Source organism: Kitasatospora sp. NPDC059160, from assembly GCF_042755465.1.
Lineage (GTDB): Bacteria > Actinomycetota > Actinomycetes > Streptomycetales > Streptomycetaceae > Kitasatospora.
Map to the genome: position 1 here is coordinate 1 of NZ_JBHZCN010000022.1, position 102,237 is coordinate 102,237.

Sequence of the window (102,237 nt, forward strand, 5' to 3'; positions counted from 1 at the left end):
GGCGCAGCCGGGCGCGGGCGGCGGCGCCTCCCGCGGTGCCTGCCCGGCGCGCTCCCCCGCCGCCGTTCCCGGTTGTCGACACCGACGGGGCCTCCGGCTCTGGTCGGGATCGGCGTCGCCGGCTGGGGCGGCTCACCGATGGTGACGAATGGTGTCGAAAGGCGACATACCCAGCAGAACCCAGGCTATCCCGGCCGCCGGGTCGTCTTGTCCGATTGACCTATCCGGCGGCTTGCGCGTCGCCCGCCACCGCGAGCAGCTCGGCGACCTGCGGCAGGACCTCGCGGTCGTGCCCGATCCAGTCCACCGAATCCAGCTCGGCCGGGCCCAGCCAGCGCAGCTCGTCGTGGTCCTCCAGCGCGCTCGGCTCACCGGACAGCAGCTCGGCGGCCCAGAAGCGCAGCTCCAGCCCCGGCCGCACGGCCCACCCGCCGGACAGCCGCCGCAGCGCCCTGGCCCGTACGCCCAGCTCCTCCAGCAGCTCGCGCTCCAGCGCCTGCGCCTCGGTCTCGCCGGGCTCGGCCTTGCCACCGGGGAACTCCCAGCGGCCGGCGACCGACGCGGGCGCGTTGCGGCGGGCGGCGAGCACCCGGCCGCCGCGGATCAGCACCCCGCCGACGACGATCCTCGGCGGGGTTCCGACAGTGGTCTCACCGGCCTGTTCCATGCCCCCGACCCTACGGGGCCGGGTCCTGGTCCTGGGCCTCGACCCAGTACAGCTGCTTGTGGCCGCGCGCCTCGAACTCGGCCGCCAGGCGGTGCGCCTCGGCCTCGGCCAGGTTCCCGGCGACCAGGAAGCGGTTGCCGTTGTCGTCCTGCCGCATCACCCGAAAGGTGCCCATGGCGGGAGGGTAGCGGGTGGGGCCCGGCTTCGGGCCCGGCCCGGCGCGGTGTCCCCGGCCGGCGTGGGGGTCGGGCCGGGGACACCGGGGTGACCCTACGGCTCCCGCGCTACCGGCAGGTACGGGCGGGGTTAACGCCGGGTAACCCGGCGCCCGGCCCCGCCCTCTCGGGGCGGGCGGGCTCAGACCCGGAGGTCGGGCACCTGCTCGCCGGTGGACAGGCCGAGCGAGCGCCGGATGTCCACGCTGACCGGCACCGTCCTGGCGACCAGCGCCCGGGCCCGGCGCAGGTCGCCCGCCACGTCGCCGCCGGAGGCCGCGGCGTCCCAGGCGACGGCCGCCTGGGACTGGGTCTCGGCCAGCTTGTCCATCTTCGCCTGGACGTCGGTCGGCCACTCCGCCGTCGGCTTGCGCAGCGCGGCGGCCTCGGCCCGGGAAGCGGCGGCCATCCGGCGGGCCCAGGACCGGTACTCGGCCTCGGCGACCGCCACGTCCTGCTTCGGGGTGTCCAGGTAGGCCGCGTTGAAGCCCCGGACGGCCTCCAGGTAGGCCAGCTGGACGGAGGTCAGACTGCGGCGGTCGGTGCGGACCGTCCCCAGGTGCTGGTCGTCCGGGTCCTCGAAGCCGCAGGTGACGTACCGTTCGCCGGCCGCCCAGTTGCCCGCGCTCGGGTAGAGGTAGACGTCGTCCATGCCGTCCGGGACGGCCCACTGGTCCAGCGCGTAGTCGTCGAGCACCCTGCGGCACAGGGCGGCGGCCCGCTCGCGGACGACCGTCGCGCCCGGGTAGGCGCCGCTGCTCTCCGGGACCTTCACGGTGCCGGCCACCTCGCCGTTGTGCCGCTCCGCGCAGGCCACCCGGCGCACCCAGTACACCGTCTCGTCGCCGTTCTCGTCCGGCTGCCCGCTCGTCCCGGAGGAGAGGTAGCAGTCCCCCGCCTTCAGCGCCGACCAGCGGACCGACCCGGCGGGCGGCTTGGCCGCGTACCGGTCGCCCCGTCCGTTCCGCGCGGGGCCGAAGTCCCCCGCGCCCAGCAGGAGCGACAGCAGCAGGGTGCCCGCCACCCCGAGCACCAGGCCGGTCACCGCCATGCCGCGGCCGCGCTGGCCGGTCCGCTTGATCTGGACCAGCGCGAGGATCCCGAACACCAGGGCCACCGGCGAGAGCAGGCTCAGCGCGGTCGCCAGCGAGCCGACGGCGAAGCCGTTGGTGCGCGGCTCCGGCCGGGGGGCGTACGGGTCGAGGACGTACGGCGGGTAGGGGTGCGGGTACGGCTGCGCGGGCGGGCCCTGCCGGGGATGGGCGTAGGGGTGGGGGTGGCCGGGCCGCAGGCCGGACTCGGCGGAGGGCGGCACCGAGGCCCAGCCGCCGGCGGGCAGCGGCGGGGGCGGCGGCTGGGGCGGGGCCAGTGGGGACGGGGCCGACGGGGACGGGGGGCCGGCCTCGACCGGCGGGGCCCAGGGGTCGGCCGGTCCGGCCTCCGCCGGGCCCGGCGGCCGCGCGGCCGCGGCCCGTTCCTCGGCGGGCCCCGGGTCCTTGCGGAAGTCCACCCGCGGGTCCGGCCCCGGAGCGGCGGGCGGCGCGGACTCAGGCTCGGACACGTGGACTCCCCCGGCCCGCCGGGGCGGGCCTCGACTCGGCGTTTCGGCTCTCGACACCGCCCCGCGGGCCGGACGGGCCCGAGCTGAACGGTCGCGCGACTTTACCTGATCTTTCCGAACGCCCGCCCCGCCGTTACCGCCCCGCCGTTACCGACCCGGCCGCTCCGGCCGCTCCGGCCGCTCCGTCATGACGGCTCCGGCCGTTCCGCCCCGACCCGGGCCAGGACCTCGCCGTGGATCATCGAGAACCAGCCGTCGCCGGCGGCGCTCCACTCCCGCCAGCCGGCCGCGATCCGTTCCAGTTCGGCGGGCTCCGCGAAGCCCCGTTCCACCGCCGTCCGGCCGAAGGCCGTCCCGGTCACCCGGTCCGCCCACATCCCGGCCCACCACGCGCGCCGCTCGGGCGTCGCGAACGTCCAGGTGCCGGTGCTCGCGGTGACGTCGGTCAGACCGGCCGCCCGGGCCCAGGACAGCAGTCGCCGTCCGGCGTCCGGTTCGCCGCCGTTGGCCCGGGCGGTCCGCCGGTAGAGCTCCAGCCAGCGGTCCAGCGCCGGCGCCTGCGGGAACCAGGTCATCGTGGCGTAGTCGACGTCCCGGGCGGCGACCAGCCCGCCGGGCGCCGTCACCCGGCCCATCTCGCGCAGCGCGGCCACCGGATCGGCCACGTGCTGCAGCACCTGGTGGGCGTGCACCACGTCGAACTCGCCGTCCCGGTACGGCAGTCGGTGCACGTCGGCCAGTTCGAACACGACATTGGCCAGACCGCGCCCGGCGACGTACCCGGCGGCCTGCTCCAGCACCTCGGCGGAGGCGTCCACGGCCACCACCCGCCCGGTGGGGCCGACCAGCTCGGCCAGGTCGGCGGTGATCGTGCCCGGGCCGCAGCCGACGTCCAACAGTGCCTGGCCGGGCCGCAGTTCGGCCAGCAGGTAGCCGGCCGAGTCGGCGGCGGTACGGGAGCGGTGCGAGCGCAGCACGGCCTCCTGGTGGCCGTGGGTGTAGGCGGCGGCAGGCTGCGGTCCGGGCATGGGGTCCCCCCTGAGACGTGGTCGGCGTTTCCGTTTCCGCGATGCCCCGACGCTACGCTCCATCCCGCATGGCGAGAAGAACCGTCTCACATAGCGATCGGAGGGCGGCCCCGCCGGCACCGGCGGCCGTACCGTGGAGGCGCCCGACCGAACCGCCCCGAGCGGTCCCGAGCGGTCCCGAACGGTCCCGACAGAACGGTCCGCCCATGCCCGGCCCCGGCCAGCGCCCCTTCGTCCTGCTGAGCGCCGCCGTCTCCCTCGACGGCCACCTCGACGACGCCTCCCCCGACCGCCTGCTGCTCTCCGGCGCCGCCGACTTCGACCGGGTCGACCAGGAGCGGGCGGCCGCCGACGCGATCCTGGTCGGCGGCAACACCCTGCGCGCCGACAACCCGCGCCTGCTGGTCGACGACCCCGCGCGACGGGCCGCCCGGGTGGCCGCCGGGCGGCCCGAGCACCCGCTGAAGGTGACGCTCAGCGCGAGCGGCGCCCTCGGCGCCGACCTGCGGTTCTGGCACACCGGCGGCGCGAAGCTCGCCTACACCACCGCGGCCGGGGCGGCGGTGCTGCGGTCCCGGCTCGACGGGCTGGCCGAGGTGGTCGCGCTCGGCGACTCGGTCGACCTCGGCGCGGTGCTGGACGACCTGGGCGCGCGCGGGGTGCGCCGGCTGATGGTCGAGGGCGGCAGCGGGGTGCACACCCAGTTCCTCGCCCAGGGCCTGGCGGACGAGCTCCAGCTGGCCGTCGCCCCGCTGCTGGTCGGCCAGCCCGGAGCGCCGCGGTTCGTCGGCCCGGCCGCGTTCCCCGGCGGCCCGACCCGGCGGATGCGGCTGCTGGAGGCACGTACGGTGGGCGACGTCGTCCTGCTCAGGTACGCCCCGAAGGAGCCCGCGCCGTGACCCACCCCGCCGCCACCGACCTCGACCACCTGCGCCGGGCCGTCGAACTCTCCCGCCGCTGCCCGCCCTCGGGGACGGCCTTCTCGGTCGGGGCGGTGGTCGTCGGCGCCGACGGCGAGGTGCTGGCGGAGGGCTACAGCCGGGAGGCGGACGCGCACGACCACGCCGAGGAGGCGGCCCTGGCCAAGCTCCCGGCGGGCGACCCCCGACTGCGCGGGGCGACCGTCTACAGCAGCCTGGAGCCCTGCGGGCAGCGCGCCTCCCGCCCGGTGCCGTGCGCCCGGCTGCTCATCGCGGCGGGCGTGCCCCGGGTCGTGGTCGCCTGGCGCGAGCCGGACCTCTTCGTCACCGACTGCCAGGGCACCGCACTGCTGGAGGCGGCCGGGGTCGAGGTGGTGGAACTGCCGGAGCTGGCCGAGGAGGCCCGGGCGGTCAACGCCCATCTGCTCCCGTGATCTTTTGTATCATCGAGGAACAAAGAGCTCACCTCTCCGCCCCGCCTCCAGGAGCCGCCCCATGACCGCCACCCCCGTCCGGTTCACCACCCGCGCCCTCCTCCTCGACATGGACGGCACCCTGGTCAACTCCGACGCCGTGGTCGAGCGCTGCTGGACCCGCTGGGCCGAGCGGCACGGCCTCGACCCCGTCGCGGCGCTCACCGTCGTCCACGGCCGCCAGGGCCACGCGACCATGGCCGAACTGCTGCCGCACCGCCCGGTCGAGGAGAACCTCGCCGAGAACGAGCTGATGCTCGCCGAGGAGCGGGCCGACACCGAGGGCGTCGTCCAGGTCGCGGGCGCCGACGCCTTCCTCGCCTCGCTGGCCGGCCTGCCGCACGCCCTGGTCACCTCGGCCGACCTCCCCCTCGCCCGGGTCCGGATGGACGCCGCCGGCCTGCCGATGCCGCCCGTCCTGGTCACCGCCGAGTCCGTCGGCGCCAGCAAGCCCGACCCCGAGGGCTTCCTCAAGGGCGCCGCCGCCCTCGGCTTCGCCCCCGCCGACTGCGTGGCCTTCGAGGACTCCGGCGCCGGCATCGCCGCCGCCCGCGCCGCCGGCATGCGCGTCATCGGCATCGGCCCCCGCGCCGCCGCCCACCACCCCGACGCCCTCGCCCCCACCCTCACCGCCGTCACCGTCACCCCGTCCCCCGACGGCACCCTCACCCTCACCGTCCACCCCTGACCGACAACGCGGAGGGACCGGACTTCCCGTGGAAGTCCGGCCCCTCCGGCGAACCGTGATCAGTAGTGGTACCTGGCGGCGAGGACGATGATCTCGTCCTGCGTGACCAGGTAGACCAAGCGGTGCTCGTCGTCGATCCGCCGCGACCAGGCGCCCGGCAGGTGGAACTTCAACGGCTCCGGCTTGCCGATGCCCGAGAACGGGTCCCGCAGGGTCTCCTCGATGAGCCTGTTCAACCGGGCGAGGATCTTCCGGTCGTTCTTGAGCCAAGAGGTGTAGTCCTCCCAGCCCTGCTCCTCGAAGACGAGCCTCACCTGGCACCCGGCCCCGAGTCGGCCACGTCGGGGTCGATCAGCTCACGCTCGGCGAGGTTTGTCCGCCCCAGGGCGTTCTCGTACGCCTTGAGCAGCCGCCGGGCGTTGGCAGGCGAGCGCAGCAGGTACGAGCCCTCGCGCAGGGCCGCGTAGTCCTCGGCGGAGACGAGCACGGCATTCCCGTGCTTGGAGACGATCTCGATGGCCTCGCGATCCTCGTTGACCTTCTTGAGCAACGGAAAGAGATCTCGGCGCGCCTCGCTTGCGGTGATGGACATGATGGGCAACCCCTTCCGCAAAGTGGTACGGAAAAGCGTACCACTCCTGGACGTCGCGGAGCCGGGCCGGACAACGCCGGAGGGGCCGGACTTTCGACGGAAGTCCGGCCCCTCGTACGGGAGTTGCGCTACCCGGTCAGACGTTGAAGCGGAACTCCACGACGTCGCCGTCCTGCATGATGTATTCCTTGCCCTCGATGCGGGCCTTGCCCTTGGAGCGGGCCTCGGCGATGGAGCCGGTCTCGACCAGGTCGTCGAAGGAGATCACCTCGGCCTTGATGAAGCCCTTCTGGAAGTCGGTGTGGATGACTCCGGCGGCCTCGGGGGCGGTGGCGCCCTTCTTGATGGTCCAGGCGCGGGTCTCCTTCGGGCCGGCCGTGAGGTAGGTCTGCAGGCCGAGGGTGTCGAAGCCGACGCGGGCGAGGGTGGCGAGGCCGGGCTCCTCCTGGCCCATGGACTGGAGGAGTTCGAGGGCCTCGGCGTCGTCGAGCTCGATCAGCTCGGACTCGATCTTGGCGCTGAGGAAGATCGCCTCGGCCGGGGCGACCAGGGCGCGCTGGGCGTTCTTGAAGTCCTCGTCGGCCAGCTCGTCCTCGTCCACGTTGAAGACGTAGAGGAAGGGCTTGGCGGTCAGCAGGTGCAGCTCGCGGATCGGGGCGGTGTCGAAGCCGGCCTCGAAGAGGGTCTTGCCGGTCTCCAGGACCGCCTGGGCGGCCTCGGCGGCGGCCAGCACGGGGGCGGTGTCCTTCTTGAGGCGCGCCTCCTTCTGGAGCCGCGGCAGGACCTTCTCGATGGTCTGGAGGTCGGCCAGGATCAGCTCGGTGTGGATGGTCTCGATGTCGTCCTTGGGCGACACCTTGCCGTCCACGTGCACCACGTCCGGGTCGGTGAACGCGCGCACGACCTGGCAGATCGCGTCCGACTCACGGATGTTGGCGAGGAACTTGTTGCCCAGGCCCTCGCCCTCGCTGGCGCCGCGCACGATGCCGGCGATGTCGACGAAGTCGACGGTGGCCGGGAGGATGCGCTGCGAGCCGAAGATCTCGGCGAGCTTGGCCAGCCGCGCGTCCGGGACGCCGACGACGCCGACGTTCGGCTCGATGGTGGCGAACGGGTAGTTGGCCGCCAGCACGTCGTTCTTGGTCAGGGCGTTGAACAGGGTCGACTTGCCGACGTTCGGCAGGCCGACGATTCCGATCGTGAGCGACATGAAGCGCAGTCCCGTGGGCTTGGAGGAGTTGGGTCGGCACCGTACGGGCCGACCCCCAAGTCTACGGGCAGCACCTGCCGGGGCTCACGCCTCGGTCGGCGCGGGCAGCGGCTCCAGGAACTCCAGCCGGTTGCCCAGCCCGTCGGCGGAGTAGAAGCGGCGGTGGCCGGGGTGGTGGTCGTCCCAGGTGACCTCGTGGCCGTGCGCGGCGAGCCGCTCGGCCAGGGCGTCCAGCGAGGTCACCAGGATGCCGGGGTGCCCCTTGCGGGCCGGGCGGAAGTCCGGGGTGACGCCGAGGTGCACCTCGACCCCGCCGCCGCGGAACCAGCAGCCGCCGCGCGCCGCCAGCACCGGGGGCTTCGGGAGCTCGGTCATCCCGAGCACGCCGGACCAGAAGGCGCGGCACTCGTCCTCGGCGCCGGCCGGGATGTCGAGCTGGACGTGGTCGAGGCGTTCGAAGGTGAAGTCGGCGGTCATGCGGCGGTCCCCCGTACGGTCATCGGATGATCACGATGTGTCGACTCGGCCGAGCAGGTCAGCCCCTTGAGTGACGATCACAGGAGTACGCCATCCGGGGACACGGAACAAGACCTGAACGGTCCATTACACAGTGTGGCGATGATCGGACCGTACGTTGGGCGGGTGGAGCAGAGCATCCGTACCCAGCCGCCAGGGCCCAGACGCCGTCCGCCGAACGGCGCGGCCCCGGCCGCCGTCCCCGGTCCCGGCCGGGCACCCGAGAGCGCCCGAGCCCCCGCGGCTCCCCCGTCCCGGCTGCGCCCGGTGGCCGACCGGCCCGCCGCGCGCCCCGCCCCGAAGCGCCGGCTGCGCGTGTACGGACGGCGCCGGACCGGCCGGCCGACCCGGCTGACCGCGATCGGCACCGGCGTGCTCGCGGTGCTGGCCACGCTGGCGGTGGCCGGCCTGGACCGGCTGCTCTTCGAGGACCTCGGCTGGCTGTTCGGCCTCGGCTACCTGGTGGTCTGCTTCCAGCTGGCCGTCCGGGTCCGCTACGCCGACCTGCTGGCCGCCCCGATCAGCGGGCCGATCGCCTTCGCCGTGGCACTGCTGGCGCTCGCCCCGGTCAGCTCCTCCGGCGTCACCGCCCAGGTGGTGGCGCTGGCGACCGGGCTGGCGCTGCGGGCCGGCTGGCTGTTCTCCGGCACCGGGCTGGCCGCGCTGATCGTGCTCGCCCGCTTCGTCGCCCAGCGCCGCTTCCACCGCTCCCGCTGACGGCCCAGCGCGCGGGCACCGAGGGCCGTGCCCTAGCCCGCCGCCCGGGCCGCCGCCATGGCGGCCCCGACGATGCCCGCGTCGTTGCGCAGCTCCGCCGCCACCACCCGCGCCCCGCGGTCCCTCAGCAGCGGCAGGAACTTCTCGTGCTTGCGGCTCACCCCGCCGCCGATCACGATCAGTTGCGGGGAGAACAGCATCTCCACCAGGTCCAGGTACTCGTCGACCCGCCCGGCCCACTGCTCCCAGGTCAGGTCGTGCCGCTCCCTGGCGGCCGAGGAGGCGCGGCGCTCGGCGTCCTTGCCGCGCAGCTCCAGGTGGCCCAGTTCGGTGTTGGGCACCAGGGTGCCGTCCACGAAGAGCGCGCTGCCGATGCCGGTGCCGAAGGTGAGCACCAGGACCACGCCCGACTCGCCCCGCCCGGCGCCGTGCTCGGTCTCGGCGAGGCCGGCTGCGTCCGCGTCGTTGAGCACGGTCGCGGGCATGCCCAGCGCGTCGCGGAAGAGGCCCTCCGCGTCCAGGCCGATCCAGCCCTTGTCCACGTTGGCCGCGGTCCGGGTGCGGCCGCCGACCACCACCCCGGGGAAGGTCAGCCCGACCGGCCCCTGGTGGTCGAAGTGCTGGACCACCTCGCGGACGGCGGCGACCACGGCCCCGGGCTCGGACGGCTGCGGGGTGAGCACCTTGTGCCGCTCCTGGGTGAGTGCTCCCCGGGCGAGGTCGACCGGGGCGCCCTTGATGCCCGAGCCGCCGATGTCCACGCCGAATACCGCCGTCATCGTTCCGCCTTCCGCCGTCCGGCCGTCGACCGGCTTGTCCACAGCCTGTGCACAAAGCTACGAGAGCCCGGACGGGGGCGCACCGCAATCGACGGGCCCGCACCATGCGACGGACCCGCACAGCGCGACGGACCCGGTGCCCGCAGCGGGGCACCGGGTCCGTCGTGGCGGGTCCAGGGTTCGAGGACGGGCCCTACAGCTTGCCGGCCGCCTCGGCGCGCAGGTCGCGGCGCAGCTCCTTGGGCAGCGAGAAGGTCAGGTGCTCCTCGGCGGTCTTGACCGTCTCCACCGTGTCGTAGCCGCGCGCGGCCAGGAACTCCAGCACGCCGTCGACCAGGATCTCCGGCACCGAGGCGCCGCTGGTCAGGCCGACCGTGGTGACGCCCTCCAGCCAGGACTCCTGGATCTCCTCGGCGAAGTCGACCAGGTGGGCGGCCTTGGCGCCGTACTCCAGGCCGACCTCGACCAGGCGGACCGAGTTGGAGGAGTTCTTGGAGCCGACCACGATCAGCAGGTCGGTCTCCGGGGCCAGCTGCTTGACCGCGACCTGGCGGTTCTGGGTCGCGTAGCAGATGTCGTCGCTGGGCGGGCTGACCAGCGCCGGGAAGCGCTTCTTCAACTCGCCGACGGTGGCCATGGTCTCGTCCACCGAGAGCGTGGTCTGGGAGAGCCAGACGATCTTGGACTCGTCCCGCACCTGGACGTTGGCGACGTCCTCGGCACCGTCCACCAGGTGGATCCGGTCCGGGGCCTCGCCCATGGTGCCGACGACCTCCTCGTGGCCCTCGTGGCCCACCAGCAGGATGTCGTAGCCCTCGTCGGCGAAGCGCACGGCCTCCTTGTGCACCTTGGTGACCAGCGGGCAGGTGGCGTCGACGGTGGCGAGCTTGCCGGCCCGCGCCTCGTCGTGGACGGACGGGGCGACGCCGTGCGCGGAGAACACGACGATCGAGCCCTCGGGCACCTCCTCCGTCTCGTCGACGAAGATCGCGCCCTTCTTCTCCAGGGTCTGCACCACGTACTTGTTGTGGACGATCTGCTTGCGGACGTAGATGGGCGCCCCGTACTGCTCCAGGGCCTTCTCCACGGCGATCACGGCGCGGTCGACACCCGCGCAGTAGCCCCGGGGGGCGGCGAGCAGGACACGGCGCTGCGCGGTGTTGGACATGCCCCCATCGTACGGGCGACCGGGAGCCCCACCGCCCGGGGCGGGCCGCACCGCCGCCCCGGACGCCGGCCCGGACGCCTTCCGGTCGCAAAGGGTCGGAAGTTGCTCAAGCCTGGTCTCCATGAGCGCTGTGAACGAGCAGCCGACGCCGAGCGGCCTGCGCCGCACCCTGGGCGTCCGCGATCTGATGGTCTACGGGCTGCTGTTCATCGCCCCGATGGCCCCGGTCGGCGTCTTCGGCGTGCTGGACGCCCGGAGCCACGGCGCCGTGGCGGCCGTCTACCTGGCGGCGACGGTCGCGATGGGCTTCACCGCCTTCTCGTACGCCCAGATGGTCCGCGCGGTGCCGCAGACCGGCTCGGTGTTCGCCTACGCGCGGGCCGGGCTGGGCGAGGGGCCGGGGTTCATCGCCGGGTGGATGGCGATGCTGGACTACCTGCTGATCCCCGCGGTGGCCTACCTGTTCTCCGGGATCGCGCTGAACTCGCTGGTGCCCGGGGTCTCGCGCTGGGTGTGGACGGCGGCCGCGGTGCTGGTGACCACCGCGCTCAACCTGGTCGGGGTGCGGACGGCGGCCGCGGTCGGCTTCGCGGTGCTCGCCCTGGAGATCGCGGTGCTGGCGGTGTTCGTGGTCGCAGCCGTGGTGGTGCTGGTGCGGGACGGCGCGCGGCGCGGCTGGGACACGCCGTTCACCGCCGTCGGGGGCTTCTCGCTCACCGCGGTGGTCTCCGCGGTGTCCGTCGCGGTGCTCTCCTACCTGGGCTTCGACGCGATCGCGACCTTCGTCGAGGAGGCGGTCGGCGCCTCCGCCGCGGTGGCCCGGGCGGTGCTGTGGTGCCTGGCGCTGGCCGGGCTGCTGTTCGTCGCCCAGACCTACCTGGCGGCCGTGCTGGAGCCCACCACCCCGCAGCAGCTGGCCGCCGACCCGGCCTCCCAGGGCTCCGCCTTCTACGACACCGTGGAGGGCGGCATCGGCCACTGGCTGCACCTGCTGGTGGCCGCCAGCAAGGCGATCGGCGCGGCCTTCGCCGCGCTCGCCGGGCAGGCGGCGGCCGGCCGGCTGGTCTTCGCGATGGGCCGGGAGGGACGGCTGCCGCGGGTGCTCGGCTCGGTCGACCCGGGCACCGCGGTGCCCCGCCGGGCGCTGCTGGCGGCCGCGGTGGTCACCATGGCGGCGGCGGTCTGGGCGGCCGAGCGGGACGACGGGCTGGACCAGCTGACCTCGGTGGTGAACGTGGGCGCGCTGACCGCCTTCGCGCTGCTGCACGCCTCGGTGATCGGCTGGTACACCGTCCGGCGCGGCTCGCCCGACCGGCTCCGGCACCTGGTCGTCCCGCTGCTGGGGATCGCGGTGATCGGCGCGGTGGTCTACGAGGCCTCGACCACGGCACAGCTGGTCGGGCTGGTCTGGCTGGCGGCCGGCCTGGTGGTGCTCGGTGTGCAGGGCAGCACGGCGCACGGCACCGGCGGGCACCGCTAGCGACGGCGCCGGCGGGCGCCGTGCGGAACGGTGCCGGCCGGCACTGCCGGGGACGACGCCGGCGGGCGTTGCCGGGGACGGTGTCGGCGGACGCCGCTAGCCTCGTACGCATGGCCAACCCCAGCTCCCCCGAAGCCCCGCTCCCGGTCGGCAAGGTCTCCGCGCTGATCGGCGGCTGGATCGACCGGCTCGGCGCGGTGTGGGTCGAGGGGCAGATCACCCAGCTCAGCCGCCGCCCCGGCGCGGGCGTGGTGTTCCTGACCCTGCGCGACCCGCAGGCCGACGTCTCCCTCACGGTGACCTGCTTCCGCTCGGTGTTCGAGCAGGTCGCGGACGTGGTGCAGGAGGGCTCGCGGGTCGTCGTGCACGCCAGGCCGGAGTGGTACGCGGCGCGCGGGCAGCTGTCGCTGCGGGCCTCGGAGATCCGCCCGGTGGGCCTGGGCGAACTGCTGGCCCGGCTGGAGCAGCTCAAGCGGCGGCTGGCCGGGGAGGGCCTGTTCGCGGCGGAGCGCAAGCGGCGGCTGCCGTTCCTGCCGCAGTGCGTCGGGCTGGTCACCGGGCGCGGCTCGGCGGCCGAGCGGGACGTACTGGAGAACGCCCGGCGGCGCTGGCCGGCGGTGCGCTTCGAGGTGCGCAACGTCCCGGTGCAGGGGGTCAGCGCGGTGGAGCGGGTGAGCGCGGCGGTGCGGGAGCTGGACGAGCACCCCGAGGTGGACGTGATCATCGTGGCCCGGGGCGGCGGCAGCGTGGAGGACCTGCTGCCCTTCTCGGACGAGGGGCTGGTGCGGCTGGTCGCGGCCGCCCGTACGCCGGTGGTGAGCGCGATCGGGCACGAGCCGGACCAGCCCCTGCTGGACTTCGTCGCCGACCTGCGCGCCTCCACCCCGACCGATGCCGCCAAACGGGTGGTTCCGGACGTCGGCGAGGAGCTGGCCAAGGTCCGCCAGCTGCGCGACCGGGCCCGCCGGCACGTGCAGGCCCGGGTCGAACGCGAGCAGCACGGGCTGGACGGGCTGCGCAGCCGCCCGGCGCTGGCCGCCCCGCACCGGATGCTGGACGGGCGCGGCCAGGAGGTGGACGGCCTGGTGGAGCGGGCCCGGCGCACCCTGCGGCACCGGCTGGACCACGCCCAGAGCGACCTCGGGCACACCCTGGCCCGGGTGGTCGCGCTCTCCCCGGCGGCCACCCTGGAACGCGGCTACGCGGTGCTCCAGCGGGCCGACGGCACGGTGGTGACGGACCCGGCGCGGCTCGCGGCCGGGGAGGGGCTGCACGCCCGGGTCGCGGGCGGCGGCTTCGACGTCACCGTGGCGCCCGGGGCGGCGGAGCCCCCGGCGGGCCCTCGGGCGGAGCCTCAGTAGGAGCGCTGCCGGGACAGCGCCGTCGAGTACTCGGCGAAGCCCAGGCTGCGGTAGAGCGACTCGCCGCCGCTACTGGCGTGCAGGTCGATCCGGCCGACCCGGCGGCCGTCGAACCAGTCCAGCAACGCCTCGGTGCAGGCCCGGGCGTAGCCGCGCAGCCGCCGGTCGGGGTCGGTGCAGATGTTGAAGACGGAGCCGAACAGGCCGTCCGGGTTGCCGGGCGAGGGCAGGCGGTGCTCCAGGGTGCCGACGGCGCAGGCGGCGAGCCGGCCGGGGCGCTCCGGGTCGTCGACCACGAAGGCGGACATGGTCGACCGCTCGGCCGGGGCGGCCAGCCGCTCGCGCAGCATCCGCTCGGCGGCGGCCTGCCAGGGGGCGGGGCCGGCCGAGGCGGCCATGCCGGGCATCGCCTGCAGCATCAGGTTGCGCAGCCGGACCAGCTCGGGCGCGTCGGCGGGGGCGGCGGGGCGGACTTCGATCATGCGGCGGAGGCTAGCGCCGCCGGTCGCGCGGCCGCACCCGGGTTTCGACCGGTGGAACCCGCCCCTGTCGGCGCCAGCCCCTACGCTGGCACGCATGGCAGAGCAGCAGGAGCAGCAGGACGCGGCGGCGCCGACCCCGGACGACGCGCTGGGCTACGAGCACGCCCGGGACGCGCTGCTGGACGTGGTCCGGCAGCTGGAGAACGGCGGCACCTCCCTTGAGGAGTCGCTGGCCCTGTGGGAGCGTGGCGAGCAGCTGGCGAAGGTCTGCCAGCGCTGGCTGGACGGCGCCCGGGCCCGACTGGACGCCGCGCTGGCCGCCGAGGAGGGCGCGGGCCCGGGCGGGGAGTGACCGAGCCCCGCCCACGAGCCCAGGCGCACGGCCCGGGCGCACGAGCCCAGGCGCAGAGCCCGGGCGCAGAGCCCAGGCGCAGAGCCCGGGCGCAGTGCGGCCCGCCCTGTGAGGCAGCTCACAAGGGCTTGGGGAATCGTTGAATCTTCACCTATGTTGGAGGAACTGATCGGCTCCGCCGGTCACACCGACGAACCCCCCTCCCGCATGAGGTGCAGAAGCATGACCACCGACGCCCTGGTACTCGACGCCGCCGCTCAGGACCTGCTGTTCCGCGAGGCCCGCACCGCGAACACCTTCACCGACGAGCCGGTCACCGAGGAACAGGTCCAGGCCATCTACGACCTGGTCAAGTTCGGCCCGACCGCCTTCAACCAGCAGCCGCTGCGCGTCGTCCTGGTCCGCTCCGCCGAGGGCCGCGAGCGCCTCGTCCAGCACCTGGCGGACGGCAACAAGGCCAAGACCTCCACCGCCCCGCTGGTCGCCATCCTGGCCGCGGACAACGAGTTCCACGAGGAGCTGCCGACCCAGTTCCCGCACTTCCCGCAGGCCAAGGACGTGTTCTTCTCCGAGCGCGCCACCCGTGAGCGCTCCGCCGCGCTGAACGGCGCCCTGCAGGCCGCGTACTTCATCATCGGCGTGCGCGCCGCCGGCCTGGCCGCCGGCCCGATGACCGGCTTCGACGCCGAGGGCCTCAACAAGGAGTTCTTCGGCGACGGCGAGCACTCGGTGCTGGCCGTGGTCAACATCGGCAAGCCGGGCGACGAGGCCTGGTTCCCGCGCTCCCCGCGCCTGGAGTACGACCAGGTCGTCACCACGGTCTGATCGCACCCCGCGACGGCGAAGGGCCCGCACCGGTTCGTACCGGTGCGGGCCCTTCCGCGTGTCCGAGGGGCGCCGGGGGCCTGCGCGCCCGGGCAGGGCCCCGCGCTACTTGAGCGCCTGGGCCAGCTCGGCCATCTCCTCGTAGGAGGCGGTGCCGGTGATCATGGTGGTGGCCGAACCGGTCTGGACGGCCAGCGCGCGGGCCTTGTCGCCCTGCACCCGGTCCCAGGTGCGCCCGGCGGCGTCCGCGGTGCCGTCCGGCTGGGCGCCCGCGACCTTGTCGGCGAGCAGCTTCTCGCGCGGGACGTCGGCCTGCTCGACCGCCGCGTACTGGCCGGAGGGCGTCACGAAGCCCAGGTGCCAGGCGTTGCCCTTGCCGTTGTTGATGGCGGCCGGCGTGTAGCTGACCGAGGTGGCCCGCCACTTGTCGGACAGCCCCTCCGGGGACAGCAGCGGGTACGGCGCGGCGCGCTTCGCCGAGGCCGCCTCGACCTTGTAGGCGACCACGTGCACCGGATCGCCGTTCGCGTCGTGCGGGAGGAACAGGTAACCGATCCAGACGACGAAACCGACCGCCAGCATCGACAGGACCATGTCCCGTACGGTCTGCCGACCCCTCATGCCCTTGCTCTCTGCAGCCACCCACCCATGGTGACTCATCCACACAACGGCCCGGCCACCCGGGGTGTGCACGTACGGGTGAACCGGGACGAACCGGGGCCTTCCGCCCGGGGTGGCGACCCGCGCCACAGACAGTCATCTCGTGGGCAGATACGATCGCACTACCCTCACCACGGCGTTCGACCTGGCAGTAGTCGGGCGCTCACTGGCCGTCGCGTACAGAGAGGTAACGACGATGACCACGCAGTACCCGCACCACCTTCCCAGTGCCCTGGAGGTCGCGCCCGAGGCTCCGGACCGGAACCTCGCGCTCGAACTCGTCCGGGTCACCGAGGCGGCCGCGATGGCCGCCGGCCGGTGGGTCGGCCGTGGCGACAAGAACGGGGCCGACGGCGCCGCCGTGAAGGCCATGCGCACCCTCGTCTCGACCGTCTCGATGAACGGCGTCGTCGTCATCGGCGAGGGCGAGAAGGACGAAGCCCCGATGCTCTACAACGGCGAGCGGGTCGGCGACGGCACCGGCGCCGAGTGCGACGTCGCGGTCGACCCGGTGGACGGCACCACGCTGACCGCCAAGGGCATGGCCAACGCCGTCGCCGTGCTGGCCGTCGCCGACCGCGGCACCATGTTCGACCCCAGCGCCGTGTTCTACATGGACAAGCTGGTCTGCGGCCCCGAGGCCGCCGACTACGTCGACATCACCGCCCCGGCGGCCGTCAACATCCGCCGGGTCGCCAAGGCCAAGGGCAGCGCCGTCGAGGACGTCACCGTGATGGTGCTCGACCGTCCGCGCCACGACGGCCTGGTCCGGGAGATCCGCGAGGCGGGCGCCCGGATCAAGTTCATCACCGACGGCGACGTGGCCGGCGCCATCATGACCGCCCGCGAGGGCACCGGCGTGGACCTGCTGCTGGGCGTCGGCGGCACCCCCGAGGGCATCATCGCGGCCTGCGCGATGAAGTGCATGGGCGGCGTCATCCAGGGCCGGCTCTGGCCCAAGGACGCGGCCGAGCGGCAGAAGGCCCTCGACGCCGGGCACGACCTGGACCGGGTGCTCACCACCAACGACCTGGTCAGCGGCGAGAACGTGTTCTTCGTCGCCACCGGCATCACCGACGGCGAGCTGCTGCGCGGCGTGCACTACCGCTCGGAGACCGCCACCACCAGCTCGCTGGTGATGCGCTCCAAGAGCGGCACCATCCGCGAGATCAACTCGGTCCACAAGCTGTCGAAGCTGCGGGCCTACAGCGCGATCGACTTCGACCGGGCCAACTGACCCGGCCCGGAAGCGGTTGTCCGAACGCGCGGCCCCGGCGGGATCCCCCCTCCGCCGGGGCCGCGCGGCGTACCGGTCCCGCTCGTCGCCGCGGCGGTCGCGCGGCGACCGCGGCCGCGGGTCTTCGGCCCGCCGTCAACCCGCTATCCGGCGCCCGGCCGTGGCCACCCGGGCCGCCTCGCGCAGCTCCGCGTCCCGGCGGCGGCGCCGGGCCAGCACCACCCGCCGCTCGGCGGCCGTCAGCCCGCCCCAGACCCCGTACGGCTCCGGCTGGGCGAGGGCGTGCTCGCGACACTCCAGCAGCACCGGGCAGCGGGCGCACACCTGCTTGGCCTGCTCCTCCCGCGACAGCCGGGCCGCCGTCGGCTCCTTCGAGGGCGCGAAGAACAGCCCCACCTCGTCCCGCCGACAGGCCGCACCGGTGTGCCACGGATTGTCCTCACCCGCGGCCTGACCCGCCGTACCGCTCGGGGGCTGCGGCTGCGGGGGGACGGCCGGACGGCGCTCCAGCAACTGGGCGGCGGCGACTGGCGAGGTGGTGCGGGACTCGATCGGATGCAGCACGGCCGTACTCCTGACGAGGCTCTCGGACACGGGGAACCTCGCTCCCCTGCCCGGCTGCGAGCCCCCGCTGTCCAACGCCCGGGGCGGCCGCTGGGCCGCCTCCGGTGCACAGCCGTACAAGAAGCGATGTGCGGAAGGAACTACCCCGTCCGGCCGCGATTCATGCACACTGCACGCAATCGACTACGGAGTGCACCGGGCACAACGCCGAGTGCCCGACCGGGAGTTGATCCCCGACCGGGCACTCGGCAGGTCGATTCGGGCTATTCCGTCCCGAGTTGCTTGCGCACCCACTCCTTGATCTTCTTGCCCCGGCGCGGCTTGGCCTCGCAACCGCCGAACAGGGCAAGGCCCTTGACCCGCACGACCGGAGCGTACGGGTCCGCCGCGGTCTGCTCCCGGACGTCGAAACCGCCGAAGATGCCCACCCCGGAACCGAGCAGGGTCACGTTCTCCGGCACCCGGATGTCGACCCCGCCGAAGACCGCCGTCACCGTGATCTCCACCTCGGGGGACTCGAAGACGGCGTCGGTGAGGTCGATCTCCACCCCGCCGAACGCGGTGAAGGCCGTCAGGTGCGAGCCCACCCGCCAGCGGCCCTTGCGGGAGGCACCGCCGAAGATCGCCACCACCGACGGCGCCTCGTGCCGCGCCGGCGGCAGCGGCCTGGCGGGCGCGGGGGCCGGTGCCTCGGCGCCCAGCGGCGGCTTGTCGAAGGACACCGAACGGTGCGCGGGCAGGTCCCTGGTCAGCGGGACCAGGTCGCCGAAGGTCTTGGCGGCGTACGCGGCCCCGATCCGCTCGGCGTGCTCCTCCGCGTCCAGCCGCCCCTCGGCGTAGGCGTCCCGCAGCAGTTCCGCGATCCGCTCGCGGTCGGCGTCCGAGACCCGCATGTCCGCGTCCGCCACCGGGGCGTGCGACGTCCGCGGGGCGGCCGCCGGGGCGGGCACCGCTGCGGCCACCGGGGCGGGCACCGCGGCGGGCCGCGACTCGGGTTCGGGCTTGGTCAGGGGAACGGGCGCCGACACCGGCGGCTGCCCCGGAACGTCCTGCGACGGCGAGTTCTCCGGCGTGTTGTCCGGCGTGTTGTTCACGGGCCAAGCCTAGTCGCTCGCACTCCTGGCCGAGTGAGCCCCGTCACGCAAGGCTGACCTGTCCGCATGCGTCCCGCAGCCGGGTCCTACCCTGGATGGTGCTTCGCCGACGCAGCCGGACCACTGGACCCCTAAGGACCGCCCCGATGGCTCCCACGCCAGACTTCGAGTACAGCGACCTGCTCCCCCTGGGCGCTGACCCGACCCCGTACCGCAAGCTCACCTCCGAGGGTGTCTCCACCTTCGAGGCCGGCGGCCGCACCTTCCTCCAGGTCGAGCCCGAGGCGCTGCGCCTGCTCACCGCCGAGGCGATGCACGACATCTCGCACTACCTGCGCCCCGCCCACCTCGCCCAGCTGCGCCGCATCCTGGACGACCCGGAGGCCAGCCCGAACGACCGCTTCGTCGCGCTCGACCTGCTCAAGAACGTCAACATCTCGGCCGGCGGCATCCTGCCGATGTGCCAGGACACCGGCACCGCCATCGTCATGGGCAAGCGCGGCCAGAACGTGCTCACCCCCGGCGCCGACGAGTCCGCCATCGCGCGCGGCGTGTACGACGCGTACACCAAGCTCAACCTGCGCTACTCCCAGATGGCCCCGGTGACCATGTGGGACGAGAAGAACACCGGCAACAACCTGCCGGCCCAGATCGAGCTGTACGCCACCGACGGCGACGCGTACAAGTTCCTCTTCATGGCCAAGGGCGGCGGCTCGGCCAACAAGTCGTACCTGTACCAGGAGACCAAGGCCATCCTGAACGAGGCCAGCATGCTCTCGTTCCTGGAGCAGAAGATCCGCTCCCTCGGCACCGCCGCCTGCCCGCCGTACCACCTGGCCATCGTGATCGGCGGCACCAGCGCCGAGTTCGCGCTCAAGACCGCCAAGTACGCCTCGGCGCACTACCTGGACAACCTGCCGACCGAGGGCAACGCCAGGACCGGGCACGGCTTCCGCGACCTGGAGCTGGAGGCCAAGGTCACCGAGCTGACCCAGAAGATCGGCATCGGCGCCCAGTTCGGCGGCAAGTACTTCTGCCACGACGTCCGCGTGGTCCGCCTCCCCCGCCACGGCGCCTCGCTGCCCGTCGCGATGGCCGTCTCCTGCTCCGCCGACCGCCAGGCTCTCGGCAAGATCACCGCCGAGGGCGTCTTCCTGGAGCAGCTGGAGACCGACCCGGCGAAGTACCTGCCGGACACCACCGACGAGCACCTCGACGACGACGTGGTGCGCATCGACCTCGACCAGCCGATGCCCGCGATCCGCGCCGAGCTGTCGAAGTACCCGGTCAAGACCCGGCTCTCGCTCACCGGCACGCTCGTCGTCGCCCGCGACATCGCCCACGCCAAGATCAAGGAGCGCCTGGACGCCGGCGAGGGCATGCCCAAGTACCTCCAGGACCACCCGGTCTACTACGCCGGCCCGGCCAAGACCCCCGAGGGCTACGCCTCCGGCTCCTTCGGCCCCACCACGGCCGGCCGGATGGACTCCTACGTCGACCAGTTCCAGGCCGCCGGCGGCTCCATGGTCATGCTCGCCAAGGGCAACCGCAGCAAGCAGGTCACCGACGCCTGCGCCGCCCACGGCGGCTTCTACCTCGGCTCCATCGGCGGCCCGGCCGCCCGCCTCGCCCAGGACTGCATCAAGAAGGTCGAGGTGCTGGAGTACGCCGAGCTCGGCATGGAGGCCGTCTGGCGCATCGAGGTCGAGGACTTCCCGGCCTTCATCGTCGTCGACGACAAGGGCAACGACTTCTTCCGCGAGACCACCGAGGGCCCGCTGATCACCAACCTGCGGATCCGCTCCAAGGAGTAACCCCCGGCGGAACACCCCCGCACACCCCCGAACCGCCCCGGCCGCCCTCGCGCCCGGGGCGGTTCCGCATGGTCACAATGCTTTGGCCGGTGGTACGGAAACCTCGTACCATGGCAGTACCACGTTCCGGTACGAGCTCGGAGGCTTGACCATGGCGATCAGTGCGAGCGAGGCGCGCACCCAACTGTTCCCGCTGATCAAGAAGGTCAACGACGACCACGCCCCGATAAGAATCACCTCCAAGAGCGGGGACGCGGTCCTCATGTCCGCCGAGGACTACGACGCCTGGCAGGAGACGATCTACCTTCTGCGTTCCCCCGCCAACGCCCAGCGGCTCATGGCGGCAGTCGCCCGCGACAGGAGCGGCGCCTCCGACCTCACCAGGACGCCGGAGGAACTGGAAGCTCTGGCAGGTGAGGTGTGAGGAGTGTCCACTTCGACCCGGACGCCTGGGAGGACTTCCTCTTCTGGCTCGGTTCGAACCGGAAGATGGCTCAGCGGATCGCCCGTCTGGTCGGTGAGATCCAGCGCGACCCCTTCGCCGGAATCGGCAAACCCGAACCGTTGAAGGGCGATCTGGCGGGCTACTGGTCACGCCGGATCGACGACGAACACCGCCTGGTGTACCGCGCCGACGAGAAGGAAGTGAAGATCCTCAAGGCCCGCTACCACTACCAGTAGCAGAAGCCGTCCCGGCTCGCCTCCGGCGGGGCTCAGGCGTCGAAGTCGTACTCCAGGACGTAGGAGGCGGCGTCGAGGATCATCTCGTTGAGTTCGACGACCTGGCCCTCGTCGGCGAAGGCGGTGCGGCAGATCAGGATCACCGGGGTGCCGGCGGAGAGTTCGAGGCGGGTGGCCTCCTCGGCGGCGGGCATCCGGGAGCGGACCTCCTCGCGGAAGTGCACGGGCTTGGCGCCGATCTCGGCCAGCCGGGCGTAGGTGCCGCCGGGGCCGGTGTCCTCGCGGGTGATCGCGGTGCCGGCGACCAGGACGGCCGGCAGGTAGGAGGTGGAGAGCAGCACCGGCTTGCCGTCCAGGACGAAGCGGCGGTGCCGCACGCACATCGGGACGCCCGGCTCCACCCCGAGCACCCGGGCCACGTGCTCGGGCGCGCCCTGCTCGGTGACCGAGACCTGGTCGACCACCAGGCTGCGGTTGTCGATGTCCGCGGACCATATCGACCGGCCGGAGCCCCACTGCCCCTGCGCCAGCCGCTGGATGCCGCGCCGGCGCAGCGGCCGGAAGTCCCGGACGAACACCCCGGACCCCTTGCGGGCCTCCGCGATGCCCTCGCTCTGCAGCACGCCGAGCGCCTGACGGGCCGTCATCCGGGCCACGCCGTACTCGTCCATCAGGTCGTTCTCGCCGGGCAGCCGGTCCCCCGCGCCGTAGCGGCCGCCGTCGATGGCAGCCTTGAGGGAGTCGGCGATCCGCTGGTACTTGGGCTGTTTGTCGCCACTGCTGCCGGTCATCGCGCTCCCTCTCCCTCGGACAATCCTAGGCGCGCCCGCGGCCGCCGGTAAGGAGATACGACCGTTGACATCTCTAGAGATATTAGCTTCTCTAGAGATGCTGGCCAGTCGCGACAGAGCGAAGGAGCGGTGAGGTGAGCACCCGACAGCGCAACGCCAAGGCCTACCGGCCACAGGTGGGTGACCTCGTCCTCGACCGGAGGACCGGACGCACCGGTATCTACATGGGAACCATCGGCGGCGAGCACTACCTGCGCCCCGAGCACGGCGGCCGCGAATGGACGGCCGAACCGAACCACGTCTCACCCGCCCCCGAGCCCCGCGATTCGGCTGAATGCGATCAGCCCCGGTAATTGCGGCAAAATCCACGCAAACCACGGCATTCGGACCCGGGTAATCCCCCCGGTGAATCCGGAATTCCGGAACGCCCGGGGCCCGCCGCCGGGCACGTTACGGATAACGGCGGTCACCATGCGTGCATCGAGGGCGGGAATCGGCCACCCGATGGGCCCGCACACGAATTGGCACGCACAGAACCAGAAGTGCCCCCGCGCCCGGACGGGGACGCGGGGGCACCGCCGGGCGGGGGCTGCTTACGGGTGCCCGCCGATGATGCTCTCCGGCTTGCGCGGGGTGTCCGGCCCGCCGGTGGTCGACGGCGCGGGCTCGCCCACGTACTGCCCCTCGTCGCCGAACGAGCCGTTCTCGAACGCGGCCTTGTCCGCGTCGGTCGGTGCGGTGTACCCGGTGGGGTTCGAGGACGCGGCGACCGCACCCTCGACAGCCTTGCCGGCCTCCACAGCGGCGGCCGGGGCGCCGGTCTGCGCCGCGTTCTCGGGCGTCACCGGCACCGTGGTCTCGCTCTGGTCGTTGGCCATTGGGCGGCCGCCTTTCGGTCATCAAATGTGTTCAGCCCGACCTCCGTGGCGCGGGCGCGCGGACAGTATCGTAGGGTTGATTAAATGTCCGATAAACACTGTGCGGCTTGCCGTGCCGCCCGGCAGAGTCGGGCGTCCGCCTAAGCTGAGCCACCACGGCGGACCGCCGAGCGCCCTTTCACAGAATCGACACGACAGGCCATCGGGGGACTTCATGGAGTTTCGGGAGACGCCGCAGGCACCTGCGCTGCGCTTCCAAGTCCTCGGTCCGGTCCAGGCCTGGCTCGACGGGAAACCCCTCTCTCTCGGATCCCCTCAACAACAAGCCGTTCTGACCACCCTCCTGCTGCACTCCGGACGCCCGGTCACCACCCAGGACCTGGTCGACGCGCTCTGGGGTGACCGCCCCCCGACCCAGGCCGTGGCAGCGCTGCGCACCTACGTCTCCCGGCTTCGCTCCGTCATCGAGCCCCGCCGGGAGGTGCGCCGCCCCGCCGAGTTGCTCGTCTCCGTCGCCGACGGCTACGCCCTGCGGATCCCGGGCGAGTCCCTCGACCTGTCGGTCTTCGAGAGGCTCTCCGCCGAGGCCGCGACCGCCCGTTCCTCGGGCGACAAGGCCGAGGCGCACCGGCTGCTGGCCCAGGCCCTGGACCTGTTCAGCGGCCGCCCGCTCACCGGTGTCCCGGGCCCGTACGCGGACGCCCAGCGACTGCGGCTGTCCGAACGTCAGGTCGCCGCCTCCGAGGACCTGTGCGCCGCCGCCCTCGACATCGGCCTGCACGCCGAGGTCGTCGGCGAGCTCAACAACCTGACCGCCGAGCATCCGCTCCGCGAGCGCCTGCGCGAGCTGCTGATGCTGGCGCTCTACCGCTGCGGACGGCAGGCGGAGGCGCTCGGTGTCTACACCGACACCCGCAAACTGCTGATCGAGGAGCTCGGGGTCGAACCGGGTGTCGGCCTCTCCTCGATGCACAACCGCATCCTCGCGGCCGACCCCACGCTCGCCGTCCCCGCCGCCCCGGTCGCCGTGGTTCGCAAGGAAGGCCCGACAACTCCCCCGGCCCCGGCCCAACTCCCGGCGGACGTCTCGGATTTCAGCGGACGCTCAGAGCTGGTGGGGGACCTCTCGGCAGTCCTGATGAACGCCACCGGGCAGGCCGTGGTGGTGACTTCACTGGCCGGCATCGGTGGGGTCGGGAAGACCACTCTCGCGGTGCACGTCGCCCACCGCGTGCGCGCCGAGTTCCCGGACGGACAGCTGTACGTCGACCTCCGCGGCGCAGGCGCCTCACCGGCCGATCCGGCCGTCGTCCTGGGCGACTTCCTCCACGCCCTCGGTGTCACCGAGAACCCCGACGCGCTCGAACAGCGGGCTGCCCTCTACCGGTCGCTGCTCGCCAACCGCCGCATGCTGATCCTGCTGGACAACGCCCGGGACGCCGAACAGATCCGGCCTCTCATCCCGGGGGTGTCCGGCTGCGCCGTACTCGCCACCAGCCGGTCCCGGCTGGCCGGCATCCACGGTGCCCAGCTGTTCGACGTCGAGGAGCTGACTCCTTCCGAGGCACTGACCCTCTTCTCGGCCATCGTCGGCGAGCAGCGGGTCGCCGCCGAGCCCGAGGCCGCCATGAAGGTGGTCACCGCCTGCGGGTTCCTCCCGCTGGCCGTCCGCATCGCCGCCGCCCGGCTGGCCAGTCGCCCCCGGTGGAGCGTCTCCGACCTGGCCACTCGGTTAGCCGACCAGCGGCGGCGGCTCGACGAACTCCAGCTCGGCAACCTCGCCGTGGAGACCACCATCGGGCTCGGCTACGGACAGCTGTCCGTGGACGAGGCCCGCGCCTTTCGACTCCTCGCCCTGATCGACTCGCCCGACATCCCGCTCGCCGCCGCCGCGGCGCTGCTCGGCGTGGACGAGTACACCGCCGAGGACCTCGCCGAGGCCCTCGTCGAGGCGAACATGCTGGAGTGCTTCGCCCCCGGCCGCTACCGCTACCACGACCTGCTCCGGCTCTACGCCCAGCGCAAGAACGAGCGGATCGGGGACACCGCGGAGCAGGAGCGGGCGGTGCACCGGCTCCTGGAGCTGCTGATCCCGACCCTGCGCAACGCCGCCCAGACCATCGAACCGGACGACCCGCTGTCCGACCTGCTGACCGACCCCGCCTCACCCGGGCTCGCCCTGCCCACCAGCGCTTCCGCCCAGGACTGGGTCCGGACCGAGGGCGCGCTGCTCCTCAACGCCATGGCCGCGGCGGCGAACGGGCCGGTCGCCTCGCAGCACGCGGCGCTCGACCTGCTGATCCTGCTGTACGGCCTCGGCCCGGACCCGACCCACGGCCCCCAGGTACGACCGATCCTGGAGAACGTCGGCCGCGCGGCGGAGCAGCGCGGCGACCGCGCCGCGCTCGCCCGGGTCCACTTCGCTCTCGGCACCCTGCAGTCCGCGACCAGCGACTTCCAGGACGCCGAGCACTCGCTGCGCCGCAGCCTCGACCACCAGGCACCGGACGACCCGACCGTCCTGCAGCTGGCCGCGGCCAACATGCTGGGCGTGATCCTGAGCGTGGGCAACCGCCCGGCCGAGGCCCTGCCGTTCCTGGAGCAGGCCCGCGCCGCCAACCGGACGGTCGGCACCTCCATCGGCGCGGCGCGCATCGTCAGCAACATCGCCCGGGTCCAGCACCGGCTGGGCATGACCGAGACCGCGGTCCAGTCCGCCGGTGAGGGCGTCGCCGCCGCACGGACCTCGGACAACGGCCCGCTGCTCGCCCAGACGCTGTACCAGCTCGGTGTGGTGCTCCCGGGCAGCGAGGCCGTCCCGCACCTACGGGAGGCCCACCAGCTCTACCAGTCCCAGCGCAACCCGCTCTGGGAGGGCTACACGCTGGCCCGACTGGCCTCCGCCCTGCTCGTCGCCGAGGAGCACGCCGAGGCCGCCGACGCGGCGGGTCAGTCGCTCGCCATCGGGCAGGACATGGGTTCCGCCTACTGCCAGGGCCTGGCCAACGCCGCGCTCGGCGAGGCCTTGCTCGCCCTCGCCCAGCCGGCCCGCGGGCTCGCCTGTCTGCAGGAGGCGCACGCGATCTTCACGCGGCTCGGTGTGCCGGAGGCCTCCCCCGTGGCGGACCTCATCTCCCGACAGCACACCGAGCCCTTCTCTTCTCCCCCCGCGCCGTGAGGCCTCCGCTCCCCCGCGGAGCACCTCCCCCGATCCGCGCGTCGGCGCTCCCGCAGCCCCCCGGCTGCGGGAGCGCCCTCAACGCTTCCCCGGCGCTGGTCCCTACTGTGCACCTCGCCGATTGACGTTCGATAAACGTCCGATTGTCAGCCTGCGGATCGGTGAAACCGCAGGTCAGCGGCGTCCGCCCCGGCGCGCTGTGCGGCGTGCGGGGCCGGTCGCACCACCCGGCCCGCACCCCCGTGCTTCCGCGGACCCGTCCCACATCGGCCCAAGCATGACGAGTTGGCCGGAAAGGGACCCCATGGCGCAGTGATCACGCATATTCTCAGATGCCAGTACGCACACGAGTGTCTGCCGGCAACGTGTCGGGGTGCAGGCCGTCTGTGTGATGCGGGGAGCGTGACGTACCGCCACCGGCAGCGGCCCAGGAGGCTGCGGAGGAGCCGACCGGAGGCCACGGGTGGAAGGGTGCCTCTCAACGTGACGACCGGACAGATATCCGACGCGTTCCCGGTCGGCGAGGACGCCGGCGACGACGGGCCGGACGGCCCCGACGTGCGGCGACGCCGGGCGGCCCGGGCCCTGCAGGCGGTCGCCTTCGACACCATCGGTGCCGGGTACGGCGAGGCCTTCCCCGCCAAGGACGGCCAGCTGGAGTGCGGGCGGCGGCTGCTCGCGGAGCTGGAACCCGGCGCCCGGGTGCTGGACGTGGGCTGCGGCACCGGCGAGCCGACCGTGGGCCAGCTGACCGCCGGCGGGCTGCGGGTGACCGGGATAGACCTCTCGGACGTGATGCTGACGCTGGCCCGCCGGGCTCGGATCGAGGGAGCGCACCCGGCCGAGTTCCACCGCATCGACCTGTACGATCTGGCCACCGAGCGCGCCGACCGGGTGTGGGGCGTGCCCGCGCTGGGGGCGGCGGGCCGCGGCACCTTCGCCGCCGTCACCGCGTTCTTCTCACTGATCCTGCTGCCGCAGGACGAGATCCCGACCGTGCTCGGCCGGCTGCGCGAACTCCTGCGGCCGGGCGGACTGCTGGTGCTCGGTATGGTCGAGGCGGACCTGGATCACGTTCCGCTTCCGTTCCTTGGCAGAGAGCTGCGGATCAGTGGGTATCTGAGGGAGGATCTGGAGCGGGTTCTGGTCGCGGCCGGTTTCGCCGTCGAGGAGTGCTCGGGGCATCCGTACGCGCCGGCCAGTACCACGCTGCCGCCGGAGGAACAGCTGTTCCTGTGCTGTCGACGCGTCGGCTGACCGACCAGAGGACCAGAACAGCTCACCGTCCAGACCTCCCGACCACACCGAATCCAGGACAGGCAGCCGTGCGCGACCAGCTCAAGACCGAGGCGGAGCAGCCGCCCGCCGTCCCGGGTCAGCGCGTCCGGATCCCGGCCCGGCCGGACGAACCGGTCAGGGCCGTGGCCCCGGCGAAGCCTCCGACGGCGCGGCCGGACCGCACCGGGGCGGCAGACGGGCTGGCGGACCGCCTCGCCTACCTCGACGCGGCGACCCGGCGGATCAACAGCGCCCTCGACCTGGCCGCGACCCTGCGCAACATCGGCCGGGTGCTGGTCCCGACCCTCGCCGACGCCGCCGTCGTCCACCTGCGCGACCCGCTGCCCAACGTGGAGCGCGAGCCCGGCTTCCCCGAGGAGCTGCGGATCCACCACAGCACCGGCACCCGGATCGGCCGCCGCGGCCGCAAGAGCGGCGCGGACGACCGGCACCGCTCGCGCTTCGGCTCCCGCTCGACCGCGGACACCGGCCCGGCCACCCCGGTCACCCGGGGCGGCGCGCTGGCGCACATCCTGCTGAGCCGCCGCCCCGCCGAGTCGGCCGTCCTGGGCACGCCCGCCGCCGAGCGCACCGAGGCGCTGCTGCGCGAGGTGTACGGCCCCCGCGGGCTGGCCCGGCTGGCGGCCGGCACCTCGGTGGTGGCCCTTCCGCTGCGCGGCCGCAAGGCCGTCCTCGGTCTGCTGGTGCTGATCCGCCGGCCCCCTGAACGCACCGGCCGGCCGGCCTTCGACGCGGCGGACACCGCGACCGCCGCGCACCTGGCGACCCAGGCGGGGCTGGCGGTGGACACCGCGCTGCGGTACGCCCGCGAGTGGGAGATAGCCAACGAACTCCAGCGCAGCATGCTGCCGTTGCGGCTGCCGCAGTCTCACGGCGTCCGGCTCGCCCAGCGCTACCTGCCCGGCGAGCGCGGCGCCCAGGTCGGCGGCGACTGGTACGACGCGGTGCCGCTGCCCGGCAACCGGGTCGCCCTGATCGTCGGCGACGTGATGGGCCACTCGCTCACCTCGGCCGCCATCATGGGCCAACTCCGCACCAGCGCCCAGACCTTGGCCGCCCTCGACCTGCCGCCGCACGAGGTGCTCTACCACCTGGACGAACAGGCCCAGCGGCTCGGCCGCGAACAGCACCTGGCCACCTGCGTGTACGCGGTGTACGACCCGATCGCCAACCGGGTCGTGCTGGCCAACGCCGGGCACGTCCCGCCGGTACTGGTCCGCCCGGACGGCACGGCCGAGTTGGTGGAGCTGGACTCCGGGGCGCCGATCGGGGTCGGCGGGGTGGACTTCAACTCGGTCGAGCTGCCCGCGCCGCCCGGATCGGCGCTGCTGCTGTTCACCGACGGCCTGGTGGAGACCCGCACCCGCCCGCTCAGCGACGGCCTGGAGGTGCTCCGCGCGCGGATCGCGGCCGCCCGCTGGCAGTCCCCCGAGCAGCTGTGCCAGGAGGCGCTGCGGATCCTGCCGCCCGGGGACCGCGGCGACGACATCGCCCTGCTGGGCGCCTGCTTCGACGGCATCCCGGCCGGGGACGTCGCCCACTGGTACCTGCAGCCGCGCAACGAGACGCCGGGCCGGGCCCGCCGGCTGGCCGCGCACACGCTGCGCCGCTGGGGGCTGGACGAACTGAGCGAGGCGACCGAGCTGATGGTCAGCGAGCTGGTGACCAACGCCGTCCAGCACGCGACCCGCCCGGTCACCCTGAGCCTGGTGCGCACCACCCGGCTGCGCTGCGAGGTCGGCGACGACAGCCCGCTGCTGCCGCGGCCGCGCCGTACCGGTCCGGAGGACGAACGCGGGCGCGGGCTCCAGATAGTGGCCCGGTGCGCGGACCGCTGGGGCGCCACCCGGCTGGGCACCGGCAAGGTGGTCTGGTTCGAGCAGCGGCTGCCCGCCGCGACGTGACGATGACCGGCGGGACGTGACGGTGCCCGGCGGGACGTCGGATCCCGCCGGGCACCGCCGGGCCGTCAGACCCCCGCGGGCTCCTTCGCCGACCGGCGCTCCCGCTCCAGCCGGGCGATCAGCTGCTCGCCCTCCATGTCGACCTTCGGCACGACCTTCTCCAGTCGCTTCGGGAACCACCAGGCCGCCTTGCCGAACAGCGCCATCGCCGCCGGCACCAGGGCCATCCGCACCACGAAGGCGTCCACCAGCACGCCCACCGCGAGGGCGAAGCCGATCGGCTGGACGATCGGGTCGTGCCCGAACACGAAGGCCCCGAACACCGAGACCATGATCAGCGCGGCCGCCGTCACCACCCGGGCGCCGCCCTTCACGCCGCCGACGACCGCCTCGCGCGGCGCCTTGCCGTGGACGTACTGCTCCTTCATCCCGGAGACCAGGAACAGCTCGTAGTCCATCGCCAGCCCGAACAGCACGCCGATCAGCAGGATCGGCACGAAGCTGACCACCGGGCCGACCTTGGGCACGTCGACCAGGCCGTCCAGCCAGCCCCACTGGTAGACCGCTACCACCGCGCCGAGCGAGGCCAGGATGCTGAGCAGGAAGCCCAGCACCGCCTTGAGCGGCACCAGCACCGAGCGGAAGGCCAGCGCCAGCAGCACCAGGGCGATGCCGACGATCACCGCGACGAACGGCGGCAGGGCCTGGCCGAGCTTGGTGGAGACGTCGATGTTGGCGGCGGTGGTGCCGGTGACGGCGATGCTCGCGCCGGTCGCGGCCCGGATGCCGTCGCGCTGGTCGCGGATCTCGTTCACCAGTGCCCGGGTGTCCTGGTGGTCCGGGCCGGTCCTCGGGATCACCGGCACCAGGGCGGTGCCGCTGCCCGTATCGACCTTCGGGGGCAGCAGGGTCTGCACGCCCTTCAAGCCCTGGAGCCGGCCCGCCACCTCCTGGACGGCCTGCTCGGGGCGCGGTGCGCCGTGGGCGTCGACGACCACCACCAGCGGCGCGTTGAAGCCCGGGCCGAAGCCGTCGCCGACCAGGTCGTACGCCTTGCGGGCGTCCGTTCCGACGGCCTGTGAGCCGCCGCCCGGCAGGCCGAGGTCCAGGCTCGCGGCGGGCACCGCCATGGCGCCCAGTCCGGCCAGGCCGACCAGCAGCACGGGCAGCGGGCGGCGGACCACGAAGCGGGCCCAGCGCTCGCCGAGGGTGACCGTGCCGTGGGTGGTGAGCGCCCGCTTCCAGACCGGCAGCCGGTCGATCGCGCGGCCGGTGAAGCCGAGCACCGCGGGCAGCAGGGTGATCGCGACCAGGACGGCCACCACGACGGCGCCGGAGGCGGCCAGGCCCATCACCGTCAGGAACGGGACGCCGGCCACGGCCAGTCCGGCGAGCGCCACGACCACGGTCAGCCCGGCGAAGACGACGGCGCTGCCGGCGGTCGCGGTGGCCCGGGCCGCGGACTCCTCGGGCTCCAGGCCCTCGGCCAGGTGGCGGCGGTGGCGGAACAGGATGAAGAGGGCGTAGTCGATGCCGACCGCGAGGCCGACCATCAGGGCCAGCACCGGCGCGGTGGTGATGATCTCGAACGAGCCGGTCAGCGCCAGCAGCCCGGCCATCGCGACGGCGACGCCGACCAGCGCGGTCAGCAGCGGCAGCCCGGCCGCGACCAGGGTGCCGAGGGTGATCACCAGCACCAGCCCGGCCACCACCAGGCCGACCGCCTCGGAGCCGCCCTCGATCTGGGCGAACCTGTTGTACGCGTCGCCGCCGAAGGCCACCTCCAGCCCGGCCGCGCGGGCGGGCTCGGCGGCGGCCCGGACGGCGTCCCGCTGCTGGTCGGTGACCTCGGCGAGCTTGTGGTCGAAGGAGACCAGCGCGATCGCGACCCTGCCGTCCGGGGAGACCGCGCCGGTGGCGTACGGGTCGGGCACCGCGGCCACGCCGGGGACGTGGGCGATCCGGGTGACGGCCTCGCCGACCGCCCTGCCCGCCTCGGGCGAGGCCATGCCGCCGGGCGCCGGGGCGGCGAAGACCACCTGGGCGGAGCCGTGGCCCTGCTCGGGGAAGGTGTCCTTGATCCGATCCAGGGTGGCCTGGGCCTCGGTGCCGGGGACCTTGAACTCGTCGCTGGTGCTGCCCGCGAGGGCGCCCGCGGCCCCGCCCACGACGATCAGCAGCGCGACCCAGACGGCCAGCACGGCGCGCCTTCTCCGGAAGCAGTAACGGCCCAGTCGGTACAGGTACGTGGCCAAGGTCTGACCCCTCGCGGTGCGGTCGGCGGACGGACGGGCGCCCGGCGGGTGCCCGGGCGACCCCTCCCACGGTAGACCCAAGTTTGTCGGGTGACAAAGTTGACCGACCCAATCGACCGACACGGTTGCCCGACACAGTTGCCCGCCCATGGCGCTACCCTGGCTGGATGGCTCATGTCCCCGCCTCCGAACGCCGACCGCAGCTGGTCCGGGCCGCGATCGACCTGATGACCCGGGAAGGGGTCTCCGCCGGCAGCACCCGCGCGATCGCGGCGGAGCTGGGCGTGGCACAGGCGACGGTGCACTACACCTTCGGCACCAAGAAGGACCTCTACCGGGCCGTCGTCGAGGAGGTCGCCGCCCAGTTCATCGACCAGGTGCGCGCCGCCTCACCCGGTGACGGACCGTTCGGCGACCAGGTCCGCACCCTGGTCCACGCCCTCTGGGAGGCCGCCACCGGCGAGGACGGGCGCTGCGTCCTGCTCAGCGAGTTCGAGACGCTGGCGATGCGCGACCCGGACGTCCGGGAGATCATGCTCGGCCTCCAGCACGCCATGGAGTGCACCGCCACCGAGATGCTCGCCGCCCTCGCCGCCGCCCACGGGCTGACCCTGGCGCTGCCCGCCGACCGGATCGCCGCCCACTTCCTCACCGGCTTCGACGGCCTGACGGCCCGCCACCTGATCCGGAGCCTGCCCGGCGAGCCGCCCGCCCCGGAGACCCTGGAGGCGCTGGACCTGCTGGTGACGACCACGGTCGGCCTCTGCCTCGGCGCACCGGCGGTGCGCTGACGCCTCAGGGCGCACCGGCGGCGCACTGACGCCTCAGGGCGCGTCGACGATCCGGACCGGCAGCTCGGCCAGCACCTCGCGCAGCGCCGCGCCGAAGCGCTCGTACTCGGCGCTGCGGGCCGACCCCGGCCGGGTGGCCAGCCCGATCCGGCGGCCGGGCGCCGGGGCGGCGAACCGTACGGCGGCCAGCCGGTCGGTGCGACCGGCCTCGACGTCCAGCGCGGTGGCCGGCAGCAGCGTCACCCCGAGCCCCCCGGCGACGAGTTGGACCAGGGTGGACAGGCCCGCCGCGCGAGTGGTGGAGCCGGCCGGGTCGGCACCGACCTCGCGGCAGATGTCGAGGGCCTGGTCGCGCAGGCAGTGGCCCTCCTCCAGCAGCAGCACGTCCAGGTCGAGCAGCACGTCGCGCGGCACGTCGACCCGCCCGGCGAGCGGATGCCCGGGCGGGGTGACCAGGACGAAGTCCTCGTCGAACAGCGGGATCTCCCGGGTCGGCGAGGAGCCGCCGGCCGGGAGCGCGAGCAGCAGGACGTCCAGCCGCCCGGCGGCCAGGCCCTCCAGCAGCGAGGGGGTGCGCTCCTCGTGGACGTGCAGTTCCAGCTCCGGGAAGCGGTCGCGGACCAGCCGCAGCACGGTGGGCAGCAGGTACGGGGCGACGGTCGGGATCACCCCGAGGTGCAGCGGTCCGGTGAACGGACGGCGGGCGGCGTCGACCTCCTCGGTGAGGGCCTGCAAGGAGGCGAGCACCCGGCGCGCATGCCCGTGCACACGCTCCCCCAGGGGAGTGACGATCACCTTGCGCGTCGTACGCTCGACCAGCTGCGCGCCCAGCGACTCCTCCAGCGCCGCGACCGCCCCGGACAGGGCCGGCTGACTCGTCCCGGTGGCGGCGGCGGCCTCCCGGAAGTGCCGGTGCTCCGCCACCGCGACGAAGGCCTTGAGCTGGGCGACCGTCGGCGTGCGCGGGCTGCGGACTGTGGCGCTCCCCACAGCCGCCTCGGGTTTGGCGGCGGCGACCCTGCGGCGGGCGGGCCGGGAGGGGGGTGGTTCAGTACTGATAACAATCTCCGATCAGACACATCAAGTGTAGCTATTTCTCTGATCAGTCCACGATGTGGAATCGTGGGTCCTGTCCGGAATCCGGACAAAACTCCCCGCAGTCTCATCCCAGGAGAAGCGAACGTGCTCACGATCGGCGACAAGTTCCCCGAGTTCGACCTCAAGGCCTGTGTCGACCTGGATGCCGCGAGCGCCTTCGCCGACATCGACCACAAGACCTACGAGGGCAAGTGGAAGATCGTCTTCTTCTGGCCGATGGACTTCACCTTCGTCTGCCCGACCGAGATCGCCGCGTTCGGCAAGCTGAACGACGAGTTCGCCGACCGTGACGCCCAGATCCTCGGCGTCTCCGGCGACTCCGAGTTCGTGCACCACGCCTGGCGCAAGGACCACAAGGACCTGCGCGACCTGCCCTTCCCGATGCTGGCCGACATCAAGCACGAGCTGATGCGCGCCTGCGGCGTCGAGGGCGAGGACGGCACCGCCCAGCGCGCCGTGTTCATCGTCGACCCGAACAACGAGATCCAGTTCGTCATGGTCACCGCCGGCTCCGTCGGCCGTAACCCCAAGGAGGTCCTGCGGGTGCTGGACGCCCTGCAGACCGACGAGCTGTGCCCGTGCAACTGGACCAAGGGCGAGGACACCCTCGACGCCCAGGCCCTCCTGGCGGGCTGACCCATGGCCCTCGACGACCTGAAGGCCGCCCTTCCGGACTACGCCAAGGACCTCAAGCTCAACCTGGGCTCGGTCATCGGCAACTCCGACCTCCCCGCCCAGCAGCTCTGGGGCACCGTGCTGTCCTGCGCGATGGCCACCCGCAGCCCCGCCGTGCTGCGCGAGCTGGAGCCCGAGGCCAAGGCCAACCTCTCCCCGGAGGCGTACACCGCCGCCAAGGGCGCGGCCGCGATCATGGGGATGAACAACGTCTACTACCGGACGCTGCACCTGCTCTCCGACAAGGAGTACAGCACGATGCGGGCCGGTCTGCGGATGAACATCATCGGCACCCCGGGCGTCGAGAAGATCGACTTCGAACTCTGGTGCTTCGCCGTCTCGGCCATCAACGGCTGCGGCCAGTGCCTCGACTCGCACGAGGCCGTGCTGCGCAAGGCCGGCGTCGACCGTGAGGTCATCCAGGCCTCGATGAAGATCGCCGCCGTCCTCCAGGCCGTGGCGGGCGTCCTCGACTCCGAGGCCGCCCTCGCCGCCGTCAACGCCTGAACCACCCGCACCACCCGAGGGGCCCCTCCGCACGGAGGGGCCCCTCGGCGTTTCCGGCGCCCGGCGGGCCCAACTCGGCTACAGTGCAAGGCGATCCGTGTACGACATTCGGTCGAGGGGGAGCCGCGATGTCCGACCATCCGGAGAACGGCGGGGGCTTCCGCGCCAACCCGGACGAACTCCAGCAGACCGGTGGCACCGCCGTCGAAACGGCCGAGCAGATCCCCGGCGAGCTCAAGGCCCTGCTCGAGGCCTCGAACCAGTCCGCCTCCGGACTGGCCGGCCTCCGGTGCGGCACCGCACTCGGCACCTGCGCCAACGCCTGGAACACCCTGCTGACCGACCTGCACGCCACGATGGGCCGGCAGGGCCGAGGTCTGATCGACGCGGGCCTCGGCTACGGCAGCACCGACCAGCAGATCAGCACGGCCTTCGGCCCGGACACCCGTACCGTCCCGGTGGGCCCGACCGCACGGCAGAAGCACAACTTCGTCCTGCACTTCGGTTAGGGGCGACCGCATGGACCTCGCCACACTGCGCGACACCGACCTGAGTCACCTGTACGCGGCGGCCGATGCCTACGACAAGCTGTACGGCGCCTTCGGGCAGCACGTGGACAAGTGGCGCGACGGCGTCGACGGCCGCATCGCGGCCGCCGACTGGGCCGGTCCCTGCGCCGACGCGGCCCGACCGGCGCTGCGCCGCAGCACCGGCGAGCTGAAAGCCGCCCACAGCGAGATCGGGCAGATCGGCAGGAGCATCCGCGCCGGCGCCGACGCACTGGCCCTCGCCCAGTCCGCGCTCCGCACGGCACTGACCGACGCACAGACGGCCGGACTGTCCGTCGACGCCCGTGGCACGGTCTCCTGGCCGCCCGGCAGCTACGCCGACCAGCACGACCCCGACTACCGGAGGAGCTGCGAGCGCGTCGCCACAGCACTCGCCGCCCGCATCTCGACTGCCCTGACCGAGGCCGAAGCCGTCGATCAGGCCATCGCCACCCGGCTCCAGCACTACGTCGAGCGCGCCCAGGACGGCACGGGCCTCGACTCGGGCGCCGCCCTCAGCGACCGGCTCGACCCCACCCTCGCCCCGGACGGCCTGCTGCTCGGCAGCGTCCCCAAGGACGACGCACCGCCCACCGAGGTCAATGCCTGGTGGAATGCGCTGCCCCCCGACAAGCAGCAGTGGCTCGTCCACGAACACCCGGACCTGGTCGGCAACCGCGACGGCGTCCCCGCGGTCGCCAGGAACCAGGCCAACCGGATCCTGCTGCCGAGACTGATCGCCGAGTACGAGCGGGGTGGCCGGTCGTCCGATCCGAACGACGACCTGAGGCTGGCCGGGTACCGCAGGATCGCCGAGCGGCTGCGCCGGACCGACGGAACGGAACCGCCGGTCTTCCTGCTCGGCATCAGCGGGGAGGGGCAGGGGCGCGGCATCATCTCCTTCGGGAACCCTGACACCGCCCAGGACGTCACCTCCCTGGTCGGCGGTCTGGACACCACGCTGCAACGCATCGGCGGCGGCGACGCGGACCGGGCGAAGGCCGTGTACGACGCGGCCCAGCGCGCCGACCCGACCCGCAGCACCGCGTCCATCGCCTGGCTGGGGTACGACGCGCCGCTCAGCTTCCCGGAGGCCGGCGACCTGAGCCGCGCGCAGGGCGGCGTCGACGCCTACCGCAGGTTCCTCGAGGGGCAGCGCGTCACCCACCAGGGCGCTCCGGCCCACGTCACGGCCGAGGGCCACAGCTTCGGTTCGCTGCTGGTCGGCCTCGCCGCGCGGAAACCGGCCGGGATCGCGGCCGACGACGTCATCCTGGTCGGCAGCCCCGGCACCGACGCCTTCCACGCCTCCGAGTTCTCCGTCGGGGCCGACCACACCTACGTCGGCGCCGCCTCCTGGGACCACATCTCGCACCTGGGCTGGTTCACCAGGGATCCGGCGAGCGTCGACTTCGGCGCCCACCGCTTCGCCGTGGACGGCGGGTCCCCCGACTTCACCGCGCACTCGTCCTACTGGGACGACGGCCCCGGCGACGACCGCACCTCGGTCGACAACATCGGTCGGATCGTCAGCGGCCACGGCAGCCGGATCACCCCGGCGGCCGGACGTCATGACTGACCCCCGCCCCGGCGCCCCGCAGGAGCCGCGGTCCGGCGGGGGCTGCTGGACGGTCCTGGTCACCGTCCTCTGGGCAGTGGTCTGCCTCGTCGCGGTGGTCTGGACGGCGTTCGCCGCCGAGGACCCGCCCTGGCACGGGTACTACGGACTGCTGTGGGTGGTGGGGCTGCCCTGGAGCGGTCCGGTGCTCGGGGCCGTGCTGACCCGCAGGGCGCTGCGGCACGGTGCGCCGGGCCGGTGGCACTGGGCCGCGCGGGAGGCCGGGATCGCGACCGGCGCGGTGCTGGGGCTGGCGGTCGTGGCGGTCGGCACCGCCGTCCTGTCCGCCCTCGGTCAGTCGGCGGCCGGCTGAGTCGCCGCCGGCCGGGTGGCGGCCGTGCGTTCGGCGGCCTCGCGGGCGGCTTCGAGGGCGGTGAAGACGGCCTGGCCGGCCTCGTTGCGGCGGCGCAGGTGGCCGACCACGGTGTTGGTGACGGCGATCAGCGGGACGGCCACGACCGCGCCGCCGATGCCGCCGATGATGCCGCCGGCCGCGACGCCGAGGACCACGCCGAGCGGGTGGACCCGGACGGCGCGGCCGAGGATGAGCGGCTGGAGGATGTGGCTCTCCACCTGCATCACCGCGATCAGGACGACCAGCACCATCAGCGCCGTCCACGGCCCCTGGGTGACCAGGGCGATCAGGACGGCGACGGTGCCGGTGACGAGGGCGCCGACCAGCGGGACGAAGGCGCCCAGGAAGATGATCACGGCCAGCGGCATGGCCAGCGGCACGCCCAGCAGGTCGACGCCGATGCCGATGCAGAGCGCGTCGATGAAGGCCACGCAGACGGTGCCGCGCACGTACGCGGTGAGCGTGGTCCAGGCCTTGGGCCCGGCTCCGGCCATCGCGAAGCGGGACTGCCGGGGCAGGCCGCGCAGCGCCCAGTTCCAGATCCTGGAGCCGTCGTAGAGGAAGAAGAAGGTGGTGAAGAAGGTCATCAGCAGCGCGGTCAGGATCTCGACGGCGATCTGCGCGCCGGTGATCGAGGCCGAGGTGAGCTGGTCGGTGTTGGTGGTGATGGCCTTGGTGATCTGGTTGGCGAAGTCGGTGATCTGCTGCTGGGTCAGGTGCAGCGGGCCGGTGATCATCCAGTCCCGGAGCTGGTTGACGCCGGTCTTCACCTGGTTGGTGACGTCGGGCAGGTTGGTGGACACCTGCCAGACCACGAACCAGCCGACCAGCCCGATCCCGGCCAGACCGCTGAGGAAGACCCCGCCGGCCGCGAGCGAGCGCGGCACCCCGCGCCGGCGCAGCCAGGACACCGAGGGCTCCAGCAGCGCGGTGATCAGCAGCGAGGCCAGCACCGAGAAGGCGACCAGCCGCAGCATGTCGACGACGTAGAAGAGGACGTAGAGCGCGGCGCCGAGCAGCAGCAGCCGCCAGGTCGACTCGGCGGCGACCCGCAGTCCCCACGGCACCGCCTCGGCGGGGGTGGCGGGCCGGCCGGGGTGGTACTCGCGGCCGAGTCCGGTGTGCGCGGGGGGTGCGGTCGGCGCGGCGGGCGCGGCCGCCGCGGGCGTGGTCGCGGGAGCGGGGGCCTCGGCGGCAGCCTCCGCGACGGCCCCGGCCTCGGCCTCGGGCGCCACCCGGGCGGCGAGCGGCGCGGCCGTCGGCGCGGGGTCGGTGCGCGGCACCGGGACGGGGCCGGGCGCCTCGGCGAGGGCCGGTACGGGGAGTTCGTGCGGATCGGCCGCCATCGCGGCGCGCCGGCGCCGTTCGATCACGGCGGCCGCGCTCGCCACCACGGCCATGCCCTTGGCCACGGCCTTGAAGGCCTTTCCGCCCCGCGCCATCCTCGCTACCACCGCTTCCCTGCCGGACCCGCCGATCCCGGCGGTAACGCCGTGGGTCGCACCACGGCCGTCAGGGATGACGCTACCCGGCGGGGGCGGGGCGAGTCCGCCCGCCGTGGGGTTCGGCTTCGACCACTTCACTTCACAAACCAAGACAAAACGCCAGGTTTCAGGTGGTTTCGCCCAGGCGCGACGGGGGAGGACTTCGAACGGGACGCCGAGTCGTCCCATCAGGCCGACCGGTGCCGTGGAGCCGGTCGTCCGGATCGCTTCCATCGAGCCAACCGCCGGCGGACCGGCCGGTGCGGGGAGCTACCAGGACCCCTCCCCGCGCCCCGCGTCCGCACCAGGACCGCACCGCCCGTGGGCGCCTTGGTCAGCGCAGCCCGGGCGGCGCGGCCCGCCCTTCCCCGGCCGCCGCGCACGGCGTGCCCGGGAACGCCGCGGCCCCCGGCTGCTCGTCGAACAGGACGAGCGGCCGGGGGCCGCGGGGAGTGGCGCCGCCCGGGGCGGCGGTCCTCCTAGTACCAGCTGTGGGCCTGCCAGAACGACCAGGCACCGCAGGGGCTGCCGTAGCGGCTGTTCATGTAGCTGAGGCCCCACTTGATCTGGGTGGCCGGGTTGGTGCGCCAGTCGGCACCGGCCGAGGCCATCTTGGAGCCGGGCAGGGCCTGGACCAGACCGTAGGCGCCGGAGCTACTGTTGGTCGCGGTGTAGTCCCAGCCGCTCTCGCGCTTCACGATCTGGCTGAAGCACTGGAACTGGGCGTCGTTGCCGACGATCTGCCGGGCCGTGTCCTGGACGGAACCGGGGCTGACCGAGACGGGGGGCGCGCTGTTGTCCACCGCGGACATCGCCGACCGCGCCTTGGAGCGGTTGGCGGCGGCGTCGGCGGCGGCACGCTGGTCGGCGGCGGCCTTGGCGGCCTTGTCCGCGTCGGCCTTGGCCTGGGCGTCGGCCTTCGCCTGGGCGTCCGCGGCGGCCTTCTGGCGCGCGGCCTCCTCGGCGGCCTTCTGCTCGGCGGCAGCCTTGGCGGCGGCGTCGGCGGAGGCCTGCTGGGCGGTCGCCTGCTGGCCGATGTTGTCACTTGCGGCCTGTGCCTGGGAGCCAGAGGGGACTTCGGCGAGCAGGGTCGCGCCGGCGACGTCGACCGTCTGCGCAGCCTTGACCTCGCTGCCCGAGGCCATACCCACGACGGCACCGACAGCGGTGACCGCGGTGGCAGAGGCCACAGCAACTCCCCGGACCGAGATCCGAGTCACATGGATTCCTTCCAGCATCGCCCACGCGTGACCGTGCGGACGCAACATGCCCCTTGGCACGGACCTCCGCAGGTGCTCTGGTCACGGGAGGTACTGGCCCGGCGTCCGGTCGGAATGAGGCGACCGGGCGTTGGAATCGGGCGGCGTACGGCTCAACGGTCTTCAATTGTGTGTCCACCGACCGGAGTTGGCGGACCTTCCCGGGCCGAGCCTCCAACGAGCGGAAGCCCTGCCGCGCCGTACGCGGGGCCTGACAGAACCCACACCATGCCGCACCGGGCACTGTCGACGCAATTCCCGCCTGCGTGGCGCATGTCACATTCACCGTAGGGAAGTTCTTCGGACAGAAAGCACTCGATGTGATGAAAGGGACGGGGCCCGCTCCGTCAGGAGCGGGCCCCGCGCCACAAGTTGAACCTATTGTCCGACTATGTCCCGCTCAGGGGTGGTTCACGGGTTGATGTCCTCCAGCATCTCCGTGACCAGCGCCGCGATCGGCGACCGCTCCGAGCGGGTGAGCGTGATGTGCGCGAAGAGCGGATGCCCCTTCAACTTCTCCACCACCGCGACCACGCCGTCGTACCGGCCGACCCGGAGGTTGTCCCGCTGCGCCACGTCGTGGGTGAGCACCACCCGCGAACCCTGGCCGATCCGGGACAGCACCGTCAGCAGGACGTTCCGCTCCAGCGACTGGGCCTCGTCCACGATCACGAAGGCGTCGTGCAGCGAACGCCCCCGGATGTGGGTCAGCGGCAGCACCTCCAGCATCCCGCGGCCGATGACCTCCTCGATCACGTCGGGGGTGGTGACCGCCGAGAGGGTGTCGAAGACCGCCTGGGCCCAGGGGCCCATCTTCTCCGCCTCGCTGCCGGGCAGGTAGCCGAGCTCCTGGCCGCCGACCGCGTACAACGGCCGGAAGACCATCACCTTGCGGTGCTGCCTCCGCTCCAGCACCGCCTCCAGCCCGGCGCACAGCGCCAGCGCCGACTTGCCCGTCCCGGCCCGGCCGCCCATCGACACGATGCCGATGTCCGGATCGAGCAGCAGGTCCAGCGCCACCCGCTGTTCGGCGCTGCGCCCGCGCAGCCCGAACGCCTCGCGCTCGCCGCGCACCAGCCGGACCCGCCCGTCCCCGGTGACCCGGCCGAGTGCCCGGCCGCGCTCCGAGGTGAGCACCAGCCCGGTGTGCACCGGGAGCTCCTCGACCCCGTCGATGTCCACCGCGGCGTCGTGGCCGGCCGCGAACAGCGCGTCGACCTGCTCGGCCCCGACGTGCAGCTCGGACATGCCCGTCCAGCCGGAGGTGATCGCGAGCTCGGCCCGGTACTCCTCGGCGAGCAGGCCCACCGAGCTGGCCTTGATCCGCAGCGGGAGGTCCTTGGAGACGACGGTGACGTCGTAGCCCTCGGCCTGGAGGTTGCGGGCGACCGCCAGGATCCGGGTGTCCGCCTCGCCCCCGCCGGCCCGGTAGCCGGCCGGCAGTATCGAGACGTCCGAGTGGTTGAGCTCGACCCGGATCGTCCCGCCCAGTTCGCCCACCGGGATCGGCTCGTCGAGCCGGCCGTGGCGGATGCGGTAGTCGTCGAGCAGGCGCAGCGCCTGGCGGGCGAAGTAGCCCAGCTCGGGGTGGTGGCGCTTGGCCTCCAGCTCGGTGACGACCACCACCGGGAGGACGACCTCGTGCTCCTCGAAGCGGGTCATGGCGAGCGGGTCCGCCAGGAGCACGCTGGTGTCGAGAACGTACGTGCGCCGGTCTGGTGTCCGGCGGCTCTTCGAACTGACCACTAGGCCTCCAGAGCGGATGACCCTGCGTCATCCGCGGCAAGCCGGCCCCCGCTGCCCCGGTGGCCTCGGGACCGGACTGACTGGAGTATTCCCAGGCGGGGGGCGGTGCATTCGCGCCCCCGGCGAACTGACGGATCATTGCCGGTGAACGTTTGGCCTCGCGCGCGGCCCGGGTAGGCCAGGCCTACGGCGGTCATTTCGCCCGGAGGCGCGGCCGAGGGGCCCTGATCAGAGGCCGAGCCGCCGGTTCCGCTGCTCGAAGGCGCGCAGCGCGCGCAGGAAGTCGACCTTGCGGAAGGCCGGCCAGTACGCCTCGCAGAAGTAGAACTCGCTGTGGGCGCTCTGCCAGAGCAGGAATCCGGACAGCCGCTGCTCGCCCGAGGTGCGGATGATCAGGTCCGGGTCGGGCTGGTTGGCGGTGTAGAGGTGCTCGGAGATGTGCTCGACGGTCAGGATCTCGGCGAGTTCCTCGATCGGGGTGCCGCGCCCGGCGTGCTCCTGGAGCAGCGAGCGGACGGCGTCGGCGATCTCGTGCCGGCCGCCGTAGCCGACCGCGACGTTGACGGTGATGCCGTCGATCCCGGCGGTCTCCTCGGCGGCGCGCTTGAGCACGTCGGCGGTGTGCTGGGGGAGCAGGTCCAGCGCGCCGACCGGGTTGACCCGCCAGCGGCGGGCGGCGGCCAGGCCGGTGACGGCGTCCTCGATGATGCCGAGCAGCGGGACCAGCTCGTCGGCGGGACGGTCCAGGTTGTCGGTGGAGAGCATCCACAGGGTGACGACCTTGACGTGGGTCTCGTCGCACCAGCCGAGGAACTCGCTGATCTTGTCGGCGCCGCGCTGGTGGCCGTACGCGGTGGAGCCGCCGGCGGCCTTGGCCCAGCGGCGGTTGCCGTCCAGGATCACGCCGATGTGGTGCGGGGTGCGCGCGAGGTGGACCTCGACCCGTCGGCCGTAGAGCCCGTACATCCCGCCCAGCAGGGTGCGCAGCCCCGGCGTCCGTTCGGCGACATCGCGCAGACCCATGGTTTCCCGGCCCCTCCGTACTCGTTCAGGCAGGTGCGTCACCGCCCCGGCGCAGCCTACTCCCGCGCGCAGGCACGCGGTAAAGCCGCAGGTAGCGGTCTGGTCACGGTCCTGTACGAAGTCTGTCGCGACGGGTGTGTCAGGGCCTGCGGGGCGGTGCGCCCGGGGTGGACACGGAACGGTCTCCGATTCCTTAAGGGAGCCGTAAGCCGGTTGTCACGTCCTTGACGACCGGCAATGGTCTAGTCCAGCTTTTGACCCGAGGCGGAACGAAACAATCCCGCCCCCGGAGTCACCCGCGGACCTCCCCTCCCCCACACGCGGCCGCCGCGCCCCCCACCGCGGCGGCCGCTCCTCCCCCAGGAGCGTCACCCCATGGCCCGTACCCCGCAGCAGCCCGCGCACCGGCGCCGGCGCAGCCCCCTGCCGGCCCTCGCGGCCGGCGCCACCGCCCTCGCCCTGGCCGGCGGCGGCCTCGCCCTCTTCGCCGGCGGCGCCAGCGCGGCGGACGGCAACCTGGTCACCAACGGCGGCTTCGAGAGCGGACTGGCCGGCTGGTCCTGCACCGGCGGCGCGGCCGCGGTGTCCGCGCCGGTCCACTCCGGTACCGGTGCGCTGCAGGCCGCCCCGGGCGCGGGCGACACCGCGGAGTGCACCCAGACCATCAGCGTGCTGCCCAACACCAGCTACACCCTGAGCGCCTGGGTGCAGGGCCCGTACGTCTACCTCGGTGCGCGCGGCACCGGCGGGACGGACCCGTCCACGTGGTCGAACCAGACCAGCTGGAACCAGCTGACCAGCACCTTCACCACCGGGGCGAACGCCACCAGCGTCACCGTCTACCTGCACGGCTGGTACGGGCAGAGCGCCTACCTCGCCGACGACGTCGCGCTGGTCGGCCCGGGCGGCACCTCCACGCCGTCCCCGACGGCCACCCCGACGCCGACCCCGACGCCGACGGCCACCGCCACCCCGACCGCCACGGCGACCCCGACCGCGACGCCGACCCAGACCCCCACCACGACGCCCACCCCCACGGCCACGCCGACCCCGACCCCGACCCCGACCGGCACCACCCCGCCGGCCACCGGCCTGCCGGCCCACGCGGTCACCGGCTACTGGCAGAACTTCGACAACGGCTCGACCCCGCAGCGCCTGGGCGACGTGCAGAGCGCGTACGACATCATCGCGGTCTCCTTCGCCGACGCCGTGCCGACCCGGACCGGCGCGATCAGCTTCACCCTGGACCCGGCCCTGTCCAAGGCGCTCGGCGGCTACACCGACGCCCAGTTCCGCGCCGACATCAAGGCCAAGCAGGCGGCCGGCAAGAAGGTCGTCCTCTCCATCGGCGGCCAGAACGGCGCGATCACCGTCGGCGACGCCACCGCCGGGGCGAACTTCGCCGACAGCGCCTACGCGATCATCAAGGACTACGGCTTCGACGGCGTCGACGTCGACCTGGAGAACGGCGTCCAGGCCGGCCCGCTCGGCGCCGCGCTGCACTCCCTGCAGGCCAAGGTCGGCCCCGGCTTCGTGCTGACCATGGCCCCCGAGACCATCGGGATGTACAGCACCGCCGGCGCCTACTTCCAGCTGGCGCTGGCCACCAAGGACATCCTGACCGTCGTCAACACCCAGTTCTACAACTCGGGCGGCATGAACGGCTGCGACGGCAAGGTCTACAACCAGGGCACGATCGACTTCATCACCTCGCAGGTCTGCACCCACATCCAGGGCGGCCTGCGGCCCGACCAGGTCGGCATCGGCGTCCCGGCCTCCGGCAAGGCGGCCGGCGGCGGCTACGTCGACCCGTCGGTGGTGAACAACGCGCTCAACTGCCTGGCCACCGGCAACAACTGCGGCAGCTTCGTGCCGCCGGCCAAGTGGCCCACCATCCGGGGCGCGATGACCTGGTCCACCAACTGGGACGCCAACAACGGCAACGCCTTCTCCAACACGGTCGGCCCGTTCGTCCACAAGATGCCCTGAGGCACTCGGCCCGACTCCCCACGGCGCGCCACTCCTTGAGGGTGGGGCCGGCGCGCCGACGGAGGGGCCCGTCGTACCGGTCCGGTACGGCGGGCCCTTCCGCTACCGCGCGAGCACCGCGGTGAGCGCGCCCAGCAGCAGGAAGGGGCCGACCGGGACCTCCAGCCCGCGCCACGGGCGACGGCGGACCAGCAGGGCGGCGACCCGCAGGGTGCCCCACAGGCCGGCGAGCACCACCGCGGCGGCCAGCCCGCCGATCGCGACCCACCAGCCGTACCAGCCCAGCAGCCCGCCCAGGGCGAGCCCGAGCGGCGAGTCACCGGGGCCCAACGCGCCGATCTGGACGGCCACTTCGAGCAGCGCGCCGACCGCCAGCGCGACCAGCAGGCAGCGCAGCAGCACCCCCGGGCGCCCCTCGGCCAGGGCCGCCACCGCCAGCAGCACGGCCACCCCGGCCAGCAGCGGCCCGGTCAGCCGGTACGGCAGCCGGCGCACCCGGGCGTCGGTGAAGCCGAGCGCCACCCCGAGCGCGCCCGCCCAGGCGAGCGCCGCCGCCTGCGGGCCGTCCGCCGCGCAGGCGACCGCGACCGCGACCGCCGCGGCGACCGCCTCCACCGCCCCCGGGCCGGCCCCCAGCCGCTCCCGGCAGCCCGGGCAGCGACCGGTCGGCGGCAGCAGCCGCCCCACCGGGCGCCCGCACAACGGGCAGGCCTCGCACCAGGGTTCGCCCTCGGGCACGGCGAACCGGGCGACCAGCGCGCGCAGCGCGGGAGCCACCAGGAGAGCGGCCAGCACCGCTCCGGCCACGACCGTCACCACCGGCACTCCCCGCTTCCCCGTCGACTTCTCCCGGTCGGCCCCTCCCCGACGGCTTCTCCCCGCCGACCGGCCGACCGACCGGCCCCATCTTCCCGCCCGGGACAGACGGCCGGTGTGCCGTCCGTCTCGTTCCGGCGAAGAATCCACCGCAGAGATCGACGGCGTTCCTCGCATACACGAGCATTACGGACATTCGGGCAGCGGTTTGGAAGGCCGTTCGACACCCCCGCCTGGCGATCCAAGGAAGCCCTTCCGAGCCCGGCGAGCCGTCTCCCCGGACACCCGGCGCCGGGCCCCGGCGTGCCCCTAAAGTAGGCAGGCATGCAGGTCATCCAGTCCAGCAAGCTCGCCAACGTCTGCTACGACATCCGCGGCCCGGTGCTCGACGAGGCGATGCGGCTGGAGGAACAGGGCCACCGCATCCTCAAGCTCAACACCGGCAACCCGGCCACCTTCGGTTTCGAGGCGCCCCCGGAGATCCTCCAGGACATCCTGCGCAACCTCGCGAACGCGCACGGGTACGGCGACTCCAAGGGCCTGCTCTCGGCCCGCCGCGCCGTGGTGATGCACTACGAGGACCGCGGCCTGCACGGCCTCTCGGTCGACGACGTCTTCCTCGGCAACGGCGTCTCCGAGCTGATCCAGCTCGCCATGACCGCGCTGCTGGACGACGGCGACGAGGTGCTCGTCCCCGCGCCGGACTACCCGCTGTGGACGGCCTCGGTCTCGCTGGCCGGCGGCACCGCGGTGCACTACCGCTGCGACGAGCAGTCCGAGTGGTACCCGGACCTCGCCGACATCGAGGCCAAGGTCACCGACCGGACCAGGGCCATCGTGGTGATCAACCCGAACAACCCGACCGGCGCGGTCTACCCGCGCGAGGTGCTGGAGGGCATCGCCGAGATCGCCCGCCGGCACCAGCTGGTGGTCTACGCGGACGAGATCTACGACAAGATCCTCTACGACGACGCCGAGCACGTCCCGCTGGCCACCCTGGCCCCGGACCTCTTCTGCGTCACCTTCAACGGACTGTCCAAGGCCTACCGGGTCGCGGGCTTCCGCTCCGGCTGGATGGTGCTCTCCGGCGACCGGCAGCGCGCCCGCAGCTACATCGAGGGCCTGACCGTGCTCGCCTCGATGCGGCTGTGCGCCAACATGCCGGCCCAGCACGCGGTGGCCGCCGCGCTCGGCGGACGGCAGTCGATCAAGGACCTGCTGCTGCCCGGCGGCCGGCTGCTCGCCTCCCGCGACGCCGCGTACGAGCTGCTCAACCAGATCCCGGGCGTGAGCTGCGTCAAGCCGAAGGGCGCGCTGTACGCCTTCCCCCGGCTGGACCCGAAGGTCTACAAGATCAAGGACGACGCCCAGATGGTGCTCGACCTGCTGCGCTCCCAGCGGATCCTGCTGGTCCAGGGCACCGGCTTCAACTGGCCCGAGCCGGACCACTTCCGGCTGGTCACGCTGCCGCGGCCGGAGGAGATCACCGACGCGGTGACCAGGATCGGCGACTTCCTCAGCGGCTACACCCAGCCCTGACCCGCCGTGACCCGCCGTGACCCGCCCTACCGGCGGGGAAACGCGCGTGGGGAGCACGCGCGGGAAAACACTACGGCCGGAGTCCCGGGCCCGGGTGGTCTCCTTGGTCGGGGAAAGACCACCCGGCGGAACTCCGGCCGTCCTGCCACTCGGTCGGCGCGCGGTTCGTGCCGCGCGCCGACCTCTCGCTCGGCTGAGGCTCAGGCTCAGCCGAGGCGCGCGACCAGGCTCCGGTACTCGTCCCACAGCTCCTTCGGGGTGTGGTCGCCGAACAGCTCCAGGTGGGCCGGCACCAGCGCGGCCTCCTGGCGCCAGATGTCGGCGTCCACGGTGAAGAGCAGGTCGAGGTCCTCCTCGGACAGCTTGAGGTCGCCCAGGTCGAAGCCCTCGACCTTCGGCAGCACGCCGATCGGGGTCTCGACGCCGTCGGCGGTGCCCTCCAGGCGCTCGACGATCCACTTGAGCACGCGGCTGTTCTCGCCGTAGCCGGGCCAGACGAACTTGCCCTCGGTGTTCTTGCGGAACCAGTTGACGTAGTAGATCTTCGGCAGCTTGGCGGCGTCCGCCTGGGCGCCGACCTCCAGCCAGTGGGCGAAGTAGTCGCCCATGTTGTAGCCGCAGAACGGCAGCATCGCGAACGGGTCGCGGCGCAGCTCGCCGACGGTGCCCTCGGCGGCGGCGGTCTTCTCGGAGGCGATGTTGGCGCCCAGGAAGACGCCGTGCTGCCAGTCGAAGGACTCGGTGACCAGCGGGACGGCGGTGGCCCGGCGGCCGCCGAACAGGATCGCCGAGATCGGCACGCCCGCCTGGTCCTCCCACTCGGGGGCGATGGTCGGGCACTGCGCGGCCGGGACGGCGAAGCGGGCGTTCGGGTGGGCGGCGGGGGTGCCGGACTCGGGGGTCCAGTCGTTGCCGCGCCAGTCGGTGAGGTGTGCCGGGGGCTCCTCGGTGAGGCCCTCCCACCACACGTCGCCGTCGTCGGTGAGGGCGACGTTGGTGAAGACGGTGTTGCCCCAGAGGGTGTCGATGGCGTTGGCGTTGGTGTCCACGCCGGTGCCGGGGGCGACGCCGAAGAAGCCGGCCTCGGGGTTGATGGCGTACAGGCGGCCGTCGGCGCCGAAGCGCATCCAGGCGATGTCGTCGCCGATGGTCTCGACCTTCCAGCCCGGGATGGTCGGCTGGAGCATGGCCAGGTTGGTCTTGCCGCAGGCCGACGGGAAGGCGGCCGCGACGTACTTGACCTCACCGGACGGCGGGGTGAGCTTGAGGATGAGCATGTGCTCGGCCAGCCAGCCCTCGTCACGGGCCATGGTCGAGGCGATGCGCAGCGCGTAGCACTTCTTGCCGAGCAGGGCGTTGCCGCCGTAGCCGGAACCGAAGGACCAGATCTCCCTGGTCTCCGGGAAGTGTGAGATGTACTTGGTGCTGTTGCACGGCCACGGCACGTCCGCCTCGCCCTCGGCGAGCGGGGCGCCGACGGTGTGCACGGCCTTGACGAAGTCACCGTCCTCGCCGAGCTGCTCCAGCACGGCCTTGCCCATGCGGGTCATCACGCGCATCGACACCGCGACGTAGGCGGAGTCGGTGATCTCGACGCCGTACGCGGCCAGCGGGGAGCCGACCGGGCCCATCGAGAAGGGCACGACGTACATCGTGCGGCCCTTCATCGCGCCGCGGAACAGGCCCTGCTCGCCCTGGAAGACCTCGCGCATCTCGGCGGGGGCCTTCCAGTGGTTGGTCGGTCCGGCGTCCTTCTCCTGCTCGGAACAGATGAAGGTGCGGTCCTCCACGCGCGCGACGTCGGACGGGTCCGAGGCGGCGTAGTAGGAGTTGGGGCGCTTCTCCTCGTTCAGCTTCTTGAAGGTGCCCTGAGCCACCAGCAGGTCCGCGAGGCGCTGGTACTCCTCGTCGGAACCGTCGCACCACTCGATGCGGTCCGGCTGGGTGAGCTCGGCGATCTCGCTCACCCAAGCGAGCAGCTGCTTGTGGCGGGTGGGCGCGGATGCGCTGAGAGCAGAGATCTCGTACGACACGATCGCTCCGTTTCACGCCGTCCCGGCGGGGAGACGGCGTAGCGGGGGTCTGAGGGTGCTTGCAGCGTAGACCCGGCTATTGGCCTCCAACGCGGCACTGCGGCGAAATTGACGCATCTTTTACTACAGTAAGTACGATTACCGGCCAGTAGCCCGTCCCTCACGTCCGAGCCGGAGTGTGCGGCGCCACACTCCGATTGCTCCAAAACGTCCAAGAGTGATGAGCACCACTTCCTTACGCGTCAGTAACCTACGGTGCCGTAGGTAGCAGGTAGCATGCTGCCCATGACTGCTGCTGCGCTCGCGGAGAGCACTGGGGAGGACCCGGCCGAGCGCCGGGAGGACAAGCCGAAGTGGCGCGGCTGGCTGCACGCCGGGATGTTCCCCGCCACCGTCGCCGCCGGGATCGTGCTGATCTGCCTGGCCGACTCCACACCGGCCAAGATCGCCTGCGCGGTCTACTCGGTCAGCGCCTGGTTGCTGTTCGGCGTCAGCGCGGTCTACCACCGCTTCGACTGGGGCCCGCGCGGGGACGCCGTGCTCCGGCGGCTGGACCACGCGAACATCTTCCTGATCATCGCGGGCACCTACACGCCGTTCACGATCCTGCTGCTCAACGGCGCCGACCAGCAGATACTGCTCTGGGTCGCCTGGGGCGGGGCGCTCGCCGGGATCGCCTTCCGGGTGTTCTGGGTCGGCGCGCCGCGCTGGCTGTACACCCCGGTGTACATCGCGCTGGGCTGGGCCGCCGCCTTCTTCCTGCCGGACTTCCTGCGCACCGGCGGGGTCGCCGTCCTGGTGCTGATGATCGTCGGCGGGGTGCTCTACAGCATCGGCGGCGTGGTGTACGGGCTCAAGCGGCCCAACCCCTCACCGCGCTGGTTCGGCTTCCACGAGGTGTTCCACGCCTTCACCCTCGGAGCCTTCATCGTCCAGTACGTCGGCGTCTCACTGGTGGCGTACAGCGCGGCCGGCTGAACCCGGCGCACCTCGACGGGCGGTCGTCCGGTCCGTGGACCGGGTGGCCGCCCGTTCGGCCGTCCAGGGCCGCTCGTACCCGGTGCGGGCCTGCGGGCGGCGCGGGTACGGCGGGTGGTCGGCGGCGCCCGGCTCCGGATCCGGCTCCGGGCCGACCGCGTGCTGCGACCGTGCCCGCTGCGCCTCTTGGACCTGCGGCGTCTCCCGCGCCTGCTGCGCCTGCCGCGTCTGCTGCGCCTGCGACCGTGACCGCCCGGGGCGCACCGCCGCCGCGGACTCCGGCAGCACCGACCCGGCCGCCGCTCCGACCCGGCCGCGCGCCTGCCGCTCGTCCAGCGCCTCCCGGGCCCGGCGGCAGCGCTCGCAGTGCGCGGCGTCCGGGATGCCGCGCCGCGGCCGGTGCCCGGCCCGGGACGGCCGCCGGTGCGTCGCCTGCCAGCGCCGGCCGACGTACACCATGACCAGCAGCGTCTCGATCCCGGCGACCACGAGCACCAGGGGCGCCCCGTTGATCAGGTAGGCCGCGACCACGGCCAGCGCGGAACCCACCACCACGGCCCCGCCCCACACCTGGGCACGCGCCTGCCTGTCGTCACTGTCGGCCACTTCGGCTCCCCTTTCCCGGCGCCGGGCTCGTGGTCGGCTCCTGCCGCCCCACCCCTTCTCCGCTCTCGGCACGCGTCCGGCCAGCACTGACCGATTGCCACATGGTATCTACCGACAGTCACCCGGAGCCGCCCCGGGGCGGCGAACGACAGATCAACGTTGCGTCAATTCCTTGTGCGGAAGCAGCACTTCCAGGACACACCACGGAGAGTGATCAGATCATCGCACCACTTTTGAATTGACGGTCGGCCTCTTTTGAGAGTTACTGTCATTTGACAGAAGCTTTCTCGAACCGCAGTCCCTGGAGGTCGCCGTGCCCGCCGACCCGCGCCGCTGGCTCGCCCTGGTCGCCGTCGCCCTGAGCGTCCTGGTGATCAGCTTCGACATGACGATCCTCAACGTCGCCCTGCCCACCCTGGCCTCGCAGTTGCAGGCCACCACCGGGCAGCAGCAGTGGATCGTCGACGCCTACACCGTGGTCTTCGCCGCCGCGATGCTCCCGGCCGGCCTGCTCGGCGACCGCATCGGCCGCCGCCGCACGCTCACCGTCGGCCTCGCCCTGTTCGGACTCGCCTCCGCCGTCGGCATGCTCACCGACTCGCCCGGCACCCTGGTCGCCGCCCGCGCCGCGATGGGCCTGGCCGCCGCCCTGGTCATGCCGATGTCGCTGGCGGTCATCCCCGGGATCTTCCCGGCCGGCGAGCGCCGCCGGGCCACCGCGATCCTCTCCGCCGCGATCGCCGGCGGCGCCCCGCTCGGGCCGCTGATCGGCGGCCTGCTGCTCCAGCACTTCTGGTGGGGCTCGGTCTTCGCCGTCAACGTCCCGCTCACCGTGCTCGGCATGGTCGCCTGCCTCCTGCTGCTGCCCGAGACCCGCAACCCCGCCGCACCCCGGATCGACCTGCCCGCGACCGCCCTCGCCGCCACCGGCCTCGGCGCGCTCACCTACGGCATCATCGAGGGCTCCGACCGCGGCTGGGCCGACCTCCTGGTGCTCACCACCCTGGCCGGCTCGGTGGTGCTGCTCACCGCCCTGGTGCTGCGCAGCCGCCGCCGGAGCGATCCGATGCTCGACCTCGCCCTGCTCGCCGACCCGACCTTCCGCTGGTCCTCGGTCGCCGCCACCCTGATCTCGCTCGTCCTGTTCGGCGCCTTCTTCGTCCTGCCGCTCTACTTCCAGAGCGTGCTCGGCACCGACGCCCTCGGCTCCGGACTGCGGCTGATGCCCATGATGCTCGGCCTGCTCGTCGCCGCCCGGCTCAGCGAACGGCTGGTGGCGCGGCTCGGCGCCCGCGCCGTGATCACCCTCGGCCTGGCCCTGCTCGCCGCCGCCCTGCTGTTCGGCAGCCGCACCGGCAGCGCCGACGGGTACGGGCGGGCCGCGCTCTGGCTCACCGTCCTCGGCCTCGGCATGGGCCTGGCCCTGATCACCGCCCAGGGCTCCGCCCTGATCACCCTGCCGCCCGCCCGGGCCGGCGTCGGCTCCGGACTGCTCCAGACCCTGCGGCAGGTCGGCGGCGCGATCGGGATCGCCGTCTTCGGCAGCCTGCTGGCCGGGTCCTACCGGGGCGCGCTGGACACCGGCGGGCTCCCCGCCGAGGCGGCGCACCGGGCCGGGGCGTCGGTGGTCGCCGCCGACGCCGTCGCCCGGGAGAGCGGGCGGCCGGCGCTCGCCGCCGCGGCACACGTGGCGTACGTGCACGGGATGGGGCTGGTACTGCTGGTCGCCGGGCTGGTCGCGGCGTTCTCGGCGGTCCTGGTCGCGGCCCGGATGCCGGCCGGGGAACCCACCCGGGACACCCCCGCCGACCGGCCCGAACCCGCCACCGCCGGAGATCACCGATAATCGGGGCCATGAAGACCGAGCAGCCGACCGCGGCCCTCCCGGACGCCCCGACCAACCCGGTCCAGGCACTGCTGGAGGCGCCGCTGTCGCTGCGCGAGCGGAAGAAGTTGAAGACCCGGCAGACCGTGCGCCGCGAGGCCTACCGCCTGTTCGCCGAGCAGGGCTACGAGAACACCACGGTCGAGCAGATCGCCGCCGCCGCCGAGGTCTCCCCCTCCACCCTCTTCCGGTACTTCGCCACCAAGGAGGACCTCGTCCTGACCGACGAGTACGACCCGGCGATGATCGCCGCCCTGCTCGCCCGGCCGGCCGACGAACCCTTCCTGCGGTCCTGCCGGGAGGCCCTCATCGGCCTGATCCGCGCCCTGCTCCAGCACGAACGCCAGGAACTGCTGACCCGGATGCGGCTGGTCACCGAGGTCCCCGCGCTGCGCGCCGGACTGTTCCGGACCGGCAACAGCCCGCACGAGCTGTACCTCTCCGTCCTCACCCGGCGGGCGGGCGTCGAGCACCCCACGTACGAGATGCGGGTCACGGCCGCCGCCATCGGCGCCGCCACCGCCGAGGCCGTGCTCCAGTGGGCCGCGCAGGACGGCCGGGAGGACATCGCCGACCTGGTCGACCGCACCTTCGCGCTGCTGGAGAGCGGCTTCGCCGGGGTGTGAGCGCACGGTGACGTGACGGGGCCCGGCTCGGTGGAGAGCCGGGCCCCGTCGCGGTCTCAGCGGTTGCCCCGCCTGCGCCGCAGTACCGCGCCGGCGCCCACCAGCGCGGTGGCGCCGAGCGCGGCGGCCGCCGTCACGGCCGGCAGCGCCGAGCCGCCGTCCGCCCCGGCCGGGGCAGCCTCGGCCGCCCCCGCGGCGTTCACCTCGTAGCCGCCGCCCTTGCCCTCCCGGTCGTACGCCGAGCCGGGCAGCTTGTCCCCGTACCGCTGGTGCACCAGCTGCTGGTACCCGGCCAGCGACACCCCGCCCGCGCCCACCGAGCGCCGGGCCTCGTCGTCCAGCGGCAGCACCCGGCCGTCGCGCAGCACGTACCAGGCGTTGACCTGCGGCTCCCGGAAGGCCGTACCGCCGCCGCTGCCGGCCGCCTTCGCCGCGTAGTCGCTCTCGTCACCGCCGGAGGCGATGTTGACGACCCGCCAGGAGTCGCCCTGGCGGACCGTCCAGACCGAGGCGCTCTGCCCGTCCGCCGCGACCACCTTGCTCGCCGTGAACTCGGCCTTCGCCACCGGTGCGCCCGGGGTGCCGGACACGAAACCGGCGTCCAGGGTGTAGACCGGCACGGTGTCCCCGGCCAGGCGGGGCGCCGCGTCGCTCGCCGCCTTCGCCTCCTCGGCGGCACCGATGGTCAGTTGTCGGGTCGGCGGGACGCCCTTGCGGGCGAAGAAGTGGCCCACCTTGTCGAGCACCGCCGGGTCCTGGACGGCGCTGCGGGCCCCGGCCAGGTCGGCGGCGGGCACCGGCACGGGTGCGCCGGGTGCCGGTGCGCCCGCTGCGGGTGCCTCGGGTGCGTCGGCCTGCGCGGCCGGGGCGAGCGCCAGCGCGAGGCCGGCGGCGAGCAGGACGGTGACGGCGGCCCGGCGGGCCGTACTGAGCTCGGTCATGGTCGTCCTCACGCGCCGATCCGGTACAGGGAGTGGGTCCAGGAGAACGTGTTGTTGTTCACGTAGTACGAGTAGTCCGCCCAGTTGTAGCGGTAGTTGGACGGCCACGGGTCGCCCCAGTAGACCCAGTTGTTGCCGGTGTCGTACCCGTACAGGACGTGCATGTGCCCGCCGCCCGAGCTCCACTGGATGCGCGTCTCGATCGGACGGTTGGCGTCCACCTCGGACTGCACGGTGGTGTAGCGCAGGTACCCGGTGACGTACGAACCCGGGTTGATGCCGACCCAGTCCAGCCCGTTCTGCACGTCGGCCAGCGAGGCCTGGCTGTTCGGGCAGCTGGAGTCGACCGAGCGGCCGAACGCGGCGTTGCAGAACTGGTTCTGGCTGTAGTTGTAGCCGAACCAGGTGGCGATGGTGTTCCCGCTCGCCGCCCAGCACCAGTTGGTCTGCTGTTGCTGCTGCATGGTGATGTTGAGCTTCTTGAACGTGCCGGCCAGATCGGCCGTGCTGCCGGGCGCCGCCGCCGGGCGGACCTGGTGCGCGGCCCGGTGGAGGGCGGGGGCGGGGGCGGCCGTGGGCGTGGCCGACGCCGGGGTGCTCACCGCGGCGGTCAGCGCCGGGCCCAGCACGCCCAGGGCCAGCAGCGAGACCGCGCGGCGCAGCCGTATCCGTGGAACTGGCATGGGGGAATGCCTCCTTGCACGAGTGGAGCGAGGTGCTGTGGGGGGCGCGGTCCGGATCGCGCCCCGAGCATCGCGCCGCACTCCGGGCCCGGTCAACGGCCCCGGACCGGCCCCGACCGCGCTGTGAACGGGCCCGCGCGGATGTGAACCGCAGCCGGGAAACCCCGGCGCGAGCTGCCCGGACCGGTGACAAACCGCCGCCCGGATGTGAATATTCACGGTCAAAACCCGGAACCCGGTCCGCGCCCGCCAGGAGGCCGCCATCCACCGAAGCGACCCAGCCGACCTCGCCGCCGCCCTGCGCACCGGCCCGTTCCACCTCGCCCTGCGCACCGCCATCGCCACCCGCGGCCTCGCCCTGCACCGCATCCGCCGCCACCTCGCCCTGCGCGGCGTCAACGTCGGCCTCACCAGCCTCAGTTACTGGCAACAGGGGCGCCGCCGGCCCGAACGCCCCGAATCACTACGCGCCGTCGCCGCCCTCGAAGACGTCCTCGACCTCCCCGAGCACTCCCTCACCCGGCTCCTCGGCCCCCGCCGCACCGCGGCGGCCGCCGGACCCCCCGTCCGCCCCTACCGCGACCTGATCTCCCCGCCCACCGCCGTCGACGGCCTGCTCGCCGTCCTCGCCGGCCCCCGCGACACCGGCCTGCACACCATCACCCACATCGAACGCATCCGCGTCGGCCCCGACCGCCAACTCACCCGCCGCGACTCCCAACACGCCCTGCGCGCCCACCGCGACGGCATCGACCGCTACCTCGCCCTCCACCAGGGCGACCCCGGCAGCGACACCGCCCTCGTCGGCGTCCGCGCCGAGGAGAACTGCCGCCCCGGCCGCATCCGCCGCGACCAGACCCACCACCTCCTCGCCGCCGAACTCCTCCTCGACCGCCGCCTGCGCGCCGGCGACACCCACCTCCTCGGCTACGGCTTCGACGACGCCCCCTCCCCCACCCCCAGCTGCGAGTACGTCCGCGGCTTCAACTCCGGCGCCGGCCAGTACGTCCTCCAGATCACCTTCCACCCCGCCGCCCTCCCCGTCCGCTGCCACCGCATCGCCCTCCACTCCCCCGGCGCAGCCCCGTACGAGACGGAGGAGTTGACCCTCGACGGCCACCACTGCGTCCACCTGGTCGCCACGGCGATCCGCCCGTGCATCCTGGGCATCCGGTGGGACTGGGAGTGAGGCGGCGAGGTCAGTGCGACCAGTACGGGTCGTCGACGTCGGGGGCGGGGGACCGGCCGGCCTCTCGCTCGCCGATCGGAGGGGCGCCGTAGTCCTGCTCGGACCGGTAGTACACCCCGAAGGCATCCGCGCTCAGGTCCACCGTCACGGCCGAGTCGGCGGTGACGGTCGTCACCGAGACCGTGACCAGGGTGCTCCCCCGCCCGGGGCAGTGAAGCTGGGTGTACTGCGTCGTCTGACTGCCCGTGGTGGTGTCGGAGCGCCGGCAATCCCCGCCCCAGAACTGCGTCATCCGGTCCAACAACACCGGAACCTTCGCGGGCACCACCTTCGTCCGGACCAACGCCACTTCACGGACGTCGGAGCGCAGGTTCGGCTCGCCGTCGGCGTGCTCCTGACGTCGGTCCACGATGTAGGAACCGCCGGAGTAGGCCAGCGGCGGGCTGATCGCTGCCATGGCCGCCCGCAGGGTCTCGTCGAGTTGCGCCTTCGCCTCACTCGGGCTCAGCAGGCCGGCGCCCCGGTCCATCAGGGCCATCGGGCCGTACCCGTTGTAGAACAGCCCCACCCCGGTGGCCAGGACGACCACCGCCGCCACGGAACAGCCCAGCGTGCGTCGCGGCCGCTTCACCCGCGTTGACCCTGCAGTGTGACGCCCCCGCTGCCCGTGACGACGGCCGCGATGTTGTCCAGCGAGGGCCCACCCCGCCCGTTCAGGTACTTGGTGTGCGCATCGACGGGGTTGCCACGGCTCCAGTCGTCGACGGTGAAGCGGTTCGCACCGAAATGCTTGCTGGACGGATCCCTGCCGTACCAGCGCTCGTCCGGGTCGAGGCTGAACTTCGACGGGGCGTGCGTCACGACGTCGTTGGCGGCGGCACCGACCCAGACGTGACCAGCGGGCATCCTGAGGTCGGCGGCCTTGTCCACGCCGACGCCCGGGCTGCCGATGAAGACCACGTCGTCCGGCGGCACGTAGTGCGACCCCGGCTGGGTGGCGAGCCTGGTCGCCTGACCGACCAGGTACGACCCGTAACTGTGCCCGACCGCGGTGACGTGCGGGGGCTGGGTGCCCTCGTGGCTCGCCCGCACTCCGCTCAGGAAGTTCGCGTACGCCGGGGCACCGTCCTTGCCCGCCTTCGTCGACGCGGCTCCGAAGTCCATTCCCGGCGAGTCGTAACCGAGCCAGACCACGGAGGCGACGGAATGGCCGGCCGGGGCCTTGCCGCTCGCGGCGCGGTAGAGGTTGAGGCCGTTCTCCGCCTCGTTGGTCCCGTCGTTCTCCCCGGGCCCGAGGCTCGCCATGGTGGTGGTGATCCCCGGGACGTAGGCGGAGATGTCGGTGGCGGTGTCGGGGTTCCCGTAGGAGAGGATCGCCCGCCCCTGGCCCTCACTTCCGAGGCCGAGCAAGTAGATCGGCGGCTCCTTCCCCGTGTTCTCCGAAAGGCGCTTGTCGATGGGCCCGTAGAGCGCGAGGAAGTGCTTCTCGCCGGAGTTCAGCTCCCCCGGCTTCTTGTCCCTGATGTCCTTCATCAGATGGTCCAGTTGGTCGCGGTTCACCCTGTCCCGCACCTCCGCCGGAATGCCGTCCAGATTCCCGAGCACCTCCGGGTGGTGGCTGAGGAACCACTGCTGGCCCTGCGGGCCGAGCCCCTTCCACCAGGAGTTGACCTCGGTGGCAGGCGCGCCCTTGAGCGGCATGTTCCGCCGCCACTCCGGGTTGGACGCATCGCCGAACTGTTCCATGTACGCATCGGCGCCGGCCGTCTTCTCGTCCAGGCCCGACTTGTCCTTGGCGTGCCCGGCGAACCTGTTGAGCCCGGCGGTCAGGGCGTCGTCGGCCTCCGCCGCGTCGGCCAGCGCCTTGGCGATCTGCTTGCTGATCCCGTCGGCGGCTGTCTTCTGCTTGGCCTCCCAGTCCGGCGCCTGGTACGGATTGGTCGACGCGGGCCAGCTCACGGCACCGGTGTCACTGACCGTGAAGCCCTTCGCCTGCGCATCCGACAGTGCGGTGGTGAGCCTGCCCTGGGCCAGCGTCATGGCATCGGCGCAGTCACGGATCTCCTTGCCGATCAGGCCGAGCTCCGTCACCGCCGCACGCATCTTGCCGGTGAAACCGTCGAGCACCGGCATCGCGGCGTCGGCCGCCGGCCCCGACCACTGGGAGCCGTGGGCCCGGTCGGCGGTCCCGCTCTTCCAGTCCGTGGCGTGTTGCGCCATGGCCTTGCACAAGGTGTCGTACGCCCCTGCGGCCGTGTACAGGTCCGCCGGTCTGGCGTTCCTCAGGCTTGCGATGTCCATCCCCGCACCCCCTGTGTGCCCTGTGTCCCCCACGACACTCACAGCTACCATAGCGTCCGCGACCGACGCGGCTGTCAGGGGGAAACCGCATGGGACAGGACCCGGGATTCACCGTCAAACCAGGCGAGTTGGCCGCTGCCGGGAGCAATGCGCTGACGGTCGCCGGGAAGGTCCCCGAGGAGACGGCGAAGCTCGCGGAGCCGAGCGCCACGGCCGCCGGGAGCCTGGCCGGGTGGCAGAGCGGGGCGGCGCTGACGGGGTGCGGCAGTGCGTGGAAGACCTTGCTGGACGGGCTCGCCACCGACATGAAGACCGCCGGGGGCCATCTGATCACCTGCGCGCACGACTACCGGAACACCGACCACCGGAACGCCGACCACCTGCCGCCACCGGCGGCGGCGTCCCACGACCCCTTCGAGACGAAGGTGGCCGGGGTGGCCGGCGTCCACCTCACCAGGGACGCGTGACGCCTTGCCGCGTTCCGCGCAACTCCGTTACGGCGTCCGGAAGTCCACCACCAGGCAGTCCTCCACCGGCCGGTAGCCGATCTGCTGGTAGATGGAGTTGCTGGTCGGGTTGGCGAGGTCGGTGTAGAGCAGCACCTCCTGCGCCCCCAGGCCGAGCGCGTGGGCGGAGGCCGCCGCGGTGACGGCGCTGGCGTAGCCGCGGCCGCGGCGGTCGGCGGGGGTGTAGACCGGGCCGATGCGGGACATTCCGGCGAGCACGGGGCTGGCGCCGGCCAGGGCGACCGGGGTGCCCGCGTCCTCCCAGAGGTGGAGGCTGCCGGAGGCCAGCTTGTCGTCCACCGCCCGGGCCACGTCGGAGGGGGCGATCTCGACTTCGCGCAGGAACTCCTCGTACCAGCGGATCGCCAGTTCCCGGTCGGGCGGTCCGGCGAGCCGGGGCCGGCCGGCGGGCGGGCGCGGCGGGTCGGTGAGCCGGCCGAGCCGGTAGAGCCGCTCCTCGACCCGGACGGAGTGGTCGATGCCGGTGGCGGCCGTCCAGGCCTCGGCGAAGGCGCGGACCGGCTCGGCCCCGCCGCCGACTCCGGCGACCTCGGTGAACCCGGGGCCGGCCTCGGCCAGGCGGACCGCCAGCTCGGCGGCCAGAGCCGGGGGCATGGCGGAGAGCCGGGGGGCGAACGGCGGGGTCTGCAGGAAGGCGCCCTCGACCGGTCCGCCCGGTCCGGCCCGCCACCAGCCGAAGACCGGCGGCCGCTCCCCGAAGGCGTCGAGGCCGGCTCCGGCGAGCCGGTGGGCGACGGTGAGCAGGACGGTGTTCTCGGCCGGGCGGGTGGCCAGGAAGTCGCCCGCGTGGTGGCGGAAGTCGTCGAGCGAGGTGCTGAGCGTCCAGGTCATGGACCATCTTCACCCCGCTCGACGCCCGTGCGCCAACGGTTATTCGCCCACGACTATTCGCCCACGGCCACGACGACGCCGAGCCGCTCGCCGAGCACCGCCGGATCGGTGGTGGGCGCCTCGCAGGCGAAGTGCCGGCAGACGTACGCCGCGGGCGCGCCGCCGACCAGCGGGCGGTCCGCCAGCAGCGGCACCTCGGCGGCGGCCTCGCCCGGCTCGCCGACCGCGACGACGGCGCCGGGCGCCGTCCCGAGCAGCGCGGCCCGACGCAGCGCCGCGGTGGCCGGGTGGTCGGCCGGGCCGACGACGGCGACCTCGCGCGGCCCGTCGAGCAGGGCCTCGGCGACGGCGAGGCCCCAGCCGATGAACCGGGGGGCCCGGGCGGCCAGGGCGCCGACGATGCCGAGGGCGCGTTCGGCGGCGGTGCGGTGCCGCTCGGAGCCGGTGTACGCGGCGTAGCCGAGGAGGGCGCCGGCGGCGGCGGTCCAGCCGGAGGGGGTGGCGTTGTCGGTCGGGTCCTGGGGGCGGCGGATGAGTTCCTCGGCGTCGTCGGCGGTGTCGTAGAGGGCGCCGGAGTCCTCGTCGGTGAAGTGCTTGAGCACGGTGTCGAGCAGGCCGCCCGCCAGTTGGAGCCATTCCGCCTCGCCGGTGACGGCGTAGAGGGCGAGGAAGCCCTCGGCGGTGTCGGCGTAGTCCTCCAGGACACCGGCGTTGGTGCCGGGGCGGCCGTCCCGGGAGGTGCGCAGCAACCGGCCGTCGGGGGTGAGGTGGACGGCGAGCAGCAGGTCGGCGGCGCGTTCGGCGGCCTCGACGAGGTCGGGGCGCTCCAGCAGGGCGCCGGTCTCGGCGAGGGCGGCGATGGCGAGGCCGTTCCAGGCGGCGACCACCTTGTCGTCGCGGGCGGGTGCGGGCCGGGCCGCCCGGGCCTGGAGCAGCCGCTGCCGGATCTCCTCGTACTCGGCGAAGTCCACCGGGTCGGTGAGGAGTTGGAGCACGGATGTGCCGTGTTCGAAGGTGCCGTCGGCGGTGACGGTGAACAGCCGGGCGGCGGTGGCCGCGTCGGCCGGGCCGAGCAGGTCGACCAACTGGCCGGGCTCCCACACGTAGTAGGCGCCCTCGGCGGAGACGCCGGTCTCCTCGTCGAGGCTGTCGGCGTCCAGCGCGGACGCGAACGCGCCTTCGGGTGTGCGGAGTTCGCGCAGCAGGAAGTCGGCCGTGGACAGCGCGACCCGGCGGGCGAGCGCGGAGCCGGTGGCCCGCCACAGGTGCAGGTAGGCGCGCAGCAGCAGGGCGTTGTCGTACAGCATCTTCTCGAAGTGCGGCACCACCCAGTCGGCGTCCACTGCGTAGCGGGCGAAGCCGCCGCCGAGCTGGTCGTGGATGCCGCCGCGGGCCATCGCCTCGGCGGTGCGGACGGCCATCTCCAGGGCGGCCTCGGAGCCGGTCCGGGCGTGGTGGCGGAGCAGGAACTCGATCACCATGGCCGGGGGGAACTTGGGGGCCCCGCCGAAGCCGCCACGGGCCTGGTCGAACTCCCGGCTGAGGGTGACCAGGGCCTGGTGCAGGTCGGCGTCGGCGGGCGGGTGGTGGGCGCCGGCCGAGTAGACGGCGGCGCGCTCCGCGAGGTCGGCCCGGATCCGCGCGGCGACCTCGCCGACCTCCTGCCGCCGGTCCCGCCAGGCCGCGTCCACGCCCTCCAGCACCTGCCGGAAGGACGGCATCCCGTGCCGCGGGGCGGGCGGGAAGTAGGTGCCGAAGTAGAACGGCTCCTTACCCGGCGTGAGGAAGACCGTCATCGGCCACCCACCCTGCCCGGTCGCCGCCTGCACGGCCTCCATGTACACCGCGTCGACGTCCGGCCGCTCCTCCCGGTCCACCTTGACCGCGACGAACCGCTCGTTCAGGTACCCGGCGAGCTCCGCGTCCTCGAAGCTCTCGTGCGCCATCACATGACACCAATGAATTCCTAGAAGCATAAGTGGCAGGACGCATAGCCCACACTCAAGAGGATGGGCACGTCCCGCCGCTTGGCTTCATTGATCGCCTCCTCTCCCCATGGCCACCAATCCACCGGATTGGAGGCGTGCTGGAGCAGGTACGGCGACGTCGCGTTCGCGAGTCGGTTCATACCGGCATCGTCGCACGATCCGGACCGTCCAGCCCAGCAATCTCGGGGCGACTCGGGGTACGCGCTGAAGGAACGCCAAGGCCAGTAGCGTCTGCCGGTGCGGCCCTACAGGAGCCGCGGATCTCCCGGACGCGAGGGTCGTCGCCGCAGGGTCCGGACTCACGCGCAGCACCTGGGCCGCCCCGGGTACGGCATAGCAGGTCCACGACCAGCCCGGTCGGGCACAGCAGGTGCAGCTCCGCCCCTGCTTCGCGGGCCTGCAGGCGGGCGCGGATGAGGGCGTTGAGGCCGCCGGAGTCGCAGAACGCGACCCGGGACATGTCCACCACCAGTTCCCCCAGGACGGCAAGCGTGCTCAGCCCGCTCTCCACAGCAGCGGCCAGCGACCGAGCGGTGTCCTGGGGCGAGGTCGCCCACTGCGTCCAGCAGGAGGTCGCCTGATCCCGGCCGCAGCTGGATGGTAGGGGCGGGCAGGTCGAATTCGGCGGGGACGGCCACTTGGTACTCCATGCGGCCGCGGTCTCGGCGGCCCGGGGTGCGCCCGCGAAGCGGACGTCTGACCTGACGGCCCGCGTGCGGGGGCACAGTCCCGCCGTAGCGGGCCGAGCGCTCTGGTAGAGCACCCGCACGCACAGGCGCACCGCCGGCGGGCGGGCGCGACCAGGTCAAGAGCGAGGTGGGACGGCGCAGTTGCGCGCTTGGCGCGCGGCTTGTGCGGTCCGGCCCACAAGGAGGACGGACCTTGACAGGGTTGCTTCGGCGTCCACGGATACGGCGCTCATGACGCGGGCGGTCGCGGAGCGAGGGCGGGCACGCCCGCTGTGGGGGGCGTAAGCATGGTCCGACCAAGGAGAAGCATGCCTGGCCCGTGGCGCCGCCGCGGGGCACGCGTCATGACCGGGCAGAACGGTTGCAGACACCCCGGGCGTGAACTCCGGGGATGGCTGCGGGCGGCCTTTCCGGGCGTCCCCGCACTGGTCCCCGCCAGTGCGGCAGACCAGCGATCGGGGCGGCGTGCGATGAGCGCCTGGCACTCACCGCAGGGCGGCAGGTGGGTCAGGTGTCGGCGGCGGGTTTCTGGCCGCGCTGGGAGCGGCGGAGTTGTTCGTTGATGCGCAGGGCTTCTTCGAGTTGGTCTTCGAGGATGACGATGCGACAGGCGGCCTCGATGGCGGTGCCCTGGTCGACGAGGTCGCGGGCTCGCATCGCGATGCGCAGCTGATAGCGGGAGAAGCGGCGGTGGCCGCCGCCGGAGCGCAGCGGCGTGATGAGGCCCTGCTCGCCCAGGGCGCGCAGGAAGCCGGGGGTGGTGCCGGTCATCTCGGCGGCGCGCCCCATGGTGTAGGCGGGGTAGTCGTCGTCGTCGAGGTTGTCTGGGGTGTGGGGCCTGTCGGTCGTCGTAGTCACTGCACCTCTCTTGGTTCCTGGGGAACGCGTCGAGGGGCCCCAGCGCCATTGCGGCTCCGGGGCCCCGAAGGGGAACAACACCATCTACCGGCCTGGGCCGGGTTCCTTGTTCCGCAACTCCCCAGGGGTGGGGGTGTGCGGGGATCGCGTATGCGTGACCGGAAACCACCGTCCTCGTACTCAAAAGGGGGTCTGCGGTGTCCGCCCGGGTGAATACCTCACGGCCCGGGCGATCCTGATGGCGCTCTGTCCCTCCGTTCATCCTCTGTACTGACTGATTGGCGAACTGCTCGGTACTGCTGAACTTCAACTGCCTGGTCCGACAGCCAGCCCCGTCGCCCGTCCTGCTCACCTGCTCGGCTTGGAACCCCACTGCCGGACTCCCAGCACGCGCGCCCGCAGCCTGGCGCCTTCACTGGGATACCGCGTACCGCGACTGCTGGTACCGCTCAACTCAACTTCACTTGCTGGTACTGCACCTTCATCTACCGCGGTACCGCTCCTTGGCGGGCCCCTGATCACTGCGGGCCGCCCGGCCCGGCCGCCGGTCCTGTCGCCTTACTGCACCATCCTGGCTTCAGGACCCTGCCACCGTGCCGACCTGCGAACTTCCGTACTACTGCCCGCCAGTTCGTGTCTGGCGGGTACCACTTGACCGCGTTTACGAGAGAAACACTAGCCACGACACCAGGCAATGTCTACTCCAGCGAGCACAGATTTTTCCGTGTCCGCCGGGGAGGTATTCTCCGTCCCGCGCGGGGGCCGGACGGACCGGGCCCGCAGGCGCAGCCGCATGACGGAGGAAGCCGCGTTCAGCGGCTCAGGGCCACGAACGGAACGACCGGGAGGCGAACGATGGAAGGGCGGCAGACCACGCCACACGGGCGCACCCCTGACCCGCATACCAAGGCGTCGCTGGTGGCCGCCATCCGCGAAGCCGTCCGCGACCAGGACGAACGGGTCCTGCGCCGGCTGCTGGCCCGCTTCGCCGAACAGGCCACCATCGCCGACCTGCCCGCCCTGCGCGACGCCATCGACACCGCCCGGTGCCACGGCGACCGTCCGTCGGTACCCCGGTAGCCGGCCCGGCACCGCGGCGCCCCGGATCAAGACCAGCGGGCCAGGACGGCCCGAGCCGGGTAGACGCCGTCATCACCGCGATCGTGGCGGCGGTACGCGCCGGCGACGACGATCGCATCCGGGAGCTTCTGCCGAACCTGGCGGAGTGCGCGGACACTGCGGCGCTGTACGCACTGCGCGACGCGTTGGCCAGCGACCTGCCCGCCGCAGCGCGACCAGGTCCGCCAGCCCGGTCCGGCGCGGAGGAGGGGTGCCGACTGCTGGTGTGGTTTGAACGGGCGCGGGAGTTGGTGTCCGCCCGCAGACGGGGCACCCTGGGAGATGCAGATCACCAGCCACGGGCCCGGCCCGCGCCCGGCACAGCGGCGTGAAGGGAGCCTCGATGATCCAGGTAGGGGACATCCGCGAGTGGCGCACCCACGACGTCGTGGACACGGGGGGCCACAAGATCGGCACGCTGGAGGCGATCTACGTGGACACCAGCACCGACGAGGCGGCCATGGCCACCGTGCAGGTCGGCCTGCCCACCCGCCACCGCCTGGTCTTCGTACCCCTCGACGGAGCAACGGTGGGTCCGGGATACGTCAAGGTCGTCTACGACAAGGCCCTGGTGAAGGACTGCCCCGCGATCGGCACGGACGACGTCCTGCCCGCCGAGGACGAGGAAGCGGTCTTCCGGCACTACAACCTCGCCTACCAGAGCGGCGCCGCAGGCGAGCGCCAGCTCGCCCGGCGCTGACCGATCACCCGACCAAGGAGGCATGTCATGGCCCTGTTCCTCCTCGTGGTCCTCATCGCCATCGTGCTCGGCCTCGTCGGCGCCGTCGTCCACGGGCTGATCTACCTGCTCGTCATCGGCATCGTGCTCCTCGTCGCCGACGTGGCCTTCCTCGCCGTGCGCTCGACCAGGCACCGACGCGCCCTGCGCTGACAGTCCGCCCCGCAACACTCGGCCCCCGCCGCGGTCTCGGACGCACTCCGACGTGCACTTGAGACCGCCTTCGCCTCGCAGATACCCCTCCCCCAGCCCCTGGACACCACCACCGAAGCCACCCGCCGGCACACCGGCGCCGCCCTCACCAGCCTCGACGGCGAGCGCCTTATGTGCCGCCTGCTGACCCAACTCCCGTGTGGCTACGCACTCCCGTACGACCGCGGTGACCTGACCGCCGCCGCCTGCCGAAGCGAACTGCGGCAGGTCTCCGCCGGTCAGGCTCAGCGCCCCCCCGGGCCGACCTGGAGCCGGGGTGACGCTCCAGCGGCTTCCAGACCGCAGGTTGGCGCGGGCCCGACTCCTCGCTCCGCTCACAGCCTGGCGATCGGACTCACGACCGGCCCGCCTCACCCGGCTTCCAGCCTCGAAGCGGGCACTTGGCCTCCTACTCACCGTCTCAGCTGTCGGAGTAACCGAGGTCCCCGATCGTCCAGCTGCTGATGTCCTCGATGGCGATGCGGTACATGCCGCCGGTGTGGGGCAGGGCGAAGTTGCCCTGCAGGATTTTCGCGCGGTGGAGGTGCAGGTGCGTGGGCCGCACGGGCGGGCCTTCGGCGGGCGGCGCGAAGAGGGCGGCGAACGGCTTCAGGTGCTCAGAGGCCTGGAGGACCTCCGCCACCCGCTCCCACCACAGGGAAATCGGCGCGAGCCTGCCGGTGATCACTGCACCGGGGACCACCACGGTCAAGGACATCTGGTTGGTGTGCTCGGACTCGACCATCGCGGCGATGTCGACGAGCAGCCCGTCCGGGTTCGACATGAGTCCCAGATTAGGACACGGCGGTCGGTGTCCGGGAGTCCGCCTCAAGGCGGTGACTGCAGTGCGCGCGGGGTGTCGCCGGCCTACGCGGCCGGGCTTCGACGGGTCCCCGCTGCCGCGAAGGCAGGCCGGCTGCTGCGCGGCGGTCAATGGCCGGGGCAAGAGCCCCCAGATGATGCCGAGGCAACGGTGCGCCGTCGCCTCGGCGCGGGGACCGCCCGCGAGCGGTGCGGCACGTTCGGCCGCGAAGCGCGGGGCGCCCGGGGTCAGAGTTTGAACATCGCGGCGTACGGCTGGGTGATGCGTTCCTGCCGCGATCCGAAGTCGACGAGTACGGCGATGTCGCCGTCGCCTTCGACGCCGATGGCCCGGCCGAGGCCATAGCGGTCGTGGGTGACTCGGTCGCCGACGGCGAACCGCTTGAGCGGCGCCTGGACCCGGACTTTGAAGGGGCTGGTGGGCAGGGGCCGGCGGACTGCTGCTGATTTCGTCATTCCTTGCAGTATGCGCCGGAAATCGCGGGAGCGGGGCCTTTCGGTGGAACTCGAGCGCGGACGGGTCGGAATTCGAATCGTGCCGTCCCCTGTCGCCACCGGAACCGGTGGCGGGGCCGAGCCGGGGCCGAAATGGCGAGAGTCCACGCGGCGTACCTCGGGGATCGCCCATGTCACGCTGCCAGTGGAGCCGCCGCCCCGGACAAGCGCTATGCCGTCAACCACCCTGCCCGCAGCGAGCGTTGGCGTCCCTGGCAACTCGGGGGCGGCGGGCCCGAGGGGAGGCCCCTGCAAAACCGGGAGTGAAATAATCCACCACGGAAGGCCGGGGCCTGCTAGAGTCGTCTTAGTTGCAGTAGTGGTTCCCATGAACTTTGTGTGCGCCTGCTGATGTTTCGCAGGCGCATTTCTGTTTCCCGGCTCTTCCCCGGGTGGGTCATCATCGCGGCACTCGAAGCCCGCACTGTGCGTGCTTCGGACAGCCCCTTGAAGGAGATTTCTTTATGGCTAATGGCACTGTGAAGTGGTTCAACGCGGAAAAGGGCTTCGGCTTCATCGAGCAGGACGGTGGCGGCGCTGACGTCTTCGCCCACTACTCGAACATCAACGCCAACGGCTTCCGTGAGCTGCTCGAGGGCCAGAAGGTCGAGTTCGACGTCACGCAGGGCCAGAAGGGCCCGCAGGCCGAGAACATTCGTCCGCTGTAGTTTTTCTGCTGAGGCACCCGCCTGGCAGCGAGGGGCCCGCACCGCGTACACGCTCGGTGCGGGCCCTTCCGCATTACACACCCCCGGCCGTTCAGGCCCCCTGGCTTCGCCACTGGCGGCCATCCCCACGCGAGACGCCCAGCGCCGCGTCCGGATCGGCGCCCTGCCGTGAGATCCCACGGTTCGAGGTTCGCGCTCCCGACCTTCTCGGTGAGCGCCGACCGCAGGTGACGTGCCGCACGGTTCCTCCGTCCACGCCCGCCCGCCACACACTCTGGCCCGTTCCCTTGCGGTCTCCGCCGGCGCCCCGCGCTGCGGAGCCTTCCTCGTGACGTGCCGCCCTGAGGAAGGTCTCCACATGAACCGCTCCCGTCGCCCCTCGTACCAGAGCTCCAAGTCCCGCTCCGGCGGCACCGCCCACGGATCCCGCTCCGGCGGCAGTTCCTTCTACGGCGACCGGCCCGCCGGCGGCCGCACCTCCTCCGGGCGCGGTGGCCGTCAGAGCTCCTCCCCGCAGGGTGAGTTCGCGATGCCGGTCAGCACCACCCCGGCGCTGCCGGCCGTCGAGTCGTTCGACGAACTGGACATGCCCAAGGCACTGCTGGCGGTGCTGACCCGACAGGGCGTCACCGCGCCGTTCCCGATCCAGGCCGCCACCCTGCCGAACTCGCTGGCCGGACGCGACGTCCTCGGACGAGGCCGCACCGGCTCCGGCAAGACCATCGCGTTCGGCCTCGCCGTGCTGGCCCGCATCGCCGGCCAGCAGGCCGAACCCCGCCGCCCGTTGGCGCTGGTGCTGGTGCCCACCCGCGAGCTCGCCCAGCAGGTCACCGACGCGCTCACCCCCTACGCCCACGCGGTACGCCTGCGGATGGCGGCCGTGGTGGGCGGCATGTCGATCGGCCGCCAGGCCCAGGCGCTGAACCGCGGGGCAGAGGTCGTGGTCGCCACCCCGGGCCGGCTCAAGGACCTGATCCAGCGCGGTGACTGCCAGCTCGACGGGGTCGGCATCACGGTGCTCGACGAGGCCGACCAGATGGCCGACATGGGCTTCCTGCCGCAGGTCACCGAGCTCCTCGACCAGGTCGCCGAAGGCGGCCAGACGATGCTGTTCTCCGCGACGCTGGACCGCAACGTCGACCGGCTGGTGCGCCGCTTCCTCAAGGACCCGGTCACCCACTCGGTGGACCCGTCCGCGGGAGCGGTCAGCACGATGGAGCACCACGTGCTGCACGTGCAGAACTTCGACAAGAACGCCACGATCGCCCACATCGCCTCCCGCGAGGGCGGCGTGATCATGTTCACCGACACCAAGCACGGCGCGGACCGCCTCGTGGAGGACCTGCTCGCCAACGGCGTGAAGGCAGCGGCCCTGCACGGTGGCAAGTCCCAGCCGCAGCGCACCCGCACCCTGGAGCAGTTCCGCAACGGCCAGGTCACCGCACTGATCGCCACCAACGTCGCCGCACGTGGCATCCACGTCGACGGGCTCGACCTGGTCGTCAACCTCGACCCGCCGGCCGACCACAAGGACTACCTGCACCGCGGCGGGCGCACGGCCCGTGCGGGCGAGTCCGGCACCGTCGTCACCCTGGTCCTGCCCAACCAGCGCCGTGAGATGGCCCGCATGATGGCCACCGCCGCCATCACCCCCGTCACCACCAGGGTCAGCGCCGGCGACGAGGAGCTGGCCCGGATCACGGGCGCCCGCGTGCCCACCGGCATCCCCACCGTGATCGCCGACCCCGTCGTCGAACGCCCGCGCCGCAGGCCCTCCGCGAGCCGCAACCGCCGCGGCCGACCCACCCAGGCCGGCCGTCCCACCCAGGCCGGCCGCACCCCGCGGACCGCCGCCGGCTCGCGCAGCGCGGCACCGAAGCGAGTCGTCCTCGCCGCCTAGGACACCGCACCCCACCGCAGCACCCGGACCGCCGCCACCACCGGCGGGAGCGACGCGAAGGAGTCCGCCCATGACCACCACCCTCGAACGCCCCACGGCCACCACCACGGTCAGCGACCTCATGACCACCCCTGACCTGCAGATCAGCGACGACGTCACCGCCGACACCGCGATGGACATCCTGAACGGCTCAGGTGCCGACCACGTCCTGGTCCGCGACGACGACGGCCGCTGCGCCGGGCTGCTCACCCGCCTGCACCTCGCGCCGTTCCAGGCGCGGTCCTGGTACACCGAACGCACCGCCGTGCGCGACATCGCCCTCGACCGCGCCCCGTTCGCCACCCCCGACATGCCTGCCGACGGCGCGGCCGACGCCATGCGCGCCCGCGGCCTGACCACCTGGCCGGTGGTCGACCACGACGGCCACGCCATCGGTCTCTTCAGCCTCTAGGAGCAGCGGCCGGCGCCGACGTGCCGGCTTCCACTCCTCCGTAGGCACCTGCCGCGCCGGCTCGGCCGAGGAAGGTGACGCCGGCCTCGCCGTCGACATGTTCTCCGGCCGTGCCCCGGCTCCTGCCAGAGTGGGTCTGACACCGTGTCGGAGTAGGCTGGACCTACCGAAGGCACTTCGTGAACTGGCCCCGATACTGGTTTCGTCTCCGGCGACCACCAATCCCGGGCCCACGTGAGTGGGCTCGGAGACGGGTCCATGACATGACTGTCACCCTCGACCGCTTGCAACTCGCTGAGGTACCCGCACAGCCGGGTGCTGCACCGGCCCTCCGGCTCTCACTCACCCCCGACGGCGCCTCCCGAGGCCGCCTGGACGGAGCCTGGTGGCCACGCTCGCACGATCTCCTCACCGAACTACCTCCACTGGCGGCTGAGTTGGATGCGCGGTGGGGGCGTGTCACGCGCGTCGTGCTGAACCCCACCCACTGGCCCGTGATCCCCCACCTGATCCCCGTCGCCGGCCACGTGGTCCACGGCGGCTGGTTCCTCCAGGAGCAGGACGAGAACGAGGTCATGGTGCGCTCCTACGCACCTCGGCGCCTGGATCTGCTGGTCGTCCCGCCGCACACCGGCGAGGCCGAGGCAGCCGACCTGATGACCGCCGCGGCCGATCCCGCGAACACCCGCACGGCGAGCGAACTGCTCGTGGGGTGGCCGGCGGTAGACGGCATGGCGGCCGCCGGACCGGACGGGCCGAAGCGCGTCTTCCCCGGGCTGTCGCTCACCGCCACCTCGTAGTCGCCGCCAGCCGGCGGCCAGGTCACCCCCGTGGACACTTCGGGCAGCGACCTGGCCGCCGGGTGGCGCAGCGCGACGCGACCGCCCAGGGTTCGGCGCGCTCGCGAACGAGAACATCGACCGCGAGTTCGTCCCGCTCGGCCCTCACCTCGTCCGACCGCTTGACCAGCCGCCTCTCCAGCTCGTCCAATTCCGCGCGGCGATCCGTTCACAGGAGAAGCTCCGGGCCGCGAGGTGCTGACCAGGTGTACGGCACTGCGGCGACCGTATCCTGACACCGGCGTCGGCGGTCCGCGTCGGCCGGCTCCGTGGGGAGGACGCCATGGCGCTCGACGAGCGGGAGCTGCTGACAGGAAAAGCTGTTCGAACCAGCGAGCTGATCAGCTGCTGGAGCCGTACTTTGCGGGGCGCCGGTTCAGGTCTCCGGCCAGCGGATCTGCGTGACTTGGCCGGCGCGATCCGTCGCTTCTGCGGCCTTGTCACCGCCCGGCAGACCGTCCTCGACGGATACGCCGGCCTCCGGATACCACTGCCGCAACTGCCCCACCGCTGCGTCGAAGCCTGCCCCCAAGACCACACGACCGCTGACCGATTGCCGTCCATGCCGACCCGGTAACACTCCTGGCCGGCGCTCATCTCGCGGCAGTCATCGATTACCAGCGAGAGCGGCCTGAGCCGACAGCGCCGTGGACAGTGGAGATTCGTTCGGCGCACGGCGCGGGTCAGGGGTGCCGCACGGGCGGCGGGGGTGTTCCGCCCGCGCGGCACGGTTTCCTCTGGGGCACCAGGCCGATGGGGGGGTCAGGCCTGGAGTTCCTTGTGGTCGCTGCCGCCGCTGATGTGGATCTTGCGGGGCTTGGCGGTCTCGGCGACCGGGATGGTGAGGGTGAGTACGCCTGCCTCGTAGGAGGCGGTGATGTGCTCGGTGTCGAGGGCGTCGCCGAGGAACAGCTGCCGGGAGAAGACGCCGAGGGGGCGTTCGGAGAGCTGGACCTCGGCGTTGTCGCCGCGCTGCGCGGGGCGGCGCTCGGCCTTGACGGTGAGCGTGTTCTTCTCGACGTCCAGGTCGATCGCGTCGGGGCTGACGCCGGGGAGGTCGAACTGGACGTAGAACGTGTCGCCGTCGCGCCAGGCATCCATCGGCATCGCGGACGGTCGCGACCACGTGCCGGTCGTGCCGAAGAACTGCTGGGTGAAACGGTCCAGCTCGCGGAAGGGGTCAGTGCGCATCAACATTGTCGAGTACCTCCTCGTCGTATCAACGGGCGACTTCGACGCGCTCACGCATCCGCTCAGGCATGTCACCTGTCAGTGACATGTCGCCGAATAGATGACATGGCGGATGGCAAGGCGTCTTGGGGAGTCAGGGCTCCGGCGTCGGTGGCCTTCCGTGGACAGGCCACCGAGGGGCGGGGTGTGGAGCGGCGCGGGCTGTTGGTCGCTGCCACAGCGCGATTACCGACGGCGACGCACCGGGCCGCCCGGCTAGGGCGAAGACCATGCGTGACAAGTCCAACTCCGGTCTGCCGTGCCGCGAGCCGAAGGGCTGCGACCAAGTCGGGCCCACAGCTGGTACGGAACCCTGATCGGCATGGTGTCGGCTCGCGCGGGGTCAGGTCACGCCGCTGCGGGGACGGCCTGTCCGCTCTCCACGGGCGACGGCTGTCCGGCCTCGCCGGCCCGGATGGTGATCTTGCGGGCCCGGGAGGCCGAGGCGGTGGGGACGGTGAGGGTCAGGACGCCGTCCTGCAGGTGGGCCGTGATACGGCCCGGGTCGAGGCTTTCGGCCAGGTGGATCCGGCGCTCGGACGCCCCGTGGGAGCGCTCGGCGAGCTGGGTGCGCGCGTGCTCACCGCGGGGGGCGGGACGGCGTTCGGCCTTCACGGTCACCATCCGCCCCAGTGCCTCGACCTCGATCGCCTCCAGCGGGACGCCGGGCACATCGAGCGCGATCACGAAACGGTCGTCCTCGCGCCAGGCGTCCATCGGAATCGGGGCCGGCCGCGACCCGGCTGTGGGGGGCGCCTGGTGGGTCACCGCAGTGCGCATGGACATCGTTGGACACCTCCGGTCCAGAAGCTCTTGTTCGCACCGGTGCGGTGCGACACGAACCGTTGTAGCATGTCATCCAGACGATGACAAACACCCAGTCAGCGAAAGAGTGACGACATGGATACGCAGGACACCGGCACGGCCGGGGTCGGCCCGGCCTCGTTCCTGGCCGCCGCTGCCGCGCTGGGCATGATGGACGCCGCTGCCCGCACCGCCCGCCACGCACCTCCGGACGACGCGGGCCAGCACGACCCGGGCGGTGCGCTGTCAGCGCTCCTGCTGCTGCGTCACCTGCGTGAGGAACTCGCCGGCTGGGAGAGCGGTCTGATCGAGACCGCCCGCGGGGCCGGCGCCACCTGGGCCGACCTTGCCGAACCGATGGGCGTCCAGAGCCGCCAGGCCGCCGAGCGCCGCTACCTGCGCATGCGCCCGAACGCCGACGCCGGCACCGAGGCTGGCAGCACCGGCGAGCAGCGCGTCCAGGCGGTCCGCGACCAGCGTGCCGCCGACCGCGCGGTGACCACCTGGGCTCGCGACAACGCCGCGGACCTGCGCCGCCTCGCCGGGCAGATCGGCGCCCTGGACGGCCTCACCACCTCGGCGGCGCCCGCCATAGAACGCCTGCTGGACGCGCTCGGCGACAACGACCCCGCCCGCCTGCTCGCCCCGCTCGCCGAGACCCGGCCCTTCCTGGAAGCGGACCACCCGACGATCGCCGGCCGCCTCGACGAGCTCACCACCCGAACCGGCCAGCTGCGGGCCGACAGCGGACGGCAGCGCCGCACACCCCCGGCCGGTCCGTGACCACCCCCGGTAGCGCCCCATCCGGGCCGCGGCCTACGCACAGCTGACCCGCTCCAAAGTCGAAGGCCCGCCCCGGCAGGCAGAGCGACGGCCGACGCCGCGGGCCCTCATGTGAAGACCATCCGTACTCCGATCCCAGCCGACGCCCATGACTCCAGCCGACCTGCAGCAGCTGCTGATCACACGCACCCCCGAGATCCCGGGCATCGCCGCCGCCGACAGGCGCGGCGACGACAGCCCCTACGGACTGGCCGTGACCCTGGACGGGGGCGGCCAGGTGTGGTGGAGCATCACCGGTGCCAGCGGCTCCGCCCCCGCCCAGGCCCCCGCTGGTACTGCCACCGAGAAGACGCAGGTGCCGGACCTGACGGGCCGGCCTGTTGCGGTTGCCCTCGTCGAGCAGGCCCTGGTCGCCGCCGCGACGGCCGACGGCGCGTCCAGCGACGTTGTTCGCGTCGACCGGTACAGCACACGCCCGGATCCGCCGGCGGTGCGATACGGCGCCACGCTGGAATGCCGCGACGGCTGGAAGCTTTTCCTGTCCTGCTACGGCACCGCCCGACCCGGCACCGCCCGCCCCGAACAGCCCTACCAGCCCCTCAGCCGCATCTGAATACCCCCGGAGCCGACCGCGCGGCACACCCGCCCGGCCTGCCCCGGCGACTTGACCCGACCCGAACCCTTTCCACCGAAGGAGACACCTCCCGTGGCCAGCCCGACCCAGACGCTGGAGTTCCAGGCGGAGACCCGCCAGCTGCTGCAGCTGGTGATCCACTCGATCTACTCGAACAAGGACATCTTCCTGCGTGAGCTGATCTCCAACGCCTCCGACGCCCTCGACAAGCTCCGCCTGGAATCCCTCACCGACACCGATCTCGACGTCGACACCTCCGACCTGCACATCACGCTGGAGGTCGACAAGGCGGCCCGCACCCTGACGGTGCGGGACAACGGCATCGGCATGACCCGCGAGGACGTCGTCGAACTGATCGGGACCATCGCCAAGTCCGGCACCGCGAGCCTGCTGGCCAAGATCAAGGAGGCCAAGGACGCGGACGCGGCGCAGCACCTGATCGGGCAGTTCGGAGTCGGCTTCTACTCGGCGTTCATGGTCGCCGACAAGGTCACCCTGCATACCCGCCGGGCCGGCACCGAGCAGGGCACCGCCTGGGAGTCCGACGGCGAGGGCACCTACACCATCGCGCAGGCCGAGGGCCTGCCGGTGGGCACCTCGGTCACGCTGCACCTCAAGCCGGCGGACGGCGAGGACGGGCTGGGCGACTACCTCGCGGCGTGGAAGATCCGCCAGATCGTCAAGCAGTACTCGGACTTCATCCGCTGGCCCATCCGCATGGCCACCGAAGCCACCAGCAACGCCGGCACCGACGAGCCTGCCGCCGAGGAGGGCACCGAGCCGGCCACCGGGGACAAGGCCGCCCCCGAGCTGGAGACGCTGAACTCGATGAAGGCACTGTGGGCCCGCCCGCGCTCGGAGGTGTCCGAGGCGGAGTACCGCGAGTTCTACCAGCAGATCAGCCACGACTGGCAGGCCCCGGCCGAGACGATCCACATGCGCGCCGAGGGCACCTTCGAGTACGAGGCGCTGCTGTTCGTCCCCGCCCACGCCCCGTTCGACCTGTTCTCCCGCGACACCAAGCGCGGCGTCCAGCTGTACGTCAAGCGCGTGTTCATCATGGACGACTGCGACGCGCTGATGCCCAACTACCTGCGGTTCGTCAAGGGCGTCGTCGACGCCCACGACCTGTCGCTGAACGTCTCCCGCGAGATCCTCCAGCACGACCGCCAGATCACCGCCGTTCGCCGGCGCCTCGTCAAGAAGGTCCTCGGCACCCTCAAGGACATGCAGACCAACCGGACGGACACCTACACCGGGCTGTGGGAGCAGTTCGGCCGGGTCCTCAAGGAGGGCCTGATCGAGGACCGCGACAACACCGACGCGCTGCTGGAACTGGTCAGCGCCGCCTCCACCCACGACGCGGAGAAGCCGACCACGCTGCGCGAGTACGTCGCGCGGATGAAGGACGGCCAGGACGCCATCTACTACCTGACCGGCGAGAACCGGGCCATGGTGGAGAACTCCCCGCACATGGAGGCCTTCACCGCCAAGGGCTACGAGGTCCTCATCCTCACCGACCCCGTCGACGAGGTCTGGACCGACCAGATCCCCGCCTTCGACGGCCACCGCTTCCAGTCCATCGCCAAGGGCCAGGTCGACCTCGACAACGACGCCGACGCCGACGGCACTGACGAGGCGAAGGCCGAGAAGGCCCAGCGCGAGCAGGACTTCGCCCTGATGGTCTCCTGGCTCCAGAGCACCCTGGCCGACCACGTCAAGCAGGTCCGCCTCTCCACCCGCCTCACCACCTCCGCCGCGTGCTTGGTCGGCGACGCCCACGACCTGACCCCCACCCTGGAGAAGATGTACCGGGCCATGGGCCAGGAACTCCCCCAGGTCAAGCGCATCCTCGAACTCAACCCCACCCACCCCCTCGTCACCGCCCTGCACGAGGCCCACCACGCGAACGCCGACGACCCGGCGCTCGCCGAGGTCGCCGAACTCCTCCACGGCAGCGCCCTGCTCGCCGAGGGCGGCGACCTGCCTGACCCGGCCCGCTTCACCCGTCTCCTGACCGACCGCCTCGCCCACACCCTGTAGCCGCCCGCGGGTGCGGTCGGCAGTGCCCGGCCGGCCGCACCCGCGCCACTCGGCCCAGCGTGCTGGCCGGGCGCACCGAGGACGCGGACCTCATCGCCGAGCACATACGACACACCGTGGACCTGCTGCTGGAGCGCTCCCGCGCGCTCGCCGAGGCGGTCCAGGCGGGCCGGGTCGCGGTGGTCGGGCTGTCCTACCGGCTCGCCGACGGTACCGCCCACCTGGTCACCTCCCGGGGCCTCGACCTGCCCGCCGACGAGGTGGCATGACCCGGCTGTTCAGCGTTCCTCAAGGTCCGGGACGACCTTGCGCAGTTGGCCGGCGCTGATCGCGCCGGCGCGCAGAAGTACGGGCGCCGTGCCGGTGATGTCCACGATCGAGGACGGCACGGCCGCGGGCGTAGGGCCTGCGTCCAGGTAGACGGCCACCGAGTCGGTGAGCATGCCCTGTGCGGCGCCGCAGTCCTGCGGGGACGGATGCCCGGTCAGGTTGGCGCTGGACACGGCCAGCGGCCCGGTCTCCGCGAGCAGGTCGAGGGCGACCGGGTGCGCGGGCATCCTCACCGCCACGGTGCCGTTCGTCTCGCCGAGGTCCCACTCCAGGGACGGCTTGTGGCGGGCGACCAGGGTCAGCCCGCCCGGCCAGAACGCGTCCACGAGGTCCCGCGCGTGCGGCGGCAGGTCGTCGACCAGGAGGTCCAGACCTTGCGGGGAGGCGACCAGCACCGGGGAGGGCATCTGCCGGCCCCGACCCTTGGCATCGAGCAGCCGCGCGACGGCGTCGGGGCTGAACGCGTCGGCACCCACGCCGTAGACGGTGTCCGTGGGCAGCACGACAAGCTCACCCCGACGCACCGCCGAACCAGCCTCGCGCAAACCCCTGGCACGCTCGAAGGAATCCGAGCAGTCGAAACGACGCGACACCGCAGCTCTCCAACCCGGCGGGATGCCCGCCCCTCTTCCTCCCGCGCCGCAGAACCCGGCACGGCCCACACCGGCCACGCTACCCGGCACCGGGGCGGCGTCTCGGAACGGATGAGCCGCCAGCTGTCCGGCGGCTCACCCTTCGTGCTTCCCGCTGAAAGCGGTGCGGGGGAAGCGTCCGGACGCGCCTGCGGCACGACAGCGCGGCCTGCGCTGTCGTGCCGTCACGGGTCACCCCCGGCTCGGCGCTATCTGCGTGAGCTCCGCCCGCGCCCCAGGCGCACGCCCCCGAGCACCAGGGCGGCGACGAACAGCACGGCGCCGATCACGAGCAGCCACAGCAGGCCCTTCACCAAGGCGCCGACGAAGCCGAACACCACGGCGATGAGCAGAATGACCAGGAACACGGCCATGACGGTGCTCCTTTCCGTCGTCAGTCGGTGCGCTTCAGGGCGCCCTTTGCCCGGTCGGCCGCGGCTTGCGCTGCGTCCTTGACGTCGTCGGCGGCCTGCCTGACCTTCGACTCCACCTGGTCGGCCTGGCCCTCGCCCTTGAGCTCCTCGTCACCGGTGAGCTCGCCGGCCTTCTCCTTCACCTTGCCGGCCAGTTCTTGCGCCTTGTTCGACAGGTCACTCATCGGTTCCTCCAGTCGTCCGCCGGGCGGCCCATCAGCACCGCCCATTCGTCACCTTTTTAACCGGTATTCGCCCTTTCATGCGCGTGGTACGGATCTTCGGCCGTCCTGGCCGGTACGGGGTCAGGCGGCGGCGGGGGTGAGGTCGGCGCGGCCGAACAGGAGCGCGTAGCCGCGGGGGAGGTAGGCGAGGAGGCGGTCGGTGAGCTCCTCGCCGGCGAGGTCGGTGAGTGCGGCAAGGACGCAGGAGGCGTCCCAGCGGGCGCCGGCGAGGGTGGTGTTCAGGTTGCGGGCGAGGGCTTCGACGAAGGCGGGGGCGGTGACCGGTTCGGTCAGGGGGATCGGGGCGACGAGGGCGGCACGGGCGCGTTCGGGCAGGGCCGCGGCCAGGTCGCAGCGTTCGTCGCCGGTGAGCTGGGAGCCGAGTATGCCGAGAGCGGCGTCGAGGATGTGTTCGGCTTCCCGGTCGCTGTCGTAGCGGCCGAGGTCGCGGACCCGCTGGACGAGGTGGTGCCAGGTCATGTCGAGTGCCTTCCGTACGTGGCAGGCCGCTTCTGGGGCGGCAGGCGTGGGTCAGGGCCGCCGGCCGGGCTGGGGCCGGCCGAAGAGGACGTCGTAGCCGGGCGGCAGCTGGAACAGGATGCGCTCCATGAGGTCGTCGCCCGCGGCGTCGGCGGCCGTGGACAGCACGGCGCCGATGTCCCACACGGCGGTGGTTTCGGTGGCGCCCTCGATCCAGGCGGCGGTTGCGCGCACGAACCGTTCCGCGGTGAGCGGTTCGGCGGCCTGCAGCGGGTTGAGCAGGACCAGGGCGAGGGTCTCGGGCAGCCTGGCCGCGAGTTCGGCACGGACCTGTCCGACCAGGTGTGCGCCGAGCAGGGCGAGCACGACACGGGCCGCGCGCTCGGCCTCTTGGGCGGTGGTGTACTCGCCGCGTTCCCGGACGCGCTCCAAGAACGCCTCCCATCGCAGGGTCACCTCGTATCTCCCTCCATCCGGGCGGGCGCGGCACGCGCCCGCGGTCAGGGTTCGACGATCAGCCGCCGGTTCAGGCCGGTGAGCCTGAGCAGGCGCAGCACCCGGGAGCCGGCCCCGCGCAGGATCAGGCGGGCGCCGAGGCGGTCGGCCTGATTCTGGGCGTGCACCAGCGCACCCAGGCCCGCACAGTCCATGAACTCCACACCGGCCAGGTCGAGCACCACCTCGCGGTCCGTCCGGAGTGCGGCGCTCAGGCTGCGTCGCAGTTCGGGGGCGGTGGCGAGGTCGAGGTCACCGCGGGCGGTCACCAGGGCGGCCGCCGTGTGGAGGGTGTGCATGACGTTCTCGCTGTCGGTTCGGCCTGCACAGCACTCGGCGTGCTCGGGGGGCGGGTCCGGGTGGGGCCCGGGGGTGGGCTGTCCCGCACGGTGGGGGGAGCCGCGCGGGACAGCGCCGCTTGCGTGGGGTCAGGCCTGGATCTGCTTGCGCTCGCTGCGGTGGCTGATCGCGATCTTGCGGGGCTTGGCCTTCTCGGCGACCGGGATCTTCAGCGTCAGCACCCCGGCGTCGTAGTCGGCGCTGATCCCCTCGGGGTCGAGCGTGTCGGACAGCATGACCTGGCGGGAGAACACGCCGAGCGGACGCTCGGACAGCTCCCACTTCACGTCCTCACCCTCGTGGCGCGGACGGCGCTCGGCCTTGACGGTCAGCATGTTCCGCTCGACATCGATGTCGATCGCCTGCGGGTCCACCCCGGGCAGGTCGAAGGAGATCACGTACTCGTCGCCCACGCGGCAGGCGTCCAGCGGCATCGGGGCCGGACGCGACCAGGTGCCGTTCGTGCCCAGGAACTGCTGGGTCAGACGGTCCAGCTCGCGGAACGGGTCAGTGCGCATCAGCATCGCGAAACACCTCCATTGGATATGGGTTGCCAGTGCGCTTCACCTGAATCCGTTCTAGCATGTCATCCATCCGATGACAACTTCCTGAGCCATCCAGAGGATGACGCCCGGTGCGCGAGACACCCGCCCCGCCGACCCCCACCCGGACCGCGCGATCCGACTCGACACCCCCGACCGCCCACACCGAAGAACTCCGGCATGACAACGACCAGCGACGTACCTGATCACGCCACCGCTGAGCAACGCTGGCAGCGGCTCCAGGATCAGCTCGACCAGGTCGCCGACCGCACCCGCGCCGAGATCGACACCGCCATCGCCTCGATCGACGCCTGCCTCGCCCGACTCGCGGCCCTCCGCCAGCACCTCACCGACCGCCCGTGACACCCGAAGTAGGAGCCGCACACCCTCCACCGTTCGGAACCCGCCTGATGGTTGCCGGCGGCAGCACGCACGAGTCCGTGAGGTGCGGCGGTACCGAGTTCGCCCCTTCCGGTCGGCACGGCGGTGATGCTGTCATCGCCAAGCGCCCACGACAGACGCACGGCAGGTTCGCCCTCGCACAGGACCAGCCCCCTGGGCTCCAACCGCGCAGGAGCCGTCAGTGGTCGCCGAAGAAGATCTCCCTGACCTCGCGCCCGCGTAGTAGACGAGGACGTAGCCGGCCAGCGGGTCTGCCCGCCAGAGGCCGTCGAGCGAGTTGAGCAGCCAGGCCGATCAGCACGGCGGCCAGCAGACCGTCGGTCAGGGCACCCGGCCCTCGGTCCTGAGTGCTCGCCCAGGCCGAACGCACCGAACGTGGTGGTCGTCGCGGCGCTCCAGCCCGTGGAGGCCCCGGAGCCGTAGGCACTCCCCCAGCCGATAGGCGCTGTACGGGCTCTCCGCACGGCCGTAGATGCCGCGCTGCATGCCGCCGTTCGTCATCGACGGCATCCTGGTCAGGCCAATCAAGGGCTGCCTGCCCGCAGCCGCTCGATCGCGAGGGCCTCACACCGGGCGGCGAGGTGCTCGAGTTCCAGGCCCACCATCTGGTCGTACGCTCGCAGTACCGCGAGGAGCAGGTGGCCGATGACACCGGACTCGATCCACTCGTCCCACCGCCGGCGGATCGTGGTCGCCGAACAGGCCCGGTCAGCGACCCTCTCGTAGCCCATCCCCGAGACCAGCGCCAGGACAAGCCGGCCGAACACGACCGCGTCCGCGATCCGCGGGTTGTGGCACCCCAGCGGGTGCGAATCGGGCCGGGCAGGGATCAGCCTCAGGAACTCCTCACGGATCGGGTCGATGATGGACGCGGGCACGACGGACACCAACCCCCCAGATGATCACATAGCGTAGGCAACTCCATGATCATCAAACCTGCCTCCGTCGTGCCACCCTCTCCGTTTTGGCGTACCGGCCGACGCTCTACACGATGAAGCGGTGGATGGCGTCGTTGGCGTGGTCCTGGAACGACGGGTTGGCCAAGTCGGGGAAGATGTCCGCCTGGTCGACCAGGGGGCCCTTCAGCTTGTTGGCCGCGCTGGCGTAGAACACGCCGCTGGACAGGGTCGGGTCGGTGACACCGTCGACCAGTCGCTTCGCGCCGACCTCAAGCTTGTGGGAGATCCCCAGGGCGGGCAGGACGTACTTGGACGCCATGCGCAGCGGTAGGGCGATGTCGTTGGAGGCTTGGGTGCCGGTGGTGGCGCCGGGGCTCACGGTGATGAAGCGGCGGTCGGGGTGCTGGCGGGCCAGGTAGGCCATCCAGAGGGCCCCGATGTACTTGGCCTGCCCGAAGGCGAGGTTGAAGTCGGTCTTTCCGTCGGCGAAGTAGCTGCCGTCGATGACGGTGGCGAGTTCGTCGGCAGAGGTCGAGGCGAAGGACGGCCGCTTCATCCGCAGCATCGGCAGTCCCCTGGCTGCTTCGCTTCCGGCGAGGACCGCGACCTCGCCGAGCCGCCCCTCGGCCAGGAGTCCTTCGAGGAGCGCGACGTGGCCCAGAACGTTCGTCGCGAAGACCTTGGTGACCCCGTCGGCGGTCAACTCCATCGACCGCGGGCCGATGACGCCGGCGTTCATGACCAATGCGTCGACGGTTCCGTCGATGGCCGCAAGGCCGGCTCGGACCGAGCCCAGATCGGCGACATCCATGACGACGATGTCGAAGATGCGCCGGCCGGTAGCGGCTTCGAGGTCGGCCTTTGCCGTTGTCGCCCGGTCTCGGTTGCGGCATGCCAGGTAGATGCGGGCCGTCTCCGGTCGCAGGGCCAGTTGCCGGGCCACGTCCTTGCCGATCCCGACGTTGGCGCCCGTGATCATCACGGTCTTTCCCGGGAGTGTGCTCATCGGGATTACCTCTCGTCTTCTGTGGGGCTGTTCAGGTGGGACGGCTCATGCTGCTTCGCGGGGCCGGTGCTGCGGTGGCGAGTCACGCGGCCCGCAAAGTGAGTTGCGCAACTCAGTCTGATCCCGGCCAGACTGGGCTGTCAAACTCAGAATCGCTACCATGGGTCCATGGCGAACAAGACGAACGACCGGCCGCGGCTCACCGCGAAGGGCGAGCGCGTCCGGGGCCGAATCGTGGAGGGGGCTGCGGCCTTGATCCACGAGCGCGGGGTCGCGGGTACCACCCTGGAAGACGTCAAGGGGGCAGCGGAGGTCAGCGGCTCGCAGCTCTACCACTACTTCCCCGACAAGAACGAGCTCCTCCAGGCGGTCATCGACCACCAGGCCGACACCCTCGTCCACCACAATCGGCAGGCGCTCAGCGGTGAAGACGGAGTCGCAGCCTGGCGGGACATGCTGATCGCCGGCGTGAAGCACAGCCAGGCAAAGGGCGGCTGCCCACTCGGTTCGCTCGGCGGTCAACTCGCCGAGAGCGATCCCGAGGCCCGAGCCCTCATCTCCGCCGGATTCGAGCGATGGTCAGCTGCCATCAGCGAAGGACTCCGGTCGCTTCACGCCGACGGGAAGCTCGCACCCGGCATCGACCCGGACGACCTCGCCACCACCATGCTCGCCACCCTGCAAGGCGGACTGCTACTCGCCCAGGTACAACGGAGCACGCGACCCTTGGAAGTTGCGCTCGACACCGTCCTCGCCCTTGCCATCCGGACCTGAGACCCGAAGACCGGTAGCCGGCTGTACTCCGCCATGGGCCACTGAACGATGCGTCGCAAGGCCGCCAGGGCCGCCTCCGCGCGCCATCCGACGACTCTGACCGGGTCCCGCTTCCTGTGCAGTTCCTCAGGCTCATGTTCGCGTTGAGGCGGAGCGGCACGGCCCCCGCCGAGCGGCGGCGATGCGGTCCTCTACCTGAGGCACGGACGTCATCACCGTCCGTAGCCTGGTCCGACGACAGCCCTCGGGGATGCACCTCTCGATTGCCGTACCCGGACAGCCGCACGGCCGAGGAAACCGAACCGACACCGGACGGCACCTCTGACGTCGGCGACTCGCCCCCCGAACACGGGCCGGGGATCGTCAGCGACCGCCCGGATTGCCGACCAGTACGCGGCTTCCCAGATGCTCGCTGCGGACTCGGTCTCCGGCGGATTCAGAGACTGGAGGAGGTCCAGAAGAAAGGCAAGCGAGGCATCCGGCAAGGGCGCCGGTCGGCTGGCCGCAGGGACACTACCCCGGCTCACACACCCGACGGAAGGCAGCCGGAGGCGCTACGGCCGAATTCCTGGAAGTAACTTCCATCAATCGGCCATCAATTGGAGATGTCCGCGGACTCATGCTTAAGGTGCCAGTCACTGCCACCAGTGACAGGCCGCGTAGCCGACGCTGAGCAGCACCGGCCCCCCCCCGCCGCTCGGCCTCCGCGAAGGCCTCCGGCCCCCAGTCGACCGGATTGTCGGCGTGCTGCAGCAGGTACGGCGAGGTCGCGTCCGCGAGACGGTTCGGCATGGCCCCCATCCTCCCGCACGACGGGCCCCGTAGGCGTCAGGCCGCCCCGCCGGGCCGGCTTCCCCCGGGGCCGGGCCGGCGGGCGTCGCGCCCTCGCCCGGGGCCGTGGGGCCCCGGGCGGGAGGGGCTACTCCTTGGGGGCTTCCGGCTCCTCCGTGAAGTTGACCTTCTTGAACTGGCGGTTCATCGACTTGGCCAGGAACCACGTCGCCACGCCGAGGGCGGCGAAGACGACGAAGCCGAGGAGACCGGGGGTGACCTTGGCGTCGTCGACGGCGAGGTCAGCGGCGAGGTGGACGAGGTTCACGGGGGCGCTCATATCTCTATGGTGGCCCGGCTCACGCCGAGCCGGGCCGTCGGGGGTGGGTCAGTCGCGCGCGTCGGCGGCCTCGGCCGCCAGGGTGGGGGTGCGCAGTCCGGCGAACAGGTCGTCCTCCGGGAGGTCCACGTCGATCAGGGTACGGGCGAGCTCGTAGTCCTCGGTGGGCCAGACCTCGCGCTGGACGTCGAGCGGGACGCGGAACCACGGGCCGTCCGGGTCGATCTGGGTGGCGTGGGCGATCAGCGCGCGGTCGCGGGTCTCGAACCAGTCGTCGCAGCGCACCCGGGTGGTGATCTCGCGCTCCTGGCGGCCGCTCTTCTCCCAGCCCGCGATCCACTCGCCGTACGGGGAGTCGTGCCCGTGCTCGGTGAGGTACTGGTGCAGGGCGCGGATGCGGCCCATCGGGAAGCCGTGGTTGTAGTAGAGCTTGAGCGGCTGCCAGGGCTCGCCGGCCTCGGGGTAGGCGTCCGGGTCGCCGGCGGCGTCGAAGGCCAGCATGGTGATCTTGTGGGTCATGATGTGGTCCGGGTGCGGGTAGCCGCCGTTCTCGTCGTAGGTCGTGATGACCTGCGGCTTGAACTCACGGATCAGCCGGACCAGCGGCTCGGCCGCCTCCTTGACGTCCTCCAGGGCGAAGCAGCCCTCGGGCAGCGGGGGCAGCGGGTCGCCCTCCGGCAGGCCGGAGTCCACGAAGCCCAGCCAGGCCTGCTTGACGCCGAGGATCGCCCGCGCCTCGTCCATCTCCTTGCGGCGCACCTCGTGGATGTTCTCCTCGACGTACGGGTCCCCCTGCAGCTTGGGGTTGAGGACCGACCCGCGCTCGCCCCCCGTGCAGGTGGCCACGAGCACGTCCACACCGTGCTCGACGTACATGGCCATGGTGGCCGCGCCCTTGCTGGACTCGTCGTCCGGGTGGGCGTGCACCGCCATCAGTCGCAACTGCTCAGTCAACGCCTTGCGTTCCTTCCACATCGTCGGGCGTTCCGCGAAGTCCGGTCTGCCCACCGTACGAACCGCTCACTTCGGGACCACGTCGCCGCGGGGCCGGCCTGCGGCAGGTCTCCGGCACGGCCGGGCCCCGCCCCCGCCGGACCGGCCGCGGGCGTGCCCCTCCTATAGTGACGGAATGGAGGTCCGTCGCATTCCCCCGCACCACCCGCGCGGCTCCTCCCGAGGAGAGGACGGAGTCCGATGACTGCACAGAGCACCGCGACGCAGCTGCCCGAGGGGCGCTACGGCCGGAGGGGCGACGGCGAGTCGGACCGTCGGCTCAAGGTGGTCGGCGCGGTCTGCGGCGTGCTCGGCCTGGGGCTGATCGCCTGGCTGGGCGGCTCCTACCTGCTGCGCGAGTCGAAGATCAACGGCTCGGTGCCGACCTTCCAGGTGCTCTCCGACTCCGAGGTGCAGCTGCACCTCAGCGTGCGCAAGAGCGACGGGACGGCCGGCACCTGCACGGTCCGTTCGCAGGGCGACGACCACGGGGTGGTCGGGGTGGCCGACTTCCCGGTCCCCGCGGCCGGGTCCAGCTACGAGGCCACCGTCACCCTGCGCACCACCGCCCGCGGCACCACCGCCGAGCTGCTCGGCTGCACCCCGGCGAAGTAACGGCGCGGCACGCGGAGTCCACCCGGCGGAGCAGCGGGGACGAAGCGGGGCCGTGGCGGGGCCGTGGCGGGAAAGCGGCCGGAACGCAGCGGGTACGCATACTCACCCGCCGGAACGGGCATCCGTAGGAAGTCCCGCAGCCGGTTGCCGTACACCGTGGCGCAACGCCACCGTCAATGCCGCGCCAACGCCTCTCCCGCTTGTCCGCAGGACTTGTTAGGCTCGTGGTTTCGCCCCTTCCGCACCGGATGGTACGGGAGCGGGCGTTGCTTTGTAGTTACGACCAATATCATCGTCGACCCTGCTGACGACTCACACCCTCAGCTCAGCCCCAGCACCTACGAGGAGCACCCGTGACCCAGACCAGCGAGAACGTGACCTGGCTCACTCAGGCCGGCTACGACCAGCTCAAGGCCGAGCTGGATCACCTGACCGGGCCCTGGCGCATCGAGATCGCCCAGAAGATCGAGGCGGCGCGCGAGGAGGGCGACCTCAAGGAGAACGCCGGCTACCACGCGGCGAAGGAGGAGCAGGGCAAGCAGGAGCTGCGCATCCGCCAGCTGACCCAGCTGCTGGAGCGCGCCAAGGTCGGCGAGGCCCCGGCCGACTCCGGCGTGGTGGCCCCGGGCATGGTCGTCACGGTCGCGTTCGACGGTGACGAGGACGACCTGATGGAGTTCCTGCTCGCCTCGCGCGAGGTCGCGGGCGCCGACGCCGTCGACGTCTACTCGCCGCAGTCGCCGCTCGGCCGCGCGATCGACGGCAAGAAGATCGGTGACGAGGCCACCTACGAGCTGCCGAACGGCAAGCCCGCCATGGTGAAGATCGTCAAGGTCGTGCCGCACGCCGGCTGACCCGGCCCCGAGCAGCACCGCCGGAGGGCGGCTGCGGAGTCCGTAGGGGACTCCGCAACCGCCCTCACGCATCTCCGGCCGACGGAAGCAGAAGACGTCAGAGCCGGACCGTAGGCCGAAAGCGCGGCCGCGGCCGCGCCGCTCAGCCCGCCGCCGAGCGGTACTTGCGCACCGACAGCCACGAGAACACCGCCGTGATCACCACCGACCACAGCACCGACACCAGCGCCGCGTGCTGCATCGGCCAGGCGCTGTCCACCGGGCCGACCTGGTTGCCGAAGAGGTCCCGGCAGGCCTGCACGGTCGCGCTGAACGGGTTCCAGTAGGCGACGCCCTGCAGCCACCCCGGCATCGAGCTGACCGGCACGAAGGCGTTGGAGATGAAGGTCAGCGGGAACAGCCAGATCAGCCCGGCCGAGGTGGCCGCCTCGGGGCTGCGCACCGAGAGGCCGATCAGCGCGCCGATCCAGGAGAAGGCGTAGCCGAGCAGGAGCAGCAGCCCGAAGGCGCCGAGCGCCTTGAGCACCCCCTCGTGGATCCGCCAGCCGACCAGCAGCGCGACCAGCGCCAGCACGACGAGCGTGAAGGCGGTCTGGCACAGGTCCGCGAGGGTGCGGCCGACCAGCACCGCGGAACGGGCCATCGGCAGCGAACGGAAGCGGTCCACCAGGCCCTTGGTCATGTCCTCCGCGATGCCGGCCGAGGCGCCGGCGACGGCGAAGGTGACGGTCTGGGCGAAGATGCCGGCCATCAGGAACTGGATGTACGTGTGGGAGCTGGAGTTCGTCCCGGGGATCTTGATCGCCCCGCCCATGACGTACGAGAACAGCAGCACGAACATGACCGGCTGCATGAGCCCGAACACCACGATCTCGGGGATCCGGGACATCCTGCGCAGGTTGCGCTTGGCGACCACCCAGGAGTCGTGCAGGGTCGCGGACAGGCCCCGGCGGGGCGTCGGCATGGCCGCGCCGATGGCGTGCTCGGTGGAGGTGCTCATCTCAGCGCTCCGTTCCGGCCGCGACGGCCTGCTGCTCGTCGGGCCCCTGGCCCCCGCCGTCGGCACCGTCCGCGCCGCCCGCGCCGCCGCCCGAGGAGCCGCGGCCGCGACCGCCCCGGCCGCGGCCCTTCGCACCGCCGCCGTCCTCCTCGGCCGACTCGGCGATGTGGCCGGTGAGGGTGAGGAAGACGTCGTCCAGGGTGGGGCGGCGCAGGCCGATGTCGTCGATCTCGATGCCCCGGCCGTCCAGTTCGCGGATCACGTCGGCGAGCACCCGGGCACCGCCGCTGACCGGCACGGTGATCCGCCGGGTGTTCTTCTCCACCGCGGGCTCGCCCAGCGCGTACCCGGACAGGGCCGCGACCGCGTCCGTGACCAGACCCGGGTCGTGCACCACGACCTCGATCCGCTCGCCGCCGATCTGCGCCTTGAGCTGGTCGGCGGTGCCGCGGGCGATCACCCGGCCGTGGTCGACCACCGCGATGTCGTGGGCGAGCCGGTCGGCCTCCTCCAGGTACTGGGTGGTGAGCAGCAGCGTGGTGCCCTGCTCGACCAGGGTCTCGATGACCTCCCAGAGCGCGAGCCGGTTGCGCGGGTCGAGCCCGGTGGTCGGCTCGTCGAGGAACATCACCGGCGGCCGGACGACCAGCGCGGCGGCGAGGTCGAGGCGGCGGCGCATGCCCCCGGAGTAGGTCTTGGCGGTGCGGTCCTTGGCCTCGGTGAGGTTGAACCACTCCAGCAGCTCCAGCGCGCGGGCCTTCGCGCTGCGGGTGCTCATCTGGTACAGCTCGCCGACCATGGTGAGGTTCTCGAAGCCGGTCAGGTACTCGTCGACCGCCGCGTACTGGCCGGACAGCCCGATCAGGCTGCGGACCTTGTTGGGGTGCTTGAGGACGTCGACCCCGGCGACCACCGCGTGGCCGGAGTCGGGACGGAGCAGGGTGGTGAGGACGCGCACGGTGGTGGTCTTCCCGGCGCCGTTCGGGCCGAGCAGCCCGAGCACCGTGCCCTCGGGGACGTCGAGGCTGACGCCGTCCAGGGCTCGTACGTCGCCGAAGGTCTTCACCAGGTTCTCGGCTTGGATGGCTGGCGCCATGGCCTGCCTCATCTCCTCGGACGAATGGAGCGATCTGTCCCACTTTGCCCCCCGTTCGGGCGCGTGGGCGACTCGGTTCTCGGCCACCGACACAGAACGCGATGTATCGCGATCCTGGCAACTCGCGATACATCGCGTCAAGCGAATTCGGGGAACCGCCCGCGGGGGCTCAGCCGGAGACCACGTACCCCGCGTCCCGCAGCTCCCCCACCACCAGCGCGCAGTGCTCCGGCCCCTTGGTCTCCAGGTGCAGGTCCACCTCGACCTCGGTGAGCCCCAGCCGGGGGTCGATCCGGACGTGCGCGACGTCCAGCACATTGGCGTCCACCCTGGTCAGCACCCCCAGCAGGTCCGCCAGCGAGCCCGGCTTGTCCGCCAGCCGCACCCGCAGCGACAGGTAGCGCCCGGCCGCCGCCAGCCCGTGCCGCAGCACCCGCTGCATCAGCTGCGGGTCGATGTTGCCGCCGGAGAGCACCGCCACCACCGGGCCCTCGAACGAGTCCGGCTGCTCCAGCAGCGCCGCGATCGGGGCCGCCCCGGCCGGTTCGACCACCAGCTTGAGCCGCTCCAGGCCGAGCAGCAGGGCCCGGGACAGCGCGTCCTCGGAGACCGTGCGGATCCCGTCCGCCAAGGTGTTGACCACCTCGAACGGGATGTCCCCGGGGCGCCCGACCATGATCCCGTCGGCCATCGTGGCGAACTGCTCCAGCGAGACCGGCCGCCCGGCCGCCAGCGAGGGCGGGTACGCGGCCGCGGCCGCCGCCTGCACCCCGACCACCCGGACGTCCGGCCGCAGCGGCTTGACCGCCGCCGCGATCCCGGCCAGCAGCCCGCCGCCGCCCACCCCGACCAGGATGGTGCGCACCTCGGGGCACTGCTCCAGGATCTCCAGGCCGACGGTCGCCTGGCCGGTGACCACGTCCCAGTGGTCGAAGGGGTGGATGAACACCGCGCCGGTCGCCTCCGCGTACCGCTGCGCGGCCTGCAGCGCCTCGTCGACGGTGGCGCCGTGCAGCCGGACCTCGGCGCCGTACTCGCGGGTGGCGGCGACCTTCGGCAGCGGCGCCGCGACCGGCATGAACACGGTCGAGCGCACCCCCAGCAGCGAGGCCGCCAGGGCCACCCCCTGGGCGTGGTTCCCGGCGCTCGCCGCGACCACCCCGCCGGCCCGCTGCACCGGCGAGAGCCCCGCGATCCGCACGTACGCCCCGCGCAGCTTGAAGGAGCCGGTGCGCTGGAGGTTCTCGCACTTGAGGTGGACCGGCGCGCCGATCAGCCCGGACAGGTGGCGGCTGCCCTCCATCGGGGTCACCCGGGCGACCCCGGCGAGCATCTTCTGGGCGCCGCGGACGTCGTCGAGGGTGATCGGCCAGTTGTGCATGATCCCAGCCTAGGGGCCAACCCAGGACGTCGGGCCTGTTCCCGGGCCCGCTCCGCCCGCGTACGCTGCTGCTTCTGAGCTTCTCTCACCGCATGACGATCGTGAGCCGCGATGACGACGACCTCGCCCCAGGCCACCGACCGAACCGAGCCCGTCCACACCCAACTCCAGTACCAGCTGGCGGTGTTCGCCCGCCGGATGGAACAGGTCCGGACCTCCGGCGGCGGCGTGGCCGTGCTGGACCGGGCCGCCTACCTGCTGCTCGACCGCCTGGAGCGGCACGGGCCGGCCAACGTCAAGGCGCTGGCCGACGCGCTCGGCGTGGACTCCTCCACGGTGACCCGCCAGGTCGCCCCGCTGGTCGCGGCCGGGCTGGTCGGCCGGGTGCAGGACCCGGCCGACCGCCGCGCGGTACGGCTCGCGCTGACCGCCTGCGGCACCGGCCGACTCGCCGAAGTCCGGGACGGCCGGGCCGAGTTGACCCGCCGCCTGACGGCCGACTGGCCGCCCGAGGAGCAACAGGCGTTCTGCGCCCTGCTGGCCCGCTTCAACCTCGCGATGGAGTCGTACACGGCGGACCAGCAGGGCCACTGACCCCCTTAGCCCAGCGCCTGGGTGAGGTCGGCCAGCAGGTCGTCGATCGACTCGATGCCGACCGAGACGCGCACCAGGTCGGCCGGCACCTCCAGCGGCGAACCGGCCGCCGAGGCGTGGGTCATCCGGCCCGGGTGCTCGATCAGCGACTCCACGCCGCCCAGCGACTCGCCCAGGGTGAACAGCCGCGCACGGTTGCAGACCTCGACGGCCGCCTCCTCGCCACCGGCGACCCGGAACGAGACCATGCCGCCGAAGGCCTTCATCTGCTTGGCGGCGATGTCGTGGCCGGGGTGCTCGGGCAGGCCCGGGTAGAGCACCTGGCTGACCTTGGGGTGGCCCGCCAGCAGCTCGGCGACCTTCTCCGCGTTGGAGCTGTGCCGGTCCATCCGGACGCCCAGGGTCTTGATGCCGCGCAGTACCAGCCAGGCGTCGAACGGCCCGGAGACGGCGCCCATCGCGTTCTGGTGGTACGCGACCTCCTCGCCGAGGCCCGCCTCGGCGAGCACCAGCGCACCGCCGACCACGTCCGAGTGGCCGCCCATGTACTTGGTGGTGGAGTGCACGACCGCGTCCGCTCCGAGCGCGATCGGCTGCTGCAGGTACGGGCTGGCGAAGGTGTTGTCGACCACCAGCAGCGCCCCGGCACCGTGCGCGACCTCGGCCAGCCCGGCCAGGTCGGTGATGCCGAGCAGCGGGTTGGACGGGGTCTCGACCCACACCGCGCGGGTGTTGGGGCGCAGCGCGGCGCGGACGTCGTCCAGCTTCTGGGTGTTGGCGACGGAGAACTCGACGCCCCAGCGGGTCAGCACCTTGGCGAACAGCCGGAAGGTGCCGCCGTAGGCGTCGTTGGGGATCACGATGTGGTCGCCCGGCTTGAGGACGGTGCGCAGCAGGGTGTCCTCGGCCGCCAGGCCGGAGGCGAAGGCGAGGCCGCGGGCGCCGCCTTCGAGGGCCGCGAGGCACTCCTCCAGCGCGGTGCGGGTGGGGTTGGCGCTGCGGCTGTACTCGTAGCCGCCCCGCAGGCCGCCCACCCCGTCCTGCTTGTAGGTGGACACCTGGTAGATCGGCGTGACGACGGCCCCGGTCTGGGGGTCTGCTTCCTGACCCGCGTGGATGGCGAGGGTCTCGAAGCCCTGGGGAAGCTGGTGCTCGGTCATGGCTCCGAGCCTAACGGCCGTACCGCCGTGCGCCTGCCGGAATGCCCGGACCTCCCGGACCGGACCCCCGGAGTCCGCCGGGCCGGATCCCCGGAATCCGCCGGACCGGATCCCGGGAGCCGCCCGAGCCGGAATCCGCGGGCCGTCCGGTGCGTTGAATCCTGGGCAACCCTCCCTACCCCGATGGAGCAGGCCGTGCTGTTCGACCGCCACAAGACCTCGCTCGTCCCCGCCGACCAGGCGCTGCCCGGCCGCCCGGCCCCGGCCTTCGCCCTGACCGAGCCGCACACCGTCCTCGGCCACCCGCTGACCGGCCCGTACCCGCAGGGGCTGGAGGTGGCCGACTTCGGGCTGGGCTGCTTCTGGGGCGCCGAGCGCACGTTCTGGCGGCTGCCCGGCGTCTGGACGACGCTGGTCGGCTACCAGGGCGGCCACACGCCGAACCCGACGTACGAGGAGGTGTGCAGCGGGCTGACCGGGCACACCGAGGCGGTCCGGGTGGTGTTCGACCCCGCGGTGGTGTCCTACGAGCGGCTGTTGAAGGCCTTCTGGGAGGCCCACGACCCGACCCAGGGCAACCGCCAGGGCAACGACGTGGGCACCCAGTACCGCTCCGCGCTGTACACCCACTCCCCCGCCCAGGCCGCCGCCGCGGCCGCCACCCGGGACGCCTTCCAGCCCGCCCTGACCGCGCTCGGTCACGGCCCGATCACCACCGAGATCGCCGAGGCCGGCCCGTTCTACCCGGCCGAGCCGTACCACCAGCAGTACCTGTCGGACGCCAAGAACCCCAACGGCTACTGCGGTCTCGGCGGCACCGGCGCCTCCTGCCCGATCGGGGTGGCCCGCACCCAGGGCTGACCGCCCGGCGTCGGGCCGTCCGGGCGCCCGCCACCCCGGCCCGGCGCCCGCTACCCGAGGTGACCGTTCCCCGGGGCGGGCGCAGACTGGAAGGGCCAGCAAGGGCGGCCCGGCCACCTGTTGGCGGCCGGGCCGTTCCTCGTGAGAGGAGTGCGCCATGTCCGGTCTGGTCCGCATGAGTTTCGAGGCTCCCGAGGAGGTCCGCCCGTTCGAGGACGGCTCGGGGGAGCTGCGGCTGGTCAACCTGGACGGCGGCCCGGTCGGCCGGGCCGTGTTCCAGCCGGGGTGGCAGTGGTCCAAGCACGTGAAGCCGATCGCGGGGACGGACAGCTGCCGGGCGGCGCACCTGGGGTACGTGGTCTCCGGCCGGATGCGGATCGTCATGGACGACGGCGAGCAGGCCGACTACGGCCCGGGCGACTTCATGATCTGCCCGCCCGGCCACGACGCCTGGATCCTGGGCGACGAGCCGTGCGTGATCGTGGACTGGCAGGGCTTCGCGGACTACGCGAAGCGGTGAACGCGGCCGCCCGCCGCCTCGGGCGGGCCGAGGGGCGGGCGGAAGCAGCGGTGCTGAGCTGGAACGTCCGGGCGGGAACGTCCGGGCGGGAGCGGGTCAGACCGCGCTGCCGGCCTTCCAGTCGGCCCAGCCGAGGTTCCAGCCGTTCAGGCCGTTGTCCGGGGCGACGGTCTTGTCCCCCGAGTTCCGGACCTCGACGACGTCGCCGACCATCGAGGACTTGTAGAACTTGAAGCCGTCCGTGCTGCTGTCCTGGGCGCCCTTGGCGTCCTGGAGGCCGACGCAGCCGTGGCTGGTGTTCTGCCCGCCGAAGATCGACGACGGCGACCAGTAGTTGCCGTGGATGAAGGTGCCCGAGGTGGTGAGGCGCTGGGCGTGCGGCACGTCGGCGATGTCGTACTCGCTGCCCAGGTTGACGGTCTGCGAGTTCATCCGGGTCTGGGTGAACTGCTCGGAGATCACCATCTTGCCGCCCCAGGTGGTGTGCTCGGAGGAGCCGCCGGAGATCTTGTAGACGGCGCTGACCTGGCCGTCCGTGGTGACGGTGAGCTTCTTGGTGGCGAGGTCGGCGACGCTGGTCTGGGCCCGGCCGATGGTGAAGGCGACGTCCTTGGACTGGGTGCCGTAGACGCCCTTCGCGCCCTCGACGTCCTTGAGCCGGAGCTTGAGGGTGACCTTGGTGCCCTTGGCCCAGTACTCCTGCGGCCGGAAGTCGAGGCGGGTGCTGGAGAACCAGTGCCCGACGATCTCGACGCCCGGCTCCGCTATCACGGTGATCGCCGACTGGACGGCCTTCTTGTCCGTGATCGGCTTGCTGAAGTTGATCGAGACCGGCATGCCGACGCCGACCGTCGAGCCGTCCTCGGGGGTGAAGTAGCCGACGAAGGTGTTGGCCGGGGTCGCCGTGGTGAAGCTGGCGTTGGCGTCCGCCTCCAGCTTGTCCTTGTCGACGCCGCTGGCGGTCACGGCGTACTTGGTACCGCTGGCCGGGGCCGCGGCCGAGGTCCAGCTGGTGTTGTCGCTGGAGAGCTGGCCGGCCAGCTCCTTGCCGGTGGAGTCGGTGACCTTGACGTTGGTCAGGGTGCCGCCCGCGACGGTGACCTTGACCGGCTCGCTGAAACTCGCGCCGGTGGTGCCGTCCGCGGGGGTGACGGTGATCACGGCCGTCGAGGTCTTCGGCGCGCTGCTGCCGCCGCCGGAACCCGGGGTGCCGCCGCCGTTGCCGGAGCCGCCGTTGCCACCACCGCCGCTGCCGCCGCTGTTGTCGTTGCAGGCCGCGAGCAGCAGGACCGGCGCGCCGATCAGGCCCGCGAGCACTCCGCGTCGGCTCCAGTTGACTCCGGCCACCCGCCCCTGACCGTCCCGTGCCGTCACGTCGCGTCTCCCTGCTGATCATCCCGGGCAATTACGGATACAGAAACGCAATCCGGCCGCTCACGGTTCCACCATCGAAGGGTAAGCGATCGTATGAGATGACCCAACTTCCCGCTGAGCATGGACAAAACACCCGGTCCGCCGGGGGCGGACCGGGTGTTCAGGGGTGGTGACGGCGCGAACGGCCGTTACTCGGCGGACTCCTCCACGGAGTACTCGTCCCACTCCTCGTTCTCGGGGTCGAACTCGGTCTGCGCCGACTCCCAGGTCGCCGAGGCGAGCTCCACGCCCGGGACGTCGCCGAGCAGCGCGACCGGGTCGATGAAGTGGGCGAGCGAACCCGACGGGTCCACCTCGATGGCGTCGACGGACTGGGCGCGCTCCTCGTCGTCGAGGTACTCGTCCCCGGCGACCTGCTGCAGGGCCGCGGCCTTGAGCGCGCCCTCGTCGGTGATCTCCGCGATGAGCTCGATCTTGAGCTTGACGTAGCGCGGGGCGTCGGTCGTTTCAGTGCTGGTCATGCCAGCGAGCGTACGGGACCACGGGCCCCCCGGCGTGCACGGAAGGGGCCGGCCCCTCGGAACAGGACCGGCCCCGCCGTGCTCCGGACCGGCTCCCCCACCCGGGAGCCGCGGAGCCGCGCCGTGACGGCGCGGTGATCGCCCGTGGGAGCCGCCGCACCCTGTCGACCGGCCGGAGCCGGGCAGGGTCGGGACGACGGCGCCCCCACGGAGGGGCCCCTCCCTCCGAATCAACGGTCGGGGAGGGCGGACACGGCGGCCGGGTCAGGACCGTCCGACGTGACCGGAGCCGGCCGCGGTCACCGGGGAGCCGCTCCCGGTGGACCACTGCCGTCTCGCGCGGCGTCTTGCCGTTGACCACCACGATGCCGGAGCCGTGTTAACCACGTGCTGCGGGCAGGTGACGCCGGTGTACCACTTCGCGCGTGGACGAATCCTCCGGATCCGGCCGCGGGCGGGGCGGGGTGAGCGGTCGTCAGTGCGCGCCGCGGGTGGTCAGGTAGCCCAGCAGGTCCTGGCGGGTGACGATGCCCTGCGGCTTGCCCTCCACCAGCACGACCGCCGCGTCGGCCTTCTCCAGCACGGTCATCAGGTTGGTGACGGTCTCGCCCGAGCCGACCACCGGCAGCGGCTTGGACATCACCTTGTCCAGCGTGTCGGTCAGCTCGATCTCCTTGGCGAAGATGCCCTCCAGCAGCAGCTTCTCCACCACGGAGCCGATCACCTCGCCGGCCATGATGTCCGGGTGCCCGGCGCCCGGGGAGACCACCGGCATCTGCGAGACGCCGTACTCGCGCAGCACCCGGACCGCCTCGGCGACCGTCTCGTTCGGGTGCATGTGGACGAACTGCGGGACGCCGCCCTGCTCGATGCCCTCCTTGCGGACCAGCACCTCGCTGATGTGGGCCTCGTCGGTGGCCGAGGGCAGGAAGCCGTAGTCGGCCATCCAGTCGTCGTTGAAGATCTTCGACAGGTAGCCGCGGCCGCCGTCCGGCAGCAGCACCACGACGACGTCGTCCGGCCCGAGCTTCTTGGCGACCTCCAGCGCGGCCACCACGGCCATCCCGCAGGAGCCGCCGACCAGCAGGCCCTCCTCCTTGGCGAGGCGGCGGGTCATCTGGAACGAGTCCTTGTCGGAGACGGCGACGATCTCGTCCGCGACGCCGCGGTCGTAGGCGGTCGGCCAGAAGTCCTCACCGACGCCCTCGACCAGGTACGGACGGCCGGTGCCGCCCGAGTAGACCGAGCCCTCCGGGTCCGCGCCGACGACCTTGACCTTGCCGCCGGACGCCTCCTTGAGGTAGTTGCCGGTGCCGGAGATGGTGCCGCCGGTGCCGACGCCCGCCACGAAGTGGGTGATCTTCCCCTCGGTCTGCTCCCACAGCTCCGGGCCGGTGGAGTGGTAGTGCGAGGCCGGGTTGTCCGGGTTGGAGTACTGGTCCGGCTTCCAGGCGTTCGGGGTCTCGCGGACCAGGCGGTCGGAGACGTTGTAGTAGGAGTCCGGGTGCTCCGGGGCGACGGCGGTCGGGCAGACCACGACCTCGGCGCCGTACGCGCGCAGGGTGTTGATCTTGTCGGTGGACACCTTGTCCGGACAGACGAAGATGCACTTGTAGCCCTTCTGCTGGGCCACGATCGCCAGGCCGACGCCCGTGTTGCCGGAGGTCGGCTCCACGATCGTGCCGCCCGGCTTGAGGGCGCCCGAGGCCTCGGCGGCCTCGATCATGCGCATCGCGATGCGGTCCTTCACCGAGCCACCGGGGTTGAAGTACTCGACCTTGGCCAGCACTGTCGCGGTGATGCCCTCGGTGACCTTGTTCAGCTTGACCAGTGGCGTGTTGCCGACCAGGTCGATGATCGAGTTGTGGTACCGCACGGGGGTCCTCCCGGTCTATGGGCATGCGAGTGCATTCGGTACTGCAAAGCCTAGGGCGTGCCACGTGCCCCAGCCCTCCCTTCCCGCACTCCCCCCACCGCCGCCGCGCTCCCCCAATGGCCCACCCCCGACCGCGCCCCCGGTACTCCCGCCCTCCGCGCGGGTAAGAGCGCTGTGCAGGCATGGCCGTGTCCCCGGAGGGGGCGGCACGAGGACGCGAAGGGGGCACCGGATGCCAGGGGCACAGGACTCGCGGGCCCGGGTGGCCCGTCGGATCGCCACCGCGGCGGCGTACGGCGGGGGCGGGCTCGGACTGCTCGGCGTGGGCCTGGTGGGCCTGCTGCTGACCGAGAGCAAACTCGCCGTCCAGGCCATCGGCGTCCTGGAGACCGTCCCGCCCAAGGCCGACGGCGTCTACGGCGAGGCCTTCGCCGACGGCGCCGCGCCGCCGCGCCCGCCGCTCGTGCTGGCCGTCCTCGGCGACTCCACCGGCGCCGGCCTGGGCGTGGCCCGCGGCCGGGAGACCCCGGGCGCGCTGCTGGCCGCCGGTCTGGCCTCGGTCGCCGAGCGCCCGGTGCGGCTGGTCAACGTGGCCCGCTCCGGCGGCCGCTCGGCCGACCTCTCCGGCCAGCTGGAACGGGCCCTGCGGCACCGCCCGGACGTCGCCGTGATCATCGTCGGGGCCAACGACGTGACCCGGCACAGCCCGGCCCAGCTCGCCGTCCGCCAGCTCGGCGAGGCCGTCGCCGCGCTGCGCGCCAACGGCTGCGAGGTGGTGGTGGGCACCTGCCCGGACCTCGGGACGATCAAGCCGGTGCGCCCGCCGCTGCGCTGGGTGGCCCGGCGGCTGAGCCGCCAGCTGGCCGCCGCGCAGACCATCGCGGTGGTGGAGGCGGGCGGGCGCACCGTCTCGCTGGGCTCGCTGCTCGGCCCGGAGTTCGCCGCCCGCCCGGAGATGTTCGCCGCCGACCGCTACCACCCCTCGGCCCAGGGCTACGCCACCGCCGCGATGGCCGTGCTGCCCTCGGTCTGCGCCGCGCTGGACCTGTGGCCGGAGGAGGAGCGCCCGAGCACCGCCCGCCCCGGCGGGGCGGCACTGCCGGGCGAGACGGTGCTGCCGGTCGCGGTGGCCGCCGCGGCCGCGGCCGACCGGGCGGGCACCGAGGTCGCGGCCGTGGACCCGGGGGGCCCGGGCCGGCGCTGGGCCCTGCTGCGCCACCGGCTGCGGGTCGGCCCGGACGCGGCCCCGGAGCCCGGCCCGGTGCCCGGCAACACGTCGGCCAGCTCACACGCCGGGGCCGGTGACGACTGAGCTACCAAGCGGTAACTTTCCTCCCGGACCGCCAGGTCCGCCGTCACCCAGCGAGGAGCCCGCAATGCCCGAAGCCGTCATCGTCAGCGCCACCCGTTCGCCGATCGGCCGGGCGTTCAAGGGCTCCCTCAAGGACGTCCGCCCGGACGACCTGACCGCCCACGTCATCCAGGCCGCCCTGGCCAAGGTCCCGCAGCTCGACCCGCGCGAGATCGACGACCTGATGCTCGGCTGCGGCCTCCCGGGCGGCGAGCAGGGCCACAACCTGGCCCGCATCGTGGCCGTGCAGATGGGCATGGACTACCTGCCCGGCGCCACCATCACCCGCTACTGCTCCTCCTCCCTGCAGACCACGCGGATGGCACTGCACGCGATCAAGGCCGGCGAGGGCGACGTCTTCATCTCGGCCGGCGTCGAGACCGTGTCGCGCAGCGTCAACGGCACCTCGGACGGCATGCCGGGCACCATGAACCCGCTCTTCGACGACGCCCAGGCCCGCACCAAGAAGCGCGCCGAGGAGGGCGGCGGCGAGTGGCACGACCCGCGCGCGGACGGCCTGGTGCCGGACGCCTACATCGCGATGGGCCAGACCGCGGAGAACCTGGCCGCGCTCAAGGGCATCACCCGCGCCGACCAGGACGAGTTCGGCGTCCGCTCGCAGAACCTCGCCGAGGCCGCCATCAGGGCCGGCTTCTGGGAGCGCGAGATCACCCCGGTCACCCTGCCGGACGGCACCGTGGTCAGCACCGACGACGGCCCGCGCGCCGGAGTCACCCTGGAGGGCGTCTCCGGCCTCAAGCCGGTCTTCCGCCCCGACGGCACCGTCACCGCCGGCAATTGCTGCCCGCTGAACGACGGCGCGGCCGCGCTGGTCATCATGTCCGACACCAAGGCCCGCGAGCTCGGCATCACCCCGCTCGCCCGGGTGGTCTCCACCGGCGTCAGCGCCCTCTCCCCCGAGATCATGGGCTACGGCCCGGTCGAGGCCTCCAAGCAGGCGCTCCGACGGGCCGGCCTGACCATCGACGACATCGACCTGGTCGAGATCAACGAGGCCTTCGCGGCCCAGGTCATCCCGTCCTACCGCGACCTCGGCGTCGACCTGGACAAGCTGAACGTCAACGGCGGCGCCATCGCCGTCGGCCACCCCTTCGGCATGACCGGCGCCCGGATCACCACCACGCTGATCAACTCCCTGCAGTGGCACGACAAGCAGTTCGGTCTGGAGACCATGTGCGTCGGCGGCGGCCAGGGCATGGCGATGGTCATCGAGCGCCTCAGCTGACGCTCCCCCCGTGCTCCGAAGGGTCTGGACCACCCGTTTGGAGTGACCGTGGGTAATTGAGGGCCGGATCACACCGAGAGGTCGATCCGGCCCTCTTCGCGGTCGTTTCCGGTCCCGGGATCGACACTGCGGAGCGGATCAACTCCACTGCGTAGAACGGTGTTACCTAACAATTTGGGGACAAGAGCGAAAGTCCCGGACTAATTAGACATTCGCCACTGCGGTAACAGCCCCGGATGGGGCAGTGTGGACACGTAACCCCGTTCCGCTCCTCGCTAGGAGTACGTTCCGTGAGCGTCGTCTACACCACCCTGCTGCTGATCCTGATCACCGTGTCGACCGCCGTGCTGCTGCGCCTCCGGGGCATCTCCCGGCGGCTGGACGCACAGGCGGCGGCCCAGACCGGGCCCGCACCGGTGGACGAGGCCGCGATACGCCGGGCCGTCGCCGAGGCCCTGGCCGCCGACCGCGAGCGGGAGATCACCGAGGCCCGGGCCTTCTGGGCCGAGCAGGAGGCCCGCGCGGCCGAGGACGCCCCGCTGTTCGACTCCCCCTTCGCCGGGGCGCCCTTCACCGAGGCACTGGCCGGCACCGACGAGTGGCCGCTGTTCTTCCCCCGCCCCACCGGCCCGCAGGACGCCGCCGACAACGCCGGGACGATGGACCCGGAGTTCGGCGAGGCGCTGCGCTCCGCGCTGGAGGACCTGATCACCGAGGGCGGCACCGGCCCGGCCGAGCCGGGCACCGAGGGCGGCACCCCGCTGCGCCCCGGCCACCCGGCCGGCGAGCCCACCAAGGACGCCCGCGCCCGCCGCGAGGCCGACCTGCTGGCCACCGGCCTGGAGGCCGGGCTGCTGGACGCCGAGCCGCTCGTGGAGGAGGCCCCGGTCGCCGCCCCCGACCCGCGCCGCCACCCCTCCCACCCCGACTTCGTACCGAGCCAGGCGCCCTCCCGGGAGTGGACCGACACCCGGCTCGCCGCCCTCGCCGAGGAGGCCGTCGCCCTGACCGACGTCCGCCCGGGCCCGCTCGGCACCCTGGACGTGTACGCCTTCGCCGACGGCACCACGCTGTGCGTGGCCCCGGGCGACCGGGAGGCCGCCTACCGGCTGATCGACGCGGTCCGTGCCGGTGAGCACGTCCGACTGCTCGGCGGCTCGCGGTTCTCCGGCTCCTACTCGCTGACCTTCTCCACCGACGAGGAGGCCGTCTACGTGCTCGCCGACCGGGTGGTCGCCAGCATCTGACCGGACCTCAGCCACGCAGCAGGACCGAAGGCCGCCCGGGTCGCGGGGTTACCGACCCGGGCGGCCTTCGGCGTGTCCGGCTCCTGGCGGGCCAGGCAGCTCAGCCGCAGAGCGAGGCCGTCTCCCGCACCGCGGCCACCGCCCCGGCCAGCAGCTCGTCCACCGCCACCGGCCCGTCCGGCAGCGCCACCACGGCCCCCTCCGGCAGCGCCGCGAGCGCGGCCGCCAGGTCGTGCCCGGCGACGGCCAGCTGGTCCCCCGCCGCGAAGGCCCCGGCGTCCGGGAACTCCCGCTCCGGCCCGCCCTCCACGGCCAGCGCCAGCGCGGCCAGCCGCCGGGCCAGCGCCAGCACGGCCGCCGCCCGCGAGGCGTGCCCGGGCACGGCGCCCAGCAACTTGCTCTGCGGCAGCGAGCGGAAACGATCCGCCAGTCCGTCGACGGCTACGACCAGGGGCTGTACGTCATGCATGGGGAGGAGCCTAGGCCTGTCTCCCGGGTTTTGTCGGATCAGGTCGCGGCGTTGGGGTGCGTGCATCGCAAGGCGGAGGAGGGAGCCACTGCGGAGCATTGGCGACTGACGACAACGCGGCGAGGTGCGTGCCCCGGCGTCGCGGACCCGGCAGGAACCCGGGAGACAGGCCTGAACGCCGCCGGGCCCCGGAGCAGAGAATGCTCCGGGGCCCGGCGGCAGTGGGTGGCGAGGACCGGGGGTGCGTCAGTCGTCGCCGCGCAGGATCGCGATCAGTCGCAGCATCTCCATGTAGATCCAGACCAGCGACAGGGTGAGCCCGAAGGCGGCCCGCCAGGACTCGCGCTGCGGGGCGCCCTGGGCGATGGCCTCCTCGATCGACGCGAAGTCCAGCGACAGGAAGAAGGCGCCCAGGCCGATGCCGATCAGGCCGACCACGATGCCCAGCGGGCCGGAGCGCAGGCCCATGTCGGCGCCGAAGGCCATCGCGATGACGTTGACCAGCATCAGCAGCACGAAGCCCAGGGCGATCGCCAGGCCGATCCGCTGGTAGCGCGCGGTGACCCGGATCCGGCCGCTCTTGTAGGCGAACAGCATCGCCGCGAAGACCGCCGCCGTGCCCAGCACCGCCTGGATCACGATGCCGTTCAGCATGGTGTTGAAGGCGTGCGAGACGGCGCCCATGGCGAAGCCCTGGAGGGCCGCGTAGGTCAGGATCAGCGGCGGGCTGACGCTGTTCTTGAACGAGACCACCAGGCCGACGACCATGGCCACCAGGCTGGCGCCGATCGCGAAGCCGAAGTTCTCGAACGGCAGCGTGAACCAGGCCACCGCACCGGCGGCGACCAGGGTGAGCAGCGTCATCGCCGTGCGGGCGACCACGTCGTCGAGCGTCATCCGCCCGGTGGCCGCCGGGCCGGCCGACGGCCCGTTGTACATCTGGTAGAGCTGCTCGTCCGTCAGCGGGCCCTGCCCCTGCGGCTGGGCGTAGGGCGTGCCCGCGTACGGGTTGCCGTGCTGGCCCCCGGCCTGCGCGGTGCCACCGAACCCCGCGTAACCGGGCTCGCGGGTGAAAGAACCCTCCCGCGAGAAGACCGGGTTGCTGCTTCTCATGTGCACATTCCCTCCGTGGCGGCACTGCACCGCCCAGGTACCAGGGTAATGGCTTGGCAAAAATTCCGGGATACGCCGCGAGGAGGATCCGGTGAACGACTCCCGGCGGGGACGCCGGAGGCGCCCCCGCGGGTCGTTGCGGTGCCCGGAGCCGGACTCGAACCGGCACGGCCTCGCGGCCAAGCAGTTTTAAGCTGCCCGTGTCTGCGTTCCACCATCCGGGCGTCCTGCGAACCACCCCTGAGACTAGTCGCCCGGCTCACCCTTTCGCATGTTCCCAGCCCGGGAAGTTGTCATGTTTCCTTGCCATCTGACGAATAGTTCGAGATTCGGCCACGAAGCACGGTGATTCCGGCCACCGCACCGTCCTCAGGGTTCCCGTCATACCCCAGGAGGAGGGTCCGGCACCGCCCGTACGCCCAGCGGTGGTCGGGCCAACCGTTCGAGGGGTCGACGCCGAACCATGATCACGTCGCGGAGCATGGAGGTACGAATCCGCGAACCCCCGAGGAGCACCCCCGTGACCACGTCGACCGCAACCGCCGTCCGTACCGGCCTGGCGGCCGCCCGCGCCACCGGCCTGAACAAGGTCTACGGGGAGGGGGAGACCCGGGTCGTCGCCCTGGAC

104 protein-coding genes, 1 tRNA gene and 5 pseudogenes are annotated in these 102,237 nt (G+C 72.5%); 51 read left to right on the top strand and 59 right to left on the bottom strand.

Annotated elements, in window-relative coordinates; translation table 11 throughout:
• Positions 1-220: 220 nt before the first annotated feature.
• From ACFXOZ_RS11865 to ACFXOZ_RS11880, 4 genes are all read right to left on the bottom strand, one after another.
• Positions 221-667 carry an NUDIX domain-containing protein gene (locus ACFXOZ_RS11865; protein WP_375884695.1) on the bottom strand — a complete coding sequence of 149 codons (447 nt, stop codon included), beginning with the start codon at positions 665-667 and terminating at the stop codon, positions 221-223.
• Between the two features lie 10 nt (positions 668-677).
• Positions 678-842, bottom strand: coding sequence for an SPOR domain-containing protein (locus ACFXOZ_RS11870; protein WP_375884692.1), 165 nt, complete (start codon positions 840-842; stop codon positions 678-680).
• A gap of 182 nt (positions 843-1,024) precedes the next feature.
• Complete coding sequence (locus ACFXOZ_RS11875; RefSeq protein ID WP_380589650.1) at positions 1,025-2,443, bottom strand: DUF4190 domain-containing protein; 1,419 nt, start codon at positions 2,441-2,443, stop codon at positions 1,025-1,027.
• A 185-nt stretch (positions 2,444-2,628) separates the two neighbouring features.
• A complete protein-coding gene (locus tag ACFXOZ_RS11880; RefSeq protein WP_380589653.1) occupies positions 2,629-3,471 on the bottom strand; it encodes a methyltransferase domain-containing protein in 843 nt (280 codons plus the stop codon).
• Between the two features lie 206 nt (positions 3,472-3,677).
• Here ACFXOZ_RS11880 and ACFXOZ_RS11885 point away from each other — a divergent pair.
• Both ACFXOZ_RS11885 and ACFXOZ_RS11890 read left to right on the top strand, forming a co-directional pair.
• Positions 3,678-4,825 (top strand): annotated as a pseudogene (locus tag ACFXOZ_RS11885) (dihydrofolate reductase family protein).
• A gap of 61 nt (positions 4,826-4,886) precedes the next feature.
• Complete coding sequence (locus ACFXOZ_RS11890; protein WP_375884684.1) at positions 4,887-5,552, top strand: HAD-IA family hydrolase; 666 nt, start codon at positions 4,887-4,889, stop codon at positions 5,550-5,552.
• A 59-nt stretch (positions 5,553-5,611) separates the two neighbouring features.
• Here the strand turns inward: ACFXOZ_RS11890 and ACFXOZ_RS11895 are convergent, their stop codons facing one another.
• The 4 genes from ACFXOZ_RS11895 to ACFXOZ_RS11910 form a co-directional block, all read right to left on the bottom strand.
• Positions 5,612-5,866, bottom strand: a complete 255-nt coding sequence (locus ACFXOZ_RS11895; protein ID WP_380527856.1) for a Txe/YoeB family addiction module toxin — start codon at positions 5,864-5,866, stop codon at positions 5,612-5,614.
• Entirely contained in the window at positions 5,863-6,144 is a 282-nt protein-coding gene (locus tag ACFXOZ_RS11900; RefSeq protein ID WP_380527853.1) for a type II toxin-antitoxin system Phd/YefM family antitoxin, read from the bottom strand. The genes ACFXOZ_RS11895 and ACFXOZ_RS11900 overlap by 4 nt, the downstream gene beginning before the upstream one ends.
• A 136-nt stretch (positions 6,145-6,280) precedes the next feature.
• Entirely contained in the window at positions 6,281-7,354 is a 1,074-nt protein-coding gene (gene ychF / locus ACFXOZ_RS11905; RefSeq protein ID WP_375884677.1) for a redox-regulated ATPase YchF, read from the bottom strand.
• An 84-nt stretch (positions 7,355-7,438) separates the two neighbouring features.
• Positions 7,439-7,831 carry a VOC family protein gene (locus tag ACFXOZ_RS11910; RefSeq protein ID WP_380401859.1) on the bottom strand — a complete coding sequence of 131 codons (393 nt, stop codon included), beginning with the start codon at positions 7,829-7,831 and terminating at the stop codon, positions 7,439-7,441.
• Positions 7,832-7,996: 165 nt separating this feature from the next.
• Between ACFXOZ_RS11910 and ACFXOZ_RS11915 the strand changes: the two genes are divergently transcribed.
• Complete coding sequence (locus ACFXOZ_RS11915) at positions 7,997-8,587, top strand: DUF6542 domain-containing protein (RefSeq protein WP_380589656.1); 591 nt, start codon at positions 7,997-7,999, stop codon at positions 8,585-8,587.
• 32 nt (positions 8,588-8,619) lie between these two features.
• Here the strand turns inward: ACFXOZ_RS11915 and ppgK are convergent, their stop codons facing one another.
• Positions 8,620-9,366, bottom strand: coding sequence for a polyphosphate--glucose phosphotransferase (gene ppgK / locus ACFXOZ_RS11920; RefSeq protein ID WP_380589659.1), 747 nt, complete (start codon positions 9,364-9,366; stop codon positions 8,620-8,622).
• Between the two features lie 193 nt (positions 9,367-9,559).
• Positions 9,560-10,534, bottom strand: a complete 975-nt coding sequence (locus ACFXOZ_RS11925; protein WP_375884668.1) for a 4-hydroxy-3-methylbut-2-enyl diphosphate reductase — start codon at positions 10,532-10,534, stop codon at positions 9,560-9,562.
• Positions 10,535-10,655: 121 nt separating this feature from the next.
• On the opposite strand from ACFXOZ_RS11925, the gene ACFXOZ_RS11930 reads away from it, so the two are divergent.
• Complete coding sequence (locus ACFXOZ_RS11930; RefSeq protein WP_380589662.1) at positions 10,656-12,014, top strand: APC family permease; 1,359 nt, start codon at positions 10,656-10,658, stop codon at positions 12,012-12,014.
• A gap of 110 nt (positions 12,015-12,124) precedes the next feature.
• The gene (gene xseA / locus ACFXOZ_RS11935) at positions 12,125-13,375 is read left to right on the top strand and encodes an exodeoxyribonuclease VII large subunit (protein WP_375884662.1); all 1,251 of its coding nucleotides are present in this window, start codon (positions 12,125-12,127) and stop codon (positions 13,373-13,375) included.
• Here the strand turns inward: xseA and ACFXOZ_RS11940 are convergent.
• Positions 13,369-13,857, bottom strand: a complete 489-nt coding sequence (locus ACFXOZ_RS11940) for a GNAT family N-acetyltransferase (RefSeq protein WP_375884659.1) — start codon at positions 13,855-13,857, stop codon at positions 13,369-13,371. The two genes, xseA and ACFXOZ_RS11940, sit on opposite strands and share 7 nt — an antisense overlap.
• Positions 13,858-13,951: 94 nt before the next feature.
• On the opposite strand from ACFXOZ_RS11940, the gene ACFXOZ_RS11945 reads away from it, so the two are divergent.
• Positions 13,952-14,209, top strand: a complete 258-nt coding sequence (locus ACFXOZ_RS11945) for an exodeoxyribonuclease VII small subunit (RefSeq protein WP_375884656.1) — start codon at positions 13,952-13,954, stop codon at positions 14,207-14,209.
• Between the two features lie 222 nt (positions 14,210-14,431).
• Complete coding sequence (locus ACFXOZ_RS11950; RefSeq protein WP_375884653.1) at positions 14,432-15,034, top strand: malonic semialdehyde reductase; 603 nt, start codon at positions 14,432-14,434, stop codon at positions 15,032-15,034.
• 105 nt (positions 15,035-15,139) lie between these two features.
• Here the strand turns inward: ACFXOZ_RS11950 and ACFXOZ_RS11955 are convergent, their stop codons facing one another.
• Entirely contained in the window at positions 15,140-15,676 is a 537-nt protein-coding gene (locus ACFXOZ_RS11955; RefSeq protein WP_375884650.1) for a DUF4245 domain-containing protein, read from the bottom strand.
• 214 nt (positions 15,677-15,890) lie between these two features.
• On the opposite strand from ACFXOZ_RS11955, the gene glpX reads away from it, so the two are divergent.
• Positions 15,891-16,931, top strand: coding sequence for a class II fructose-bisphosphatase (glpX, locus tag ACFXOZ_RS11960; protein ID WP_375884648.1), 1,041 nt, complete (start codon positions 15,891-15,893; stop codon positions 16,929-16,931).
• A 135-nt stretch (positions 16,932-17,066) separates the two neighbouring features.
• Here glpX and ACFXOZ_RS11965 read toward each other — a convergent pair whose 3' ends face one another.
• Positions 17,067-17,444: a WhiB family transcriptional regulator gene (locus ACFXOZ_RS11965; RefSeq protein WP_375884878.1), complete on the bottom strand. Its 378-nt coding sequence runs from the start codon at positions 17,442-17,444 to the stop codon at positions 17,067-17,069.
• Positions 17,445-17,758: 314 nt separating this feature from the next.
• The gene (locus ACFXOZ_RS11970; RefSeq protein ID WP_375884646.1) at positions 17,759-18,589 is read right to left on the bottom strand and encodes a DUF1707 domain-containing protein; all 831 of its coding nucleotides are present in this window, start codon (positions 18,587-18,589) and stop codon (positions 17,759-17,761) included.
• 146 nt (positions 18,590-18,735) lie between these two features.
• Between ACFXOZ_RS11970 and ACFXOZ_RS11975 the strand changes: the two genes are divergently transcribed.
• The 3 genes from ACFXOZ_RS11975 (at position 18,736) to ACFXOZ_RS11985 (ending at position 21,084) form a co-directional block, all read left to right on the top strand.
• Positions 18,736-20,403, top strand: coding sequence for a fumarate hydratase (locus ACFXOZ_RS11975; protein WP_380589666.1), 1,668 nt, complete (start codon positions 18,736-18,738; stop codon positions 20,401-20,403).
• Between the two features lie 151 nt (positions 20,404-20,554).
• A complete protein-coding gene (locus ACFXOZ_RS11980) occupies positions 20,555-20,827 on the top strand; it encodes a type II toxin-antitoxin system Phd/YefM family antitoxin (protein WP_380527840.1) in 273 nt (90 codons plus the stop codon).
• Positions 20,824-21,084 (top strand): Txe/YoeB family addiction module toxin, encoded by a 261-nt coding sequence (locus tag ACFXOZ_RS11985; RefSeq protein ID WP_380401831.1) that lies wholly within the window; start codon positions 20,824-20,826, stop codon positions 21,082-21,084. Before ACFXOZ_RS11980 ends, ACFXOZ_RS11985 begins: the two co-directional genes overlap by 4 nt.
• A 32-nt stretch (positions 21,085-21,116) precedes the next feature.
• On the opposite strand, the gene ACFXOZ_RS11990 is transcribed toward ACFXOZ_RS11985, so the two are convergent.
• Positions 21,117-21,875 (bottom strand): GntR family transcriptional regulator, encoded by a 759-nt coding sequence (locus tag ACFXOZ_RS11990; RefSeq protein ID WP_375884641.1) that lies wholly within the window; start codon positions 21,873-21,875, stop codon positions 21,117-21,119.
• Positions 21,876-22,009: 134 nt separating this feature from the next.
• On the opposite strand from ACFXOZ_RS11990, the gene ACFXOZ_RS11995 reads away from it, so the two are divergent.
• Positions 22,010-22,228: a hypothetical protein gene (locus tag ACFXOZ_RS11995; protein WP_375884638.1), complete on the top strand. Its 219-nt coding sequence runs from the start codon at positions 22,010-22,012 to the stop codon at positions 22,226-22,228.
• A 240-nt stretch (positions 22,229-22,468) separates the two neighbouring features.
• On the opposite strand, the gene ACFXOZ_RS12000 is transcribed toward ACFXOZ_RS11995, so the two are convergent.
• Positions 22,469-22,753: a hypothetical protein gene (locus ACFXOZ_RS12000; RefSeq protein WP_375884636.1), complete on the bottom strand. Its 285-nt coding sequence runs from the start codon at positions 22,751-22,753 to the stop codon at positions 22,469-22,471.
• 214 nt (positions 22,754-22,967) lie between these two features.
• On the opposite strand from ACFXOZ_RS12000, the gene ACFXOZ_RS12005 reads away from it, so the two are divergent.
• From ACFXOZ_RS12005 to ACFXOZ_RS12015, 3 genes are all read left to right on the top strand, one after another.
• Entirely contained in the window at positions 22,968-25,931 is a 2,964-nt protein-coding gene (locus ACFXOZ_RS12005) for a BTAD domain-containing putative transcriptional regulator (protein ID WP_375884634.1), read from the top strand.
• 558 nt (positions 25,932-26,489) lie between these two features.
• The gene (locus tag ACFXOZ_RS12010) at positions 26,490-27,188 is read left to right on the top strand and encodes a class I SAM-dependent methyltransferase (protein WP_380589743.1); all 699 of its coding nucleotides are present in this window, start codon (positions 26,490-26,492) and stop codon (positions 27,186-27,188) included.
• Between the two features lie 68 nt (positions 27,189-27,256).
• Complete coding sequence (locus ACFXOZ_RS12015) at positions 27,257-29,134, top strand: SpoIIE family protein phosphatase (RefSeq protein ID WP_375884632.1); 1,878 nt, start codon at positions 27,257-27,259, stop codon at positions 29,132-29,134.
• Positions 29,135-29,199: 65 nt separating this feature from the next.
• Here ACFXOZ_RS12015 and ACFXOZ_RS12020 read toward each other — a convergent pair whose 3' ends face one another.
• Positions 29,200-31,389 (bottom strand): MMPL family transporter, encoded by a 2,190-nt coding sequence (locus tag ACFXOZ_RS12020; protein ID WP_380589670.1) that lies wholly within the window; start codon positions 31,387-31,389, stop codon positions 29,200-29,202.
• Positions 31,390-31,556: 167 nt separating this feature from the next.
• Between ACFXOZ_RS12020 and ACFXOZ_RS12025 the strand changes: the two genes are divergently transcribed.
• Positions 31,557-32,180: a TetR/AcrR family transcriptional regulator gene (locus ACFXOZ_RS12025; protein WP_375884626.1), complete on the top strand. Its 624-nt coding sequence runs from the start codon at positions 31,557-31,559 to the stop codon at positions 32,178-32,180.
• A gap of 33 nt (positions 32,181-32,213) precedes the next feature.
• Here ACFXOZ_RS12025 and ACFXOZ_RS12030 read toward each other — a convergent pair whose 3' ends face one another.
• A complete protein-coding gene (locus tag ACFXOZ_RS12030; protein WP_375884623.1) occupies positions 32,214-33,170 on the bottom strand; it encodes a LysR substrate-binding domain-containing protein in 957 nt (318 codons plus the stop codon).
• 192 nt (positions 33,171-33,362) lie between these two features.
• On the opposite strand from ACFXOZ_RS12030, the gene ACFXOZ_RS12035 reads away from it, so the two are divergent.
• The 5 genes from ACFXOZ_RS12035 (at position 33,363) to ACFXOZ_RS12055 (ending at position 36,939) form a co-directional block, all read left to right on the top strand.
• The gene (locus tag ACFXOZ_RS12035; RefSeq protein WP_375884621.1) at positions 33,363-33,914 is read left to right on the top strand and encodes a peroxiredoxin; all 552 of its coding nucleotides are present in this window, start codon (positions 33,363-33,365) and stop codon (positions 33,912-33,914) included.
• 3 nt (positions 33,915-33,917) lie between these two features.
• Positions 33,918-34,460 (top strand): alkyl hydroperoxide reductase, encoded by a 543-nt coding sequence (locus tag ACFXOZ_RS12040; RefSeq protein ID WP_375884619.1) that lies wholly within the window; start codon positions 33,918-33,920, stop codon positions 34,458-34,460.
• 128 nt (positions 34,461-34,588) lie between these two features.
• Complete coding sequence (locus tag ACFXOZ_RS12045) at positions 34,589-34,969, top strand: WXG100 family type VII secretion target (protein ID WP_375884617.1); 381 nt, start codon at positions 34,589-34,591, stop codon at positions 34,967-34,969.
• A gap of 10 nt (positions 34,970-34,979) precedes the next feature.
• Complete coding sequence (locus ACFXOZ_RS12050) at positions 34,980-36,587, top strand: alpha/beta hydrolase (RefSeq protein ID WP_375884615.1); 1,608 nt, start codon at positions 34,980-34,982, stop codon at positions 36,585-36,587.
• Positions 36,580-36,939 carry a hypothetical protein gene (locus ACFXOZ_RS12055; protein ID WP_380589675.1) on the top strand — a complete coding sequence of 120 codons (360 nt, stop codon included), beginning with the start codon at positions 36,580-36,582 and terminating at the stop codon, positions 36,937-36,939. The genes ACFXOZ_RS12050 and ACFXOZ_RS12055 overlap by 8 nt, the downstream gene beginning before the upstream one ends.
• Here the strand turns inward: ACFXOZ_RS12055 and ACFXOZ_RS12060 are convergent.
• From ACFXOZ_RS12060 to ACFXOZ_RS12075, 4 genes are all read right to left on the bottom strand, one after another.
• Positions 36,921-38,423: an AI-2E family transporter gene (locus tag ACFXOZ_RS12060; RefSeq protein WP_380527823.1), complete on the bottom strand. Its 1,503-nt coding sequence runs from the start codon at positions 38,421-38,423 to the stop codon at positions 36,921-36,923. The two genes, ACFXOZ_RS12055 and ACFXOZ_RS12060, sit on opposite strands and share 19 nt — an antisense overlap.
• Positions 38,424-38,944: 521 nt before the next feature.
• A complete protein-coding gene (locus tag ACFXOZ_RS12065; RefSeq protein ID WP_380529380.1) occupies positions 38,945-39,685 on the bottom strand; it encodes a transglycosylase SLT domain-containing protein in 741 nt (246 codons plus the stop codon).
• 450 nt (positions 39,686-40,135) lie between these two features.
• Complete coding sequence (locus tag ACFXOZ_RS12070) at positions 40,136-41,470, bottom strand: PhoH family protein (RefSeq protein WP_375884607.1); 1,335 nt, start codon at positions 41,468-41,470, stop codon at positions 40,136-40,138.
• 228 nt (positions 41,471-41,698) lie between these two features.
• The gene (locus tag ACFXOZ_RS12075) at positions 41,699-42,493 is read right to left on the bottom strand and encodes an isoprenyl transferase (protein WP_375884604.1); all 795 of its coding nucleotides are present in this window, start codon (positions 42,491-42,493) and stop codon (positions 41,699-41,701) included.
• A 375-nt stretch (positions 42,494-42,868) separates the two neighbouring features.
• Here ACFXOZ_RS12075 and ACFXOZ_RS12080 point away from each other — a divergent pair, with 375 nt between their 5' ends.
• Positions 42,869-44,482 (top strand): chitinase, encoded by a 1,614-nt coding sequence (locus tag ACFXOZ_RS12080; RefSeq protein WP_380589678.1) that lies wholly within the window; start codon positions 42,869-42,871, stop codon positions 44,480-44,482.
• Between the two features lie 102 nt (positions 44,483-44,584).
• Here the strand turns inward: ACFXOZ_RS12080 and ACFXOZ_RS12085 are convergent, their stop codons facing one another.
• Positions 44,585-45,301 (bottom strand): prepilin peptidase, encoded by a 717-nt coding sequence (locus tag ACFXOZ_RS12085; RefSeq protein WP_375884600.1) that lies wholly within the window; start codon positions 45,299-45,301, stop codon positions 44,585-44,587.
• Positions 45,302-45,622: 321 nt separating this feature from the next.
• Between ACFXOZ_RS12085 and ACFXOZ_RS12090 the strand changes: the two genes are divergently transcribed.
• Positions 45,623-46,837, top strand: a complete 1,215-nt coding sequence (locus ACFXOZ_RS12090; RefSeq protein WP_375884597.1) for a pyridoxal phosphate-dependent aminotransferase — start codon at positions 45,623-45,625, stop codon at positions 46,835-46,837.
• 206 nt (positions 46,838-47,043) lie between these two features.
• Here the strand turns inward: ACFXOZ_RS12090 and ACFXOZ_RS12095 are convergent, their stop codons facing one another.
• A complete protein-coding gene (locus tag ACFXOZ_RS12095; protein ID WP_375884595.1) occupies positions 47,044-48,870 on the bottom strand; it encodes a phosphoenolpyruvate carboxykinase (GTP) in 1,827 nt (608 codons plus the stop codon).
• A 285-nt stretch (positions 48,871-49,155) separates the two neighbouring features.
• On the opposite strand from ACFXOZ_RS12095, the gene ACFXOZ_RS12100 reads away from it, so the two are divergent.
• The gene (locus ACFXOZ_RS12100) at positions 49,156-49,848 is read left to right on the top strand and encodes a hemolysin III family protein (protein WP_375884593.1); all 693 of its coding nucleotides are present in this window, start codon (positions 49,156-49,158) and stop codon (positions 49,846-49,848) included.
• On the opposite strand, the gene ACFXOZ_RS12105 is transcribed toward ACFXOZ_RS12100, so the two are convergent.
• Positions 49,819-50,454, bottom strand: a complete 636-nt coding sequence (locus ACFXOZ_RS12105; protein ID WP_380589681.1) for a hypothetical protein — start codon at positions 50,452-50,454, stop codon at positions 49,819-49,821. The genes ACFXOZ_RS12100 and ACFXOZ_RS12105 overlap by 30 nt on opposite strands.
• A 313-nt stretch (positions 50,455-50,767) precedes the next feature.
• On the opposite strand from ACFXOZ_RS12105, the gene ACFXOZ_RS12110 reads away from it, so the two are divergent.
• Together ACFXOZ_RS12110 and ACFXOZ_RS12115 are read left to right on the top strand one after the other, a co-directional pair.
• Positions 50,768-52,300: an MFS transporter gene (locus ACFXOZ_RS12110; protein ID WP_380589683.1), complete on the top strand. Its 1,533-nt coding sequence runs from the start codon at positions 50,768-50,770 to the stop codon at positions 52,298-52,300.
• Between the two features lie 8 nt (positions 52,301-52,308).
• Positions 52,309-52,965 carry a TetR/AcrR family transcriptional regulator gene (locus ACFXOZ_RS12115; protein ID WP_380529370.1) on the top strand — a complete coding sequence of 219 codons (657 nt, stop codon included), beginning with the start codon at positions 52,309-52,311 and terminating at the stop codon, positions 52,963-52,965.
• 56 nt (positions 52,966-53,021) lie between these two features.
• Here ACFXOZ_RS12115 and ACFXOZ_RS12120 read toward each other — a convergent pair whose 3' ends face one another.
• Positions 53,022-53,906 carry a hypothetical protein gene (locus ACFXOZ_RS12120; RefSeq protein ID WP_380589686.1) on the bottom strand — a complete coding sequence of 295 codons (885 nt, stop codon included), beginning with the start codon at positions 53,904-53,906 and terminating at the stop codon, positions 53,022-53,024.
• Positions 53,907-53,914: 8 nt separating this feature from the next.
• Positions 53,915-54,589: a papain-like cysteine protease family protein gene (locus ACFXOZ_RS12125; protein ID WP_380529367.1), complete on the bottom strand. Its 675-nt coding sequence runs from the start codon at positions 54,587-54,589 to the stop codon at positions 53,915-53,917.
• 262 nt (positions 54,590-54,851) lie between these two features.
• Here ACFXOZ_RS12125 and ACFXOZ_RS12130 point away from each other — a divergent pair, with 262 nt between their 5' ends.
• Complete coding sequence (locus ACFXOZ_RS12130) at positions 54,852-55,778, top strand: hypothetical protein (RefSeq protein WP_375884874.1); 927 nt, start codon at positions 54,852-54,854, stop codon at positions 55,776-55,778.
• Positions 55,779-55,788: 10 nt separating this feature from the next.
• On the opposite strand, the gene ACFXOZ_RS12135 is transcribed toward ACFXOZ_RS12130, so the two are convergent.
• Positions 55,789-56,409: a hypothetical protein gene (locus ACFXOZ_RS12135; protein WP_380529365.1), complete on the bottom strand. Its 621-nt coding sequence runs from the start codon at positions 56,407-56,409 to the stop codon at positions 55,789-55,791.
• On the bottom strand, positions 56,406-58,079 hold the full coding sequence (locus tag ACFXOZ_RS12140; protein WP_380589688.1) for an alpha/beta hydrolase: 1,674 nt from the start codon (positions 58,077-58,079) through the stop codon (positions 56,406-56,408). The genes ACFXOZ_RS12135 and ACFXOZ_RS12140 overlap by 4 nt, the downstream gene beginning before the upstream one ends.
• 89 nt (positions 58,080-58,168) lie before the next feature.
• Here ACFXOZ_RS12140 and ACFXOZ_RS12145 point away from each other — a divergent pair, with 89 nt between their 5' ends.
• Positions 58,169-58,546, top strand: coding sequence for a hypothetical protein (locus tag ACFXOZ_RS12145; RefSeq protein WP_380529361.1), 378 nt, complete (start codon positions 58,169-58,171; stop codon positions 58,544-58,546).
• Between the two features lie 27 nt (positions 58,547-58,573).
• Here the strand turns inward: ACFXOZ_RS12145 and ACFXOZ_RS12150 are convergent, their stop codons facing one another.
• The 3 genes and pseudogenes from ACFXOZ_RS12150 to ACFXOZ_RS12160 form a co-directional block, all read right to left on the bottom strand.
• Positions 58,574-59,437 carry a GNAT family N-acetyltransferase gene (locus ACFXOZ_RS12150; RefSeq protein ID WP_380589691.1) on the bottom strand — a complete coding sequence of 288 codons (864 nt, stop codon included), beginning with the start codon at positions 59,435-59,437 and terminating at the stop codon, positions 58,574-58,576.
• Positions 59,438-59,490: 53 nt separating this feature from the next.
• A pseudogene (locus ACFXOZ_RS12155) lies at positions 59,491-61,565 on the bottom strand (thioredoxin domain-containing protein).
• Positions 61,562-61,936 carry an STAS domain-containing protein gene (locus ACFXOZ_RS12160; RefSeq protein ID WP_380589694.1) on the bottom strand — a complete coding sequence of 125 codons (375 nt, stop codon included), beginning with the start codon at positions 61,934-61,936 and terminating at the stop codon, positions 61,562-61,564. Before ACFXOZ_RS12160 ends, ACFXOZ_RS12155 begins: the two are co-directional and overlap by 4 nt.
• Here ACFXOZ_RS12160 and ACFXOZ_RS12165 point away from each other — a divergent pair.
• Complete coding sequence (locus ACFXOZ_RS12165; protein WP_380529385.1) at positions 61,884-62,006, top strand: hypothetical protein; 123 nt, start codon at positions 61,884-61,886, stop codon at positions 62,004-62,006. The two genes, ACFXOZ_RS12160 and ACFXOZ_RS12165, sit on opposite strands and share 53 nt — an antisense overlap.
• A 615-nt stretch (positions 62,007-62,621) precedes the next feature.
• Here the strand turns inward: ACFXOZ_RS12165 and ACFXOZ_RS12170 are convergent.
• Positions 62,622-62,903 (bottom strand): MerR family transcriptional regulator, encoded by a 282-nt coding sequence (locus ACFXOZ_RS12170; protein WP_380529383.1) that lies wholly within the window; start codon positions 62,901-62,903, stop codon positions 62,622-62,624.
• 987 nt (positions 62,904-63,890) lie between these two features.
• On the opposite strand from ACFXOZ_RS12170, the gene ACFXOZ_RS12175 reads away from it, so the two are divergent.
• From ACFXOZ_RS12175 to ACFXOZ_RS12185, 3 genes are all read left to right on the top strand, one after another.
• Positions 63,891-64,052: a hypothetical protein gene (locus ACFXOZ_RS12175; RefSeq protein ID WP_380589697.1), complete on the top strand. Its 162-nt coding sequence runs from the start codon at positions 63,891-63,893 to the stop codon at positions 64,050-64,052.
• Positions 64,053-64,434: 382 nt separating this feature from the next.
• A complete protein-coding gene (locus ACFXOZ_RS12180) occupies positions 64,435-64,791 on the top strand; it encodes a PRC-barrel domain-containing protein (RefSeq protein WP_380528171.1) in 357 nt (118 codons plus the stop codon).
• 27 nt (positions 64,792-64,818) lie between these two features.
• A complete protein-coding gene (locus tag ACFXOZ_RS12185; RefSeq protein ID WP_380528169.1) occupies positions 64,819-64,983 on the top strand; it encodes a hypothetical protein in 165 nt (54 codons plus the stop codon).
• A 460-nt stretch (positions 64,984-65,443) separates the two neighbouring features.
• Here ACFXOZ_RS12185 and ACFXOZ_RS12190 read toward each other — a convergent pair whose 3' ends face one another.
• Together ACFXOZ_RS12190 and ACFXOZ_RS12195 are read right to left on the bottom strand one after the other, a co-directional pair.
• On the bottom strand, positions 65,444-65,806 hold the full coding sequence (locus ACFXOZ_RS12190; protein ID WP_380589700.1) for a hypothetical protein: 363 nt from the start codon (positions 65,804-65,806) through the stop codon (positions 65,444-65,446).
• A gap of 266 nt (positions 65,807-66,072) precedes the next feature.
• Positions 66,073-66,300 (bottom strand): hypothetical protein, encoded by a 228-nt coding sequence (locus ACFXOZ_RS12195; RefSeq protein ID WP_104814441.1) that lies wholly within the window; start codon positions 66,298-66,300, stop codon positions 66,073-66,075.
• Between the two features lie 503 nt (positions 66,301-66,803).
• Between ACFXOZ_RS12195 and ACFXOZ_RS12200 the strand changes: the two genes are divergently transcribed.
• From ACFXOZ_RS12200 to ACFXOZ_RS12220, 5 genes are all read left to right on the top strand, one after another.
• Complete coding sequence (locus ACFXOZ_RS12200) at positions 66,804-67,007, top strand: cold-shock protein (RefSeq protein ID WP_099897249.1); 204 nt, start codon at positions 66,804-66,806, stop codon at positions 67,005-67,007.
• Positions 67,008-67,365: 358 nt separating this feature from the next.
• Entirely contained in the window at positions 67,366-68,907 is a 1,542-nt protein-coding gene (locus ACFXOZ_RS12205; protein WP_380589703.1) for a DEAD/DEAH box helicase, read from the top strand.
• A 70-nt stretch (positions 68,908-68,977) separates the two neighbouring features.
• Complete coding sequence (locus tag ACFXOZ_RS12210) at positions 68,978-69,358, top strand: CBS domain-containing protein (RefSeq protein WP_380589706.1); 381 nt, start codon at positions 68,978-68,980, stop codon at positions 69,356-69,358.
• Positions 69,359-69,621: 263 nt separating this feature from the next.
• On the top strand, positions 69,622-70,158 hold the full coding sequence (locus ACFXOZ_RS12215) for a DUF5994 family protein (RefSeq protein WP_380589709.1): 537 nt from the start codon (positions 69,622-69,624) through the stop codon (positions 70,156-70,158).
• 322 nt (positions 70,159-70,480) lie between these two features.
• The gene (locus ACFXOZ_RS12220) at positions 70,481-70,774 is read left to right on the top strand and encodes a hypothetical protein (protein WP_380589712.1); all 294 of its coding nucleotides are present in this window, start codon (positions 70,481-70,483) and stop codon (positions 70,772-70,774) included.
• A 185-nt stretch (positions 70,775-70,959) separates the two neighbouring features.
• Here ACFXOZ_RS12220 and ACFXOZ_RS12225 read toward each other — a convergent pair whose 3' ends face one another.
• Positions 70,960-71,394 (bottom strand): Hsp20/alpha crystallin family protein, encoded by a 435-nt coding sequence (locus ACFXOZ_RS12225; RefSeq protein WP_380528161.1) that lies wholly within the window; start codon positions 71,392-71,394, stop codon positions 70,960-70,962.
• A 381-nt stretch (positions 71,395-71,775) separates the two neighbouring features.
• Positions 71,776-72,213: an Hsp20/alpha crystallin family protein gene (locus ACFXOZ_RS12230; RefSeq protein WP_380589715.1), complete on the bottom strand. Its 438-nt coding sequence runs from the start codon at positions 72,211-72,213 to the stop codon at positions 71,776-71,778.
• A gap of 114 nt (positions 72,214-72,327) precedes the next feature.
• Between ACFXOZ_RS12230 and ACFXOZ_RS12235 the strand changes: the two genes are divergently transcribed.
• From ACFXOZ_RS12235 to ACFXOZ_RS12250, 4 genes and pseudogenes are all read left to right on the top strand, one after another.
• Positions 72,328-73,014, top strand: a complete 687-nt coding sequence (locus ACFXOZ_RS12235) for a type III effector protein (RefSeq protein ID WP_380528156.1) — start codon at positions 72,328-72,330, stop codon at positions 73,012-73,014.
• 148 nt (positions 73,015-73,162) lie between these two features.
• Positions 73,163-73,627, top strand: a complete 465-nt coding sequence (locus tag ACFXOZ_RS12240) for a hypothetical protein (RefSeq protein WP_380528153.1) — start codon at positions 73,163-73,165, stop codon at positions 73,625-73,627.
• A gap of 93 nt (positions 73,628-73,720) precedes the next feature.
• Complete coding sequence (gene htpG, locus ACFXOZ_RS12245; RefSeq protein WP_380589717.1) at positions 73,721-75,691, top strand: molecular chaperone HtpG; 1,971 nt, start codon at positions 73,721-73,723, stop codon at positions 75,689-75,691.
• 26 nt (positions 75,692-75,717) lie between these two features.
• Positions 75,718-75,960 (top strand): annotated as a pseudogene (locus tag ACFXOZ_RS12250) (carbonic anhydrase); the annotation flags it as partial.
• Positions 75,961-75,969: 9 nt separating this feature from the next.
• Here the strand turns inward: ACFXOZ_RS12250 and ACFXOZ_RS12255 are convergent.
• The 7 genes from ACFXOZ_RS12255 to ACFXOZ_RS12285 form a co-directional block, all read right to left on the bottom strand.
• Positions 75,970-76,614 carry an L-threonylcarbamoyladenylate synthase gene (locus ACFXOZ_RS12255; protein ID WP_380528146.1) on the bottom strand — a complete coding sequence of 215 codons (645 nt, stop codon included), beginning with the start codon at positions 76,612-76,614 and terminating at the stop codon, positions 75,970-75,972.
• A 248-nt stretch (positions 76,615-76,862) separates the two neighbouring features.
• Complete coding sequence (locus tag ACFXOZ_RS12260; RefSeq protein WP_380528143.1) at positions 76,863-77,027, bottom strand: hypothetical protein; 165 nt, start codon at positions 77,025-77,027, stop codon at positions 76,863-76,865.
• A 20-nt stretch (positions 77,028-77,047) separates the two neighbouring features.
• Positions 77,048-77,251, bottom strand: a complete 204-nt coding sequence (locus ACFXOZ_RS12265) for a CsbD family protein (RefSeq protein ID WP_380528140.1) — start codon at positions 77,249-77,251, stop codon at positions 77,048-77,050.
• A gap of 120 nt (positions 77,252-77,371) precedes the next feature.
• Positions 77,372-77,770 carry a DUF2267 domain-containing protein gene (locus ACFXOZ_RS12270; protein WP_380589720.1) on the bottom strand — a complete coding sequence of 133 codons (399 nt, stop codon included), beginning with the start codon at positions 77,768-77,770 and terminating at the stop codon, positions 77,372-77,374.
• A gap of 51 nt (positions 77,771-77,821) precedes the next feature.
• Positions 77,822-78,226, bottom strand: a complete 405-nt coding sequence (locus ACFXOZ_RS12275) for a DUF2267 domain-containing protein (protein WP_380589723.1) — start codon at positions 78,224-78,226, stop codon at positions 77,822-77,824.
• Positions 78,227-78,270: 44 nt separating this feature from the next.
• Complete coding sequence (locus ACFXOZ_RS12280; RefSeq protein WP_380528131.1) at positions 78,271-78,564, bottom strand: STAS domain-containing protein; 294 nt, start codon at positions 78,562-78,564, stop codon at positions 78,271-78,273.
• A gap of 129 nt (positions 78,565-78,693) precedes the next feature.
• Positions 78,694-79,128 (bottom strand): Hsp20/alpha crystallin family protein, encoded by a 435-nt coding sequence (locus tag ACFXOZ_RS12285; RefSeq protein WP_380589726.1) that lies wholly within the window; start codon positions 79,126-79,128, stop codon positions 78,694-78,696.
• 198 nt (positions 79,129-79,326) lie between these two features.
• On the opposite strand from ACFXOZ_RS12285, the gene ACFXOZ_RS12290 reads away from it, so the two are divergent.
• On the top strand, positions 79,327-79,509 hold the full coding sequence (locus tag ACFXOZ_RS12290; RefSeq protein WP_380528125.1) for a hypothetical protein: 183 nt from the start codon (positions 79,327-79,329) through the stop codon (positions 79,507-79,509).
• Positions 79,510-80,120: 611 nt separating this feature from the next.
• Here the strand turns inward: ACFXOZ_RS12290 and ACFXOZ_RS12295 are convergent.
• Both ACFXOZ_RS12295 and ACFXOZ_RS12300 read right to left on the bottom strand, forming a co-directional pair.
• Positions 80,121-80,435 (bottom strand): annotated as a pseudogene (locus ACFXOZ_RS12295) (IS5/IS1182 family transposase); the annotation flags it as partial.
• Between the two features lie 97 nt (positions 80,436-80,532).
• A complete protein-coding gene (locus tag ACFXOZ_RS12300; protein ID WP_380528122.1) occupies positions 80,533-81,453 on the bottom strand; it encodes an SDR family NAD(P)-dependent oxidoreductase in 921 nt (306 codons plus the stop codon).
• A gap of 168 nt (positions 81,454-81,621) precedes the next feature.
• Between ACFXOZ_RS12300 and ACFXOZ_RS12305 the strand changes: the two genes are divergently transcribed.
• Positions 81,622-82,227, top strand: a complete 606-nt coding sequence (locus tag ACFXOZ_RS12305) for a TetR/AcrR family transcriptional regulator (protein ID WP_380589729.1) — start codon at positions 81,622-81,624, stop codon at positions 82,225-82,227.
• A gap of 644 nt (positions 82,228-82,871) precedes the next feature.
• Here ACFXOZ_RS12305 and ACFXOZ_RS12310 read toward each other — a convergent pair.
• From ACFXOZ_RS12310 to mca, 3 genes and pseudogenes are all read right to left on the bottom strand, one after another.
• Positions 82,872-83,019: pseudogene (locus ACFXOZ_RS12310) on the bottom strand (DUF255 domain-containing protein); the annotation flags it as partial.
• A 127-nt stretch (positions 83,020-83,146) separates the two neighbouring features.
• The gene (locus ACFXOZ_RS12315) at positions 83,147-83,338 is read right to left on the bottom strand and encodes a hypothetical protein (RefSeq protein WP_375884569.1); all 192 of its coding nucleotides are present in this window, start codon (positions 83,336-83,338) and stop codon (positions 83,147-83,149) included.
• A gap of 48 nt (positions 83,339-83,386) precedes the next feature.
• Positions 83,387-84,292, bottom strand: a complete 906-nt coding sequence (gene mca / locus ACFXOZ_RS12320) for a mycothiol conjugate amidase Mca (protein ID WP_375884567.1) — start codon at positions 84,290-84,292, stop codon at positions 83,387-83,389.
• Between the two features lie 240 nt (positions 84,293-84,532).
• Between mca and ACFXOZ_RS12325 the strand changes: the two genes are divergently transcribed.
• The gene (locus ACFXOZ_RS12325; protein WP_375884564.1) at positions 84,533-84,946 is read left to right on the top strand and encodes a DUF4307 domain-containing protein; all 414 of its coding nucleotides are present in this window, start codon (positions 84,533-84,535) and stop codon (positions 84,944-84,946) included.
• Between the two features lie 353 nt (positions 84,947-85,299).
• A complete protein-coding gene (greA, locus tag ACFXOZ_RS12330) occupies positions 85,300-85,800 on the top strand; it encodes a transcription elongation factor GreA (RefSeq protein ID WP_375884562.1) in 501 nt (166 codons plus the stop codon).
• Between the two features lie 142 nt (positions 85,801-85,942).
• Here greA and ACFXOZ_RS12335 read toward each other — a convergent pair whose 3' ends face one another.
• The 3 genes from ACFXOZ_RS12335 to ilvA form a co-directional block, all read right to left on the bottom strand.
• Entirely contained in the window at positions 85,943-86,800 is an 858-nt protein-coding gene (locus ACFXOZ_RS12335; protein ID WP_375884559.1) for an ABC transporter permease, read from the bottom strand.
• 1 nt (position 86,801) lies between these two features.
• Complete coding sequence (locus tag ACFXOZ_RS12340) at positions 86,802-87,896, bottom strand: ATP-binding cassette domain-containing protein (RefSeq protein WP_380528112.1); 1,095 nt, start codon at positions 87,894-87,896, stop codon at positions 86,802-86,804.
• A 169-nt stretch (positions 87,897-88,065) separates the two neighbouring features.
• A complete protein-coding gene (ilvA, locus tag ACFXOZ_RS12345) occupies positions 88,066-89,277 on the bottom strand; it encodes a threonine ammonia-lyase (protein ID WP_380589732.1) in 1,212 nt (403 codons plus the stop codon).
• Between the two features lie 111 nt (positions 89,278-89,388).
• On the opposite strand from ilvA, the gene ACFXOZ_RS12350 reads away from it, so the two are divergent.
• Positions 89,389-89,871 (top strand): MarR family winged helix-turn-helix transcriptional regulator, encoded by a 483-nt coding sequence (locus ACFXOZ_RS12350; protein ID WP_380407231.1) that lies wholly within the window; start codon positions 89,389-89,391, stop codon positions 89,869-89,871.
• Positions 89,872-89,876: 5 nt separating this feature from the next.
• Here ACFXOZ_RS12350 and ACFXOZ_RS12355 read toward each other — a convergent pair whose 3' ends face one another.
• Entirely contained in the window at positions 89,877-91,031 is a 1,155-nt protein-coding gene (locus ACFXOZ_RS12355) for a cystathionine gamma-synthase (RefSeq protein WP_380589734.1), read from the bottom strand.
• Between the two features lie 183 nt (positions 91,032-91,214).
• Here ACFXOZ_RS12355 and msrA point away from each other — a divergent pair, with 183 nt between their 5' ends.
• Together msrA and ACFXOZ_RS12365 are read left to right on the top strand one after the other, a co-directional pair.
• Positions 91,215-91,892 (top strand): peptide-methionine (S)-S-oxide reductase MsrA, encoded by a 678-nt coding sequence (gene msrA / locus ACFXOZ_RS12360; RefSeq protein WP_375884546.1) that lies wholly within the window; start codon positions 91,215-91,217, stop codon positions 91,890-91,892.
• 157 nt (positions 91,893-92,049) lie between these two features.
• Positions 92,050-92,412, top strand: a complete 363-nt coding sequence (locus ACFXOZ_RS12365; protein ID WP_375884543.1) for a cupin domain-containing protein — start codon at positions 92,050-92,052, stop codon at positions 92,410-92,412.
• A 96-nt stretch (positions 92,413-92,508) separates the two neighbouring features.
• Here the strand turns inward: ACFXOZ_RS12365 and ACFXOZ_RS12370 are convergent, their stop codons facing one another.
• From ACFXOZ_RS12370 to ACFXOZ_RS12380, 3 genes are all read right to left on the bottom strand, one after another.
• A complete protein-coding gene (locus tag ACFXOZ_RS12370) occupies positions 92,509-93,786 on the bottom strand; it encodes an Ig-like domain-containing protein (RefSeq protein ID WP_380589737.1) in 1,278 nt (425 codons plus the stop codon).
• A 188-nt stretch (positions 93,787-93,974) separates the two neighbouring features.
• Positions 93,975-94,307, bottom strand: a complete 333-nt coding sequence (locus ACFXOZ_RS12375) for a hypothetical protein (protein WP_375884538.1) — start codon at positions 94,305-94,307, stop codon at positions 93,975-93,977.
• A 475-nt stretch (positions 94,308-94,782) separates the two neighbouring features.
• Positions 94,783-96,183, bottom strand: coding sequence for a cystathionine beta-synthase (locus ACFXOZ_RS12380; protein ID WP_375884535.1), 1,401 nt, complete (start codon positions 96,181-96,183; stop codon positions 94,783-94,785).
• Between the two features lie 232 nt (positions 96,184-96,415).
• Here ACFXOZ_RS12380 and ACFXOZ_RS12385 point away from each other — a divergent pair, with 232 nt between their 5' ends.
• The 3 genes from ACFXOZ_RS12385 (at position 96,416) to ACFXOZ_RS12395 (ending at position 100,027) form a co-directional block, all read left to right on the top strand.
• Positions 96,416-97,495, top strand: coding sequence for an SGNH/GDSL hydrolase family protein (locus tag ACFXOZ_RS12385; protein ID WP_380589740.1), 1,080 nt, complete (start codon positions 96,416-96,418; stop codon positions 97,493-97,495).
• Between the two features lie 64 nt (positions 97,496-97,559).
• Positions 97,560-98,780: an acetyl-CoA C-acetyltransferase gene (locus ACFXOZ_RS12390; RefSeq protein WP_380528095.1), complete on the top strand. Its 1,221-nt coding sequence runs from the start codon at positions 97,560-97,562 to the stop codon at positions 98,778-98,780.
• Between the two features lie 290 nt (positions 98,781-99,070).
• Positions 99,071-100,027, top strand: coding sequence for a hypothetical protein (locus ACFXOZ_RS12395; RefSeq protein WP_375884529.1), 957 nt, complete (start codon positions 99,071-99,073; stop codon positions 100,025-100,027).
• Between the two features lie 100 nt (positions 100,028-100,127).
• On the opposite strand, the gene ACFXOZ_RS12400 is transcribed toward ACFXOZ_RS12395, so the two are convergent.
• The 3 genes from ACFXOZ_RS12400 to ACFXOZ_RS12410 form a co-directional block, all read right to left on the bottom strand.
• Entirely contained in the window at positions 100,128-100,496 is a 369-nt protein-coding gene (locus ACFXOZ_RS12400; RefSeq protein ID WP_380528092.1) for a hypothetical protein, read from the bottom strand.
• A 246-nt stretch (positions 100,497-100,742) separates the two neighbouring features.
• Entirely contained in the window at positions 100,743-101,609 is an 867-nt protein-coding gene (locus tag ACFXOZ_RS12405) for a Bax inhibitor-1/YccA family protein (RefSeq protein ID WP_375884525.1), read from the bottom strand.
• Between the two features lie 142 nt (positions 101,610-101,751).
• Positions 101,752-101,833: transfer RNA gene (locus ACFXOZ_RS12410), tRNA-Leu, on the bottom strand.
• Positions 101,834-102,237: the final 404 nt, after the last annotated feature.

Coding starts and splice junctions, on each gene's coding strand:
- ACFXOZ_RS11865 (WP_375884695.1), bottom strand. CDS start 667: ATGGAACAGGCCGGTGAGACCACTGTCGGAACCCCGCCGAGGATCGTC.
- ACFXOZ_RS11870 (WP_375884692.1), bottom strand. CDS start 842: ATGGGCACCTTTCGGGTGATGCGGCAGGACGACAACGGCAACCGCTTC.
- ACFXOZ_RS11880 (WP_380589653.1), bottom strand. CDS start 3,471: ATGCCCGGACCGCAGCCTGCCGCCGCCTACACCCACGGCCACCAGGAG.
- ACFXOZ_RS11890 (WP_375884684.1), top strand. CDS start 4,887: ATGACCGCCACCCCCGTCCGGTTCACCACCCGCGCCCTCCTCCTCGAC.
- ACFXOZ_RS11900 (WP_380527853.1), bottom strand. CDS start 6,144: ATGTCCATCACCGCAAGCGAGGCGCGCCGAGATCTCTTTCCGTTGCTC.
- ychF (WP_375884677.1), bottom strand. CDS start 7,354: ATGTCGCTCACGATCGGAATCGTCGGCCTGCCGAACGTCGGCAAGTCG.
- ACFXOZ_RS11910 (WP_380401859.1), bottom strand. CDS start 7,831: ATGACCGCCGACTTCACCTTCGAACGCCTCGACCACGTCCAGCTCGAC.
- ppgK (WP_380589659.1), bottom strand. CDS start 9,366: ATGACGGCGGTATTCGGCGTGGACATCGGCGGCTCGGGCATCAAGGGC.
- ACFXOZ_RS11925 (WP_375884668.1), bottom strand. CDS start 10,534: ATGTCCAACACCGCGCAGCGCCGTGTCCTGCTCGCCGCCCCCCGGGGC.
- ACFXOZ_RS11930 (WP_380589662.1), top strand. CDS start 10,656: ATGAGCGCTGTGAACGAGCAGCCGACGCCGAGCGGCCTGCGCCGCACC.
- xseA (WP_375884662.1), top strand. CDS start 12,125: ATGGCCAACCCCAGCTCCCCCGAAGCCCCGCTCCCGGTCGGCAAGGTC.
- ACFXOZ_RS11940 (WP_375884659.1), bottom strand. CDS start 13,857: ATGATCGAAGTCCGCCCCGCCGCCCCCGCCGACGCGCCCGAGCTGGTC.
- ACFXOZ_RS11945 (WP_375884656.1), top strand. CDS start 13,952: ATGGCAGAGCAGCAGGAGCAGCAGGACGCGGCGGCGCCGACCCCGGAC.
- ACFXOZ_RS11950 (WP_375884653.1), top strand. CDS start 14,432: ATGACCACCGACGCCCTGGTACTCGACGCCGCCGCTCAGGACCTGCTG.
- glpX (WP_375884648.1), top strand. CDS start 15,891: ATGACCACGCAGTACCCGCACCACCTTCCCAGTGCCCTGGAGGTCGCG.
- ACFXOZ_RS11975 (WP_380589666.1), top strand. CDS start 18,736: ATGGCTCCCACGCCAGACTTCGAGTACAGCGACCTGCTCCCCCTGGGC.
- ACFXOZ_RS11980 (WP_380527840.1), top strand. CDS start 20,555: ATGGCGATCAGTGCGAGCGAGGCGCGCACCCAACTGTTCCCGCTGATC.
- ACFXOZ_RS11990 (WP_375884641.1), bottom strand. CDS start 21,875: ATGACCGGCAGCAGTGGCGACAAACAGCCCAAGTACCAGCGGATCGCC.
- ACFXOZ_RS12000 (WP_375884636.1), bottom strand. CDS start 22,753: ATGGCCAACGACCAGAGCGAGACCACGGTGCCGGTGACGCCCGAGAAC.
- ACFXOZ_RS12005 (WP_375884634.1), top strand. CDS start 22,968: ATGGAGTTTCGGGAGACGCCGCAGGCACCTGCGCTGCGCTTCCAAGTC.
- ACFXOZ_RS12025 (WP_375884626.1), top strand. CDS start 31,557: ATGGCTCATGTCCCCGCCTCCGAACGCCGACCGCAGCTGGTCCGGGCC.
- ACFXOZ_RS12040 (WP_375884619.1), top strand. CDS start 33,918: ATGGCCCTCGACGACCTGAAGGCCGCCCTTCCGGACTACGCCAAGGAC.
- ACFXOZ_RS12045 (WP_375884617.1), top strand. CDS start 34,589: ATGTCCGACCATCCGGAGAACGGCGGGGGCTTCCGCGCCAACCCGGAC.
- ACFXOZ_RS12050 (WP_375884615.1), top strand. CDS start 34,980: ATGGACCTCGCCACACTGCGCGACACCGACCTGAGTCACCTGTACGCG.
- ACFXOZ_RS12055 (WP_380589675.1), top strand. CDS start 36,580: ATGACTGACCCCCGCCCCGGCGCCCCGCAGGAGCCGCGGTCCGGCGGG.
- ACFXOZ_RS12060 (WP_380527823.1), bottom strand. CDS start 38,423: ATGGCGCGGGGCGGAAAGGCCTTCAAGGCCGTGGCCAAGGGCATGGCC.
- ACFXOZ_RS12075 (WP_375884604.1), bottom strand. CDS start 42,493: ATGGGTCTGCGCGATGTCGCCGAACGGACGCCGGGGCTGCGCACCCTG.
- ACFXOZ_RS12080 (WP_380589678.1), top strand. CDS start 42,869: ATGGCCCGTACCCCGCAGCAGCCCGCGCACCGGCGCCGGCGCAGCCCC.
- ACFXOZ_RS12090 (WP_375884597.1), top strand. CDS start 45,623: ATGCAGGTCATCCAGTCCAGCAAGCTCGCCAACGTCTGCTACGACATC.
- ACFXOZ_RS12100 (WP_375884593.1), top strand. CDS start 49,156: ATGACTGCTGCTGCGCTCGCGGAGAGCACTGGGGAGGACCCGGCCGAG.
- ACFXOZ_RS12115 (WP_380529370.1), top strand. CDS start 52,309: ATGAAGACCGAGCAGCCGACCGCGGCCCTCCCGGACGCCCCGACCAAC.
- ACFXOZ_RS12120 (WP_380589686.1), bottom strand. CDS start 53,906: ATGACCGAGCTCAGTACGGCCCGCCGGGCCGCCGTCACCGTCCTGCTC.
- ACFXOZ_RS12125 (WP_380529367.1), bottom strand. CDS start 54,589: ATGCCAGTTCCACGGATACGGCTGCGCCGCGCGGTCTCGCTGCTGGCC.
- ACFXOZ_RS12140 (WP_380589688.1), bottom strand. CDS start 58,079: ATGGACATCGCAAGCCTGAGGAACGCCAGACCGGCGGACCTGTACACG.
- ACFXOZ_RS12145 (WP_380529361.1), top strand. CDS start 58,169: ATGGGACAGGACCCGGGATTCACCGTCAAACCAGGCGAGTTGGCCGCT.
- ACFXOZ_RS12150 (WP_380589691.1), bottom strand. CDS start 59,437: ATGACCTGGACGCTCAGCACCTCGCTCGACGACTTCCGCCACCACGCG.
- ACFXOZ_RS12165 (WP_380529385.1), top strand. CDS start 61,884: ATGTCCACCACCAGTTCCCCCAGGACGGCAAGCGTGCTCAGCCCGCTC.
- ACFXOZ_RS12170 (WP_380529383.1), bottom strand. CDS start 62,903: ATGGGGCGCGCCGCCGAGATGACCGGCACCACCCCCGGCTTCCTGCGC.
- ACFXOZ_RS12180 (WP_380528171.1), top strand. CDS start 64,435: ATGATCCAGGTAGGGGACATCCGCGAGTGGCGCACCCACGACGTCGTG.
- ACFXOZ_RS12185 (WP_380528169.1), top strand. CDS start 64,819: ATGGCCCTGTTCCTCCTCGTGGTCCTCATCGCCATCGTGCTCGGCCTC.
- ACFXOZ_RS12190 (WP_380589700.1), bottom strand. CDS start 65,806: ATGTCGAACCCGGACGGGCTGCTCGTCGACATCGCCGCGATGGTCGAG.
- ACFXOZ_RS12195 (WP_104814441.1), bottom strand. CDS start 66,300: ATGACGAAATCAGCAGCAGTCCGCCGGCCCCTGCCCACCAGCCCCTTC.
- ACFXOZ_RS12200 (WP_099897249.1), top strand. CDS start 66,804: ATGGCTAATGGCACTGTGAAGTGGTTCAACGCGGAAAAGGGCTTCGGC.
- ACFXOZ_RS12205 (WP_380589703.1), top strand. CDS start 67,366: ATGAACCGCTCCCGTCGCCCCTCGTACCAGAGCTCCAAGTCCCGCTCC.
- ACFXOZ_RS12210 (WP_380589706.1), top strand. CDS start 68,978: ATGACCACCACCCTCGAACGCCCCACGGCCACCACCACGGTCAGCGAC.
- ACFXOZ_RS12215 (WP_380589709.1), top strand. CDS start 69,622: ATGACTGTCACCCTCGACCGCTTGCAACTCGCTGAGGTACCCGCACAG.
- ACFXOZ_RS12220 (WP_380589712.1), top strand. CDS start 70,481: ATGGCGCTCGACGAGCGGGAGCTGCTGACAGGAAAAGCTGTTCGAACC.
- ACFXOZ_RS12225 (WP_380528161.1), bottom strand. CDS start 71,394: ATGTTGATGCGCACTGACCCCTTCCGCGAGCTGGACCGTTTCACCCAG.
- ACFXOZ_RS12230 (WP_380589715.1), bottom strand. CDS start 72,213: ATGTCCATGCGCACTGCGGTGACCCACCAGGCGCCCCCCACAGCCGGG.
- ACFXOZ_RS12235 (WP_380528156.1), top strand. CDS start 72,328: ATGGATACGCAGGACACCGGCACGGCCGGGGTCGGCCCGGCCTCGTTC.
- ACFXOZ_RS12240 (WP_380528153.1), top strand. CDS start 73,163: ATGACTCCAGCCGACCTGCAGCAGCTGCTGATCACACGCACCCCCGAG.
- ACFXOZ_RS12260 (WP_380528143.1), bottom strand. CDS start 77,027: ATGGCCGTGTTCCTGGTCATTCTGCTCATCGCCGTGGTGTTCGGCTTC.
- ACFXOZ_RS12265 (WP_380528140.1), bottom strand. CDS start 77,251: ATGAGTGACCTGTCGAACAAGGCGCAAGAACTGGCCGGCAAGGTGAAG.
- ACFXOZ_RS12270 (WP_380589720.1), bottom strand. CDS start 77,770: ATGACCTGGCACCACCTCGTCCAGCGGGTCCGCGACCTCGGCCGCTAC.
- ACFXOZ_RS12280 (WP_380528131.1), bottom strand. CDS start 78,564: ATGCACACCCTCCACACGGCGGCCGCCCTGGTGACCGCCCGCGGTGAC.
- ACFXOZ_RS12285 (WP_380589726.1), bottom strand. CDS start 79,128: ATGCTGATGCGCACTGACCCGTTCCGCGAGCTGGACCGTCTGACCCAG.
- ACFXOZ_RS12290 (WP_380528125.1), top strand. CDS start 79,327: ATGACAACGACCAGCGACGTACCTGATCACGCCACCGCTGAGCAACGC.
- ACFXOZ_RS12300 (WP_380528122.1), bottom strand. CDS start 81,453: ATGAGCACACTCCCGGGAAAGACCGTGATGATCACGGGCGCCAACGTC.
- ACFXOZ_RS12305 (WP_380589729.1), top strand. CDS start 81,622: ATGGCGAACAAGACGAACGACCGGCCGCGGCTCACCGCGAAGGGCGAG.
- ACFXOZ_RS12315 (WP_375884569.1), bottom strand. CDS start 83,338: ATGAGCGCCCCCGTGAACCTCGTCCACCTCGCCGCTGACCTCGCCGTC.
- ACFXOZ_RS12325 (WP_375884564.1), top strand. CDS start 84,533: ATGACTGCACAGAGCACCGCGACGCAGCTGCCCGAGGGGCGCTACGGC.
- ACFXOZ_RS12335 (WP_375884559.1), bottom strand. CDS start 86,800: ATGAGCACCTCCACCGAGCACGCCATCGGCGCGGCCATGCCGACGCCC.
- ACFXOZ_RS12340 (WP_380528112.1), bottom strand. CDS start 87,896: ATGGCGCCAGCCATCCAAGCCGAGAACCTGGTGAAGACCTTCGGCGAC.
- ilvA (WP_380589732.1), bottom strand. CDS start 89,277: ATGCACAACTGGCCGATCACCCTCGACGACGTCCGCGGCGCCCAGAAG.
- ACFXOZ_RS12350 (WP_380407231.1), top strand. CDS start 89,389: ATGACGACGACCTCGCCCCAGGCCACCGACCGAACCGAGCCCGTCCAC.
- ACFXOZ_RS12355 (WP_380589734.1), bottom strand. CDS start 91,031: ATGACCGAGCACCAGCTTCCCCAGGGCTTCGAGACCCTCGCCATCCAC.
- msrA (WP_375884546.1), top strand. CDS start 91,215: ATGGAGCAGGCCGTGCTGTTCGACCGCCACAAGACCTCGCTCGTCCCC.
- ACFXOZ_RS12365 (WP_375884543.1), top strand. CDS start 92,050: ATGTCCGGTCTGGTCCGCATGAGTTTCGAGGCTCCCGAGGAGGTCCGC.
- ACFXOZ_RS12375 (WP_375884538.1), bottom strand. CDS start 94,307: ATGACCAGCACTGAAACGACCGACGCCCCGCGCTACGTCAAGCTCAAG.
- ACFXOZ_RS12385 (WP_380589740.1), top strand. CDS start 96,416: ATGCCAGGGGCACAGGACTCGCGGGCCCGGGTGGCCCGTCGGATCGCC.
- ACFXOZ_RS12390 (WP_380528095.1), top strand. CDS start 97,560: ATGCCCGAAGCCGTCATCGTCAGCGCCACCCGTTCGCCGATCGGCCGG.
- ACFXOZ_RS12400 (WP_380528092.1), bottom strand. CDS start 100,496: ATGCATGACGTACAGCCCCTGGTCGTAGCCGTCGACGGACTGGCGGAT.
- ACFXOZ_RS12405 (WP_375884525.1), bottom strand. CDS start 101,609: ATGAGAAGCAGCAACCCGGTCTTCTCGCGGGAGGGTTCTTTCACCCGC.